Annotated in this window: 117 protein-coding genes, 1 other RNA gene, 2 pseudogenes and 1 riboswitch (2 of these 121 cut by a window edge); of the genes and pseudogenes, 36 read left to right on the top strand and 84 right to left on the bottom strand. The window is 47.5% G+C overall.

The genetic code is table 11. The annotated features are described in order from the left end of the window. On the top strand, window positions 1–1,003 hold the 3' portion of the coding sequence (locus MHH91_RS16665; RefSeq protein WP_013353546.1) for an MDR family MFS transporter. Its footprint begins 593 nt before the window's first position; 1,003 of the gene's 1,596 nt are visible here — the last part of the coding sequence; its start codon lies beyond the left edge, outside the window; it ends in the stop codon at window positions 1,001–1,003. Between the two features lie 425 nt (window positions 1,004–1,428). On the opposite strand, the gene MHH91_RS16670 is transcribed toward MHH91_RS16665, so the two are convergent. After that, a complete protein-coding gene (locus tag MHH91_RS16670; protein ID WP_013353547.1) occupies window positions 1,429–2,070 on the bottom strand; it encodes a type-2 restriction enzyme BamHI in 642 nt (213 codons plus the stop codon). A 16-nt stretch (window positions 2,071–2,086) separates the two neighbouring features. Then, complete coding sequence (locus MHH91_RS16675; protein WP_014470997.1) at window positions 2,087–2,332, bottom strand: helix-turn-helix domain-containing protein; 246 nt, start codon at window positions 2,330–2,332, stop codon at window positions 2,087–2,089. A gap of 97 nt (window positions 2,333–2,429) precedes the next feature. Here MHH91_RS16675 and MHH91_RS16680 point away from each other — a divergent pair, with 97 nt between their 5' ends. After that, window positions 2,430–3,701, top strand: coding sequence for a DNA-methyltransferase (locus MHH91_RS16680; RefSeq protein ID WP_013353548.1), 1,272 nt, complete (start codon window positions 2,430–2,432; stop codon window positions 3,699–3,701). A 588-nt stretch (window positions 3,702–4,289) separates the two neighbouring features. Here the strand turns inward: MHH91_RS16680 and MHH91_RS16685 are convergent. The 4 genes and pseudogenes from MHH91_RS16685 to MHH91_RS16700 all read right to left on the bottom strand — a co-directional run bounded on the left by MHH91_RS16685 (window position 4,290) and on the right by MHH91_RS16700 (window position 7,877). Next, window positions 4,290–4,557, bottom strand: a pseudogene (locus tag MHH91_RS16685) (YusU family protein). 2 nt (window positions 4,558–4,559) lie between these two features. After that, on the bottom strand, window positions 4,560–5,384 hold the full coding sequence (locus MHH91_RS16690) for an ABC transporter ATP-binding protein (protein WP_013353550.1): 825 nt from the start codon (window positions 5,382–5,384) through the stop codon (window positions 4,560–4,562). Between the two features lie 155 nt (window positions 5,385–5,539). Continuing rightward, window positions 5,540–5,977 (bottom strand): YusW family protein, encoded by a 438-nt coding sequence (locus MHH91_RS16695; RefSeq protein ID WP_013353551.1) that lies wholly within the window; start codon window positions 5,975–5,977, stop codon window positions 5,540–5,542. A 118-nt stretch (window positions 5,978–6,095) separates the two neighbouring features. Further along, entirely contained in the window at window positions 6,096–7,877 is a 1,782-nt protein-coding gene (locus tag MHH91_RS16700) for a M3 family oligoendopeptidase (RefSeq protein WP_013353552.1), read from the bottom strand. Window positions 7,878–8,007: 130 nt separating this feature from the next. Here MHH91_RS16700 and MHH91_RS16705 point away from each other — a divergent pair, with 130 nt between their 5' ends. Further along, window positions 8,008–8,850, top strand: a complete 843-nt coding sequence (locus MHH91_RS16705; protein ID WP_013353553.1) for an oxidoreductase — start codon at window positions 8,008–8,010, stop codon at window positions 8,848–8,850. An 89-nt stretch (window positions 8,851–8,939) separates the two neighbouring features. After that, window positions 8,940–9,404, top strand: a complete 465-nt coding sequence (locus MHH91_RS16710; protein WP_013353554.1) for a Dps family protein — start codon at window positions 8,940–8,942, stop codon at window positions 9,402–9,404. Window positions 9,405–9,450: 46 nt separating this feature from the next. On the opposite strand, the gene MHH91_RS16715 is transcribed toward MHH91_RS16710, so the two are convergent. After that, entirely contained in the window at window positions 9,451–10,812 is a 1,362-nt protein-coding gene (locus MHH91_RS16715; RefSeq protein ID WP_013353555.1) for a S1C family serine protease, read from the bottom strand. Between the two features lie 276 nt (window positions 10,813–11,088). Between MHH91_RS16715 and MHH91_RS16720 the strand changes: the two genes are divergently transcribed. After that, complete coding sequence (locus MHH91_RS16720) at window positions 11,089–11,766, top strand: response regulator transcription factor (RefSeq protein WP_013353556.1); 678 nt, start codon at window positions 11,089–11,091, stop codon at window positions 11,764–11,766. Continuing rightward, window positions 11,763–13,118, top strand: a complete 1,356-nt coding sequence (locus tag MHH91_RS16725; RefSeq protein ID WP_013353557.1) for a sensor histidine kinase — start codon at window positions 11,763–11,765, stop codon at window positions 13,116–13,118. Before MHH91_RS16720 ends, MHH91_RS16725 begins: the two co-directional genes overlap by 4 nt. Window positions 13,119–13,143: 25 nt before the next feature. Here the strand turns inward: MHH91_RS16725 and spxO are convergent, their stop codons facing one another. Then, on the bottom strand, window positions 13,144–13,308 hold the full coding sequence (spxO, locus tag MHH91_RS16730; protein ID WP_007410067.1) for an anti-adapter protein SpxO: 165 nt from the start codon (window positions 13,306–13,308) through the stop codon (window positions 13,144–13,146). 178 nt (window positions 13,309–13,486) lie between these two features. Here spxO and MHH91_RS16735 point away from each other — a divergent pair, with 178 nt between their 5' ends. Continuing rightward, window positions 13,487–14,362 carry a TetR/AcrR family transcriptional regulator gene (locus tag MHH91_RS16735; protein WP_013353558.1) on the top strand — a complete coding sequence of 292 codons (876 nt, stop codon included), beginning with the start codon at window positions 13,487–13,489 and terminating at the stop codon, window positions 14,360–14,362. A gap of 36 nt (window positions 14,363–14,398) precedes the next feature. Here the strand turns inward: MHH91_RS16735 and fumC are convergent, their stop codons facing one another. Both fumC and MHH91_RS16745 read right to left on the bottom strand, forming a co-directional pair. Continuing rightward, window positions 14,399–15,787 (bottom strand): class II fumarate hydratase, encoded by a 1,389-nt coding sequence (gene fumC, locus MHH91_RS16740; RefSeq protein ID WP_013353559.1) that lies wholly within the window; start codon window positions 15,785–15,787, stop codon window positions 14,399–14,401. A gap of 67 nt (window positions 15,788–15,854) precedes the next feature. Beyond that, window positions 15,855–16,040 (bottom strand): YvzF family protein, encoded by a 186-nt coding sequence (locus tag MHH91_RS16745; RefSeq protein ID WP_003151806.1) that lies wholly within the window; start codon window positions 16,038–16,040, stop codon window positions 15,855–15,857. Window positions 16,041–16,156: 116 nt separating this feature from the next. Here MHH91_RS16745 and MHH91_RS16750 point away from each other — a divergent pair, with 116 nt between their 5' ends. From MHH91_RS16750 to MHH91_RS16760, 3 genes are read left to right on the top strand one after another with little or no spacing between them, the layout of a single operon-like run. Beyond that, window positions 16,157–17,599, top strand: a complete 1,443-nt coding sequence (locus MHH91_RS16750) for a spore germination protein (protein WP_014470998.1) — start codon at window positions 16,157–16,159, stop codon at window positions 17,597–17,599. Further along, window positions 17,574–18,674, top strand: a complete 1,101-nt coding sequence (locus tag MHH91_RS16755) for a spore germination protein (protein WP_013353561.1) — start codon at window positions 17,574–17,576, stop codon at window positions 18,672–18,674. Before MHH91_RS16750 ends, MHH91_RS16755 begins: the two co-directional genes overlap by 26 nt. Continuing rightward, the gene (locus tag MHH91_RS16760; RefSeq protein ID WP_013353562.1) at window positions 18,671–19,783 is read left to right on the top strand and encodes a Ger(x)C family spore germination protein; all 1,113 of its coding nucleotides are present in this window, start codon (window positions 18,671–18,673) and stop codon (window positions 19,781–19,783) included. The genes MHH91_RS16755 and MHH91_RS16760 overlap by 4 nt, the downstream gene beginning before the upstream one ends. 42 nt (window positions 19,784–19,825) lie before the next feature. Here the strand turns inward: MHH91_RS16760 and MHH91_RS16765 are convergent, their stop codons facing one another. The 11 genes from MHH91_RS16765 to MHH91_RS16815 all read right to left on the bottom strand — a co-directional run bounded on the left by MHH91_RS16765 (window position 19,826) and on the right by MHH91_RS16815 (window position 29,663). Further along, complete coding sequence (locus MHH91_RS16765) at window positions 19,826–20,458, bottom strand: response regulator transcription factor (RefSeq protein WP_003151798.1); 633 nt, start codon at window positions 20,456–20,458, stop codon at window positions 19,826–19,828. Continuing rightward, the gene (liaS, locus tag MHH91_RS16770) at window positions 20,436–21,518 is read right to left on the bottom strand and encodes a two-component system sensor histidine kinase LiaS (protein WP_013353563.1); all 1,083 of its coding nucleotides are present in this window, start codon (window positions 21,516–21,518) and stop codon (window positions 20,436–20,438) included. Before liaS ends, MHH91_RS16765 begins: the two co-directional genes overlap by 23 nt. Beyond that, entirely contained in the window at window positions 21,515–22,246 is a 732-nt protein-coding gene (gene liaF / locus MHH91_RS16775) for a cell wall-active antibiotics response protein LiaF (protein WP_013353564.1), read from the bottom strand. The genes liaS and liaF overlap by 4 nt, the downstream gene beginning before the upstream one ends. Window positions 22,247–22,274: 28 nt before the next feature. Continuing rightward, window positions 22,275–23,144: a LiaG family protein gene (gene liaG / locus MHH91_RS16780; protein WP_013353565.1), complete on the bottom strand. Its 870-nt coding sequence runs from the start codon at window positions 23,142–23,144 to the stop codon at window positions 22,275–22,277. A gap of 105 nt (window positions 23,145–23,249) precedes the next feature. Beyond that, window positions 23,250–23,927, bottom strand: a complete 678-nt coding sequence (gene liaH, locus MHH91_RS16785; protein ID WP_013353566.1) for a stress responsive protein LiaH — start codon at window positions 23,925–23,927, stop codon at window positions 23,250–23,252. Window positions 23,928–23,940: 13 nt separating this feature from the next. Continuing rightward, window positions 23,941–24,321: a protein liaI gene (locus MHH91_RS16790; protein ID WP_013353567.1), complete on the bottom strand. Its 381-nt coding sequence runs from the start codon at window positions 24,319–24,321 to the stop codon at window positions 23,941–23,943. A 166-nt stretch (window positions 24,322–24,487) separates the two neighbouring features. Continuing rightward, entirely contained in the window at window positions 24,488–25,756 is a 1,269-nt protein-coding gene (locus MHH91_RS16795) for an MFS transporter (RefSeq protein ID WP_013353568.1), read from the bottom strand. A 164-nt stretch (window positions 25,757–25,920) separates the two neighbouring features. Continuing rightward, the gene (locus MHH91_RS16800) at window positions 25,921–26,490 is read right to left on the bottom strand and encodes a cob(I)yrinic acid a,c-diamide adenosyltransferase (RefSeq protein ID WP_014471000.1); all 570 of its coding nucleotides are present in this window, start codon (window positions 26,488–26,490) and stop codon (window positions 25,921–25,923) included. Next, window positions 26,487–27,713: an ABC transporter ATP-binding protein gene (locus tag MHH91_RS16805; RefSeq protein ID WP_014471001.1), complete on the bottom strand. Its 1,227-nt coding sequence runs from the start codon at window positions 27,711–27,713 to the stop codon at window positions 26,487–26,489. Before MHH91_RS16805 ends, MHH91_RS16800 begins: the two co-directional genes overlap by 4 nt. After that, window positions 27,710–28,756 (bottom strand): FecCD family ABC transporter permease, encoded by a 1,047-nt coding sequence (locus tag MHH91_RS16810; protein ID WP_013353571.1) that lies wholly within the window; start codon window positions 28,754–28,756, stop codon window positions 27,710–27,712. The genes MHH91_RS16805 and MHH91_RS16810 overlap by 4 nt, the downstream gene beginning before the upstream one ends. Then, window positions 28,719–29,663, bottom strand: coding sequence for an ABC transporter substrate-binding protein (locus MHH91_RS16815; protein ID WP_013353572.1), 945 nt, complete (start codon window positions 29,661–29,663; stop codon window positions 28,719–28,721). Before MHH91_RS16815 ends, MHH91_RS16810 begins: the two co-directional genes overlap by 38 nt. A 188-nt stretch (window positions 29,664–29,851) precedes the next feature. Here MHH91_RS16815 and MHH91_RS16820 point away from each other — a divergent pair, with 188 nt between their 5' ends. After that, window positions 29,852–30,643, top strand: a complete 792-nt coding sequence (locus MHH91_RS16820) for an SDR family NAD(P)-dependent oxidoreductase (protein WP_013353573.1) — start codon at window positions 29,852–29,854, stop codon at window positions 30,641–30,643. Between the two features lie 50 nt (window positions 30,644–30,693). Here the strand turns inward: MHH91_RS16820 and MHH91_RS16825 are convergent, their stop codons facing one another. The 5 genes from MHH91_RS16825 to MHH91_RS16845 form a co-directional block, all read right to left on the bottom strand. Beyond that, window positions 30,694–31,572 carry an SMP-30/gluconolactonase/LRE family protein gene (locus MHH91_RS16825; protein WP_013353574.1) on the bottom strand — a complete coding sequence of 293 codons (879 nt, stop codon included), beginning with the start codon at window positions 31,570–31,572 and terminating at the stop codon, window positions 30,694–30,696. 63 nt (window positions 31,573–31,635) lie between these two features. Continuing rightward, on the bottom strand, window positions 31,636–33,378 hold the full coding sequence (locus tag MHH91_RS16830) for a HAMP domain-containing sensor histidine kinase (protein ID WP_013353575.1): 1,743 nt from the start codon (window positions 33,376–33,378) through the stop codon (window positions 31,636–31,638). Further along, window positions 33,375–34,094 carry a response regulator transcription factor gene (locus MHH91_RS16835; RefSeq protein ID WP_013353576.1) on the bottom strand — a complete coding sequence of 240 codons (720 nt, stop codon included), beginning with the start codon at window positions 34,092–34,094 and terminating at the stop codon, window positions 33,375–33,377. The genes MHH91_RS16830 and MHH91_RS16835 overlap by 4 nt, the downstream gene beginning before the upstream one ends. Before the next feature lie 173 nt (window positions 34,095–34,267). Next, window positions 34,268–34,504, bottom strand: coding sequence for a sigma-O factor regulator RsoA (gene rsoA, locus MHH91_RS16840; protein WP_013353577.1), 237 nt, complete (start codon window positions 34,502–34,504; stop codon window positions 34,268–34,270). Beyond that, window positions 34,501–35,037, bottom strand: coding sequence for a sigma-70 family RNA polymerase sigma factor (locus MHH91_RS16845; protein ID WP_088030697.1), 537 nt, complete (start codon window positions 35,035–35,037; stop codon window positions 34,501–34,503). The genes rsoA and MHH91_RS16845 overlap by 4 nt, the downstream gene beginning before the upstream one ends. A 241-nt stretch (window positions 35,038–35,278) precedes the next feature. Here MHH91_RS16845 and MHH91_RS16850 point away from each other — a divergent pair, with 241 nt between their 5' ends. From MHH91_RS16850 to MHH91_RS16860, 3 genes are all read left to right on the top strand, one after another. Continuing rightward, window positions 35,279–35,434, top strand: a complete 156-nt coding sequence (locus MHH91_RS16850; RefSeq protein ID WP_012118419.1) for a YvrJ family protein — start codon at window positions 35,279–35,281, stop codon at window positions 35,432–35,434. 118 nt (window positions 35,435–35,552) lie between these two features. Further along, entirely contained in the window at window positions 35,553–36,713 is a 1,161-nt protein-coding gene (locus MHH91_RS16855; RefSeq protein WP_013353579.1) for an oxalate decarboxylase family bicupin, read from the top strand. 65 nt (window positions 36,714–36,778) lie between these two features. Then, entirely contained in the window at window positions 36,779–37,201 is a 423-nt protein-coding gene (locus tag MHH91_RS16860) for a YrvL family regulatory protein (protein WP_013353580.1), read from the top strand. A 36-nt stretch (window positions 37,202–37,237) separates the two neighbouring features. Here the strand turns inward: MHH91_RS16860 and MHH91_RS16865 are convergent, their stop codons facing one another. The 3 genes from MHH91_RS16865 to MHH91_RS16875 are packed head-to-tail and all read right to left on the bottom strand — an operon-like array spanning window position 37,238 to window position 40,107. Further along, window positions 37,238–38,041: an ABC transporter ATP-binding protein gene (locus MHH91_RS16865; protein ID WP_013353581.1), complete on the bottom strand. Its 804-nt coding sequence runs from the start codon at window positions 38,039–38,041 to the stop codon at window positions 37,238–37,240. 18 nt (window positions 38,042–38,059) lie between these two features. Further along, entirely contained in the window at window positions 38,060–39,070 is a 1,011-nt protein-coding gene (locus MHH91_RS16870; RefSeq protein WP_013353582.1) for a FecCD family ABC transporter permease, read from the bottom strand. Next, window positions 39,070–40,107: a FecCD family ABC transporter permease gene (locus MHH91_RS16875; protein WP_044051913.1), complete on the bottom strand. Its 1,038-nt coding sequence runs from the start codon at window positions 40,105–40,107 to the stop codon at window positions 39,070–39,072. Before MHH91_RS16875 ends, MHH91_RS16870 begins: the two co-directional genes overlap by 1 nt. 248 nt (window positions 40,108–40,355) lie before the next feature. Here MHH91_RS16875 and MHH91_RS16880 point away from each other — a divergent pair, with 248 nt between their 5' ends. Then, entirely contained in the window at window positions 40,356–41,294 is a 939-nt protein-coding gene (locus tag MHH91_RS16880; protein WP_014471005.1) for an iron-hydroxamate ABC transporter substrate-binding protein, read from the top strand. Between the two features lie 146 nt (window positions 41,295–41,440). Next, complete coding sequence (locus tag MHH91_RS16885) at window positions 41,441–42,355, top strand: class I SAM-dependent methyltransferase (protein ID WP_013353585.1); 915 nt, start codon at window positions 41,441–41,443, stop codon at window positions 42,353–42,355. A 51-nt stretch (window positions 42,356–42,406) separates the two neighbouring features. Here the strand turns inward: MHH91_RS16885 and MHH91_RS16890 are convergent, their stop codons facing one another. Then, the gene (locus MHH91_RS16890) at window positions 42,407–43,819 is read right to left on the bottom strand and encodes an amino acid permease (protein WP_013353586.1); all 1,413 of its coding nucleotides are present in this window, start codon (window positions 43,817–43,819) and stop codon (window positions 42,407–42,409) included. A 108-nt stretch (window positions 43,820–43,927) separates the two neighbouring features. Next, a riboswitch (Lysine riboswitch) is annotated at window positions 43,928–44,108 on the bottom strand. A gap of 122 nt (window positions 44,109–44,230) precedes the next feature. Continuing rightward, window positions 44,231–44,371 carry a small acid-soluble spore protein SspJ gene (sspJ, locus tag MHH91_RS16895; protein WP_003151760.1) on the bottom strand — a complete coding sequence of 47 codons (141 nt, stop codon included), beginning with the start codon at window positions 44,369–44,371 and terminating at the stop codon, window positions 44,231–44,233. Between the two features lie 183 nt (window positions 44,372–44,554). On the opposite strand from sspJ, the gene MHH91_RS16900 reads away from it, so the two are divergent. Further along, entirely contained in the window at window positions 44,555–45,037 is a 483-nt protein-coding gene (locus MHH91_RS16900) for a metal-dependent hydrolase (protein WP_013353587.1), read from the top strand. A 42-nt stretch (window positions 45,038–45,079) separates the two neighbouring features. Then, window positions 45,080–46,937: pseudogene (locus MHH91_RS16905) on the top strand (LTA synthase family protein). A gap of 30 nt (window positions 46,938–46,967) precedes the next feature. Here MHH91_RS16905 and MHH91_RS16910 read toward each other — a convergent pair. Then, window positions 46,968–47,894: a substrate-binding domain-containing protein gene (locus MHH91_RS16910; protein ID WP_013353590.1), complete on the bottom strand. Its 927-nt coding sequence runs from the start codon at window positions 47,892–47,894 to the stop codon at window positions 46,968–46,970. A 156-nt stretch (window positions 47,895–48,050) separates the two neighbouring features. Here MHH91_RS16910 and modA point away from each other — a divergent pair, with 156 nt between their 5' ends. The 7 genes from modA (at window position 48,051) to MHH91_RS16945 (ending at window position 54,642) form a co-directional block, all read left to right on the top strand. After that, complete coding sequence (modA, locus tag MHH91_RS16915) at window positions 48,051–48,809, top strand: molybdate ABC transporter substrate-binding protein (RefSeq protein ID WP_373419143.1); 759 nt, start codon at window positions 48,051–48,053, stop codon at window positions 48,807–48,809. Next, on the top strand, window positions 48,790–49,473 hold the full coding sequence (gene modB / locus MHH91_RS16920) for a molybdate ABC transporter permease subunit (RefSeq protein WP_013353592.1): 684 nt from the start codon (window positions 48,790–48,792) through the stop codon (window positions 49,471–49,473). Before modA ends, modB begins: the two co-directional genes overlap by 20 nt. 92 nt (window positions 49,474–49,565) lie before the next feature. Next, window positions 49,566–50,213 carry a response regulator transcription factor gene (locus MHH91_RS16925; RefSeq protein WP_013353593.1) on the top strand — a complete coding sequence of 216 codons (648 nt, stop codon included), beginning with the start codon at window positions 49,566–49,568 and terminating at the stop codon, window positions 50,211–50,213. 5 nt (window positions 50,214–50,218) lie between these two features. After that, entirely contained in the window at window positions 50,219–51,322 is a 1,104-nt protein-coding gene (locus MHH91_RS16930) for a sensor histidine kinase (RefSeq protein WP_038463294.1), read from the top strand. 119 nt (window positions 51,323–51,441) lie between these two features. Further along, the gene (locus MHH91_RS16935) at window positions 51,442–52,377 is read left to right on the top strand and encodes an ABC transporter ATP-binding protein (protein ID WP_013353595.1); all 936 of its coding nucleotides are present in this window, start codon (window positions 51,442–51,444) and stop codon (window positions 52,375–52,377) included. A gap of 23 nt (window positions 52,378–52,400) precedes the next feature. Next, on the top strand, window positions 52,401–53,495 hold the full coding sequence (locus tag MHH91_RS16940; RefSeq protein ID WP_013353596.1) for an ABC transporter permease: 1,095 nt from the start codon (window positions 52,401–52,403) through the stop codon (window positions 53,493–53,495). 1 nt (window position 53,496) lies between these two features. Beyond that, on the top strand, window positions 53,497–54,642 hold the full coding sequence (locus MHH91_RS16945) for an ABC transporter permease (RefSeq protein ID WP_013353597.1): 1,146 nt from the start codon (window positions 53,497–53,499) through the stop codon (window positions 54,640–54,642). Between the two features lie 33 nt (window positions 54,643–54,675). Here MHH91_RS16945 and MHH91_RS16950 read toward each other — a convergent pair whose 3' ends face one another. Further along, window positions 54,676–55,506, bottom strand: a complete 831-nt coding sequence (locus MHH91_RS16950) for an aldo/keto reductase (protein WP_014471007.1) — start codon at window positions 55,504–55,506, stop codon at window positions 54,676–54,678. 221 nt (window positions 55,507–55,727) lie between these two features. Here MHH91_RS16950 and MHH91_RS16955 point away from each other — a divergent pair, with 221 nt between their 5' ends. Next, window positions 55,728–56,213 carry a hypothetical protein gene (locus tag MHH91_RS16955; RefSeq protein ID WP_014471008.1) on the top strand — a complete coding sequence of 162 codons (486 nt, stop codon included), beginning with the start codon at window positions 55,728–55,730 and terminating at the stop codon, window positions 56,211–56,213. A gap of 40 nt (window positions 56,214–56,253) precedes the next feature. On the opposite strand, the gene MHH91_RS16960 is transcribed toward MHH91_RS16955, so the two are convergent. From MHH91_RS16960 to MHH91_RS16980, 5 genes are all read right to left on the bottom strand, one after another. Next, complete coding sequence (locus tag MHH91_RS16960) at window positions 56,254–58,269, bottom strand: Na+/H+ antiporter (protein WP_014471009.1); 2,016 nt, start codon at window positions 58,267–58,269, stop codon at window positions 56,254–56,256. 266 nt (window positions 58,270–58,535) lie between these two features. Next, window positions 58,536–60,251, bottom strand: coding sequence for an assimilatory sulfite reductase (NADPH) hemoprotein subunit (cysI, locus tag MHH91_RS16965; protein WP_014471010.1), 1,716 nt, complete (start codon window positions 60,249–60,251; stop codon window positions 58,536–58,538). A 27-nt stretch (window positions 60,252–60,278) separates the two neighbouring features. Further along, window positions 60,279–62,087 carry an assimilatory sulfite reductase (NADPH) flavoprotein subunit gene (locus MHH91_RS16970; protein ID WP_014471011.1) on the bottom strand — a complete coding sequence of 603 codons (1,809 nt, stop codon included), beginning with the start codon at window positions 62,085–62,087 and terminating at the stop codon, window positions 60,279–60,281. 174 nt (window positions 62,088–62,261) lie between these two features. Further along, window positions 62,262–64,577, bottom strand: coding sequence for an RNA polymerase recycling motor HelD (helD, locus tag MHH91_RS16975; RefSeq protein WP_014472263.1), 2,316 nt, complete (start codon window positions 64,575–64,577; stop codon window positions 62,262–62,264). Between the two features lie 168 nt (window positions 64,578–64,745). Further along, window positions 64,746–65,354, bottom strand: coding sequence for a trimeric intracellular cation channel family protein (locus tag MHH91_RS16980; protein ID WP_014472264.1), 609 nt, complete (start codon window positions 65,352–65,354; stop codon window positions 64,746–64,748). Window positions 65,355–65,576: 222 nt separating this feature from the next. On the opposite strand from MHH91_RS16980, the gene MHH91_RS16985 reads away from it, so the two are divergent. Then, window positions 65,577–66,377 (top strand): zinc-dependent metalloprotease, encoded by an 801-nt coding sequence (locus MHH91_RS16985; RefSeq protein ID WP_014471014.1) that lies wholly within the window; start codon window positions 65,577–65,579, stop codon window positions 66,375–66,377. A 33-nt stretch (window positions 66,378–66,410) separates the two neighbouring features. Here the strand turns inward: MHH91_RS16985 and MHH91_RS16990 are convergent, their stop codons facing one another. The 6 genes from MHH91_RS16990 to csoR all read right to left on the bottom strand — a co-directional run bounded on the left by MHH91_RS16990 (window position 66,411) and on the right by csoR (window position 72,962). Then, a complete protein-coding gene (locus tag MHH91_RS16990; RefSeq protein ID WP_014471015.1) occupies window positions 66,411–66,830 on the bottom strand; it encodes a disulfide oxidoreductase in 420 nt (139 codons plus the stop codon). Beyond that, window positions 66,820–67,491: a DsbA family protein gene (locus MHH91_RS16995; RefSeq protein ID WP_014471016.1), complete on the bottom strand. Its 672-nt coding sequence runs from the start codon at window positions 67,489–67,491 to the stop codon at window positions 66,820–66,822. The genes MHH91_RS16990 and MHH91_RS16995 overlap by 11 nt, the downstream gene beginning before the upstream one ends. A gap of 117 nt (window positions 67,492–67,608) precedes the next feature. Next, a complete protein-coding gene (locus tag MHH91_RS17000; protein WP_014472266.1) occupies window positions 67,609–69,720 on the bottom strand; it encodes a heavy metal translocating P-type ATPase in 2,112 nt (703 codons plus the stop codon). Window positions 69,721–69,866: 146 nt separating this feature from the next. After that, window positions 69,867–72,302 (bottom strand): heavy metal translocating P-type ATPase, encoded by a 2,436-nt coding sequence (locus MHH91_RS17005; RefSeq protein ID WP_014471018.1) that lies wholly within the window; start codon window positions 72,300–72,302, stop codon window positions 69,867–69,869. Window positions 72,303–72,385: 83 nt separating this feature from the next. After that, window positions 72,386–72,592 (bottom strand): copper chaperone CopZ, encoded by a 207-nt coding sequence (gene copZ, locus MHH91_RS17010; RefSeq protein ID WP_014471019.1) that lies wholly within the window; start codon window positions 72,590–72,592, stop codon window positions 72,386–72,388. A gap of 70 nt (window positions 72,593–72,662) precedes the next feature. Beyond that, window positions 72,663–72,962: a copper-sensing transcriptional repressor CsoR gene (csoR, locus tag MHH91_RS17015; protein ID WP_014471020.1), complete on the bottom strand. Its 300-nt coding sequence runs from the start codon at window positions 72,960–72,962 to the stop codon at window positions 72,663–72,665. Between the two features lie 137 nt (window positions 72,963–73,099). Between csoR and MHH91_RS17020 the strand changes: the two genes are divergently transcribed. Continuing rightward, the gene (locus MHH91_RS17020; RefSeq protein ID WP_014471021.1) at window positions 73,100–74,140 is read left to right on the top strand and encodes an oxidoreductase; all 1,041 of its coding nucleotides are present in this window, start codon (window positions 73,100–73,102) and stop codon (window positions 74,138–74,140) included. A 44-nt stretch (window positions 74,141–74,184) separates the two neighbouring features. Here MHH91_RS17020 and azoRB read toward each other — a convergent pair whose 3' ends face one another. The 10 genes from azoRB to MHH91_RS17070 all read right to left on the bottom strand — a co-directional run bounded on the left by azoRB (window position 74,185) and on the right by MHH91_RS17070 (window position 82,072). Continuing rightward, window positions 74,185–74,820 (bottom strand): FMN-dependent NADH-azoreductase AzoRB, encoded by a 636-nt coding sequence (azoRB, locus tag MHH91_RS17025; RefSeq protein WP_003151719.1) that lies wholly within the window; start codon window positions 74,818–74,820, stop codon window positions 74,185–74,187. Between the two features lie 192 nt (window positions 74,821–75,012). Further along, on the bottom strand, window positions 75,013–76,341 hold the full coding sequence (locus MHH91_RS17030) for an LLM class flavin-dependent oxidoreductase (protein WP_014471022.1): 1,329 nt from the start codon (window positions 76,339–76,341) through the stop codon (window positions 75,013–75,015). Then, window positions 76,338–76,625 (bottom strand): glutaredoxin family protein, encoded by a 288-nt coding sequence (locus MHH91_RS17035; protein WP_014471023.1) that lies wholly within the window; start codon window positions 76,623–76,625, stop codon window positions 76,338–76,340. The genes MHH91_RS17030 and MHH91_RS17035 overlap by 4 nt, the downstream gene beginning before the upstream one ends. A gap of 12 nt (window positions 76,626–76,637) precedes the next feature. Continuing rightward, window positions 76,638–77,645 carry an LLM class flavin-dependent oxidoreductase gene (locus MHH91_RS17040; RefSeq protein WP_014471024.1) on the bottom strand — a complete coding sequence of 336 codons (1,008 nt, stop codon included), beginning with the start codon at window positions 77,643–77,645 and terminating at the stop codon, window positions 76,638–76,640. Then, window positions 77,642–78,421 carry an amino acid ABC transporter ATP-binding protein gene (locus tag MHH91_RS17045; RefSeq protein ID WP_014471025.1) on the bottom strand — a complete coding sequence of 260 codons (780 nt, stop codon included), beginning with the start codon at window positions 78,419–78,421 and terminating at the stop codon, window positions 77,642–77,644. The genes MHH91_RS17040 and MHH91_RS17045 overlap by 4 nt, the downstream gene beginning before the upstream one ends. Then, on the bottom strand, window positions 78,418–79,125 hold the full coding sequence (locus MHH91_RS17050) for an amino acid ABC transporter permease (protein ID WP_014471026.1): 708 nt from the start codon (window positions 79,123–79,125) through the stop codon (window positions 78,418–78,420). The genes MHH91_RS17045 and MHH91_RS17050 overlap by 4 nt, the downstream gene beginning before the upstream one ends. Window positions 79,126–79,140: 15 nt before the next feature. Then, window positions 79,141–79,863, bottom strand: coding sequence for an amino acid ABC transporter permease (locus tag MHH91_RS17055; RefSeq protein WP_014471027.1), 723 nt, complete (start codon window positions 79,861–79,863; stop codon window positions 79,141–79,143). Between the two features lie 22 nt (window positions 79,864–79,885). Further along, the gene (locus MHH91_RS17060) at window positions 79,886–80,698 is read right to left on the bottom strand and encodes an amino acid ABC transporter substrate-binding protein (RefSeq protein ID WP_014471028.1); all 813 of its coding nucleotides are present in this window, start codon (window positions 80,696–80,698) and stop codon (window positions 79,886–79,888) included. Between the two features lie 25 nt (window positions 80,699–80,723). Next, a complete protein-coding gene (locus MHH91_RS17065) occupies window positions 80,724–81,533 on the bottom strand; it encodes an amino acid ABC transporter substrate-binding protein (protein WP_014471029.1) in 810 nt (269 codons plus the stop codon). After that, window positions 81,530–82,072, bottom strand: coding sequence for a GNAT family N-acetyltransferase (locus MHH91_RS17070; protein WP_014472268.1), 543 nt, complete (start codon window positions 82,070–82,072; stop codon window positions 81,530–81,532). Before MHH91_RS17070 ends, MHH91_RS17065 begins: the two co-directional genes overlap by 4 nt. Before the next feature lie 150 nt (window positions 82,073–82,222). Between MHH91_RS17070 and MHH91_RS17075 the strand changes: the two genes are divergently transcribed. Continuing rightward, on the top strand, window positions 82,223–83,116 hold the full coding sequence (locus MHH91_RS17075; RefSeq protein WP_014471031.1) for a LysR family transcriptional regulator: 894 nt from the start codon (window positions 82,223–82,225) through the stop codon (window positions 83,114–83,116). Window positions 83,117–83,160: 44 nt separating this feature from the next. Here MHH91_RS17075 and MHH91_RS17080 read toward each other — a convergent pair whose 3' ends face one another. The 8 genes from MHH91_RS17080 to MHH91_RS17115 form a co-directional block, all read right to left on the bottom strand. Then, window positions 83,161–83,955, bottom strand: coding sequence for an SDR family NAD(P)-dependent oxidoreductase (locus MHH91_RS17080; RefSeq protein ID WP_340978238.1), 795 nt, complete (start codon window positions 83,953–83,955; stop codon window positions 83,161–83,163). A 113-nt stretch (window positions 83,956–84,068) separates the two neighbouring features. Continuing rightward, window positions 84,069–84,371, bottom strand: coding sequence for a barstar family protein (locus tag MHH91_RS17085; RefSeq protein WP_014472270.1), 303 nt, complete (start codon window positions 84,369–84,371; stop codon window positions 84,069–84,071). Window positions 84,372–84,445: 74 nt separating this feature from the next. Continuing rightward, window positions 84,446–84,808: a transfer-messenger RNA gene (gene ssrA, locus MHH91_RS17090) on the bottom strand. Between the two features lie 167 nt (window positions 84,809–84,975). Beyond that, window positions 84,976–85,446, bottom strand: a complete 471-nt coding sequence (smpB, locus tag MHH91_RS17095; protein ID WP_003151688.1) for an SsrA-binding protein — start codon at window positions 85,444–85,446, stop codon at window positions 84,976–84,978. A 138-nt stretch (window positions 85,447–85,584) separates the two neighbouring features. Continuing rightward, a complete protein-coding gene (gene rnr / locus MHH91_RS17100; RefSeq protein WP_014471033.1) occupies window positions 85,585–87,918 on the bottom strand; it encodes a ribonuclease R in 2,334 nt (777 codons plus the stop codon). An 18-nt stretch (window positions 87,919–87,936) separates the two neighbouring features. After that, window positions 87,937–88,677: an alpha/beta hydrolase gene (locus MHH91_RS17105; protein WP_013353626.1), complete on the bottom strand. Its 741-nt coding sequence runs from the start codon at window positions 88,675–88,677 to the stop codon at window positions 87,937–87,939. A gap of 117 nt (window positions 88,678–88,794) precedes the next feature. Beyond that, window positions 88,795–89,025, bottom strand: coding sequence for a preprotein translocase subunit SecG (secG, locus tag MHH91_RS17110; RefSeq protein WP_013353627.1), 231 nt, complete (start codon window positions 89,023–89,025; stop codon window positions 88,795–88,797). Between the two features lie 123 nt (window positions 89,026–89,148). Further along, a complete protein-coding gene (locus MHH91_RS17115) occupies window positions 89,149–89,334 on the bottom strand; it encodes a helix-turn-helix domain-containing protein (RefSeq protein WP_087920807.1) in 186 nt (61 codons plus the stop codon). Between the two features lie 196 nt (window positions 89,335–89,530). Here MHH91_RS17115 and MHH91_RS17120 point away from each other — a divergent pair, with 196 nt between their 5' ends. From MHH91_RS17120 to MHH91_RS17130, 3 genes are all read left to right on the top strand, one after another. Beyond that, window positions 89,531–89,941: a helix-turn-helix domain-containing protein gene (locus MHH91_RS17120; RefSeq protein WP_013353628.1), complete on the top strand. Its 411-nt coding sequence runs from the start codon at window positions 89,531–89,533 to the stop codon at window positions 89,939–89,941. A gap of 24 nt (window positions 89,942–89,965) precedes the next feature. Continuing rightward, window positions 89,966–90,397: a helix-turn-helix domain-containing protein gene (locus MHH91_RS17125; protein WP_013353629.1), complete on the top strand. Its 432-nt coding sequence runs from the start codon at window positions 89,966–89,968 to the stop codon at window positions 90,395–90,397. A gap of 81 nt (window positions 90,398–90,478) precedes the next feature. Further along, window positions 90,479–90,796: a winged helix-turn-helix transcriptional regulator gene (locus MHH91_RS17130; RefSeq protein WP_013353630.1), complete on the top strand. Its 318-nt coding sequence runs from the start codon at window positions 90,479–90,481 to the stop codon at window positions 90,794–90,796. 84 nt (window positions 90,797–90,880) lie between these two features. On the opposite strand, the gene MHH91_RS17135 is transcribed toward MHH91_RS17130, so the two are convergent. From MHH91_RS17135 to MHH91_RS17175, 9 genes are all read right to left on the bottom strand, one after another. Continuing rightward, on the bottom strand, window positions 90,881–92,284 hold the full coding sequence (locus tag MHH91_RS17135; protein ID WP_014472272.1) for a sensor histidine kinase: 1,404 nt from the start codon (window positions 92,282–92,284) through the stop codon (window positions 90,881–90,883). Continuing rightward, window positions 92,275–92,937 carry a response regulator transcription factor gene (locus MHH91_RS17140; RefSeq protein ID WP_013353632.1) on the bottom strand — a complete coding sequence of 221 codons (663 nt, stop codon included), beginning with the start codon at window positions 92,935–92,937 and terminating at the stop codon, window positions 92,275–92,277. Before MHH91_RS17140 ends, MHH91_RS17135 begins: the two co-directional genes overlap by 10 nt. A gap of 21 nt (window positions 92,938–92,958) precedes the next feature. After that, window positions 92,959–93,732, bottom strand: coding sequence for a lantibiotic immunity ABC transporter MutG family permease subunit (locus tag MHH91_RS17145; RefSeq protein ID WP_014472273.1), 774 nt, complete (start codon window positions 93,730–93,732; stop codon window positions 92,959–92,961). Further along, entirely contained in the window at window positions 93,729–94,463 is a 735-nt protein-coding gene (locus tag MHH91_RS17150; protein ID WP_014472274.1) for a lantibiotic immunity ABC transporter MutE/EpiE family permease subunit, read from the bottom strand. Before MHH91_RS17150 ends, MHH91_RS17145 begins: the two co-directional genes overlap by 4 nt. Next, entirely contained in the window at window positions 94,460–95,173 is a 714-nt protein-coding gene (locus MHH91_RS17155) for a lantibiotic protection ABC transporter ATP-binding protein (RefSeq protein WP_014472275.1), read from the bottom strand. Before MHH91_RS17155 ends, MHH91_RS17150 begins: the two co-directional genes overlap by 4 nt. A gap of 110 nt (window positions 95,174–95,283) precedes the next feature. Then, window positions 95,284–95,961: an ABC transporter permease gene (locus tag MHH91_RS17160; protein WP_014472276.1), complete on the bottom strand. Its 678-nt coding sequence runs from the start codon at window positions 95,959–95,961 to the stop codon at window positions 95,284–95,286. Between the two features lie 18 nt (window positions 95,962–95,979). After that, window positions 95,980–96,897 carry an osmoprotectant ABC transporter substrate-binding protein gene (locus MHH91_RS17165; protein ID WP_014471040.1) on the bottom strand — a complete coding sequence of 306 codons (918 nt, stop codon included), beginning with the start codon at window positions 96,895–96,897 and terminating at the stop codon, window positions 95,980–95,982. A 13-nt stretch (window positions 96,898–96,910) separates the two neighbouring features. After that, window positions 96,911–97,564 (bottom strand): ABC transporter permease, encoded by a 654-nt coding sequence (locus MHH91_RS17170; RefSeq protein ID WP_014471041.1) that lies wholly within the window; start codon window positions 97,562–97,564, stop codon window positions 96,911–96,913. Window positions 97,565–97,579: 15 nt separating this feature from the next. Continuing rightward, complete coding sequence (locus tag MHH91_RS17175; protein WP_013353639.1) at window positions 97,580–98,725, bottom strand: betaine/proline/choline family ABC transporter ATP-binding protein; 1,146 nt, start codon at window positions 98,723–98,725, stop codon at window positions 97,580–97,582. A 285-nt stretch (window positions 98,726–99,010) separates the two neighbouring features. On the opposite strand from MHH91_RS17175, the gene MHH91_RS17180 reads away from it, so the two are divergent. Further along, window positions 99,011–99,544, top strand: a complete 534-nt coding sequence (locus tag MHH91_RS17180) for a GbsR/MarR family transcriptional regulator (protein WP_013353640.1) — start codon at window positions 99,011–99,013, stop codon at window positions 99,542–99,544. Window positions 99,545–99,578: 34 nt separating this feature from the next. On the opposite strand, the gene opuCD is transcribed toward MHH91_RS17180, so the two are convergent. From opuCD to opuCA, 4 genes are read right to left on the bottom strand one after another with little or no spacing between them, the layout of a single operon-like run. After that, window positions 99,579–100,253, bottom strand: a complete 675-nt coding sequence (gene opuCD / locus MHH91_RS17185) for a glycine betaine/carnitine/choline/choline sulfate ABC transporter permease OpuCD (protein ID WP_013353641.1) — start codon at window positions 100,251–100,253, stop codon at window positions 99,579–99,581. 17 nt (window positions 100,254–100,270) lie between these two features. Continuing rightward, window positions 100,271–101,164 carry an osmoprotectant ABC transporter substrate-binding lipoprotein OpuCC gene (opuCC, locus tag MHH91_RS17190; RefSeq protein WP_088030699.1) on the bottom strand — a complete coding sequence of 298 codons (894 nt, stop codon included), beginning with the start codon at window positions 101,162–101,164 and terminating at the stop codon, window positions 100,271–100,273. 37 nt (window positions 101,165–101,201) lie between these two features. Beyond that, window positions 101,202–101,855, bottom strand: coding sequence for an ABC transporter permease (locus MHH91_RS17195; protein ID WP_013353643.1), 654 nt, complete (start codon window positions 101,853–101,855; stop codon window positions 101,202–101,204). Window positions 101,856–101,874: 19 nt separating this feature from the next. Further along, the gene (gene opuCA / locus MHH91_RS17200; RefSeq protein WP_013353644.1) at window positions 101,875–103,014 is read right to left on the bottom strand and encodes an osmoprotectant ABC transporter ATP-binding protein OpuCA; all 1,140 of its coding nucleotides are present in this window, start codon (window positions 103,012–103,014) and stop codon (window positions 101,875–101,877) included. 260 nt (window positions 103,015–103,274) lie between these two features. Between opuCA and MHH91_RS17205 the strand changes: the two genes are divergently transcribed. Continuing rightward, window positions 103,275–103,832, top strand: coding sequence for a GbsR/MarR family transcriptional regulator (locus MHH91_RS17205; RefSeq protein ID WP_013353645.1), 558 nt, complete (start codon window positions 103,275–103,277; stop codon window positions 103,830–103,832). 21 nt (window positions 103,833–103,853) lie between these two features. Here the strand turns inward: MHH91_RS17205 and MHH91_RS17210 are convergent, their stop codons facing one another. Further along, the gene (locus MHH91_RS17210) at window positions 103,854–104,486 is read right to left on the bottom strand and encodes an NAAT family transporter (RefSeq protein WP_014471043.1); all 633 of its coding nucleotides are present in this window, start codon (window positions 104,484–104,486) and stop codon (window positions 103,854–103,856) included. 415 nt (window positions 104,487–104,901) lie between these two features. On the opposite strand from MHH91_RS17210, the gene MHH91_RS17215 reads away from it, so the two are divergent. Further along, a complete protein-coding gene (locus MHH91_RS17215; RefSeq protein WP_013353647.1) occupies window positions 104,902–105,612 on the top strand; it encodes a hypothetical protein in 711 nt (236 codons plus the stop codon). A gap of 40 nt (window positions 105,613–105,652) precedes the next feature. On the opposite strand, the gene MHH91_RS17220 is transcribed toward MHH91_RS17215, so the two are convergent. After that, a complete protein-coding gene (locus MHH91_RS17220) occupies window positions 105,653–107,434 on the bottom strand; it encodes a zinc ribbon domain-containing protein (RefSeq protein ID WP_013353648.1) in 1,782 nt (593 codons plus the stop codon). A 132-nt stretch (window positions 107,435–107,566) separates the two neighbouring features. On the opposite strand from MHH91_RS17220, the gene MHH91_RS17225 reads away from it, so the two are divergent. Further along, window positions 107,567–108,028, top strand: a complete 462-nt coding sequence (locus MHH91_RS17225; protein ID WP_013353649.1) for a GNAT family N-acetyltransferase — start codon at window positions 107,567–107,569, stop codon at window positions 108,026–108,028. Between the two features lie 44 nt (window positions 108,029–108,072). On the opposite strand, the gene MHH91_RS17230 is transcribed toward MHH91_RS17225, so the two are convergent. The 7 genes in view from MHH91_RS17230 to MHH91_RS17260 are tightly spaced (at most 11 nt apart) and all read right to left on the bottom strand, a layout consistent with a single transcriptional unit that may run on beyond the window. Then, window positions 108,073–109,305 carry an MFS transporter gene (locus MHH91_RS17230; RefSeq protein ID WP_014471047.1) on the bottom strand — a complete coding sequence of 411 codons (1,233 nt, stop codon included), beginning with the start codon at window positions 109,303–109,305 and terminating at the stop codon, window positions 108,073–108,075. Then, complete coding sequence (locus tag MHH91_RS17235; RefSeq protein WP_013353651.1) at window positions 109,283–110,200, bottom strand: TIM barrel protein; 918 nt, start codon at window positions 110,198–110,200, stop codon at window positions 109,283–109,285. The genes MHH91_RS17230 and MHH91_RS17235 overlap by 23 nt, the downstream gene beginning before the upstream one ends. Window positions 110,201–110,207: 7 nt before the next feature. Next, window positions 110,208–110,885, bottom strand: a complete 678-nt coding sequence (locus MHH91_RS17240) for a PIG-L deacetylase family protein (RefSeq protein WP_014471049.1) — start codon at window positions 110,883–110,885, stop codon at window positions 110,208–110,210. Then, the gene (locus MHH91_RS17245; protein ID WP_013353653.1) at window positions 110,848–111,606 is read right to left on the bottom strand and encodes a WbqC family protein; all 759 of its coding nucleotides are present in this window, start codon (window positions 111,604–111,606) and stop codon (window positions 110,848–110,850) included. The genes MHH91_RS17240 and MHH91_RS17245 overlap by 38 nt, the downstream gene beginning before the upstream one ends. After that, on the bottom strand, window positions 111,579–112,460 hold the full coding sequence (locus MHH91_RS17250; RefSeq protein ID WP_013353654.1) for a GNAT family N-acetyltransferase: 882 nt from the start codon (window positions 112,458–112,460) through the stop codon (window positions 111,579–111,581). Before MHH91_RS17250 ends, MHH91_RS17245 begins: the two co-directional genes overlap by 28 nt. Before the next feature lie 11 nt (window positions 112,461–112,471). Beyond that, window positions 112,472–113,728: an aminotransferase class V-fold PLP-dependent enzyme gene (locus MHH91_RS17255; RefSeq protein WP_013353655.1), complete on the bottom strand. Its 1,257-nt coding sequence runs from the start codon at window positions 113,726–113,728 to the stop codon at window positions 112,472–112,474. Beyond that, on the bottom strand, window positions 113,694–113,939 hold the 3' portion of the coding sequence (locus MHH91_RS17260; protein WP_013353656.1) for an NAD-dependent epimerase/dehydratase family protein. Its footprint extends 684 nt past the window's final position; the window shows 246 of its 930 coding nt (coding positions 685–930); its start codon lies off the right edge, out of view; the stop codon is at window positions 113,694–113,696. Before MHH91_RS17260 ends, MHH91_RS17255 begins: the two co-directional genes overlap by 35 nt.

Consider the following 113,939-nt stretch of genomic DNA (forward strand, 5'->3'; position numbering starts at 1 on the left):
CATCGCCGGCATCTTCACAATGATCGTCGGAATCGTCAGCCTCCTTCTCGCGCTCAGCTTCGGAGGAAAGGATTACGCATGGGGATCATGGCAGATTATCGGTCTCTTTGTACTTGCGCTTGTCGGAATTGTCGGATTCGTGTTCGCTGAAATCAAAGCAAAAGAGCCGATTCTTCCGATGTATCTGTTTAAAAACAGAACGTTTACCGTACTGAATCTGATCGGCTTTTTCATGAGTATCGGCATGTTCGGCGCCGTCACGTTTGTTCCTTTCTTTATGCAGGGAATTATCGGCGTCAGCGCCACCGCGTCCGGAACGATTATGACGCCGATGATGGTATCTATGATCATCACAAGTATTATCGGAGGCCAGCTGGTTTACAAAATCGGGATTAAACCGCAAATCATGATCGGTATGCTGATCATGGCCGTCGGCTTCTTCTTATTGACAACTTTGCAGCTGGATACCAGCAAACTAGCGGCTACGTGCTATATGGCCGTGATCGGTCTGGGAATGGGACTCGTCATGCCGCTTCTCACGCTCGCTCTGCAAGAAACGTTTTCAAAAGAAGAGCTTGGCGTCGTGACTTCTTCAAGCCAATTTTTCCGGATGATCGGGGGAACGTTCGGCATTACGGTGCTAGGCGCTGTCATGAATGCCAGATCCGGAAGCCTTTTATCCGACAGACTGGTGCCTTACTTAGACTCACTCCCGAAACAGGCAAGTGCCTTTGCCGAGCAGTTTAAAGGTATGATTGACAAGAATCCTGAAGGACTGCTTCAATCCCTGTTCAGTCAGGAATCGATTAAGCAGATTCCGGCCGCGTTTTCTTCCCATATCGTGCCGGTTTTGAAAACGTCACTGATGGATTCGCTTCACAGCGTGTTTTTCACAGGGCTGGCCTTTATCGCAGCCGGATTGGTCCTGACACTGTTTGTCAAATCAATTAAGCTGACAAACAAAAAAACAGGCAAAGAAGAAGAAAAAGCGAAAGCCGTTTAATAGAGAAAAAGCCCGCGAATGCCGCGGGCTTTTTTTATATCATCTGGGCCATCCCGTTTCCGAAAGACCAGTCTTCCGCCGCATTGCCCGAGAGGACGATAAACTCGGTGTATTGACTTGTGAAGATATTCTAGCAGAAAAATCAACGTTTTGAATGCAACAAATTTTTAACTATTTCAGTTGCAACGTTGTTAAATTAATCTGTATTTTAGTGAAAGTAAATGTAACTTTTTCTTAATAAGTTACTTTTGAGAAGATCTATTTCTCCCCATCGCTACTTAGGAAATATATGTTTTAATAGAAGAATGAAATAATAGAAATAAAGGAGATTGAAAATGATCAAATAAACCGCAATTTTTTCATAATGGGAACAGCGATTTTTATAACAAAAAAGACTCCAAAAATCGAAGCCTCTTTACCAAAAACTATTTGTTTTCAACTTTATCTTTCCATTTCTTAATTGAGCGTTTTGACATACCGTCAGAACCTTTGGGAATTAAAGGGACATTAGAATTATAAGCCTCAGCATTAAATCCAATAAAAATAAATGGTTGTCCTTCAGTAAGTTCAAAATAAGGTTCTAATTCCTCGAAATTGGTAACACGATCTGTAAGATAATAGGCCAATTGTTTAATAGGCATAAGGATAATAGCCAAATCAATTTCGCCATGTTTTAATCCTAATAGAAGTTTGTTCATTGAACGGTGGGCAGAACTAATATTTCCTGTTTCAAATTCCATACCTACACGTTTAAGTTCACTGTTTTCTATGAACTCTTTATAAACATCAATCGGACCACCTTTTTTCTTTTCAAGTTTAAGTATATCAAGGGGTTTTTCTCTATACCAGTTATATGTATCTTCAAGTAAGGTGTAACATAGTTCTTTAATTGGTACTACACCGTTACAATTCTTTTCGGTGTTGTTAATCGTGAAGGTTTTTGAGGTTGCTGGCCAAATAGGTGAACAAATAGATGTTTTAACTTCATTGTATGCTTGTTGAATTAACTTATCTTTAGATAGTAATTCTTTTGCTTCATCAGTAATAAACTCTTTTTCTACTTCCATTCTAATTTGCCCCCACTTATTTCTTTTGTTCACAGTTGCCGATTGTAGTAAAATCAAGTAAGTCCTTTGGTTGAACACCGAGTGCTTTAGAAATCTTTTCAATATTGTCTAAGGAAACATTTCTTGTTCCTCGTTCAATATCAGAAATGTAGGTTCTGTGTAGGTCACATTCAAAAGCTAGTTTTTCTTGTGACATATTACTTTTGGACAATCTAATTTGACGAACTTTTTGACCAAATAATAATCTGATATTGTTAGTCATAGTACCTCCTGATAACAATTGACGCTTGTTTAAATGGAATGATAAAATCAAGTAGACTATAGGTCTACAGACTATAAGTTACACGAGGTGTATAATATTGCGTTTTTTTTCTGTTTTTGACATTGTTAAAAATAAAGCGAATCAGTTAGGGTATACGGAAACTGAAATGTATGCTGTATTGAAAAATTACAATGTGAATAAGAAGGATTTACTCGCCTATAAAGAAAATGGAGTTATTCCAACAGATAAAGTGTTGAATGGAATACTTAGTTATCTTGGAATGACTAAAGTAGAATTAGAATTAAAATTAGGCAGGATACCGGCTGGGTTAGAGGATGTGTTCTTAAATAACACAAAAGAAATTGCCAAGATCCTCGAAAATAAAAATAGTGTTAAACTAAACGAATTTAATTCTATTCAAGAAATCAAACCTTATTTTTATACTGATCTTGGAAAATTATACAATGGGGATTGTTTAGAACTGTTTAAACAAGTTCCTGATGAAAACGTGGACACTATTTTTGCTGATCCACCATTTAACCTTGATAAAGAGTATGATGAGGGTGTAACAGATAAAAATTCCTTTAGCGGATATTTGGATTGGTATTATAAATGGATAGACGAGTGTATCAGAGTTTTAAAACCAGGCGGTTCTTTATTCATTTATAATATTCCAAAATGGAACACTTACCTTTCTGAGTACTTAAATAGGAAATTGAATTTTAGAAACTGGATAACTGTAGATATGAAATTTGGACTTCCAATTCAGAATAGATTATATCCAGCAAATTACAGCCTTTTATACTATGTAAAAGGTGATAAACCTAAGACATTTAATGTTCAAAGGATACCTCTACAAACTTGCCCTCATTGTGGTAGAGAAATAAAAGACTATGGCGGTTACAAGAATAAAATGAACCCAAAGGGTGTAACTCTTTCTGATGTTTGGTCAGATATTTACCCTGTTAGACATAGTAGTTCAAAAAATAGAAAGTTCAATGAATTATCAGTTAAATTACTTGATCGTATAATAACTATGAGTACAAATGAAGGTGACGTTGTTTTAGACCCGTTTGGAGGAAGCGGTACAACATTTGCTGTAAGTGAAATGTTAGGTCGTAAATGGATTGGTTTTGAGTTGGGGAATTGTGAAATTATCAAAGAGAGACTTAAAAATAAAGACAAAGATAAAAAGCTGTTAGGTAAAGTTTATGAAGAAAAAAACAAGCTGTTCCCTAATAGGGTTAAAGAATTACGTAAAAAAAATGGTTTATGGATTGATGATGATTTTAGACAAGACCATGAGGGAAATTCTAAAGGTGATAAAAAAAACGAAAACAATGACCAAATTTCATTAAGTCTAGAATGATAATTATCTTTTAAAAAAAGTCGATATTTAAATACTCACTGAAAAAAAAATATACTTTTGATAAGGACTTTAGAGAGATTTTTACTGCATTAAAGAATTGGAAAAACCAGATAAAAAATGGTGAATGGACTTCCTAATAGAAGTCCATTTTATATTGTAAGTTAGTCTATATGGATCGATCCTCATGGAAAAAGATGATCTATTCGTAAAAATTCTTCTCTTATTTTTGAATCTTCAAACACTACATAAATGTCATTGGAAATTAATCTTATATTGACCTTGCATTTCCTTGCCGATCTCCACTATCTCAGTATGCATTAAATCGGTATCTTCCGGAATTAAGGAAGCTTCATATTCATTAAGGTTTTTTCTTCTGTTAGGGCTTGCTGAAACAGTGGAGCGTACTCTAATTTTAGTTCTGTTTTAGTCCGCCCAGCTCTTCTAACATGGAATTAACAATCTAAACTTAAGAGTCAATTTCCTTAGCCTAGGCTTTTAAATAAATCCGTTCTGAAAGATCAGCCCCTTCTTGGTCTAAAGGGTTAGCGGTCATAGCTTCCGGCACCTCTCTTTGATGCCGAAAGCTTTTTATTGTTTTTTTCTGTGATCTTCATTGAGCTGTTTAATGTGCTGTATCGCAGCTTTGATGCCCTCTTTGGCGTCCGGGTAGGATTCATTCCAATGTTTTACGAGGGGAGGCATGCTTTTTGCGATATGTGTATACAAAATCCACTGCCTGACTTCTTCCTTTAGATCCGGATTTGTTTCTCCAAGCAATAGTTCTGTGTATTTTTCAAGCAGGCCGTCCAGCTGCTGCTGTAGCTTCTCTTCCATACCGTTCCCTTCCCTTTTCCATGATTATGACAATCGGGCGGTGAGGGCCGCTTCCTGCACGATACATCTGCCGCGTCCGTGCGGAATGCAAAGCGGCGTGCCGAACAGCGGGTCCTGTGTTACCTGGCAGTTCATCGCAAATACATTCTGCACAAGCTCACAAGTAATGACTTCTTCGGGACGCCCCTCTGCGTAAATCTGTTTATCCTTAATGGCTACCAGATAATGAGCATAACGGCATGCCAGATTGAGGTCGTGCAGCACCATGACGATCGTCCGTTTTTCTTTTTCATTTAATTCAAACAGCAAATCAAGTATTTCAATTTGATGCGTCATGTCGAGATAGGTTGTCGGCTCGTCAAGCAGAATGATATCCGTATCCTGAGCGAGTGTCATCGCAATCCATGCGCGCTGCCGCTGTCCGCCTGACAAGGAATCCACCGGGCGGTCGGCCATTTCCTCAAGCTTCGTCGCTTTAAGCGCTTTTGCCACGGCGTCTTCGTCCTCTTTGGACCATTGCTTCAGCCAGCTTTGATAAGGGTATCTTCCCTGCTTCACAAGCTGATGAACCGTCAGGCCTTCGGGAGCTGACGGACTCTGCGGCAAGATAGCCAGTTCTCTTGCGACTTCCTTCGTTGGAAGCTTAGCGATGGCTTTTCCTTCTAGAAGCACAGAACCGCCCCTCGGTTTCATCAGCCGCGCCAATGAACGTAAAAGCGTCGATTTTCCGCAGCCGTTGCTTCCGATCAATACAGTTATTTCGCCTTTTGGAATCGCAACATCCAATTCGTCAATGATAACAGTCTCTCCGTACCCTAAGCTCAGCGTCTCTGTAGAAATTGCACTCATACCGCTAACCGCTCCTTTTTTGTGTTTCCCAACACTATGTATATAAACAAACTGCTTACACATTCAACGTGAGATAATGATTATATTGTAACAGAAATTAATGACTCTGAATATCATTATCAATTAGTTTTGGGCAAAAAAGCTGCGGACGGAGGTTATTTTTTTATTTCCGTCATTTCTCCGTCGCTTTTTTTCAGTTTCAAATAAAAATGGTCATAATGGCTGTCTAAATTAAAAGCCGAGAGCACCTGCCGGACGACTTCACCTTCCTGCATCCGGCTGTTAACGGCAAGTTCTCCGAGGATCATCTTCATTTCATCGAGCGCTTCCTCGCCCTCTCTGTGAACTCCTGAGAGCTTATCCTGGATGTCTGCCTTTTCATGACCGCCTTTTCTTTCATACAAACCCTCATAGCGGTTATGCTCTCCGGCTCCGTAGTTGACGCGCAGGGAAAAGCTGCTGTAAGGAACCGGCTTCGCGGATGACACGGGTGTGCTGTCTTGTTCCGCTTCCCGTTTTTCTTCATTCAATCGGCAGCCGGCAATCAGCATCAGCGTAAGACATAAAACGCCCGCCGTCCTGATCCATTTCATGCGATTCACTCCCATTCAATTCCGATCGTTTTTAGGTATTTCCAAGGGAGGCCGCTGTCATTCATGGAACAAAAAGAACCGGAGCGGTAACAGCTCCGGGCGGTTCAACTATCTATCATCATTCAGTCAGCTCTAAAAACTCCTGCACATCCCGGACCGCAAGGCGTATCGCATCTTCCCAAAACGCCCGTTCCGTCAGATCCGCTCCAAGGTGCTTCATCGCCAAATCCTCAACGGTCATCGAAGCCGTGTCACATAAAAGCGCGATATATTTTTCTTCAAAGTCCGTTTTCTCCCGTAAAGCTCTTGCGTATATTCCAAGGGAAAATAAATAACCGAACGTATACGGAAAGTTGTAGAACGGCACTCCCGTAATATGAAAATGAAGCTTTGACGCCCAGAAATGAGGGTGATATTCCCCTAATGAATCGCAAAATGCTTCTTTCTGCGCCGCTTCCATCAGTTCATTCAGTTTCTCAGCCGGAACGACGCCCTGTTTCCGCTCTTCATAAAACCGCGTTTCAAATAAAAATCTCGCATGGATGTCCATTAACATATCTATGCTTTTTTGAATTTTATCTTCAAGCAAGAACAGCTTTTCATCCTTTGTCTCCGCTTGTTTCAAAGCGGCGTCGGCAACGATCATTTCCGCAAAAGTCGAAGCTGTTTCAGCGACATTCATGGCGTAGGCTCTGTTCAGCTGCCGCACTTGGAGCATGGCCTCCTGGTGAAACGCGTGCCCGAGCTCATGCGCGAGCGTCGATACGTTTGAAGCGCTTCCTGAAAACGTCATGAAAATCCGGGATTCTCCGCTGTCGGGAAAGCTGGTGCAGAAACCGCCGACCCGTTTGCCGCTCCGGTCTTCCGCTTCAATCCACCGATCGCGGAACGCTTTTTCCGTAAATGCGGACAGCTTTTTGCCAAACGTCGAAAATTGGCTGACGATCAGATTGGCCGCTTCATCATATGTGTATTCTTTCGGTGCCTCACTGATCGGCGCATTCACATCATACCAATTCAGCCGCTCAAGCCCTAAAAGAGACGCCTTTCGATTCAGATATTCGGCAAAAGGCTTTTTATGATCAGTAATCACCTGCCACATGACATCTAGCGTTTCTTTTTTCATCCGGTTGATCGCAAGCGGCTCTTTCAAGGCGCTTTCCCAGCCCCGCGCTTTATAGATTTCCGTTCGAAAGCCGGCCAGATGATTGAGCGTACTGCCGAACAGCTCCTCTTCTCCCTTCCACGCTTCGCTAAGCTCCTTAAACACTTGCCGCCTGATGCCGCGGTCCGGGTGCGCCATCATATTTTCCGCTTGGCCGACCGACAGCTCTTTATCCTCGAACGGAATCTTCATTCTGCCGACCGCCGCATTGTACAGGTCGCCCCATGCGTGATAGCCGTCAACCGCCAGACCTTCAATCAGTCTTTCTTCTGAAGCGCTGAGCTTCTCCCGTATCCGGTCTCTTCTTTCATTTAAAACGTATGTGAGTTCCTGAAGTTCCGGTTTTTGCAGTAGCTCCTCCCAAACCCGCTCGTCAATCCGGGCAAGTGTATCATCAAGCGTGACAAGAGCGGATTTAAAATCACTGCTCAGCTGATTGATCCGCGCCCTCCACTCATTCGCTTTCTGATCATCAGTGTTCTGAGCCTGAAGACAGCTGACGAAAGCTCCCGCCTGCCTGATCATGATCGCTGACCGTTCAAACCTATCAATCAGATTGACCAGCTCCCCACCTTCATCAGCATGCGACGGAACTGTAAACGCCTCTGCCGCTTTTTGAAAAGCGCTGAGCTGCTTTTTAAGCTCCTGTATGTATTGCTGAAAATCTTCCGACCTGCTCCCGCCCGCAAAAATGGAGTTTAAATCCCACGTTTCCTTCAATCCCTCTAATGCCATCTTTTTCATTACCCCTTTCTAACGAAGCTGATTCCATTATAAAACAATTCTGACATATTTCCGAACGATTTCTCCTTCTATCCGCAAGATGTTGTACACTAAAGATAGCACAAACGAGGGGGATGATGAGATGAACAGAAAAATTGCCGTTGTAACCGGCGCGACGAGCGGATTCGGGCTGCTGACAGCGCTGAAGCTTGCCCGGTCTTATCACGTCATTGCAACAGCCAGACAGCCGGAGAAAGCTGATGCACTGAAAGAAGCCGCCGCTCAAGCGGGTGCATCCGCCCATATTACGATCGTTGCTTTAGATGTGACGGATGAGCAATCAGTGTCTGACTTCGGTAAAACCGTCAGCGGTTTCGGGCCGGTTGACCTGCTCGTGAACAACGCCGGCACTGCGTACGGGGGATTTATTGAAGATGTGCCGATGGAACATTACAGACAGCAGTTTGAAACGAATGTATTCGGCCTGATTCATGTCACAAAAACCGTCCTCCCTTCTATCAGAAAAAACGGCGGGGCGAAAATCATCAATATCAGCAGCATCAGCGGACTGACCGGCTTTCCGGCGCTTTCTCCGTACGCCTCTTCCAAATTCGCGATTGAAGGGTTTACAGAGTGTCTGCGGCTTGAGCTCCTGCCTTTAGGGATTGATGCCGCTTTAATAGAACCCGGATCCTATAAAACTTCGATTTGGGAGACGTCTCTCTCCAATCAAATTACGGCACCCGGTCAAGACTCGCCCTATTACCGCTTTTTTCAGCCCATTGAAGCTAACGTCAAAGCGAATGCATCAAAAAGCGGCGATCCCGATGAGGTGGCAGAGCTGATTTATCAATTGGCACAAAAAAAGCGCCTGAAGAAACTGCGGTATCCGATCGGCAGGGGCATTAAGCTGACATTGGCTTTCCGTTCACTCTTCCCGTGGTCTGCCTGGGAATCTGTTATAAAGAAAAAGCTGTTTACTTAAACCTAAATTATAATTATTATAATTTAGTATTGATTTTTAATTGATACGTGTTATAATTAAATTAACAAATCACAGGGAGGACGATGAATATGAATACACAAAACGCGAAAAAAACTGAAAATCTGGTTGAGAAATCAATGAACACACAATTATCAAACTGGTTTATCCTTTACTCTAAATTGCACCGTTTTCATTGGTATGTAAAAGGCCCTCATTTCTTTACGCTGCATGAAAAGTTTGAAGAACTGTATAACGAAGCGGCAGAAACGGCTGATGCGATCGCCGAACGGCTTCTGGCCATCGGCGGACAGCCTGCAGCGACTTTACACAGCTACCTTGAACAGGCTTCCATTACAGATGAAGGCCAGGAAAAGACAGCTTCTGAAATGGTGGAATCACTGATTCAAGACTACAAACAAATCAGCCGCGAATCCAAATTTGTCATCGGCGTCGCTGAGGAACAAAATGACCCGTCAACTGCCGACCTGTTTGTCGGATTGGCTGAAGTAGCGGACAAGCACGTGTGGATGCTGTCAGCCTACTTGGGAGAATGACGAAAAAAGCTGAACCTCCAATGAAGGTTCAGCTTTTTTTATGCGTTCAGCTTGCGCTTTCAGTTTGTTTCGTTAATGTGATGTTCAGCGTCTTTTTGCTGCCGCCTCTGAGAACTTGAACAGTCGTTTTATCGCCGATTTTCAGCTGGTTATATAGGATCTGTCTGATATCGGCGCTGCTCTCAATATCTTTGCCGTTCAATTTTACAATGACGTCATTTGATTTGATGCCCGCTTTCGCAGCCGGTGAGCCTGACTGCACTTCTTTTACATAAACGCCCTTAGACAGCTGGTCGCCGAACAGTCCGAGCGTGTTTTCCTGATAGGTTTCCGGCACTTGCGACATATCAATCATCTGCACACCTAAAAACGGGCGCTCGACTTTTCCTTTTGCAAGAAGCTGGTCGACAATCGGTTCTACATCGTTGCTCGGAATCGCGAAGCCGAGTGATTCCACGCCGTTTTCACTGACTTTCATGCTGTTGATGCCGATGACCTGGCCGCTGGAATTGATTAACGGCCCGCCGCTGTTTCCGGGGTTAATCGCCGCATCCGTCTGAATCACGTTCATTTCCACCGTGCCTTGGGATGTATCGGCGTCTACCGTTCTGTTCAGCCCGCTGATGACGCCTTGTGTGACGGTGCCGGAGAACTGCTGGCCGAGCGGGTTGCCGATGGCAATCACTTTATCGGCAATGCGAAGCTGCGAAGAATCCCCGAAGCTGGCCGCTTTTTTGACATTGGACGAGCTGATTTCCAGTACGGCCAGGTCACTGATGGCATCCTTTCCGACAAGCTTTGCCGTTTCGGTTTTCCCGTTATAAAGAGTTACCGACAGTTTGTTTGCTCCTTCTACGACATGGTTGTTCGTGATGATGTACGCTTTTCCGCCGTCTTTTTTGAAGATGACGCCGGACCCCGTGCCGCTCTCCGTTTCAGAGCTTGAACTGCCGTCAAATCCGAACTGGCTGCTTTGCGAAGCCTGATAGTTGGACACTCCGACAATCGCAGGCTCCAAATCTTCTACCATATCCGCTACGCTTGAAGTATTTTTTAATGGCGTTGACGTGAAATTCGATGACTGAACTTGTTTCGTATCAGAAACAGCTTCTGTCTTATGCTGCTCACTCGGCAGATTCGGCACAATGCCAAGCACGAGGCCGCCGCCGATGATACCGCCCAAAACCGGGCTCAGCCAAGCGGCTCTCCGTTTTTTTTCTTTTTTCACAGCAGCCGTTTTTTCAAATTCCGTGCCGGCAGCCGTCTCTTTTTCTGCTTCTTTCGAGACGGGGCCTTCGAGCAGCTCCGTCTCCTGATGGCTGATCTGCTGCTGGGCATTTCTGTTTTGCTCCGTATGTGAAAGATCTGACTGATCGCGGTTCATGCCGTCATCTCGCTGATCGTTCATATTCACGCACACTCCTTTAGCATGTTTTCATTCTATTGATTACATATTCATCGCATGTACAAGTTCTATTGTCCCAATTATAAGGAGAAAAGCAAAGCTCCAAAACAAAATGTGTTTGAACATGTTATCTTCCCCGCTTTTTTTCTTCCTTTCTTCCCTTATACACATCATAAACAAACATTGTGGGATAAAAATGAAAAGAATATGTGAAATTATGAAAATGCGGCTTGAGTATGTTAAAACTAGTATAATGACGTTGAAAGGATGTGAAATGCCTTGTCATACACCATTTATCTAGTTGAAGATGAGGATAACCTGAATGAACTGCTCACAAAATATTTAGAGAATGAAGGCTGGAACATTACATCTTTCACAAAAGGCGAAGAGGCCAGAAAACAGATGCAGCCGTCTCCCCACCTGTGGATTCTTGACATCATGCTTCCGGATACGGACGGCTATACATTGATAAAAGAAATAAAAGAAAAAGATCCCGATGTGCCGGTCATTTTTATTTCCGCGCGGGATGCCGATATTGACAGAGTTCTCGGGTTAGAGCTTGGAAGCAATGATTATATCGCCAAGCCTTTTTTGCCGAGAGAACTGATTATACGGGTGCAGAAACTTCTGGAGCTTGTGTATAAAGAACAGCCCGCCCCCAAAAAAAGCGGGATCACCGTTTCCTCCTACAATGTGATCGAAGAGGCCAGAGAGGTTTATGATGAAAACGGCAGCCTTGTCAATTTGACGTCTAAGGAATTTGATCTGCTGATTTTATTTCTTCATCACAAGGGACACCCCTTCTCCAGGGAAGATATTCTGCTGAAAATATGGGGCCATGATTATTTCGGCACTGACCGGGTGGTCGATGATCTTGTGCGGAGGCTGCGGAAAAAAATGCCCGGGTTAAAGGTTGAAACCATTTACGGATTCGGCTACAGGATGATGACGTCATGAAAAATAAGCCGCTTGCTTTTCAAATATGGGTGGTCATCTCAGGCATCCTTTTAGCCATCTCGATTCTGCTTCTCGTGCTGTTCTCAAATACGCTCCGTAATTTTTTCACGGATGAAACGTACACGACCATTGAAAATGAACAGCATGTGCTGACGGAGTATCGGCTGCCCGGGTCGATCGAGCGGGGATATTACAGCGAAGATGCGACCGCTCCGACGACTTTCCGATCCGTTCAGCACGTTCTTTTGCCGGAACGGGAGGAGTCGGCCAGCGACAAGGACTTGAACTATTTTTCTTCTTCTTTTATCCATAAGGTGTACAAGCTCGCGGGCCGCCAGCACAGCGTCACGAAACGATACAGCGCGGACATCAGCGGTGAAAAAGTGTTTTTCGTCATTAAAAAAGGCCTCACCATTAACGGTCAGAATGCCATGATGCTGTCATATGCGCTTGATTCTTATCGTGATGATCTGGCATACACCCTGTTCAAGCAGCTGCTCTTTATCATTGCCGGGGTGATTTTGTTAAGCTGGATTCCGGCGATTTGGCTTGCCAAATATCTTTCGCGCCCGCTCGTTTCCTTAGAAAAGCATGTCAAACGGATTTCGGAACAGGATTGGGATGATCCGGTCATCGTCGACAGAAAAGACGAAATCGGAAAATTAGGCCACACCATTGAAGACATGCGGAGCAAACTGGTGCAAAAGGATGAAACGGAAAGAACGCTCCTGCAAAATATCTCTCATGATTTAAAAACGCCTGTCATGGTAATAAGGGGCTATACTCAATCAATAAAGGACGGGATTTTTCCTAAGGGGGATCTGGAAAACACAATTGATGTAATTGAAGGCGAAGCAGAAAAGCTTGAGAAGAAAATTAAGGATCTATTATATTTAACGAAGCTTGATTACTTAATGAAGCAGCGGGTGCACCATGAGACATTTGACATTGTGAAGGTCACGGAAGAAGTCATTGAACGGCTCAAATGGGCCCGGAAGGAATTAGCGTGGACCGTTGACACAGAAGATGTAATGATGATGCCCGGTGATCCGGAACAATGGAGCAAGCTCCTTGAAAACATTCTTGAAAATCAAATCCGCTACGCAGAAACGGCGATTCACATTCGGATCAGCCAAAATCAGCAGCAGATTGTCATGACGGTTAAAAATGACGGGCCTCCGATTGAGGATGAGATGCTATCCAGCTTGTACGAGCCTTTTAATAAAGGGAAGAAAGGCGAGTTCGGCATAGGACTCAGCATCGTAAAACGGATTTTAACCCTGCATAAAGCATCAATTTCAATTGAAAATGACCAATCGGGTGTAATCTACCGGATTATCGTACCAAAGTAGACTGTAGTTTCATTGCAGTCTTTTTTTATGTGAAGGAGTAGCCGTTAAAATCTCTGTAGTTTGTTTTCAGCGGTTTTTGGCATTGATGAACCCATTTCTTTTCACAAATTGTCTTTTTCGGATATTTCACCTTTTCGACTTTAATTCCTCTGTTTCGCAAGCGGCTGATCATTTCATCTAATTCTTTCATTTTCAGATTCACCCTTTCGCCAGAACTTTGACCATTCGGTCAGCTCACTTTATAATATAAATAAAACAAAACAAAAAAACAAGTTACAATCAGGTTAAATTTATGGAATATCAATATGACCATTTAGTCATACATGAGAAGCACAAGCCAGCCTCCTGGCTCCGAAAGGGTGGAACCATTGAAGGAAAAAGAAAAGCTGATTATTGAAGCAGCGATCAAACTGTTTGCCCGGAAAGGGTACAAATCAACATCGGTTCAGGAAATTGCCGATGAATGCAAAATCTCAAAAGGCGCTTTTTACCTTTACTTTCCTTCCAAAGAAGCACTGCTTTTATCTATGCTGAATTACTACTACGATAAAACGTTTACCCGAATCACGACGATCCAAACGGAGGGCGACAGCCCGAGAGCCGCTTACCAAAAACAGCTTGCGGTTTTTTACGAATCGATTCTCGCGCATCAGGATTTTATTACCGTGCAGATGAAAGACGGCTCACTGCCTTATACCGAAGAAGTAGCGCAGTGCGGAAAGAGAATCCGCCGGTCGATCCTGCAGTTTCATATCGACAGTCTTCTTGCTATTTACGGAGAAAAAGCCGAACCATACACAGCCGAACTTTGCTTTTTAATAGAAGGAATCAGTCAGATGTATCTTGAATATCTCATTCTGACCGGCCGGTCCGTACAGCCTGCGCTTCTTGCAAATACCGTGATTCACAGAATTGATGACATCGTAAACGGAATGGCGGACAGACATGATGAACCGTTTATTTCTCTTGATGAGGCAAGCTCGCTGTTTGGGCCCCTTCATAACGGGCAGCCCGATCCTTTAAGTCAATCGATCTTTGAGACCCTCCGCGCGCGCATCAGCACGATGGACAAGCCGCAAGCATCTGAATTCACCGAGAGCTTGGATATTCTGGAAGCGGAAATGAAGAAAAAGTCGCCGAAACCGGCAATCATCAAAGGAATGATTTTGAATTTGAAGGAATCTGACCTGCTGGCTGAAGATGCAGAACAGCTCAGATTTTTACTGAAACAGCAGTTTATTTAGAAGAACGGCCGCAGTGACTGCAGCCGTTCTTTCTGTTTATGCTTTCGGATGCACCATATCTTCCGGACGCACCATTTCATTAAATTGTTCTTCTGTCAGAAGGTTCAGCTGTAATGCCGCTTCTTTCAGCGTCAAGCCTTCTTTGTGGGCAAGCTTGGCGATTTTTGCGGCGTTTTCATAACCGATGTGCGGGTTAAGCGCCGTAACAAGCATTAATGAGTTAGAGAGATTTTCCTGAATCGTCTCTTGGTTCGGCTCAATACCGACAGCACATTTGTCATGGAAGGAATTCATTCCGTCACTGAGAAGCTGCACTGTCTGCAGGAAGTTATAAATAATAACCGGCTTGAAGACATTCAGCTCGAAGTTTCCTTGGCTGGCCGCAAATCCGATTGTCGCGTCATTTCCCATCACTTGCGCGGCGATCATTGTCAGCGCCTCACTTTGTGTCGGGTTGACTTTGCCAGGCATGATAGAGCTTCCCGGCTCATTTTCAGGAATGACGATTTCGCCGATTCCGCAGCGCGGGCCGCTTGCCAGCCATCTGACATCGTTGGCAATCTTCATCAGGTCGGCAGCCAATGCTTTTAACGCGCCGTGAACGTGAGTGATTTCATCATGGCTTGTCAGCGCATGGAATTTATTAGGCGAGCTCTTGAATGTCTGCCCCGTTACTTTTGTGATTTCTTCAGCGACGAATTCACCGAACTGCGGGTGGGCATTGATGCCCGTGCCGACTGCCGTGCCGCCGATGGCAAGCGCGCGCATTTTTTCCGTTGACTCAAGAATCATTTCTTTAGAACGGTCAAGCATGTATACCCAGCCGCTGATTTCCTGCCCGAGCGTCAGCGGAGTCGCATCCTGCAAATGCGTACGTCCGATTTTCACAATATCCTGATACGCTTTCGCTTTTTCATCAAGTGTCGTACGGAGCTGATCAAGCGCCGGAACAAGCTGTTCATATACGGCAAGAACCGCCGCAACGTGCATCGCCGTCGGGAATGTATCGTTTGAGCTTTGGCTGCGGTTGACGTCATCATTCGGATGAATCTTCAGCTCGGAATTTTGTTCTTTCAGTAAAGCAGTCGCGCGGTTGGCCACCACTTCGTTCATATTCATGTTGCTTTGTGTGCCGCTTCCCGTCTGCCAGACAACGAGCGGAAAGTTATCGTCATATTTGCCGTTTAACACATCGTCACATACAGCGGCAATAGCCTGTGCTTTTTCAGACTCTAAGTTGCCGAGGCGTTCGTTAGCGATCGCCGTGCTTCTTTTTAAAATTGCAAACGCCTTCACAACACGCTGAGGCATTTTTTCTGAACCGATTTTGAAGTTCTCTTTGCTGCGCTGTGTCTGAGCGCCCCAAAATTTATCTGCCGGAACTTTAACTTCTCCCATGGTGTCTTTTTCAATTCTGTAGTCCATTTATGTATCCCTCCATAACAGTTGCTTCACCCTGAGTATTATTCGCCAGTAACAGATGAAACCCTTTTTATTTTTCGGCCTTGGCCGTTTTTAATTTCAGCTCAAGATAGACGCGCGAATCCTTAGAGTATTTGTACTTCGGATTTGTTTTACGGTATTCCTTCGACGTGTAAGCCACTTCGTAATGCGCTTCAAATGATTTGATGAGCTGTTCTATTTCTTCGGCATTCCCTGCCAGTCTGACTTGTGCCACATCTCTCCTCCGCTTTCATAAAAAAACTTGTACCATTAAATACTTTATCATAGTATATCATTTTTTTAACAGGAAAAGATAACCTCAATTAAGGATTGGAAGGCGGGTGACTGTCGATGGCGCAATCGGAATTCAAGGAATACATACACATTAATCTGGCTATGGTACTTCCCCATGTAGAGCAGAACGATGACCTGGTTCAAAATAAAAAGATGCTTCCGAACGGGCTTGTTTTTTATTATATGTATCTGAGTGAAATGAACGATGAAGACAAAATAAAAGAAGCGATTGAAACGCTGCTTCACGAAGAAGACGCCTTAACACTGGAAACGGTGACGAAACGTCTTGATAAGATTGACGCCCGCCCCGTCTTTACGGCGAAGGAAGCCGTCATCTCCATTCTGCGGGGGAAATGTGCCATGTTTATTAACGGCCTTGACCATGTGTACATTCTGTCCACCGGAAAAAGAGAAAAAAGAAGCGTAACAGAACCCACATCTGAAAAGGTCGTAAGAGGGCCTAAAATCGCCTTCATAGAAGATTCTGATACAAACGTCGCCATGATCAGGCAGCGGACGAACCATCCGAAGCTGAAAACGAAAAAGGTTCCGATCGGAGAAAACAAGCTGAAATACGCCACTGTCATGTACATCGATGATGAGGCGGACCCATCTGTCGTCAATGATGTTTTAAAGCGTCTCAGCAAAGTGAAGATGGATGACATTCAGGATTCCGGAACGCTTGAGGAGCTTATTGAGGATAATAAGTATTCGCCGTTTCCGCAAATACAAAATACCGAACGGCCTGATAAAGTCTCTTCCGCCTTGTTTAACGGCCGCGTCGCCATCCTTGTCGACAACTCACCGTTTGCGCTCGTGGTCCCGGCTTCTTTAGGAATTTTAATGCAGTCTCCCGATGATTATTATGAACGGTGGATTTCCGCCTCGCTCATCCGGGCGCTGCGGTTTACATCTATTTTTATCACGCTGTTTTTTTCGTCCATTTATATCGCGCTCGTTTCATTTCACCAAGGGCTTCTGCCGACGTCGCTTGCAGTCACCATCGCGGCGAACAGAGAAAACGTCCCCTTCCCGCCTATCATCGAAGCGATGGTAATGGAAATGACGATAGAGCTGCTGAGAGAGGCGGGCTTGAGACTTCCGAGCCCGCTCGGCCAGACGATCGGATTGGTGGGCGGAGTCGTCATCGGTCAGGCGGCCGTTGAGGCGAATCTTGTCAGCTCTATCATGGTGATCGTGGTCAGTATTGTCGCGCTCGCTTCATTTACGGTGCCGCAGTACGGGATGGGGCTTTCATTCCGTGTGCTCCGTTTCATTTCGATGTTTACTGCCGCGGCTTTCGGGTTGTACGGCATGATTTTATTTATGCTGGCGATCTACACTCATTTATCGAGACAGCGAAGCTTCGGTTCTCCGTATTTCTCGCCGAATGGGTTTTTCAGCTTAAAAAACGCAAACGATTCTATTCTCCGTCTCCCTATTAAAAATCAACCAAAAGAGGCGAAAAACGTAAATGAGCCAGAAAACAACTCACAATAAGCTTACAAGCTATCAAGGGACAGCATTGATTTCCAACACGATGCTCGGTGCGGGCCTCCTCACCATGCCGCGTGCGCTGTCATCAAAGGCGAATTCGCCGGACGGCTGGATCGCATTATGTCTGGAAGGCATCATCTTTATCCTATTGATTTATCTCAACACGCTCATTATGAAAAAGCATCAGTACGAATCATTTTTTGATTATATGAAAGAAGGTCTCGGCAAATGGGCGGGAAATATCGTCAATCTCATGATCTGCCTCTATTTTATAGGAGTCGCCAGCTTCGAAGCCCGGGCGATGGCGGAAATGGTCAAATTCTTTTTATTGGAAAGAACGCCCGTGCCGGTCACGCTGTTTATCTTTATCGCCTGTTCTATTTATTTGATTATCGGCGGCATAAATGATATCGGCAGGCTCTTTCCTTTCTATTTAACGATTACGATTATTATTTTGCTGGTGGTGTTTTCTTTCAGCTTTAAAATATTTGATATCGACAATCTGCGGCCGGTTCTCGGACAGGGGTTTTCTCCCGTTATGGCCTCCTTGACCGTCGTTTCTGTTTCCTTTTTGGGCATTGAGGTTATGCTGTTTCTCCCCGAGTACCTCAAAAATAAAAAGCACACGTTCCGTATGTCGGCTGCGGGTTTCGGCATCCCGATTATTTTATATATTATTACCTTCGTCCTCGTCGTCGGCGCCTTAACCACCCAGGATGTCAAAACAATGATCTGGCCTACAATCGCGCTCTTTCAGTCATTTGAAATTAAAGGGCTTTTTATCGAAAGGTTTGAGTCCTTTTTGCTTGCGGTCTGGATTATCCAATTTTTCACCACCTATGTATCGTACGGATATTTCGCGACGTCAGGCCTTAATAAAATTTTCGGGCTGAAGCAGAAAAAAGGTGTCATCTTCGTAGGCATCGCGACATTCTTCGGGTCCTTGATGCCAAAAGACGCTAACAAGCTGATGCTGTTCAGTGATATTCTCGGCTACATCTTCTTAGGTTTCTTTTTGCTGCCTTTACTGATGTTTGCAGTCGTCGCTGTGAAAAGGAAGGTGAAAAAAGCACAATGAAGAAATATATCGTCATCATCCTTTCTACATTGCTTTTGGCCGGATGCTGGGACAGCCGGAATATAGAAGATTTGAGCCTTGTTATCGGAGTCGGGCTCGATAAACCTGAGGAAGAAAACGTGGAAGTGACTCAGCAGATTCTGATCCCGCAAAAAGCAAGTTCACAGCAGTCGTCATCAAGCAGCCCGACAAAGGTGACTTCCACTTCCGGGGAAACCGTCCATCAAGCCTTAAGGACGGCATCATTAAAAAATCACCCCGCATTCTCCCAGCACTTGCGCATCATGCTGTTTTCTGAAGCGCTGTTAAAAGACGGCATCCCGCTTGACGCATTGATGAACCAATTTGTCAGGGACAATGGAACGAGAAGAAGCTGCAATGTGATGACAGTGCCGGACAAAACGAAAGATATTTTCAATGTCAGTGATCAGGGGGAGCCTGCGTCAAATACGATCTATGACTTAACAGAGAATAACGCGGTCACCATCCGAATGATGAAGCCCGTGACATTGGGGGAAATATCCGAGAAAATCACAAAAGGCGAAACCTTCGTCCTTCCTCAAGTGCGCAAAGTGGGCAGCAGGCTGGAAATCTGGGGCGCATCCATTATAAAAAATAAATTCTGGTATGCGGATTTAACGCCTTTTCAAGTCCAGAATATGAACCTGTTCACAGGCACGGTAAAGGGAGGCGTCACATTTGCAAAGCATGATAATTATTATTTATCGTTCGAGGTATTTTCCAGCAAATATGATGTGAAAACACAATATAAAAACGGGAAATTCAAGTTTATCGTCACCCGGTTTGTTGAAGGCCGTCTGTCTGAGGATTGGAACCCGAAAGAAGATTCCTTTAAGGAGTCCTATATAAATGAAATCAAAAACACGGTAAAACGCAGCATCCATTCAGATGTTATGACATTCATTGATTATCTGCAGCATGATTTAAAAGTCGATATTACCGGTTTGGATAATCAGGTCCGGATTCATTATCCTGACAAGTGGAAAAAGGTGTCGTCAGATTGGGATCATCATTTCAGTGAATCCGATATTGAATACAAAGTCAAAGTCGCCATCAGAGATTTCGGAACAAAGGGAATGTCCCAATAACCTGTCCCTTGGGAGAGTGTGCATAGCGCCGCTCTCCTTTGTTTATGTCACGAGATGATTGCGGTGGGCATATACGGCTGCCTGCGTGCGGTCACTGACATCAAGCTTTGACAATATATTCGTGATGTGGGTTTTCACCGTTTTAATCGTTATGAACAGCTCTTCTCCAATTTCTTTGTTCGTCTTGCCTTCCGCGACGAGACAGAGGATTTCCAGTTCTCTTTTTGTCAGTGTTTCATGCGGAAGCTGATTCTCTGAATGGCGCAGCCTTGACAGCACTTTTCCCGCCACCTTCGATTCAAGCTTCGGTTCGCCCTTGGCAGCCGCTCTGATGGCTTCGGCTATTTCTGCCGCTTTAGATGTTTTCAGCAAATAGCTGAGCGCCCCCGCTTCGATCACCGGATACACTTTGTCGTCATCAATAAAGCTCGTCAGCACGATGATTTTCGGATCATTGAGTTTCGCACAGATCTGTTTTGTCGCTTCGATGCCGTCCATGCCGTCCATGACAAGATCCATTAAAATGACATCCGGCAAAAGCTCTGCGGCCAGATCGACGCCCTGCTGTCCGTCTGACGCTTCACCGGCGACTTCAATGTCCGGCTGTGCTTCTAAAAATGCGGCCAGGCCCATCCTGACCATTTCGTGATCATCAATCAGTAACACTCGAATCACTGTCGTTCTCTCCTTTTGTTTTCTGATAAATCGGGACTTTCACGTCGATCTGCGTGCCTTTTCCCTTCACGGAGATAATTTCCGCTATGCCGCCGATTTCACTCGCTCTTTCCTTGATGGAATGCAGGCCATAAGAGGATGCTTTGACTTGATCCATCGTAAAACCCGCCCCGTTATCAATGACTTTAAGCTGCAGCTTTTGATGTTTCGCGCCGAGCCTGACGGTGACCTTGGTCGCCTTTGAATGCCTGAAAACGTTGGAAAGCGCCTCCTGCACGATTCGGAACAGATGGTCTTCAACGCCTTTTGACACACCCATGTCGCTGATATCCCACTCAATATCAAGCGGCTGCTTCGCTTTGAACTCTTTTAACAGCTCAATCAGCCCTTCTTTCAGACCTTTTCCTTCTAAAGTGACGGGCCGCAAATGCAATAGCAGCGCTCTCATTTCATTTTGCGCTTCGCCCGCCATATGTTCAACCATGCGGATCCGTTTAACGATTTTGTCATCTGCATCTTTCACTTGCTCTAGGACGGCGGATGTCATCATTGAAATGGCAAAGAGCTGCTGGCTGACGGCATCGTGCAGATCGCGCGCCAGCCGCTGGCGTTCTTCAGTGATGACTGATTTTTTCATTTGATCCTGCCATTCCGCCCGCTCGTTGGAGAGCTTTTGGAGCGATGTGACCTGCAGCTCGACCCGCTTGGCCATTTCGTTGAGCTGGTCTGCCGCCAGGCCGATTTCATCATCGCCGAGCGGCGGCACCCGATAGGCGAAATTGCCGTTTTCAAATTTCAAAACCGCTTCAATCAATGTATCCATTCTTGTTTTCAGACGGCCGCCGTATACATAACCGGAGATCAGTCCGGCCGAAAGGGACGCCAAAAGCAGGATGACCACGAACGGAATACCGAACCAGCCGGAAGAAAACAAAAGCATCGGGTCAAGCCCGTAATATAACAGCATCAGCGTAATAAACACAGCGCAAAGAAGCAGACTGAGCCCCGCGGTCATCCTCATGGCGCGCCACTGAATATTGGCGAGTAATTTTTTCCTCATAAATACTTCACATCCACATCGCCGATGAATAACGAAATTGATATTTTAATGCGCCGCGGCGAGTCGCCGTACTCGGGAGACACTTTATACAGGTTCGTGCTCATGCCGCTTTTCTTAGAGCCGAGCAGATTCATATCGCCGATAAAAGCTGACGAACTGACGGACACTTCGATATCGGGCGGGACGTACACATCAACATTGCCGATGACACCGCTGATTGTCATCGTGCTTTCTCCTTCGGGAATCATCGCTTTTGACAGATCGATTTTCACATCTCCGATGAATCCGGAGACATTTAAATCATTCAGCTCAAACGGATCCTTCATCATGCGCAGCTCGCCGATAAAATAGCTGCGGAGATCCGGCTGTCTGCTTTCCGGCTGGGCGGAAGGCTTTGGCTGCTCTTCTTTTTTAAGATTGATTTTCTTCTCTTTATGTTCAAACACGCGCTTTCCTTTAAGAAGCCTGTAGCCCGCGTAAATGAGAAAGGCGGCAAAGGCATAGCCGAACAGGTTGAAGGTGGCGCTGAACAGGTTTCTCAAAAACAAAAAAGCGGCGAAGATATACAGGACGGAGCCGAGCCAGCCGCGGGAATATTTATTAAAAATATAGCCTGTGATCAGAAAAAAGAGCGGCCAAAACAAGAAGTCGCCGATACCGATAATACGTAAAAACATGCTGACGCCAAATAAGGCGATGATAAGTCCGAGAATCTGTTTTTTTGCCATTTCAGCTGCTTGCCCCTCCTTTCCTTTTCTATTGCAGTGCAATATTGCCGCTCGTCACTTTTATATCAATCATTCTTGAGCCGCTGCCTTTAATGCCTGTGAAAGCCCCGCCTTCCTTACTCGTTTTCTCAAAGGAATAGGACGGCTGGATTCTCCCGCTTGCCGTTTCGGCGTTCACCGTAAAACTCCCGTCTTTCGGCAGGCTGATGGCTGCGCTGCCGCTCGCAAGCCTGACGGATACGGGGGCACTTGCCGTCTCAAGCGAGGCATCGACACTGCCGGAAGCGACCCGCACGTCAAGAGGGCCTGACACATGATGAAGACCGACATTTCCGGAGGATAAGCGGACATCCGCCGTTTTTGCCGCAAGACCGGCTGCTGTGAGATCGCCCGACAGCCCTTTCGCTTCAAACACATCCGTCTTTACATGCTTCAGCGACATGTTCCCGCTTACAGTATGGACGCCGAGATGTGAAAGAGACAGCCCCCTGTTTCCGTCAACTGCAATGCTGCCGCTTGATGAACGGACGGTGATGTCCTGATGGTAATCATACGGAATGCGGACAATCAGCAGAGGACGCTGAAAAAGATTCAGAAATTGGAACCCTTTCTCCTTCGCTTTGAGATCGAGGGTTTTCCCCCGGCTGCGGACAAACATTTTTCCCGCCGGTCCCGTCACGTTTGCCGAGATATCATTCCGCGCTTCCGCGATAATTTTCACATCCGTCTGTTCAGATGAAACGGATAAGCTTTTAACGGCACGGGGCGGTACGCTTACCGATTCTGTTTCTGTTTCGTACAGCGGAAAAAAACGCCCGGCAACCACTTCTTTCACCAAAAACAGACAGCAGATCAGAACGGACGCCGCCATCAGCCCTTTGGCAATCTTACGCTTCATTACGTTCCATCCTTTTTCATTCATTTTATTATAAAGGAAAAGCCTGATAATTGATACGTGCGTATAGGGAAGAGGCGTAAAAGCGCCGATCTTCCCTTGTGCACATTATTCATGAGCCGCTTTTTGATACTCCGTTTTTTCCAGAGAAAGCGAGCGCATTTTTTCAAGCTCAGCTTCGACCTCGTCCGAATATTGCGAACGGCTGACTTCTGTGTTCGCCTCAGCCGAAGTGCCGTATTTGACGCGAACTTCCATTTCTTCAATGCGGTTTTCCATTCGAAGGAACTCTCTGTAGGCGCTTTCGCTGTCAATTTTGTCAAAAGAAGCGTTCATATGTTCCTTCGCTTTCGCCGCGTTGGCACGGGCGATGAGCGCCTGTTTTTTATCCTTTACGTCGCGAAGACGCGTTTCCAGAGTCTCCAGCTGCTCTTTCAGCTCTGCCAGCTGTGTTTTCGCCTGGTCATACGCTTTTTCATGTTCGGCCGCTTTTCCCTCAAGGTACTTCATTTCAGTCAGAGCCTTTTTCGCAAGCTCCTCTTCCCCTGCGTCAAAGGCAAGCTGAGCTTGATTTTTCCGCTTGGCCGCCGTTTCTGAGGCGTCCTCTTGTTTTTTCTTAAACTGATGGACGATTGTGTGCTGTTTGACAATCGTTTGTTTCGCCTTGGCGATGTCACTTTCCATGTCACGCACATATTGATTCAGCATGACTTTCGGATTTTCTAATTTATCAAGCCCTTCATTAACAGATGCGACGAACATATCTCTTATTCTTTTTAAGACCATTTTGTTTTCCTCCTTATTTTTTCTTCAAAAATTCTTCCCATTCAGAATCAAAGCCGGATTGATAGCCCGGTGATGCCGCTTCCGGTTCATACTGCCGGGAATCAGCGTCTGATCCGCCCTGCTTCATCATCTTCCACCCGAAATACACCATGGCGCCAGCCAGTCCGATAGCTACGATAAACGGAAGAGAGCCGACGAGAATCATAGCCCCGATGACGCCCGCGATGATACCGGATACGGCGCGGCCTTTTGAAAACCGTTTTATTCCCCAGTAAAGCATCAGGCCTCCGATCGCCAGCGGGATGATAAATGCGAAGTGGCCCCCTCCGAAAAAGACAGAAAGTCCGAACACAATCAGCAGGAAGCCGCCTGCCGTTTTTACATTTATATTCATGCAGATCCTCCTTTCGTTTTCCTTGTCTTTACTATAAACAAATCCCGCGGACGGCAAAACGAGTCAGAGATTGATTTTCATATCAGACCGGAGTCGTATAAGCCCCCGGACCCTTACATAAAAAAACGCCGCTGCGCCAGACGGCGCAGGGCGTTTTACGGAAATGCTAGATTCTGACGCTCGCTTCTTTTTCCCTGATGAGATCGGAGCGTTCCGCTTTGGCCAGCTTCGTAAAAAACAATATTCCGAGACCGGACAGGACTTCGACGAGACCGCCGGCGGCGATGACTTTTCCGGAACCGAAAGCGTTAGCCGCGTATCCGCATAGAACCGCACCGAGCGGAATGGATATGTTTGAGATCATATGGATGACGGCATAAACTTGCGGCTGGTCATCATTGTCCACAGACGTCTGAATAATGGTATATTCCGGCACATTAATAGCACTGACGGCAGATCCGAACGCAAACGCGGCGAGGAAGACGAGCGGCAGAAAAGTGTTGATGCCCGTGATGAAAAATGCCGCCCCTTCTATGATTCCCGCCGACACAAACAGGAGACCGTATTTGTTCACCTTCACTTTTGCCAAAATAAAACCCATTAAAAAGGCTCCGCCCGTGCCTGTCGCTTTCAGAAGCGAGTAGATGATCGGCGGCATGTGTAAATCTTCAGCGACATAAACGGCAGAGAGCGCCTCCCATGGAGCGGCCGCAAAATTCATGAAGATACAGTAGATAGCGAGCGGGTATAAAATCTGGTGTTTTCTGACAAGCACAAAACCCCGTTTGAGTCTTCCGAAATACGTTCCGCGCTGTTTAACGGCGACGGTCTTCTGTTTATCCTGATGAACTTGGTATGCAATAAAGAGTACGAGAAAACCTGATAGAAGATAGAATATAAGTGCGATAAACAAAGAATAGGCGGGACTGATAAAAGTTAGAAACACCCCGCTCAGCGTAATAGCGGCAAGCCTGACGATCTGGCCGGATGACTGGATGACCGCATTCGCTTTCTGCAGGCTGTTTTCTCCGACAATATTGGGGATTAACGAGATGGATGCAGGATTATAAGCGGCTCCCGTGGCTGAATGCACGATCATGAGGAGCATGACAAACCATAAAGGAGAGAAACCGTTAAAATAACAGACCGGAATGATTAACACGACCGCCGCGCGCGTGAGGTCGGAAAAATACATCCAGAATTTCAGCGTATGCTGCTTCATAAAAGGCCCGGTAATCGGCGCCAGCATCGCCTCCGGAAGGAACGTGACCGCAATCAGCAGAGCCGTGCCGATCGCGCCTTCTCCGTCAAAAATCAAAAACCATAGAATGGAATTAAAGGCAAAACCGTCTCCCGACAATTTGACAAGCCTTGAGATAAACAGAAAGGTGAAATTTTTATTCCAGATGCTCTCGCTCTTATTATATGTATCCATCTATCAAATCCCCCATTATTTTACAGCATTTCTTATAATATCTCATTTTTTAATTTTTCAGTCAATAATGCATAAGATACATTTTCCTACTGGCAATAAGGGTTCAAATGATGGGTATCTCCACAAAAAAACAGCCGGCATGCTGCCGCCGGCTGAATGAAACGTTATTCATCCTCACGGAATACTGCGGCGCTTCTCTCATACTCTATATCCTTAACGCCTTGTCTTGTGTTGATTGCTCTTGCCGCCGCAAAAAAATAATCAGACAGGCGGTTCAAGTAACGCAGCACCGTATCGTTTATCTCTTCTGTTTTGCCCAGTTTCACGGTGAGACGCTCCGCCCGTCTTGTGACGGTCCGCGCGATGTGAAGCTGAGCAGCCGCCTTATGCCCGCCCGGAAGAATAAATTTCTCAAGCGGGGGCGCTTCAGCCGTATAACGGTCTATGCAGTCTTCCAATACGGAAATAGATTTCTCTCTCAATTTATAGTTCTTATGCTCAGTGACAGTCGCCAAATCGCCGCCGCAGTCAAACAGCTCGTGCTGAATGTTTCGGAGTTCGGCTTTCAGATCACCGCAATTCTCACAATCAGCAAGCTCCGCAAGCGCAAGCCCGATAAAACTGTTCAGCTCATCAATCGTCCCGTAGCTCTCAACCCGCAGACTGTCTTTATCCGTTCTGCCGCCGATCAGGCTTGTCTGTCCTTTATCGCCGGTTTTCGTATAGAGCTTCATCGATCTATTCCTCCTTCTTCCTCCGCTTTTACACATGCCGCGATCCCGCTTCTGACGGCTTTTTCCGCATGACGGGCGTCCACTGCCTCTCCCGTCTGCAAAGCGGCGATGACAATATCACCATTTGCCTGCATTCCGGAAAGAGCCTGCATTCTCGCTTCTGCCGCTGCCGTTAAGAGCCGTACAAATCCCTGTTCAGATAAACGTCCGCTGACGAGTGCCCAAACGGTGTGCCGCGCCGTCACGGCAATCGTAACCGAATCAAACGTCCGGCAGACCAAACCAGCGGCCGCTGAGCCGGAAAGCCGGCGGCTCCATGAAAAACCAGATCCGTCAGATGCGGTTGACAACATTCTAAACGGCCGGTCTGTATGAAGCGTTACGGTATTTCCGCTTTTGTTTATCAGAGAGGCGAACGGAACGGTGACGGATTCTCTTTCTTCCCGCACTTCCGGCTTGAAGGCGATCAGCGGTTTCGGCGACGCTTGTTGGTCAACAGCGCTGACGGTGATGCCGTAAATATCTTCAATCGTCTCTTGTTTCAAAGCCTGCTCCGGCGGCTGCTTCGAAAAAGCGCGTCCGTCCTTCATCATCAGGAGCTGATCACAGTATTGTCCCGCGGCGTTGAGGTCGTGAAAAATACTGATGACCGTAAGACCCCTTTCTCTCGTCAGCCGCTTTACCGTATCGAGCAGGTCTTTTTGATATTTGAGATCAAGAAATGTCGTCGGCTCATCCAGACAAAGCACCTCGGGCTGCTGAGCCAGCGCCTGCGCCAAATAGACGCGCTGCCTTTCTCCGCCGCTCAGATTGCGGACGGATTGCTGCGCATATCGGGCGATGCCCGCCATTTCCATCGCTTCCCGGATAATGTCTTCGTCGTTTTGGTCCGTCTGTCTGAAGAGTCCTTTTTGAAACGGATATCTGCCGAAGGACACCGTTTCTTTGACGGTAAATGTAAAGGCTTGTTCCGTATGCTGCGGCAAAACGGCCATGATTTTCGCAAGCTCCCGCGGCTTGTATCTGCCGATGGGCTTGCCTGCTGCGAGCACCTCGCCTTTTGAGGGAGGGAGCACCCCCGTCAGCAGTTTCATCAGTGTTGTTTTTCCTGAGCCGTTCGGACCGAGTATGCCGACAAATTCACCCTTTTCGGCGGTAAAGCTGACATCCTCTACAATCATCCGCCCTCCGTACCCGCCGGACAGGCTGCTCACCCTGATCATAAGCGTTTCCCTCCATGGTGCTGACGAAGCAGAATCAAGGCAAATACAGGCGCTCCCGCCAATGCCGTCATAATGCCGATCGGCAATTCGACAGGTTCAATAACGGTGCGGGAAAACAAATCCGCCAAAATGAGAAAACCGGCGCCCGTCAGTGCTGACAGCGGCAGTAAATGGCGATGATCCGTTCCCCATAAAAGCCGCGTCACATGAGGAATGACAAGGCCGACAAACCCGATCGTCCCCGATACGGCAACCGCTCCTCCCGTCAGCAGAGATCCGGCGGTAATCATCAGCAGTTTTCTCTTTCCCGTACTGACGCCTAAAAGCCTTGCCTTTTCTTCTCCATAGGTCATAATGTTTAATTCTCTGCCGTTGATAAGCAGAAGCGCCGTCCCGGCCAGAAAAAAAGGCAGAAACAGCGCGACATAGCCCCAGCCCCTCATTGACACACTGCCTAACAGCCAGCGGACAATCGGGAGCAGATCATTTCCCGTTAAAGCGATCACAAGCGAAATGAGGGCTCCGAGAAAAGAATTCATGATGATGCCTGTCAAAATGAGCGTCGAAACCGACATGGACGCATGAACGAGGCGGCTGAAAAAAAGAACCGCCGCCATGACCGCAATGGCTGCGGCAATGCTGACGACCGGAAGTGTGAACCGGCCGATGACGGGAATCTGAATGCCGAAAAACAAAGTGATAACGGCTCCCGCCGAGGCTCCTGAAGATACCCCGAGTGTATAAGGGTCGGCGAGCGGATTTTTCAGAAGCCCCTGAAACGCCGCTCCCGCAATGGATAACGCGGCACCGACAAGGGCTGCCAGAACGACTCTCGGCAGACGGATATTCATCATAATATTTACATTCATGGGATCAACAGAGGAGGTCCGGCCGATCCCGATCAAAAAAACGTCGGATAAAGGGATATGCAGACTGCCGATTGAAATGCCGAGTGCCGTACAAACGGCTAAAAACAGCAGGCTGATCGTGTAGGCCAGCGGGCGGTTACTTTTTAAACGTTTCAGGATAAACGCTTTCTGCAAGCTTCTCGACCCCTTTTACCAGACGCGGGCCAGAGCGTGTGACAAGGTCAGGATCAACAGAATAGACGTTGTGGTGTTTGACCGCATTGACGGCACCCCAGCCGGCGCGTTTTTCCACTTCAGCGGCCTTTACGCCGTCTGTCGTAATGATGACATCCGGATTCATTTTGACAATCGCTTCATCCGTCAGCTGCACCCAGCCGGTCTGGCTGCCGGCGGCGTTTTTCGCATGTATATCTTCAAGCATTTCGTTCATAAACGTGCCTTTTCCCGTCGTGTATCCGTCAGGAGAAACTTCGACGAATACTTTCTTTTCATCTTTTTCAGAAATGGCCGCCGCTTTCTTTTCTATGGCGGAAAGGTCGGATTTCATCGATTTGATCAGCTTGTCCGCCTGCTTTTCTTTGCCGGCCGCTTTTCCGATCATGCTGATTGATTTGTACACTTCTTGGAACGATTGAGCGTCATTGACCGTTAATACGGTGATGCCCGCATCTTTTAATTGCTTCATCGCATCGGCGGAAGCGGACATAGAGGACGCGTGGGCAAGCACGAGATCCGGCTTCAGCGCGATGACTTTCTCAGCGTTCACATTCATATCTCCGACTTTCGGTTTTTTTACCGCTTCTTTCGGATATGTATCATTTGTCGTGACGCCTGCGACCTTATCTCCGAGCCCCAGCGCGTATGTAATTTCCGTATTGCTCGGCATGAGGGAAACGATTTTTTCCGGCGCCTGCTTTATGGTTACTTTTTCGTTTGCGGCATCCTTAATGGTTACCGGAAATGCTTCGGCTGAGACGGCTTTTTGTTTTGCCGCGCTTCCTTCTTCTTGTGCGCCGGAACAGCCGGCGACCATAAAGGCGGTGACAAAGAGCGCCGCCCAGACGGCAGTGATTTTCTTCATTCTTTTAACTCCCCCTGGTTATGGTAAACGATTGTCTCTTTGACATTCGTATCCTTTTTTCGCAGTAATTATACTATAAGTCTGTCAGGCTTGTATATCCGGCCTTTTTTTCATTAAAGCAAATTGTTCGTAAACACTAAAACCCATCATGTATACTGTTACACAATCATGTTAAGAGGAGGATCATCATGGAATTACAGCTTGAACGAAAGCTCATTTTGATTACAGGATCAACTTCAGGCATCGGAAAAGCCGCGGCAAAAAGCTTTTTAGCCGAAGGCGCCGAGGTGATTGTAAACGGAAGAAAAAAAGAAACCGTGGAACGGACGGTTGAGGAGCTTTCCGCTTACGGAACGGTTCACGGCATCGCCGCTGATTTATCGCGTCAGGATGAAGCGGATGACCTGATGAAGCGCGCCGGCGGAATCGGAGAAGTCGATATTCTCGTCAATAACCTCGGATTTTTTGAAGTAAAAGACTTCGCTGAGGTGACTGATGATGAATGGACCCGGTATTTTGAAGTGAATGTCATGAGCGCCGTGCGCCTGTGCCGGCGTTTTCTGCCGCAAATGCTCGAAAGAAACAGCGGTCGGATTCTGAACATCTCTAGTGAAGCCGGTGTCAAACCGCTTGCGCAAATGATTCCGTATTCAATGACGAAAACGGCGTTAATCAGCTTGTCTCGGGGAATGGCGGAAATGACGAAAGGCACAAATGTCACGGTAAACTCCGTGCTGCCCGGACCGACATGGACCGAAGGCGTCGCTTCTTACATGGAAGGAGCCGCTAAGGCTGCCGGAGAAGATACGGACAGCTTCGTCCGGGATTATTTTAAAGTGAATGAACCGACGTCCTTGATTCAGCGCTACGCAACGCCGGAAGAAGTCGCCAATACGATTGTATTTCTCGCTTCAGATGCGGCATCTGCCATTAACGGCATCGCACAGCGGGTTGAAGGCGGCATCATCCGCTCCATTTAACCAAAAAAAGCCCGGCACAATGGGAACTCCCATATATGCCAGGGCTTTTTTTATATCATGCCTGCAAACGGAACCGGCTCCCAGCCGCCCGTCTCAAGCTCTGCGGAAAACAGGCCGCCCGCATGCGGCTGCTCAAGTCTTTCGGCTTCCGTCAATTTTTCCGTCGCGGTCGTAATGTATAATGTGTTAAGCTCTTTGCCTCCGAACGCGCAGCAGGTGACGTATTTTGCGGGAACTTCAATAGATGCGATTTCCTTATGCGAAAACGGGTCAATCCGGACGGCACGGCCGCCTCCGAACAGAGCCACCCACAGCATTCCGTCCCGGTCAATGGTCATTCCGTCGGGAGATCCTTGCGACTTCGGAAATCGGTAAACCGTTTTCGGATCTGATACGGCTCCGGTTTCCGGATCGTATGAATAACGGACGATTTCCTGCGTCGGAGTATCGATATAATACATCAGGTTTCGGTCTCGATCCCAATCCAGACCGTTCGAAGTAGAGACCTGGTCTTTTATTTTGGCAAGGCTGCCGTCCGTATTCAGACGGTACAGCGAAGCCTCCTCTTCTTTGCCTTCCATGCTCGTCGTTCCCGCCCATAATCTTCCGGACGGGTCGCACTTGGCGTCATTGAAACGGATATCTTCCCGCATGTCTTTCGGCTGCTTCATCTTCGTCAACGTATCTTCCTGCAGATTGTACAGGTAAAAACCGTCTTTCATCGTCATCACCAGCTCTTCCTTTGAATACAAAGCCAGAGCCGTTACGAATGATTTGAATTTAACGGAACGGTTGATTCCGTCAGCCGGAGTAAAGATATGGAGCTGGCTGCCCAGTATATCCACCCAGTACAGGCATTCCTTGTCCTTATCCCATAAGGGGCCTTCTCCGATCACCGCTCTCGTATCTGCTCGTAATGCTGCTTCCATGTGTGAACACCTCTTTTGCTTGTCAGTCTCCTATTGTTATTCCCGACAAAGCGGCGTCCAAACTCAATCTTTTTTAAAAAGAATCGTAATAACCGTTCCGGCGCTGATTCTGCTGTTGACATGAATGGTTCCGTTATGAAGATGCACCAGTTCCTTGGCAATGGCGAGTCCGAGCCCCGTTCCTTCTGACGGCCCCTTCGTATTCGTTCCCCGGTAATAACGGTTAAACAGCTGGTGAATCGTTTCTTCGTCCATTCCTCTTCCGTTATCTTTCACCTTCAGAATCAGCTGTTCGGCTGATTCCTCGAGCACGACCCGAATGGCGGTCCCTTTCTTATTATGCTTTACGGCGTTTGCCAGCAGATTCTCCAGAATACGGCGGAACCATGCTTCATCAATGGCGAAAAGAATGTCTTCCTTTTTGGTTTCAAAGGCGATGTCATAGCCTTCCGAGAACGTGTTTTTCGTGAAATCGTTCGTGACGTTTCTGATAAACGGAACGACGTTGATCAGCCGCCGTTCAATCGGGAGGGCGGCGTTTTTCAGCCGGTATGTCAAGTTTAAGTCCTCAATCAGCTTCGACATATATTCTGATTTTTCCCGGACGATCTGCCCCATTTCTTTGACTTCCTCCGGGGTCCAGTCGTATTGCTTCGATTCAAGCATCATGCTGTAGCCGTAAATCGTGCTCAGCGGTGTTTTTAAATCATGGCTGAGTCCGGCGATCCATTCTTCCCTAGTCGCCTGGATTTTTTCTCTGTTTTTCTTATCCCGCTTCAGCGTATCGGTCAGCTGGTCCATCGATTCGAAAATCTCGGCGAAAAAGCGGAACGGCTGCTTTGTTTTGCCTTTTTTGTTTTTGCTGACCGGCTGTCCTTTGCGGTTCTTCGGCTCTTCAAGCCGGCCCTTTGATAAATTGACAAGCCATTTGATGGTATGAAAAAGCGGCCATCCGAAACGGAAAGAGTACCAGATTGTCAGAATACAGATCATTAATACCAAGATTCCGATCAGCAAAAAGAGGGTTTTCATCACATTTCTCAAAAATGACTTATTAAACTCATGATCGGGGATGTACACGGGGTTCGGCACCGACGCGACCATCCATTTCGTTTTATCGAGTCTTTTAAAAGAAATTTCCCTCTTATAATTCCACGGCTTGGAATTGTATTTCAGCAATTCAAGCTCATTGACGGTGTTCCGCTCTTTTTTGGTGCTGTTGATATCTCCGAGCAGTCTGCCGCTGTCCTCGAGAAGATAGACCGCCCCTTTTTCCCGTTTAATATAATCAACCGTGCTTTTTTTATATTGAGAAAGGGAAGCGAGGGACGGCTCCTGTGATTCGATGTAAGTGAGAAGCTGCTCGCTGGCGGATTTCCAGCCGAACAGAATCAAATAGGTCTCATTATTAATCGTGACCGTCCAGTAGTTCAGCTTGTAGTTGTCAAAATTCCGGTACTGATAAATGGATAAGAGATCTTTTCTGCTGTAATGGCTCGGGACGTCTTTCGGCACTCTGTACGCGTAGTCCGTTTTTTCATTGTCATTAATGATCTGCAGCCAGCCCTTCTGCTTTCTGACTGACATCTTTAAAAATTCATCGACATCCCATGTGCCGTCTTCATTTTTATCAAGCCACGCTTCAAACGAGTCAGCCGTCGCTTTCGTCAGTCCCGCATTGGCTTCCGCTTCGCTGAAACGCCAATCCAAATAGAAAAAAGAAGCGACGGCCAAAACAGAGATCAGCAGGATGACAAGCAGCAGCTGCCCGAAAAAGTGGAGCAGAAATTTTCCGCGCATTCTCATGGGCGGGTTCCTTTTTCTCCTTGATCGGGAATAAACCGATAGCCGAGGCCGCGCACCGTTACAATATAGGACGGATCGCTTGGGTCTTTTTCAATCTTTTCTCTGAGCTTGCGGATGTGCACCATGACGGTGTTGTTGTCGCCGTAAGACGGATATCCCCACACTTTTTCATAGATCTGGTCTTTTGAGAGCACCACATCAGGGTGTTCGCAGAAATATTGCAGCAATTGCAAAAGCTGTGCGGAGCAGCTGACGGGCTCGCCCCCGACAATCAGCTCGGCGTTTTGCGGCGAATAGGAAAAATGGCTGTATGAATACGTCTTCACCGCCGTTTTCTCTTCGCGCTTATAGGTTCTTTTTAACGTCGCCCTGATCCGCGCCGCCAATTCGAGCGGATTAAACGGCTTTGTTATATAATCATCAGCTCCCAATGCAAATCCTGACAGCTTATCCGCATCAGAAGACCGGGCAGTCAGAAAAAAGATCGGAGCATCGGTATAGTTCCGGATTTCGGTGCATGCTTCAAAACCGGACATGCCTTCCATCATCACATCCAGCACGAGCAGATCCGCGGTTTCATGTTTAACAAATTCAATCGCTTCCTCGGCGCTGCCGGCTGTCTTAATGTTGTGATAGCCTTCTTTGACGAGAACGCGTTTGACCATATCAACGATCGCCTTCTCATCGTCTACAATTAAAATTGACGCATTTTCCACCTTGGACGTTCCTTTCTCTTTGTTTTTTTCATCATATCATTATATGGTTAAGATTTGGTACTTTTTTAGTGCGGAGGTCTTGCGGGGAGACAGAAAAGAAAAACGAGACCGGATATCTTCTCTCGTTTTTCTCGCGGTGGGCAGAGCGGTATATCAGTCATCCCGCCCTTTTGTCAGGAGTTTTCATTTATAAGATGTAGAATAAATTCCCAAAATCCAGGCACTTCCTGGCATAACAGCATGTCCGCTTTTTCAACTATTTTAATCTTTAATTCTTGTTCCAAATCTTCTCTTTCCTGGTAAGACGTATTGCTCAGTTTTTTTTTTATCATTGGCGAAAAACGTGATATCAAGAGTTCCATTTCGTCGATATCTGTTTTCTCTTTGTTGAAATCAAATGGCCCGTTCACTGCTTATTTTCCCCCTTTTTTTGCTTGTCCAGCTGCTTTCTCAGATTGCCGAGCCCTTTTTTATGAATATTGGAAATGTTCTGCCGGGATTCCCCCAGCGACTCGGCAATCTCCTTCATCGTCGCTCCGTGAAGGTAAATATTCGTCAGCACACTTTTTTGTTTATCGGTTAATGTCTGAAGCGCTTCATATAAATCCCGGTTTTGGACATGCTGGCTCAAATCTCCCTGCTGCCGCAGAAACTCTTCATACGCGTCTTTTCCCATTTCATAGGGAAGCGTTTCACCTCCTTCCGGCTGATCAACCGTCAGCGGATAGCGCTTCTGATTTTTGCGGATGCGCTTGTCAAAGTCGATGGAGAAAATCCGGATCATAGAGTTCATATATTTGATGATCCGGATTTCCTTATAAAACTGCTTAAAATGTTCGTCCAGTGATTTTGCATCTTTCTCGTCTGAATGTTCCAGCACATTTTTAAATTTCTCGTAATGCTTGGGGTCACTTAAAAAATGTTTGACGATCGGATGTTTCATGATTTCCTTGCATTTTGACCGTAAAAGAACTTGATAGTCCATAAAACCGCCTCCTATTTAAATTAAATGAAAGAAAGCAAAAAAAAGTAAACTACTCCTTTCCGACTAAGGTTTTACACTCCTTATGTCCCGGTTTTTCCGGAACAAAAAAAGACTCTCAGCCCGGATATCAGGTTTACAAGAGCCGCTCTTTCTTTCACTTATATACATGACTGCAGGTCAAGTCAGGAGGTGGCTGATAATGGATCAGGTTTTTATAGAAGAAGCAGTCAGACAGATCGGCAATCTCGGCTTTCCGGCTCTGATTGCCATGTACCTTCTCACCCGGTTTGAGAAGAAATTTGACGCCCTGATCGAGCTGATGACGGAACTGAAAGACCAGAAGATGAAAAATTAATTTTCAAACGAAGTTGACTTTTCATCGGAACGCATCACTTAACAAAGCAGAAGGGAAAACGAAAGGCCTTTCACATTCTCTTTCTGAAAAAAACAAAGCTTGAGAGGAGACGATTTACATGTCAAAAGAAAACAACTGCAATATCCCGCAGCCGATCAGAGGAGATAAAGGGGCGACCGTCACGATTCCGCGCAACCTTGAAAGAGACCGCCAAAATCCGGATATGCTGGTGCCGCCGGAAACGGATCACGGCACAGTGGATAATATGAAATTCTCTTTCTCAGATGTGCACAACCGGCTGGAAAAGGGCGGATACGCGCGTGAGGTGACCGTTCGCGAGCTGCCGATTTCTAAAAATCTCGCATCTGTCAACATGCGTTTAAAACCGGGCGCCATCCGTGAGCTGCACTGGCATAAAGAAGCGGAATGGGCTTATATGCTGACGGGCAAAGCGCGGATCACGATTGTCGATGAGCAGGGGCGCAGTTTTATCGATGACGTGAAGGAAGGAGATCTGTGGTACTTCCCGTCAGGTCTGCCGCACTCCATTCAGGCGCTGAAAGAAGGCTGTGAATTCCTCTTAGTCTTTGATGACGGCTCATTCTCAGAAAACAGCACATTCCAAGTGACTGACTGGCTTGCCCACACGCCGCTTGATGTCATCGCCAACAACTTCGGGGTTTCAGAAAAAGACCTTGCCGGCCTGCCGCGGAAAGAAAAATATATCTTTGAAGAGCCTGTTCCCGGAAAGCTGAAAGATGACATTGTGGAAGGGCCGAACGGCGAAGTGCCTTACCCGTTCACTTACCGTCTGCTGGATGAAGGCCCGACTGCTGAGACGGACGGCGGCAAAGTATATATCGCGGATTCCACAAACTTCAAAGTGTCCAAAACGATCGCTTCAGCGCTTGTCGTGGTCGAACCGGGCGCAATGAGAGAGCTGCACTGGCATCCGAATACGCATGAATGGCAGTATTATATTTCCGGGAAAGGCCGGATGACGGTTTTTGCTTCGGACGGCCATGCGAGAACATTTAACTATCAGGCCGGGGATGTCGGTTACGTTCCGTTCGCAATGGGCCACTATGTGGAGAACCTGGGAGATGAGCCGCTCGTCTTCTTGGAAATCTTCAAAGATGACCATTATGCCGATGTGTCTCTGAACCAATGGCTCGCCATGCTTCCTGAGAAATTCGTCCAGCAGCATCTTGAACTGGGCAAAGACTTTACCGACATTCTTTCGAAAGAGAAACATCCAGTCGTCAAAAAGAAATGCTGAAGACACACATTGACTTGCAGAGTTCATCTCTGCAAGTCTCCTCTATGTGAAAAGGAGCTGAGCAGATGATCAATCAAAACGGGCCGAAATTGTTTTTTTTCCGGGTGCTCACGTATGCCCTGGCAGCGGCCGCTGTATTATTCGGGTATTTCATCGTGATGATGACCGTATTTTCATTAGCCGGGACGAGCTACGGATCGATGGCGTACGTCCTGCTTTTTTCTGTGCTTTTTATTCTTCTCGGGTTATGTTTTGAACCGCTTGAGCGGCTGATGGTACATAGTTTTACCTTTTTCAGGACGGGCAGGCTGCCTTTTCTTCTTTTAGCCAGCACCGTTCAGCTGCTGTTTCTTTGGATGACCGCGTATACGACGGATAAACTGATTGAAAAGATTTGGCTGTCAACGACCGAGGAGCTGATTGTGGCTGGGGTTTTTTTCGTGTTGGATAAATGCGTCTCCGTGCAGAAACAAACTCAGGCGCAATAAAAAAACGCAGGCCGAAATGGCTCTGCGTTTTTACCGTCATACCGAGGCGTTTTCATGCTGGATTAAATCGTAGGTTAAGCAGACGGGTTTGTTCGTGCGCGGGTCTTTTACGATCTGTGCGTCAATCTGAAACACGTCTTCCAATATGCCGGGCGTCATGACTTCCTCCGCCGTCCCTTCCTTGATGACGCGTCCTTTTTTCAGCGCGATCATATAATGGGAAAAACGGGCGGCATGGTTCAGATCATGAATGACCATTAAAATGGTTCGTCCCTGCTCTTTGTTTAATTTGTCCAGCAGCTGCAGAATTTCCAGCTGATGGGCAAGATCTAAGTAAGTAGTCGGTTCATCAAGAAGCAGCAGCTCCGTTTCTTGAGCGAGCGCCATTGCGATCCACACACGCTGCCGCTGCCCGCCGGAAAGCGCTTCGATCGGCCGGTCGTAAAATTCGGCCATCCCCGTCTCTTCAAGCGCCCATTTGACCATGTCACGATCTTTATCACTCAAGCGGCCCATTCCGGACTGATGCGGAAATCTGCCGTAAGAAACAAGTTCGTATACAGTCAGCCCGCTCGGCGCTTCAGGCGTCTGCGGAAGGATTGCCATTTCCTTGGCGATGTCCTTCGTTGATTTTTTCATGATCGCCTGTCCGTTTAAATAGACGGCGCCGGATTTCGGTTTCATGATTCTTGACATCGTCTTAAGAACCGTCGATTTTCCGCAGCCGTTTGGACCGATCAGCGTTGTAATTTTCCCTTTCGGTATGGCGATATCCAATTCTTTCGCTATCAGACGGTCACCATAACCGACAGTAAGCTGTTCCGCCGATAATGAGTTCATCGCGGCAGTCTCCCTCCTTTATTTCGCTTTCATCAGCAAATATATAAAATACGGCGCGCCGAGTACGGAAATCACCAAGCCGACGGGAACTTCGAACGTCACAAGGACATTTCTCGCCAGCGTATCGGCAAGGAGAAATAAAAATGCGCCGATCAAAGCTGAAACCGGAATAAGCGTCTGGTGGCGCGGCCCGGTAAGCCTTCTGGCCAAATGCGGCGCAATCAGTCCGAGAAAAGCGATTCCGCCGGCTGCCGCAACACATGACGCCGTCAGGGCGACAGCGGAAATCAGCAGAACGCGCCGCTCCTTTTCAACCCGGGTGCCAAGTCCCACAGCCAGCTGGTCACCAAGCTGCAGCACATTTAAATACCTCGCTTTATACAGACTGAACGGCAGAAGAACCAGCAGCCACGGCAAAATCGACAGCACCATTTTCCAATTGGCGTTCCAAATCGAACCGGAAATCCATACAAGCGCCTGCATGAAATCCCGCGGGTCCATTTTCAGCTGAAAAATCAAGAGCAGCGCATTAAACCCCGCATTAACGCCAATCCCGACCAAAATGAGCCGGACGGGTGAGACACCTTTTTTCCAAGCCAGCACGTAGATGAGAAACGCAGCCAGAAAAGCTCCCGCCAAAGCGCTCACTGGAAGCAGCCATGTACTGAACATGCTTAAATCAACAGCGGACCCTTGGAAAAAGAAAATAAACAGAACGACCGCCAATGATGCTCCGGCGTTAATACCGAGAATGCCCGGCTCCGCCAAGTCATTTTGAGACACGCTTTGAAAAATCGCGCCTGCAACCGCGATCCCGGCGCCGACCAGCAATGACAGCACCATGCGCGGGAGTCTGAATTCAAATAAAACAAGCTGATCCCGGGCATCGCCTTGTCCGAAAAAGACTCGTAACGTATCGAGAGGCGCAATCCGGATCACACCCATATTTAAGCTGATAAAAAAGACGATGCATATGAGCAATAACGTAACGGCCGCGACCGCCAGCGGTTTTTTCGATTTCACATTCATTACAGCCCTCTCCTTTCCCTGCGCGCCAAATAAAAGAAAAAGGGAACGCCGATAAGGGCGGTTAAAGCGCCGACCGGTGTTTCAAACGGCGCATTGACGAGTCTTGCGGCAATATCACTGAAGACTAACAGAACGGCGCCGAATACCGCGGAACAAGGAATAATCCACCTATAATCGACCCCGACTAAAAATCGGGTGATATGCGGAATCACCAAGCCGATAAAAGAAATGGCTCCGGCGACTGAGACTGAAGCCCCTGTCAGCAGGACAACGACAAACATTCCGATTACTTTCACAAGCGCCGTATACTGCCCGAGCCCTTTGGCCAGCTCCTCACCCAAGCTCAGCACTGTCACTGAGCGCGCAATCAAAAAGGCAAGCAAAAGGCCGATGACCCCGACTGCCAATAGCAGCTGCACGCCTTCCCATTTCACGGACGCGACTCCCCCGGCATACCAGAACTTCACATCCTGGGCGACGTCAAACCGGATCGCAATCGCGCTTGAAAGCCCAGTCAAGAAATAGCCGACTGCCGTACCGGCCAGCGCGAGCTTCACAGGTGTCAGCCCGCCTTTTGAAAACAGGCCGATGCCAAAAACAATAAGCGCCCCGATTCCCGCTCCCGCAAAGGACCACAAGACAAGCCCCGCTGCAGACAGCCCCGGAAAAAAAGCAAATGCACAAGCGATCGCAAAGCCGGACCCCGAAGTCACCCCCATAATGGAAGGCTCAGCAAGCGGGTTCCGCGTCAGCCCCTGCATGATTGCCCCGGACACAGCTAAAAAAGCCCCGACGAGCGCTGCGGCGGCGGTTCTCGGCAGCCTCAGATCGCGTATGATTTGATGAGATGTATTTTGCGGCTGAAAGTGAAAGAGAGCGTTCCACACCGTCCGCAGATGAATATCAGCGGCTCCGATGGAAACAGACAAAACTGCGCCGATCAATAAAACCGCAATACCGGCAAAAAGCAGCACAGCCGCTCTGAATGAACGCGCCGTCCACTGGATTTCGCTCCCTGACGCTCCTTGAGCCGTCATTGTCTGTTTCTTTTTTAATAGACCCAACACTCGTTCTTCCTTTCTCCAAGACAAGAATGTTAATGATAATGATTATCAATGACTTGTTTCAGTATAGCACTATTTTCTTCTCTTTTAATAGACCTAATTTCATATAAAAAAAGAAAGTTTTTCTTAAAAAAGAGCGTGCTTCTCTATGAAAGCAGTGATATAATCACACTGATAATGATTCTCTTTATCACTATTTTTTATGAAAGAAGGAATGCCAGATGTTCCATACATACAAGAAAATCGGCGCAGCGCTGATTGCCGTACTGCTCATTGCCGCTTTGGCCGCATGCGGAAATTCTTCAGACACGAAAGGTTCTTCTGAAAAAGAAGAAACCGTCACGTATAAAGCCGAAAACGGCAATATTAAAATTCCGAAGCACCCGAAACGGGTCGTCGTTATGGCTGACGGCTACTACGGCGACTTCAAACAGCTCGGCATCAATGTTGTCGGCGCGCCGCAAAACGTATTTAAAAACCCTTATTACAAAGGGAAAACAAAAGGTGTGACAAACATCGGCGACGGCACATCCGTTGAAAAAATCATTGACCTGAAGCCTGATTTAATCGTTGTCTGGACGACACAAGGGGCCGATATTGAAAAACTGGAGAAAATCGCGCCGACAATCGCTATTAAATATGACAAGCTCAGCAACATTGAGCAATTCAAAGAGTTTGCGAAAATGACAGGCACTGAAGATAAAGCAGACAAATGGCTTGCCGAATGGGATAAGAAAACAGCTGCCGCTAAAACAAAAGTTCAAAAAGCAGTCGGCTCAAAAACCATCTCCATCATGCAGACAAACGGTAAAGACATCTATGTATTCGGTAAAGACTTCGGTCGCGGGGGAAGCATCATTTATGACAAACTCGGGCTGAAAGCCACAAAACTAACGCAGGAAAAAGCCATTAATCAAGGCCCGGGCTATGCCAGCATTTCACTTGAAAAACTGCCTGACTTCGCAGGAGACTATATTTTTATGGGACCATGGCAGGCCGGCGGTGACGACAAAGGCGTCCTTGACAGTTCAATCTGGAAAAACCTCGATGCCGTCAAGCAAAACCATGTCTACCGCATTGATCCGATCGGCTTCTATTTCTCAGACCCGATCTCACTTGAAGGCCAGCTGGACTATATTACAAAAAGCTTAACGAAGTAACCCTGAAGCCGCTGACACAGCGGCTTTTATGATTCCTAAAACTTGACAAAAAAATTTATTTATGCTAAAATTTACAATTTTGGATTAGCGTGTATAATAAGATTCTCCCGGCCGGAGATTGATGTGAATGACGGAGGATTCTTAATATGAAAGAAAACAAGGCAAGTATGACTTCCCTGCTGTCCGCTTTCGGAAGAGCGTACCACAGTAAATACGGCAAGCCGGTTATGTTTGATGATTTTCTGGCACAAGATCTTATTTCTGAAAAAGAGCATTCAGACATTTGTGATCATTTGATTCAAGGTATATCATTCTTCAGCAAAGACATGGCTCAGGAACTTCAAGATAAACCGGATGATATCTTAAAATGGGTGATTCAAGTCCAGCTGTCTCCTACACCGTTAGCGCGTGCCGCGTATTGTGAAAAAGTGCTTCTGAATGAAATGATGCTCGGGGTTAAACAATATGTCATCCTTGGGGCGGGGCTGGATACTTTCTGTTTCAGGCATCCTGAGGTAACAAATGGCTTAGATATCTTTGAAATCGATCATTACGCTTCACAGGAAGACAAAATAAACAGATTGAAACGCCTGGATTTCGATATTCCGAGTCATCTTCATTTTGTACCGATGGACTTTGCCGCTTCACTTTCTTTCAGCCGTCTGTACCAAGAAGGTTTTTCCCGCCAAAAAACCTTTTTCAGTCTGCTCGGCGTTTCATACTATCTTACGAAAAAGCATCTTGCCCGCCTGCTTACTCAATTATTTGACCAAGTCCCTCCAGGAAGCTCTATCGTCTTTGATTATGCAGATCAGTCGCTCTTTGAAGATAAAGGACTGTCAAACAGAGTGGAAAACATGGTGAAAATGGCTGCAGCCAGCGGAGAGCCGATGCTATCGTGTTTCAGCTATGAAGAAATTGAAAAGGTGTTAGAATCATCAGGTCTGCTTATTTATGAACACTTATCTCCAGCGGCCGTCAATGAGCGTTTTTTCAGCGGACGCACTGACTATTTAACCGCTTTCGAGACCATTCATTTTATACACGCCGTCAAAAAGTAATCCGCTGCCGCAAACAAAAAAGACATCTCACAGTCGTGAGATGTCTTTTTTTCAAACCGATTGTCTGTTGTTTGCAAATTTCTTTGAGACGAAAGGATATAACAGCAAACCGACGAAAAACAGCCCGATACCGAGAATAAAGGTCGTTAAATCGGCCGTTCCGGTGATAATGACGTAAAAAGAATAAATGCAGGCTAAGATGGCGATGAAACCGTCCCGCACTCTTGAACCCTTGATCTCGTCATATGTTTCACCCGTCCAAACAAGCTTCAGACTGTAAAATGCTGATACGAGATACGGAATCAGATAAGCGAGCGTCGCCGCTGTTGTTAAAAACGTAAACGCGTCACTGATCGTCCGGGAAATAACCGAAAAGATAAAGATTTGTGACATGACGTTCGTGACGATTAACGACACAACCGGACTGCCCTGTTTATTCGTTTTTGCAAAAGCAGCGGGAAAGTCCCCTGATTTCGCCGCTTGATACGGAACTTCAGAGCCGAGAAGAATCCAGCCGAGCATCGTTCCGAACAGACACAGGATCGCCAGAATCGCCATGATGATGCTTCCCGCATTGCCGACAATCGCGTACAAGACGTCAACAAACGGTTTCTCCGAGCCGACAAGCTTATCATGTGGAAGCACGCCCATCGTAATCAATGTCACGATAATATAAATGCTGAGCGCGATCAATAAGCCGGTAATGGTGGCGCGTTTCACATCGCGCTGCGAACGGGCGCGCCCGGATAAAATGACCGCAGATTCAATTCCGACGAACGCCCATAATGTTGAAATCGCCGCATTGTGGATCTGCCCGCCGATTCCCTCAACTGTGTGAGGCCCAGTTTGAACCGGAAAATAAAAATGATCGAAAAACGACGTTTGAAACACAAACAAACCTGCAATGATAAAAAAGATAAATCCTAATACTTTTGAAAACGTCGTGACGAAATTTAATTTACTCGCACCGTTAATGCTGGAGACGAGAATCGTGTGAGTGCCCCATAATAAAACCGTACATACGGCAAACGTCAGCAGCTGGCCGAGCGTAACCGCCTGACCGCCGATCGAAAACATTTCACGCTTATCCGTTAAAATCGGGAAAAATGATGTTAAATATCCGGCAAGGCTTGTGATGATCGCCACGTTGCTGATCCAGCTCGCCACCCAGTAGCCCCACACCATCGTGAATCCGGCTGCATTCCCTTTCTTCCGATCGCTGAACAGCGCTCTCGCATAGCTTTGCGGCCCCGCCGTCAGCTCAGGCTTACGGATGGATAAGTGGCCGAAAACAAGCGCGATCATTAAAACACCGGCTCCCGTTAAAAGCCATGCCGATGTAGCGCCGAACGGACTCGCGATTTTTGCGAGCGTGCTCGGAAGGGAAAAGATGCCCGATCCTACCATATTTCCTACGACAAATGCCGTCAGTAACCAAAAACCCCATTTTTTCGTCTGTTCCATTCCTGTACCTCCTGGTTGTTCATTCGTACGGACCAGACCCCGAGACCATATTTACACACAAAAAAAGCCTGAACAAAAGTCCATGCTTAAAGAAACACACACCCTTGATCTCCGGATAGCCCTCCGCGAAAAAGCACGCGGCAGTCCTGCACTTATTCAGATACAGTCCCAGCATAAAGAAGGATCGGCTTTCTTTACACTTCGGCGCTGATGCCTTTAACACATGTTTTGCGGCCCCTGTCAGCCTGGCATGTGCGACTCATCATCAAGCGCAACCTCTACCTCACCGAGAAAGAGTGAGGATTTTTATCATTCAATTCTACTCAGAGGTTATCAGAGATAAAAAGATCTGTCAAAGGGAAAAATTAGACGGAAAACGGATAGAGCATTCGCCCTACCCGTTTTATATGGTCAGCGGTTGTTTTTTTTCTTTTGAACAGCTTCTTGAAGCGGATCGTCTTTCAGAGCTGCACTGGCGTCGTCAAGCGCACCTTGAATGACGTTTTTGTTTTTATCGCTGTTTTTTCCTTTTTCTTTGTTAAAGAAAGCCATCTGTATCACCTCTTTATCAAATATAGGTACACCTATAATGTGTCTTTTTACGCGGCAGAATATGCGGAATCCGCGTCTCCTTCCTTTTGGTGTTACAGGTAAAGTTTGTTGATCAAACATGCATTCTCTTGATATATTTGTAATTCAGGGGATTTTGGCAAAAATAAAAAGGAGAAGCGAAAAATGACAGGAAAAACACACATCATGGGAGGCATCGCTTCTTGTTCCGCAATTGCTTATTACTACGGGTATGATCCGGTTCTGATGACCTCAGCCGGTGCCATCGGGGCGCTGATTCCCGATATATGCCATACGAAAAGCAAAATCGGCAGGACGCTGCCCGTTCTGTCCAAAATCGTAAGCACGGTGTTCGGACACAGAACATTTACACACAGCCTGCTGTTTATGCTTATTATGTTTTTCATCACGGCAACCTACATTCCGAATCCAAGCATTTCCGCCGGACTGATGATCGGAATGGCAAGCCATCTTGTGCTTGACGCATGGACCGTCAACGGGATTAAACTGCTGTTTCCGTCCGCGATCCGCTTCCGTCTTCCCCTTTATATGAGGACGGGGAGCTTTTCGGAGCAGCTTGTGCTGGCCGGCTTAACGATTGTATCCTGCTATTATTTATACGAACTGGTTCACGGCCGCATCTCTTAAACAAAAAGCGTCTTTTCGCTTTTAGGGTGAGGAGTCATACATATGAAGAAATCCTTTTTCAAAAATCATCGGTTTTTATGCTTGTCCATTCTGTTCATGTGGATAAAAACATATGTCGTTTATAAGCTCGGTTTTGATCTGCAGAACAATTCTGTTCTTGAGGAATGTCTGCTTCTCATTAATCCGCTGAGCTTCATTGTGCCGCTGTTCGGCATCGCCCTGCTCCTGACGGAAAAAAAACAGCGGATCTTTTTGCTTTCGGCGAATGTGATATTGACGGGGATTTTAATCGCAAACACGGTGTTTTACGGGTTTTATATTGATTTTATCACCATACCGGTTTTGTTTCAGGCGAGCAATATGGGCGATATGGGAAGCAGCGTCCAAGAGCTGTTTCACCCGCTTTATATCGCTTTATTCTTGGATATTGCGGTTCTGTTTTATCTTGCGAAAAGGGATACAGCCGGTAAGGGAAAAGCAGGCGCACGAACCGTTAAAGCGTATGCGTGGGCATCAGCCGGCCTCATGCTGTGCAACCTTGCGCTGTCTGAGGCCGAGCAGCCGAAGCTGTTCAAGCATCCTTTTGATCGTGAAGCGCTCGTAAAAGGAATCGGCCTGTTCCACTTTCATTTGTATGACACCATTTCGCAGACGCTGAATGCAGGGGCTAAAGCGTTTGCAGATGAAGACAGCCTTGCGGCGGTGGCGAATTACACTCAAGCCGACTACAGCAGCCCGTCCGATTCAAAGTTCGGGCTTGCAAAGGGGCGCAATGTGATTTTTGTGACGCTCGAATCAACACAGCGTTTTGTGATGGACGAACGGGTCAACGGGCGGGAGATTACCCCGTTTATGAATAAGCTGCGGAAAAAAAGTTATGATTTCACTCATTTTTATCAGCAGACCGAACAGGGTAAAACCTCAGATTCAGAATTCATCACCGCGAATTCGCTGTACCCGTCTTCCAGCGGCGCCGTTTTTTTTTACAAAAAGCGGCCACCGGTTCAATACGATGTACCATACGTTAAAAGACCATCAATACTATTCAGCCGTTCTGCATGCCAACCATAAGGCCTTTTGGAACCGGGATGAGATGTACGGCGCCTTCGGAATCGACCGTTTTTTTGACGCCGATGAATTTCAGGTGACACAGGAAAATTCAACGGGCTGGGGCCTGAAGGACAAAGAGTTTCTCGAGCAGTCAGCGGAAAAATTAAAGAAGCTGCCGCAGCCGTTTTACGCAAGCCTGCTGACCTTGACCAACCATTTTCCTTTTGAAATTGAAAAACAAGATCAGCTCATTGATGAACCGGACACAAGCAGCGATTTATTAAACCGCTATGTGACAACGGTCCGCTATGAAGATGAGGCCTTAAAACACTTTTTCAAGAAGCTGAAAAAAGCAGGACTGTATGACAACTCGATGATCGTCCTGATGGGAGATCATTACGGCATATCCGAAGCCCATAATAAAGGACTTGCCGAGTTCTTAGGAAAAGAGGAAATCACTCCGTTTGATACGGTTCAGCTCCAGCGCGTGCCGTTTATCATTCATATTCCCGGGGTGACCGACCGTGCGCCGGAAACGGTTGCTTCCGCTGCGGGACAGGTTGATGTAAAACCGACGCTGCTTCACCTTCTCGGCATTGAAACGAAAGGCAGCATTCAGTTCGGCAATGATCTGTTTTCCAAAGAGCGGACTCCGTTTGCTGTACTGAGAAACGGCAGCTTTATCACGGACGATCATATCTATACGAAAAATACGTGTTACAGCCGCAAAACGGGCGAACCGCTTTCTGACGTGAGCGCGTGCAGTGATGAGAAAGAAAAAGCGGAACAAGAGCTGATGCTCTCCGATAAAATATTAAACGGCGACCTGCTGCGGTTTTATAAGCAATAAAAAAATCCCTCCGTTTTATGGAGGGGTTTTTTATGTTTCATATATCAGCCGTCCGGTCATTTTCGTATCATATCCGGATAATTGAGAAAGCTGAGACTTGAATTCCTCGGAATTGAGAATGTCCCGCACGCTTTGAACAAGCTCCGGGTTTTGTTTTAAGACGACAACATCGTACTGCTCACTGATCACCGGGATAAAATCCGTGCCTGCCATATGCGCCGCATGCTGCGACCCGACTCCTATATCCGCTTTTCCGCCGGATACTTGTGAAGCCGCTGACAGATGATCCGTGACAATGTCATGGTAGCCGGCGACATCAGACGGCGTGATGCCGAATGATCTGAGCTGTTCATCCAGCAGCACCCTCGCGCCTGATCCTTTTTCGCGATTGACGATGCGGACGTCCTTTCTGCTCACGTCCTGAAAGCCCTGAATGTTCAGCGGATTGCCTTTTTTCACATATAATCCGGCCTGCCGAAGCACGACATGAAAAAGCGCAAACGGCTCTCCTGAAAGAATGCGCTTCACATACGGAATGTTATACTGCCCCGTCTCCCCATCGTACAAATGAAGACTGACGATATCGCAAGCCCCCCGGTACATCTCGATCAGGCTGTTTAAACTGCCGCTGTACTTGCGAAGCGGAGCCGCCTGTATCGTTCGTTCCAGCTGTTTGCTGAGGAGGTCCATCGACACATCCTGCCCGCTGATGATAACGGACTCCCTTTTTTCCGGGTCCCGCCTGCGGGGCGAGTCAGCCGCATCGGCTGCGGATGGCTTTTTTGACATCCTCATGTTTGCTTTATATTGTTTTAAGTCTTCTTCATCGACTCTCATCTGTCTCCCGACCTTGTACGCAGGAATGAGCCCTTTTTTTATCAAATCATATACCGTCAGTTTTGAGACCTTCAAAAGGCCCGCAACTTCTTCTATTGTATAGGAAGTGGCTTCTGCCATAATATCACGCTCCGTTTTTATTATAACTGTTAAGTTATTGAAAAAAAACCGCACCACAACGTACAATTACGTTATAATTAGTATGATCTAATGATATTTAGCTATAAGGGGTGCACCATTTTGAAAAAGAAAGCGACACTAATCACAACTGCGGCCATGGCCGTTTTCCTGGCAACGGCGGGCTGCTCATCCGGGCAATCGTCCAAAGGCGGACAAAACGAAAAAGTGACGCTGACCGTTTCCGCGGCTGCCAGCGCTCAGGATGCGCTTGAAGAAATCCAAACCAACTATGAAAAGTCCCATTCAAACGTGACCATTCAAGACAACTTCGGATCATCGGGCACATTGCAAAAACAAATCTCACAAGGCGCGGGAGCTGATTTATTCTTCTCGGCAGCCGAAGATAAATTCCAAAAGCTCGTTGATGACGGAGATATCGACAAAAAGGACAGCACGGATCTTTTGAAAAACGACCTCGTCATGATCGTGCCTGAGAAAAACAGCGCACACCTTACACATCTGAATGACCTGAAAAAAGACAGTACAGATAAAATCGCGCTCGGCACGCCTGAATCCGTTCCGGCCGGACAATACGCCAAACAGTCATTGACGAAATTAGACCTATGGGACAAGGTAAAAGATAAAGTCGTCTATGCAAAAGACGTCCGCCAGGTGCTTTCTTATGTTGAAACCGGAAATGTTGATGCCGGGCTTGTCTATAAAACAGACGCGCTGATTTCAAAGAAGGTGAAAATCACCGATGAAGCGCCTGCGAAAACCCACGATCCGATCGTGTATCCGCTCGGCATCGTCAAGGATACAAAGCACCGTAAAGAAGCGGAAGCGTTTTATCAGTATCTGCAGTCAGATGAAGCGATGAAAGTGTTTAAGAAATATGGATTTACTGCCAAGTAATATTACGGCTTCGGAGTTTTTCACTCCCGTCGTACTGTCTTTTGAGGTGGCTTTGGCATCGGGCATCGCCGTCATCATTCTCGGGACGCTCGCCGGCGCCTGGATGGCGAAAGCGAGATTTCCCGGAAAAACGGCCGTGGAAACCCTGTTTATGCTCCCGCTCGTTCTTCCTCCTACCGTTGTCGGTTTCATTCTGATTATCATTTTCGGGAAACACAGCGTTATCGGCCGGGCGATTGAACAGGTTTTTCACCAGTCCGTCATCTTCACGTGGTGGGCCGCGGTGATCGCTTCGGCCATCGTCGCTTTCCCGCTTATGTATCAGTCCGCCAAAACGGGTTTCGCCGCGGTTGATTCTGACATCGAGGGGGCGGCGAAAGTAGACGGGGCCGGCAGATGGCAGGTATTTACCCGCATTTCCGTGCCGCTTGCCTTTCCCTCCCTCTTGACCGGAAGCATTCTCAGTATCGCAAGAGCGCTCGGTGAATTCGGGGCGACTTTAATGTTTGCGGGAAATATCCCGGGCGTCACCCAAACGCTGCCGACAGCGATTTACGTCGCGATGGATTCCGGCAATGAAACACTCGCCTGGGTATGGGTGATCTGTATTATGATCATTTCTTTTCTGATGCTGTTTTTCATCCAATTGAAAAAACCAGCTTGACCATCCGCCTTCCGCGCAGATTTCGCCGGGAGGCTTTTTGATTTAAAATCGGATGGTATATAATGAAACAAAAACACACAAAGGGTGCGGCTATGAAGATTAATGTCATTATCGCGGATGATAATTCTTTCATCAGAGAAGGAATGAAAATCATTTTGCATACATATGAGGAATTTACTGTATCGGCAACTTTGGAAAACGGACTTGAGGCGGCAGAGTATTGTAAAAACAATCCCGTCGATATCGCCTTATTGGACGTCCGCATGCCGGTAATGAACGGCGTCGAAGCCGCAAAGCGGATCGCGGAGGAAACGGATACGAAGCCGATGATCCTGACGACATTTGACGACGATGAGTATATTTTAGAAGCGATTAAAAACGGCGCGAAAGGATATTTATTAAAAAATACCGAACCGGAACGGATCCGCGATGCGATCAAAAGCGTCTTCAACGGGCACAGCATCCTTCAGGACACCGTGCTGGATAAAATAAAAGACAGCCTTTTCCGTCCGGCGGAAGCAGCGCATCAGATTGATGAAAGCCAGTTTACTGAAAGAGAGCTCAGCATCATGTCGCTCATTGCGAAAGGGTTCTCAAACAGGGAAATTTCAAAACAGCTTTTCATTTCTGAAGGGACGACGGCCAATTATATTTCATCTATTTTAGGGAAAACGGGACTTGAGCACAGAACGCAGATCGCGATTTATTATATTACCGGGAAGGTGGATAACGGGCGTTGAACGGTATGGATTTCTGGATGCTGATAAGCAGACTGATCGTCATTTTTTACACGGCCTTTTTGTTCGTATCGGCAGACCGCCTTTACACGCCGTACGCCGTCTTGTTTCTGCTGCTTTATCTGTCTTTGGGCATTGCGGTCTGCATGATCAGGCCGCCCGCCTGGAGACGCGGAATCACCCTGCTCGCGCTGGCATTGACCGTCTGGCTTTCCGTACGGGGCCATCCGGCGTTTCTGTTTCTTTTGCCGCCCGCCATTTTCGCCGTCCTTGCCGAATACCCGGTTCACCGCTATATGTTCTGCCTGTTTGTGTTTTTGCCGTTTTTATTTATTCCGTACGGCGATCTTCCCGCCTATACCGTCATAACCCTGTTCTGCCTGGCGATTTTCGTATTGGCCGCCCGGTCAAACGATCGGCTGAAGAAATATGAGGAGCAGTCAGACAGTATGCGGTCGAGCATCGAAAAGCTGACGAAACAGCTGCACAGCAGCACCGAATACATCAAACAATCGGAGTACACCGGCAAACTCGAAGAAAGAAACAGATTGTCCCAGGCCATCCATGACAAAATCGGCCATTCCATGACCGGCGCGCTCATTCAGATGGAAGCGGCAAAGCGGATGCTCAGCTCCCATCCTGAAAAAGCGGCAGACCTGCTTCAAAACGCCATTACCATTTCTAAAGAAGGCATAGAGGATATCCGGATTACGCTGAAAAATATGAAACCGCCCGCTGAACAAATGGGCATTCACAGATTAAGAACATTTATTGATGAATTTTCGGCCAAAAACGGCCTGCCGGTTCCGTTTACGTACAGAGGTGATTTGGACAGGCTGACGCAAATGCATTGGAGAGTCATTCAGGAAAACGTAACCGAAGCCCTGACCAACACGATGAAATACGCCGATGCCACGCAGATCTCCATTGATATTCACGTTTTGAATAAAGCCGTGAAAGCGGAAGTGAAAGATAACGGAAACGGCGCCGTCCGCTTTAAAAAAGGCCTCGGGATGCTCGGTATGGAAGAACGGGCCGCCGTTCTCCGCGGAACCGTCATTTTTGACGGCACGGCGGGTTTTTCCGTCACAACCTTGCTGCCGATTGAATAAGTGAATGTTTTCATGTGAAAAATATGAAGATTCTCATGTCAAAGGAATGAACAGCTGCACTAACGGCCGTTCATTCTTTTTTTTATAATAAGAGCATCATAAGACATAGAGGTGGAAACATGAACATTTTGGAGCTCAAACAGCTGAGTAAGAAATTCGGCGATTACGCCGCCGTTGACCAGATGTCACTTGCCGTAAAAGAAGGTGAGATTTTCGGGTTTCTCGGCGCAAACGGAGCCGGAAAAAGCACAACCATCAACATGATTTCAGGCCTTTTAAAACCCTCAGACGGAGACATTTTGTTTCTCGGCAAAGATATTTTCAAGCACAGCAAAGCAACGAAAATGAATATCGGCATCGTCCCGCAGGACCTCGCCATTTATGAAGAATTAAACGCCTATGAAAATGTGAAATTCTTCGCCGGGTTATACGGCCTGAGAGGGGCGGCTCTGAAAGAACGGGTCGAGGAAGCACTGACATTCGTCGGTTTGAGCGATAAACACAAATATTTGCCGAAGCATTTTTCCGGCGGAATGAAACGCCGGCTCAATATTGCCTGCGCCCTTGCCCATCGGCCGAAACTGATCATCATGGATGAACCGACGGTCGGCATTGACCCGCAATCAAGAAATTATATTCTGCAATCAGTGAAAAAACTGAATGAAATGGGCTGCACGATCATCTATACGAGCCATTACATGGAGGAAGTTGAAGAAATATGCACGCGCATCGCTATCATTGACCACGGAAAAGTCATCGCGGAAGGCACAAAGGAACAGCTGACCTCCATCATTACCGACACAAAAGATGTCGTGATTGAGCTGTCATCCGGAAACGGCATCAGTCTCGGCGATATTCAGGAGATTCCCGGCGTCAGAGCCGCGGCACTGGAAGAAAACAGCGTAAAAATCAGCTCTGACACAGGGGTCAACAATTTAAACCGCCTGATCCGATACTTCATGGACAAAGGAATTGAGATCCGCTCCTTACAGGAACAGGCCCCTGACTTAGAAACGGTATTTCTCACTCTGACAGGCAGAAGCCTGCGCGACTGACCAAACTGAAAGGAGGATTGCAAATGCGTATTCTGCACATCGCCGGGAAAGAAATCAAAATCAGTTTCCGTGACAGACGGACCTTTATTTTCATGCTTGCTTTTCCGATCGTCTTTATGCTGATTTTCACTGCGGCATTATCAAACGCCTTTGACTCAGAGGTGACGGTCGGGAACATCAAGGTGGTTTATACGGACCAGTCAAACGGCCCTCTTTCTCATTATTTTACTGAGTTTATGAAAGCGGCCAAAAAAGAGCATGTCTATTTTCAAAAAGCGGACACTGAGGCAAAAGGCAAAAACGATGTTCGTGAAAATCAGGCGGATGCTTTCGTCACTGTAAAAAACAGCGGTTTTCAAGTCTATACAAATGACCGGAGCGGCATGAACGGCACGATCGTCCAAGGCATGCTGACCGCTTTTACCAACCAATACAAAGCAGGCGCCGCCGCTTACAAGGCACATAAGGCACCTGCCGCCGGCGAAATAAAAAGTGATTATATTAAGCAGACGTCTTTAAACAAAGCGAAAGAACCGAAAGCGAAAGATTTTTACGCGGTTTCCATGACGACAATGATCGGGCTGTACGCCTCAATTTTTGCAAGCACCTTGTTCCGCGGGGAACGAATACGGCACACTGCGGATCGCCTGATCGCCGCGCCCCTTTCGAAAAGCGATATCTTTCTTGGAAAAATGCTCGGCATTTTGGCTGTGAACTTTCTGACGATCCTTGCCGTTGTCGCCTTCAGCAAATTTATCTTAAAAGCGAATTGGGGCAGCCATATGGGACTTGTGCTTTTGATTCTCGTCTCTGAAATTCTTTTGGCCGTCAGCTTCGGTCTCAGCATGAGCTATTTGACCAGAAAACCCGAAAGCGCCAGATTAATCACTGTCATCATCGTTCAGGTGATGGCCATTATCGGCGGCGCCTATTATAAATATGAAGACGGAGGAATTTCCGTCCTGTCGCCATTAACTTGGATCAATAAGGCGATTAATAAAATTATATACGCCAATGACGTATCAGCCGCCTGGCCTGCAATTGGTTTAAATACAGCATTAGCGGCGCTCTTTTTGCTGATCGCCGCGGTTACGTTTCAAAGACGGGAGGGACTGTAATATGAAAAACTTCTGGTGGCTGTTTACACATGCTCTCAAAGGGATTACAAAAAGCAAAAAACAGCTCATCCTTTATATCGGCGCACCGCTGATCGGCGTCTTTCTCTCCTTCATGACCAATGCCAATGGCGGAGCCGAAACGCTCAATATCGGCATTCTCAACCAAGACGGAGGAGAAGTGTCCCAGGATACGGTATCGTTTTTAAAAGGGCTGGATCATGTGAGGATTTCGGAGGAAACGGCTGCGTCTGCCTCATCAAAGATCGCGTCAGGGAAAATGGAGGCGCTGATTACGTTTGAAAAAGGCTTTTCGCAAAGCGTAAAAGACGGGAGACCGTCTCATATCGGCATGACCTCGCTGAAAGGCGCCCAGGTCACCGGGTATGTCAGCTCTTATCTGTACAATTATATTAACAGCGCCGCCTCAATCGGCAAATCTTCCGGCGGAGACGCGAAAGCTTTTCAGGCGATGTACGCCGATTTCAAGCATTCTCCCATTCAAACGGAATCCGCTGTTTTACAAGATACATCGAACCATAAAGAAATGACTTACTCAGTCATTGGATATCTCATCATTATTATGCTCTATTCCGCCGGCAACCTGACAGAACTGATGATTAAAGAGAGAGAAAACAGAACGTACTACAGGCTGCTGTCAACGCCGATCACGTCAAAACAGTATGTATTGGCGAACGCGGCGGTGAATATGATTATCATGGCCGTCCAAATTATATTCGCCGTTCTCTTTATGGGCGCAGCTTTTCATATTCAGCCGTCATTCCCGCTGTGGCAGCTGTTCGCCCTGATGATGCTGTTTGCCTTAAGCGCGATCGGGATCGCCTTTATTACCGTCGGTTTTTCCAACAGCAGCGCTTCGGCGTCGGCGCTTTTGAATTTAATCGTCGTACCGACATGTTTGCTGGCAGGCTGCTTCTTTCCCGGCAATATTATGCCGAAAACGGTGCAGACAATCGCCGAATTTCTGCCTCAGCATTGGGTGCTCGATACGGTGGATCAACTGCAGCACGGCCGTTCGCTCCAAAGCCTGACACTGAATATCACTATTTTAGGAGCCTTCGCCGCCGCCTTTTTATTAATTGCCGCATACAGGTTCAGTGTAAAACGGCAGTCACAGACATTTATGTAAAAGAAAAACAGCCCCGTAAAGGGCTGTTTTTTCTTAGAACAGAAGCTCGTCCGGATTCGGGCCGACACGCTCGTCTTTGTTTAATGCGCTGATATTTTCCATTTCTTCCTGTGACAGTTCGAAATCAAAAATATCGGCATTTTCTATAATGCGGTGCTCTTTAATGGATTTCGGAATTGTAACGACTTCGTTTTGAAGATCCCAGCGCAAAATCACTTGAGCAACCGATTTGTTATGTTTTTCCGCAATTTGTGACAGCACATCGTTATCCAAGAGCTGTCCCTGCATCAATGGAGACCATGCTTCCACTTGAATGCCCTGCGCTTTGCAGAAATCTCTTACTTCTTTTTGAGTCAGGCGCGGATGGAATTCAATCTGGTTGACCATCGGCTTGATTTCAGCATCTTTCAGCAGTTCCTCTAAATGATGCACTTGGAAGTTGCTGACGCCGATTGCGCGGATTTTGCCGTCTTTGTACAGCTTTTCAAGAGCACGCCATGTGTCTTTATATTTATCCTTGCCGGGCCAATGAATCAAATAAAGATCGAGGTAATCGAGGCCGAGGCGCTCAAGGCTTTTCTCAAATGCGTCAAGTGTCGTTTCGTATCCTTGATCTTCATTCCACACTTTTGACGTGATGAACAGCTCTTCTCTGGCAACGCCTGCAGCTCTGATGCCTTCGCCGACACCTTCTTCATTTTTGTAAATAGCCGCCGTATCAATGCTGCGGTAGCCGTTTCTGATAGCCGCTTCGACAGCGTTTGCCGCTACGCTTCCGTTTTCCACCTTGAACACGCCAAGGCCGAACCACGGCATTTCAACGCCATTATGAAGCTTTACAGTATCTTTTAAGCTTTTTGCCACGTTGAACCATCCTTTCTAGTCTTTATGTAAACGGTTATTATTATCTCATATTTCCGCAGTAAGAAACCAATTATACGCTCAACGTTCTAACAGAAACCATCTTTAGTCCCCAAGTACCACTAACGTTATTATTTTCCTATTTTTGAATAATTAAGGTTAAATGGGTAACTGTCCGGGTAAATGGCTACTGTAGCCACCAAACAATTGAAGGAGGAAATATTATGAAACGTATGCGTATCCCTATGTCCGTTGCCCTTGGCGCCGCTTTGTCTCTGACTCCTCTGTCCTTTGTATCCGCAAAAGAAAACCCGGTCCCTCAAAACATGGCACAGCAAACATCAGATGTCTCAGCAAAAGATGTAGGATTAAATATTGACGTTGACCTGCTCGGAATCGGCAATCAAATTGCTGACGCGATTAAGTCCGCAAAAAACCGTGACGGCTTCGTCAAAAATTTAATGGAATCTTCATTCTACTCTTCCGGACAAAAATATAACGTCATGGTGTTTAATTTAAGCCAGGAATATGAAGATCATTTTAACGGCGTTCAGTTTTACGGTTCGGCCGTTTATGACGGCATTACGTACGGCATTTGGGTGTTTGAAGACGGAAGCTTCACCAATAAAGGCGATGGCGGCTGGATCAACTGGGCCTTCAGAGGCTGGTTTGACCGCGACGGCAATCACGTCGAATTCCATCGCCCGTAATATAAAAAAGTCCGGCGCACATACGCCGGACTTTTTTCATTTATTCATCTCCGTCAAGCATGGCCGCTTCAACATCATTGATGTATTGGCGAAGCTCATGCGACATGTCGCGGGAAATCTCCCGTTCTTCGAATAATGTTTGGATTTCGTTGCGGATGGCCTGCACGGCCCGCAGTTTGATTTCGAGCTTTTGATTTTCAAAACGGCGGCTCGGACTCTGTTCGTGATACGAGTGCTCCAGCCTGAAAATCAAGTGATTGTAAAAGGAAATGACGGCAAGCGTCACGTCTTTATTTTCTTCGGTCATGTGTTTTTTCAGGCTTTCAATAGCCGCTTTTGCCGTTTTAACCCTTGTGGCACGAATAAGGCCTTCTTCATTTAAAATCGACATTTCCGGCTTTTTATGTTCGCCGAAAAAGATCCAGTACATCAGCCGTTTCAGCTTTTTCTTAGACAAGCCGACTTTAAACGGATTGGTATAAAGCACTTCCAGCTCATCGAACCGTTCCTGTAGGCTGTCAGCCGTTTCTTCCGGTATGTCGCCCCGCTCAATCAGCCGCAGCAGTTCTTCCTGTTCAGCCTGTATCCCTTGGGCGCGAACCTTCCGCTCATCTTTTTTCGTGCGGTTTTTTACCGTGAACTGCTGGAACCTGAGATTTTTCATTTTCTCATTGTACTCGGCAATGACCGCAAAAGAAGCCGTTTTGTTTGTCTCATTCATATTTTCTTTAATGGCTGTTAAGGCAGCCTTTATCAGCTTCCGTCTCGCTGTCAGCAATTTGACTTTCTTTTCTTTCACATTGTCTTCCGGCTTTTCAGTCAGAATCGGCAGTACGATTGTCGCCAGCACCAATGTGCACAAAATAACGCCCGCGGCTAAAAAGAGAATCAAATTCCGTTCAGGAAACGGCGAGCCGTCGGAGATCACGTACGGAATGGAAAAGGAACCCGCAAGCGTGACCGCTCCCCTGACGCCTGAAACTGAAATCAGCAGGGTGGAGCGCAAGCCGGGCTTATAAATGCTCTGGTCCTTGTTAAAAAACCACTTCCCGTTCCAAAAAAACAGCACCCACAAAAACCTGAGAATCATTAACGTCAGCGTAATGACGATAATGTACCCGATGACCATCATATTGTTAAACGCGGTGTCATTAAAAATGACAGAAACCACATCGGGTATTTGCGTTCCTAAAATAACGAAAACAAGACCGTTAAGAATGAACAAAATAATATTCCACGTACTTGAAGAGACGATTTGCAGTTTGACCATCGTTGATTCCAGACGATCCTGCTCCACCGCATGCGTGATGCCGCCGGCCACAACCGCTAAAATGCCGGAAACGCCGATTTCTTCAGCCGCCAGATAGATGACAAACGGCGTCAGAATTTGAATGAGCATATGCATCGTGACATCCTGCATGCCGAGGCGGCGCAAAAATAACCGGAAACGGATAATCAAAAAAGAAATGACGACACCGCTGAGTAAACCTCCGGCTGAAATCAGAACGAAGCTGAACGCGGCCTGCGCCAGCGAAAATGCCCCCGTCACGGCAGCCGCAATCGCAAATTTAAAAGCGACCAGGCCGGATGCGTCATTCATCAGCCCTTCTCCTTCAAGGAGACGGAGAATGCCTTTTGGCATCTTCACACGTCCTGACAGAGCACTCACCGCAACAACGTCAGTCGGTGACAGAATCGCCGCGAGCCCAAACGCGGCGGCCAGCGGAATACCCGGAATCATCCAATGAATGGTGTAACCGCCGACAATCACCGTGGCAAACACGAGCCCGAGCGCAAGAAGCAGAATCGGCGCTCTTAAATTCCAAAGTTCCGCACGCGGCGTTCGTTTTCCATCGTTAAAAAGCAGCGGAGCAATAAACAAAACAAAAAACAATTCGGTATTCAGTTCAAAATGAAGCCCCTGCGGAAATGACGCCGCAATGATACCGAGCGCCACCTGAATCAGAGGCACCGGGATAAAGGGGACAAACCGATTTATAATATTTGAGATCGCAATGATGGTTAAAAGTACGAGTACGACTAAAAATATGTCCAAAGCATGACCTCCTTCATCTGCTGCATTGTATCATTATTGCCTGTTCTCTTCCTTGATCAAAGGCCGAAGCCAATCATCGGGCAGGCCTGATATATTTTCCGCACACAACCAGTCTTCTTTTATTTTACCCGTTTTTATTTAAAATTTCTCATAACGTGCTCACAGCGAACTTTTTTCCTATGTCTATATTTTTTCACAAAAGAAAAAAGCTTGTTTTCTGTGAAAACAAGCTTTTCGCAGGCTGCATTCTTGTCAGCAGCTCTATTTTATTCGTGAAAATTCGTTCCGTCTGTTGTCGCTTTAATGATGCCCGCGCGGATGACGAAATCTCCGAAGTGTTCGCCTTCCTCCCTCTCTTTCGCGTAGCGCGGCAGAATGGTGCGAAGCTCACTCAGAATTTCCTCTTCACCGATATTTTCCCGGTACATTTTGCTTAAACGGCTGCCGTCAAACGCCGCCCCTAAATACATATTATATTTTCCCGGCGCCTTTCCGATAAAACCGATTTCGCCGAGCGCATGGCGGGCGCAGCCATTCGGGCATCCTGTCATACGGATGGTGATTTCTTCATCCCGCAGCCCGTTTTCGTCAACAATTTCTTCAATTTTATCAATCAGCTTCGGCAGATACCGCTCCGCTTCGGCCATGGCGAGCCCGCATGTCGGAAGCGCGACGCAAGCCATTGAACTGCGGCGCAGGGCGGAATGCTGCCGGCCGTCTGTCAGGCCGTATTGTTCGATTAATTCGCTGATTTGTTGCTTTTTCTGGCTCGAGACATTGCCGATAATCAGGTTTTGATTAGAGGTGAGACGGAAATCCCCCGTATGGACTTTGGCGATTTCACGCATTCCCGTCATCAGCTTGTAATCCTCATAGTCCGTGACACGGCCGCCTTCGATAAACATCGTAAAGTGCCATTTTCCTTTTACGCCCTTCACCCATCCGTAACGGTCGCCGTTATGGTCAAAATGATAAGGTTTCGCTTCATCCAGCTGCCAGCCGAGGCGGTTTTCCAGCTCGTTTTTTACGTTGTTAAGCCCGAGACGGTCAACGGTATATTTGAATCTGGCATTCTTTCTGACGGAACGGTTTCCGTAATCACGCTGAATCGTAATAACTTTTTCCGCTATATCATACAGCTGCTCCGGCTTGCAGAAGCCGATAACTTTTGAAAGCTGCGGATAAGTGGCCGTATCGCCGTGCGTCATTCCCATCCCGCCGCCGATCGCTACATTAAAGCCGATAAGCTTGCCTTCTTCTACAATGGCAATGAAGCCAAGATCTTGAGAAAAGACATCGATATCATTGGACGGAGGCACGGCGATTCCGATTTTGAATTTCCGCGGCAGATACAGCGGCCCGTACATCGGTTCCGTTTCCGTGTCAGGAGTGCCCGCCACACGTTCTTCATCAAGCCAGATTTCATGATAGGCTCTCGTGCGCGGAAGAAGGTCGTCGCTCAGTTTTTTCGACCATTCGTATACTTCGGCATGAATTTCCGACTGATACGGATTTGAAGCGCACATGACGTTTCGGTTGACATCTCCGCAGGCCGCAATGGTATCAAGCAGCGCCGCATTGATTTTCTGAATCGTTTTTTTCATGTTCCATTTTAAAATTCCGTGCATTTGGAATGTTTCACGGGTTGTCAGCTTTAATGTTTGATTTCCGTATTTTTGCGCCAGTTCATCCATGACAAGCCATTGTTCCGGAGTTGAAACGCCGCCGGGCATCCGGACGCGCAGCATGAACTGATACGCCGGTTCAAGCTTTTGTTTCTGGCGTTCATTGCGGAGGTCGCGGTCATCCTGCAAGTAGCTTCCGTGATGCTTCATCAGCCGGTTGTCATCGTCCGGGATGCCGGCTGAAATCCGGTCAAGCATGACTTCTTTCAATGTGCCGCGCAAATAATCACTTTTTTCTTTAATATCCTCAACATCACTTGGAGGGCCTTCCGGCGCTTTTAAAATGTTGTTCACCATGCTGAATAAGCTCCTTTCAAACCAAAATCAATATACGTCACGCTGATAGCGTTTTTTCTGCTGCATGTCTGTCAGGAAGCTTTCCGCTTTTTCACGGCTCATGCCGCCTTCTTCCTGAATAATATCGAGAAGCGCCTGGTGCACGTCATGCGCCATATGCTGTTCATCACCGCAGATGTATACAGCGGCTCCCTGCTGCAGCCATTCATACAGCTCTTTGCTTTGTTCTTTCATGCGGTGCTGCACATATACTTTTTCCTCCGAATCCCGGGAAAAAGCGACGTCCATTTTTGTGAGAACACCGTTTTGCAGCCATTTTTGCCATTCCGTCTGATACAGAAAATCAGTGACAAAGTGCTGATCTCCGAAAAACAGCCATGTTTTCCCTTCGGCTCCGGTTTCTTCACGCTCCTGCATAAAGGAACGGAAAGGCGCGATGCCTGTCCCCGGCCCGACCATAATGATCGGTGTATCCGGATTTTCCGGCAGCTTGAAGTTTTGGTTATGCTGAATGTAAATCGGAAGCGTATCTCCCGGCTGGAGCCGTTCTGCACACAGAATGCTGCAGACGCCTTTTCGTTCCCTGCCGTGCGCGTCATATCTGACCGCTCCGATTGTCAGATGCACTTCTTCCGGATTCGCTTCTAAACTGCTTGCGATCGAATAGAGCCGGGCCGGCATTTTACGCAGGATGGAAAGAAAGTCTTCCGCGGACGCTTCCCACGGGCCGAAATCACGGACGAGATCAAGCAGGTCACGGCCATTGATGTACGCTTTCACCTGCTCTTCGTTCCCTTCGGCCAGAAGTTCACTCAGCTTTTTGTCAGCCGTAAACTGTGCGGCCTTTTGCAGGAGCGGTTTTGTCAGGACGGTGATTTCAAAATGAGAAGTCAGCGCGTCTTTCAGCGGACGGAGCTCTCCTTGTTTATTCACCGCCACTTCCTGTTTCGGGTCCCATTTCAGCTCATTGATCAGCTCATCAACGAGCGCCGGATCATTTTCGGGATAGATGCCGAGGCTGTCTCCGGGCTGATACGCGAGACCCGAGCCTTCAAGCGAAAGCTCGAGATGGCGCGTTTCTTTATTCGAACCGCGTCCGTTCAGATTGATGTTCTCAAGAACCTCAGCCCGAAACGGATTTGTTCTGGAATAAACGGATTCACCGAGAGCGTGCGTTTCGGCAGGCGCTTCGGCTGTTTGGTTTCCGGCTCCTTCGTTCAAACCGCCGATGACAGCGTCAAGCCATTCCGAAAACGGCTCATCATAATCGAGATCGCAATCAACCCGGGGCGCAAGCTGCGTGCCGCCGAGCTCTTGAAGACGCTCATCAAATTCTTTGCCTGTTTGGCAGAAAAATTCATACGAGCTGTCTCCGAGCGCCAAAACGGAAAAACGGAGCGCTTCAAGCTTCGGCGCGCGTCTGCCGTGAAGAAATTCATGAAAAGCCAGCGCATTATCCGGCGGATCTCCTTCTCCGTGCGTACTTACCACGATCAGTAAATTGTTTATTTTTTTCAGACTATTCGGCTTAAAATCGTTCATCGACGCGATGGTGACCTGGAATCCCCGTTCCTCAAGCGTCTTTACTGTCTGTTTCGCAAGACCTTCCGCATTCCCCGTTTGTGACCCGTATAAGACGGTCACCTCTCTTGAGACTGCCGGGCTTTCTGCCGGAACCTGGGGAGCGGGTGCGGCTGTTTCACCGGACTCGGACCGGGCCGCAGCCAAGTAACCGCTCAGCCAGATTTTCTGTGATTCTGTCAAGGTCGGCAGAAGGCGGTTAAGGAGCTCTGCCTGCTCCTGATTAAACGGACTGTTCATGACCTGAAGTTGCAACGATATCCACCTCACAAGGAATTAAACGTAACGTACGTTATTTCTATAGGAATTGTCAAAATAATATTCTAATTGAAACTTTACCGAAAATTTGTATGTAAGTAAAATATATAATCGTGATGATAATGATTAAGATTACTAATGATAAAAAGCCCTTTGCACTCGGCAAAGGGCTTACACGAATAAGCCGGCGGGCACTTCTTTTATAAAAGGAGAAGTTACTCCGGGAGACAGCACGGTCAGATGATGCATCGCCCGCGTGCAGGCCGTATATAACAGCTTGCGGTCATGCTGGCTATTGTACTGGGTAACAGAGGCGTCAGCAACAATGACGGCGTCAAACTCAATGCCTTTTGCCAAATACACGGGAATGACGCATACCCCTTTTTGGAAAGGCTGATTTTCTTTATTGATCAAACGGACATCGCTTGCGACGCTGACCGCCTGAAATACTTTTTTTGCTTCCGCGGCAGTTTTGCAGATGACGGCGATCGTCTCCCAGCCTTTTTGCCTGAGCTCCCGTATTGTTTCCGTCAATTGCTCCTGCCGCGCTTTTTCTGTATCCGCCCGCAGGAGACGCGGTTTTTCTCCGTTCCGGTTAAAAGGCTCAATGTCATCACCGTCATCGAGCAGCGCTTTCGTAAATTCAACAATCTGCCGCGTCGACCTGTAAGTCCGCTTCAGGCTGACATACTTTTCTGCGCCGTTGCGAAAGCAGCCGGCAAGTGAAGAAGGGCCCGTGATGGTGTGGGCATAAATCGACTGGCTGACATCACCGAGCACCGTCATCTTCGCGGCTGGGAAGATGTTTTGAATATACGTCAGCTGAAATGGGGAATAATCCTGCGCTTCATCAATGAATACGTGCTTCATTTGTGTGTTTTTTCTTTTTCCTTCTATTAGATCCTGCAAATAAAGATACGGAGCTGCATCTTCATATGGGAGTGACTGCTCTGCGAACGCTTTCCGGGTCAAAGCGCCGATGCTCTGCCATTGATCAGGCGTTTCATATGATCCCCAGTCTGAAAACAGCCGGAGATACATCCGTTTTATATCGAGAAAGCCAAGCTGTCTGACGGCCTGCTTAATCGGCTTAAAAGCTTTTCCCACAATGATGGCGCCAAGCAGCCGCTGTTCGCGCTGATGGTCGTCAAAAGCAGGTTCATCATCCGCCGCTTGCTTCTTGAGTTTTTGATAAACCTGAGCATAGTCTTCCTTATCGAGCAGCTCACTCTCCTGCAGAACCCATTCCTTCTTACGTTCCTTTTTTTCGAGTGCGCTGATTTCCGCAAGAAGCCATTCCGCCGTCAGCTCCGCTCTGTTCGGAATCGGCAGCTGCTGATCAAGTGAGTAAAAGTAATCTTCAATCCGCTCTTTTGAAATCAGTATTTCTCCCCGGAAGCTGATCTGTTTACACATCAGGCCGGAGACGGAAAGCGATCCGGCGTAACGGTCAATCATGGTCCGGAAAGCTGATGACGCTTTGTAGGCGATGGCTGTGAGCCTTACGGAAAGCGCGTCCTGATTTTGCTCAGTCAGGCAATATTCGAGCTGCTCGTACGGGCTTTCACAATCAAACTTTCGTCCGAGCCGGCGGGCGATATATTCCTGAAAGGTGGCCTGCTCCATATTCTCTTCTCCCAGTTCCGGCAATACGGCGGAAACGTAACTGTTGAACAAAATGTTCGGAGAAAACAGCACAATCTGACGGGCATCAAGCACACCGCGCCCCCGGTACAGCAAATAAGCGGCCCGCTGAAGCGCCGCGGATGTTTTCCCGCTTCCGGCGGCTCCCTGAACGATGAGATATTTACTTTTTTCATCCCGGATGATTTCATTTTGTTCTTTTTGAATGGTTGACACGATATTTTTCATATGCCGGCCGGAATTTTCGCTCAGCACCTCTTGCAGCATTTCGTCACCAATCGTCATATCCGTGTTGAACATCGCTTTAAGCGTCCCGTTTTTAATGATAAACTGCCGCTTCAGTGTGATGTCGCCTTCTATGGTTTCTTCCGGAACTTCGTAGCGGGCTTTTCCCGGGGAATATTGATAATAAAGAGATGAGATGGGCGCCCGCCAATCGTAAATGAGAAATTGATCATTGTTTTCGTCCATCAAAGAAGTCAGCCCGATATAAATCCGCTCGGAAGAAGATTCCCCTTTTTCCGTAAAATCGACACGGCCGAAGTAGGGAGAGGCTTTCAGCTTTTGGATTTTTTGAAGCTGCCGATATTGAAGCCGATGCGTCCGTTCACGCTCTGAAAGCATTTCCGCCTGCTGTTTGATGCTTGAAAATGTTTCCGCCGCTTCATGGGCGTCATCCAAATTCACGGTGACATCATTCCAGAACGTTTTTCGCAGGCCGACAATATCCTGCTTCAATCCGCCCGATGATGCTTCAAGACGCGTTTCTTTCTGATCCAGTTCTTTCATTACAAAATTGATTCGTCCCTGCTCTTCTTTCCATTCTTCATCACGTTTTGCCATCAGCGGCACCTCCGACATCAAGCTGACAAATTCGGCTCATCACACAAACATATATGCAACATAATATTCAGCATTATAGTCAAATACTCTTTTTCTTATCTTATCGGGCGTCTTTTTTTTCAGAAGCCGTTATGCAAAAAAACCGATTTCTTTTATGAAATCGGTTTTTTACTGATCTATATGATAGGAACGATTCGGCAGACGCCACCTGAAAACATAACTGCAGATGCGGCATGCCACAAGCACAAGGAACAGCACATACAAGCCTGCGGCATTCCCGGCCCAGCCGAGGCCCACGATTAATCCTCCGAGCGCGGCCCAGACTGCATAAATTTCCGACTTGAGCACAAGGGGCTTCCTGCCCGCGAGCAGATCCCGTATGATGCCGCCTCCGCTTCCGGTCAGCACCGCAGCCGCAACCACCGCACTGAGGGGATGGCCCATTTTCACGGCATATAAAGCGCCTTGGATGGCAAACGCCGAAAGCCCGATGGCATCGGATACGTTTCCCCATTTACTCCAATGTCTTAACAGCAGCTTCGGAAACAAAAAGACAATCGTAACTGATGCGAGAGCGATTTGAAAAAACGCGCCTTGCTCCCACAAGGCGGAGACTGGAACACCGATCAGCAGATTTCGGATGGCTCCTCCGCCGAACGCCGTTACAATCCCCAAGATATACACGCCTAAAATATCATACTCCTCTTCCATCGCAACAATCGCTCCGCTGACCGCAAACGCAATGATGCCGATTACACTAAGCAGCTCCCAGGCCATTCCATATGCTCCTTTTTATTTGTTAAATTTTCTGACGACCATTAGATTTTATAATCGCTTTCTCTTAAAATCAACCTTATTTTTGAAAGATTCTGATTCCGAAACCGGGACAATCGCCTCCGTAGCTGCCGGAAGCGAGAATTTTTTCCTATTTTATACTATATTAGGAGGTTTATTGGAAGTTTCATTGAATACCTACTCTAACATAAAGGGGGTTATAAGATGAAAATCAGTTCACTTGTTTTTCCTGTTTTATTGGCCGCCGGATTAATTCCCGGCCTGCCGTCAGCCGAAAGCCACACGCATTCGCACACTCATGCGGAGCCGGCCAAAACGGTGTATACGGACCCGCTTCCGAAAGCTGATCATTTTAAAGATCTGAAAGGCCCGGTTCAGATTGAACAGACGGTTGATACAAAAATTTTGGATGAAAACGGTAAGCAGGTCGGCACAAAACGCTTCAACGCCAATGTCAATCAGGAGAAAGCCTCGACTAAAGCAAGCACGGGCAGCCAGAAGGTCAGAGTGCTGGCGGTGGCGGACGCTGAATACCGCGCTAAATACAGCGACTGGCAAACAAGAATCGTCCAGATCGTGGAGCAGGCTGATGTCGCCTTCAACCGTGATCACAACATTGATTTCGTCGTACAGGCCGTGCAGGCTTGGAATTCCTCCGGCTCAAACAGTTCTCAAATTTTATCGAATCTCCAAAGCAGCTTCAGTAATCAAAATTATCATTTTGTCGTCGGTTTTACCGCAAAATCAAGTTTTGACGCCGGCGGCATCGCATATGTATATAACGGCAAACCGAGCGGCCCCGCTTTCAGCGTGAACCTTGACCAAGGTACGGCCAACACGGCGAAAGCGGCCCAGCACGAGTTTTCCCATAATTTCGGACTTCAGCATGACGCCCAAGGCAGCGGTATCCGCTGCGTCATGAATTATGACTATGCCTACTCCGTGGATATTTGGGACAGCTCCCACAACAGACAGATTGAGACAAACAAAGCTTGGTACAAATAATAGAAAAAGAGCCGCTCCCATGGAGCAGGCTCTTTATTTTGCCGTGCGTTCCGTTTTGACAAAGCACATGCAGATAATGATGAGAATAAATGCCGTCAATGCTAAAAAAGGAATGGTAATGAAACCGAACCAGTTAATATATTCAGATGAGCAAGGAACGCCGTAGACGCACGGCTTGATGCCGCTGAAACCGGGCACCTTCTGCTCAAGGTAATGCATTGTCGATATAAACGCGCCGATGACCGCCATCGGCAGCACATATTTTTTCACGCGCGTGTCACCCTGGAAGGTGGCGATTCCTAAAATCAGGACAAGCGGGTACATGAGAATTCTTTGATACCAGCACAGCTCGCACGGTATGAATTTTCTGATCTCGCTGAAATAAAGGCTGCCGAGCATGGCAACAAGAGCTATTACCCAAGAAGCATATAAAAATACGATTCTATTTTTCATTTTTCAGCTCTTTCTTAATCGTTTTTGAAATCTCCTTATAATCAGAGAAGTTTTTAATCAATTTGTCATTTACGTAAATCGTCGGTGTCGCCGTAATGTTTAATTTATCATTCAGGTCAGTGTCAGCTTTCAGCTCTTTTGAGAAGGTTTCTTTATCAAGGTTTTCCTTCAGCTTGTCAGGATCAACCTTTTTGGCGGTGCTTTTGACCGTTTTTTCAAGCAATGCAGGCGTGACCCATTCCTGTTCGCTTGACGGCTGCTGTTCAAACAGCTTCTCATGGAATGCCCAGAATGATGCCGGGTCTTCCTTCCACACCTCTTCTGAAGCAAGAGCCGCCAGACGCGATCCGCTTCCGTGGAACATCACGTTCACAAAGGAAAATTTCACGTCGCCTTTATCGATAAAATCTTTTTTGATTTTCGGAAAAATATCGCTGTTAAATACTTTGCATGAAGGACATTTGTAATCTCCGAATTCAACTACCGTAACAGGCGCGCTGTCTTTGCCGAGCACGGGCTGTCCTTTAATGGAAGGCTGTTCGGCGACTGTTTCGCCCGCTTTTTCCGATTGGTTGTTAATAATTACGATGGCCGCAAATAAAACGACAACGATTAACGTCAGGATCACCGCAAATTTCGCAGACGATTGTTTCTTTTTCACTCAGACACCTCATTGTTTTTAAAATAAAAAAGAAGCGGATGCCGGATGGCCCGCTTCTCTATTTTACCAAGACAACCTTCTTTAAGAAAACCCTGAAAAACGAATTATCCTTGACAATTATTCCGCTTTCACCCTCATGACACGCATTGCGTTGGCAACGGCAATCAGCGTGACCCCGACATCTGAGAAGACCGCTTCCCACATGGTGGCGAATCCGAGTGCGCCAAGCAGGAGAAAAATTATTTTTACGCCTAATGCAAAGCCGATGTTCTGCCAGACGATCCGGCGTGTGCGGCGTGCAATCCGGATGGCTTCGGCTGCTTTTGACGGCTGGTCTGTCATCAGGACGACATCGGCTGCTTCGACGGCGGCATCAGAGCCGAGAGCCCCCATGGCTGCTCCGATGTCAGCTCTGGCAAGCACAGGCGTATCATTTATCCCGTCACCGACAAACATCAATTTTTCATTCGGTGAAAGCGCCGCTTCGAGTTCTTCGACGCGGTCTACTTTGTCACCCGGCAATAGCTCTGTATACACGTCATCAATACCGAGCTCGCGGCCGACCGCTTCACCGGTCTGCTTTGAATCACCCGTCAGCATAATTGTCCGTTTGACACCGAGCGCTTTTAAAGAGGCAATGGCCTGTTTGGCGTCCTCTTTGATTTCATCAGCGATCACGATTGCCCCCGCATATTGCCCATCGACGGCAACATAGACGACGGTTCCCTTGTTTTCAGCTGTGCCGAAAGCGATTTGTTCTTTTTCCATCAGTTTTTGATTTCCGGCCAAAATGGTTGATCTGCCGGTTTTCACCCGAATACCGTGTCCGGGTATTTCTTCATATTCTTCAATTTCCTGAGCCGCAAGCGGTTTATTGTAAGCCTCACGGATGGATGCAGCAATCGGATGATTGGAATGGACTTCTGCAAGCGCGGCCGCATGAAGCAGGCTGTCTTTCGTAAACCCTGCCGCCGGTTTGATATCAGTAACGGCGAAATTGCCTTTCGTCAAGGTTCCCGTTTTATCAAACACCGCGTATGCCACATGATTAAGTGCTTCTAAATAGTTGCTTCCTTTCACGAGCACTCCCGCTTTTGACGCGGCACCGATACCGCCGAAAAAACCAAGCGGAATGGAGACGACTAGTGCGCATGGACAAGAAATCACAAGGAAAATCAGCGCCCGGTACACCCAGTCAGAAAGCGCGGCTGACGGTACGAGAAGCGGCGGCAAAAAGGCGAGAAGCACCGCAACAATCACAACGGCCGGCGTATAATATTTAGCAAACTTTGTAATAAAGTTTTCCGTTTTCGCTTTACGGCCGGCCGCATTTTCGACCAGATCCAATATTTTTGATACGGCCGAGTCTTCATATCCTTTAGCGGTTTCAATATGAAGCACGCCGTTCTGGTTCATAAATCCGGCCATTACATCTTGCCCCGGCTCCGCTTTTCTCGGCACGGATTCACCCGTTAAAGCGGATGTATCAACCATTGATGAACCGCTCAGCACCTTACCGTCCAACGGAATCCGTTCTCCGGGATTAACGACGATGACCTGTCCGACTTTGACGTCCTGCGGCGGAACTGCCGTCATGCCGCCTTCCGTTTTCACATTGGCGTACTCAGGACGAATGTCCAATAACGCGCTGATCGATTTTCTGGATCGGCTGACGGCCGCTCCCTGAAACAATTCACCGATTTGGTAGAACAGCATGACCGCGACGCCTTCCGGATACTGATGAATAATAAATGCGCCGATTGTGGCAAGCGCCATGAGAAAATGCTCATCAAATACCTGTCCGCGGACAATATTTTTTCCCGCTCTGGCTACGATATCGCCGCCGATGATCAAATACGAAGCAAAAAAGAGCAAAAACTCAAGGACGGTCCCCGCGTGCGCGAAATAAGCGATTATGCCCAAAACGGCGCCCGCCGCAAGCCTTACTAACATCAGCTGCAGCTTTTTGCGGTATTCATCCCCGCCGGGGTTGTCTTCATGCTTTGAACGGACGTTCACATGAGGATCAATGGACTTTACCTTTTTCGCAACTTCGTCTTTCATCCACTGTTCGTCTTTGCCCCCGGCCGAAACCGTGATGGTGCTTGCCGCAAAATTGACAGCACAACCGTCTATGCCTTCAATGGCTTTTACGCCGTTTTCTATTTTTTTTGCACAGTTGCTGCAATCAAGTCCGTCTAACACAAATTCACCTTTGGCTGCTTTCATTTCGACTCACCCTACCTTCCGTAATAGGATTCCCATAACATCAATACAGCTAAACAAATTATATATATGAGCATATGTTCATATAAGTGTTTTCTATATTATATGCAGGTTTTGAATAAAGTGTCAATAAAAAAACAAAACAGGCCTCAGCCCATTTTGTCTTTTTTCACCTTCTGTAAACGCAAAGCATTAAGGACGACCGATACCGAGCTGAACGCCATGGCAGCGCCTGCCACCCACGGGGCTAAAAAGCCGGATGCCGCAATCGGAATGCCGATGCTGTTGTAGCCCAATGCCCATCCTAAATTCTGCTTGATGTTTCTCATGGTGAGTCTGCTCATGCCGATGGCGTCGGCAATGCCGTTCAAGTCTCCGCGGATCAGCGTAATATCAGCCGCTTCCATCGCGATATCGGTGCCGGTGCCGGTGCCGATGGCCATTCCTATATCGGCCGTGGCCAGCGCCGGAGCATCATTGATACCGTCGCCGACCATCGCCACACGCCGGCCTTCTTTTTGCAGCCGGGAAATCTCTTCTGCCTTTTGTTCGGGAAGCACTTCGGCAATCACGCTGCTGATGCCCGCTGCTTTTGCAATGGCTTCCGCCGTCTTTTGGTTGTCACCGGTCATCATTATGACGTCCAGACCCATATCCTTCAGGCGTTTCACTGCGGCGCGGGATGTTTCTTTGATTGTATCGGCGACTGCGATAAGCCCCGCCGCTTTGCCGTCAGCCGCAATAAGCATGACCGTTTTTCCCTCCGCCTCTAATCGGGACATGTGCGGAATCAGTGCCTCATGATCAATGTGTTCTGATTCCATCAGCCGTCTTGATCCGGCAAGAATCGTTCTGCCGTCGGCCTCGGCGTATATTCCCGAACCGACCCTGGCTTGAAAACGGGTTATTTTCGGTATGGAAATCCCCCGTTTTTCGGCTCCTGAAACGATGGCTTCTCCAAGCGGGTGCTCCGATCCCGTTTCGGCGGCAGCCGCCAGCCGCAGGAGTTCCTCTTCGTTCATTCCCGCTGCCGGTACGGCGTCTGTCAGCACCGGTCTGCCGTTTGTCACCGTTCCTGTTTTATCGAGTACGATTGTCGTCAGGCGCTGTGTCTTTTCTAAATGCTCTCCGCCTTTAAAGAGAATGCCGAATTCAGCGGCACGGCCGGACCCCGCCATAATGCTCGTCGGAGTGGCGAGCCCGAGGGCACACGGACAGGCAATGACAAGCACGGCAATGAATTTGCCGATCGCTTCAGAAAACTGGCCCGGCGCCGCCCATACATACCAAATGAGAAAAGTCAGCACGGCCAGCCCCAGCACAATCGGGACGAAAATGCCGGAAATGTGATCCGCGAGCCGCTGAATGGGCGCTTTTGATCCTTGGGCTTCTTCCACGATTTTAATAATGTGTGCAAGCGCGGTATCCTTCCCGACATTAACCGCTCTGATTTTGAGAAAGCCGTTTGCATTGATCGTCGCCCCGGTGACGGTGCTTCCCGGAGACTTATCGACAGGCATGCTTTCTCCCGTAATCATCGATTCATCAATCGCGGAATGGCCTTCAATCACCTCGCCGTCCACAGGGACGCGTTCTCCCGGTTTCACATATACGATGTCCCCAGCCAGGACCTCATCAATCGGAATCACCTGTACCTTGCCGTCCCGCTCAACCGCCGCCGTCTTCGCCTGAAGCTTCATTAACTTTTTAATCGCTTCTGATGAGCGGCCTTTCGCCTTCATCTCCAAAAACTTTCCAAGCAAAATCAAAGTCAGCAAAATGGCGCTCGTTTCATAATAAAGCCCCTCAACATGGCCGTTTCGTCCGAGAGATGCAATCGTCATGTACAGACTGTACGCGTAAGCGGCCGTTGTACCGAGCGCAACGAGAACATCCATATTGGCGCTTTTATTTCTCAGCGCCTTGTACGCTCCTGTATAAAAAGGCCAGCCGATGATGAGCTGCACCGGGGTGGCAAGCGCGAATTGCAGCCATGGGTTCATCAGGATATCAGGCATCCAGATAAAAGAAGTAAAAGAAAAATGGCTGACCATCGACCATAAAAGCGGAAATGAGAGCACGGCAGAAAACACCAGCCTGATCAGCAGTTTACGCTGTTCTTTCTCCTTTTGGGACAATCCGCCGTCTTGGCCGCCCGTTTCCTTATCTTCTAACCGGTAGCCGAGTTTTGCCACAGTCTCTTTCAGCTCTTTCGGTGTCACCTCTTTCGGATTGTATTCAACGGTGACCGTTTCCAGGGCGAAATTCACCGGCGCGCTCTCAACACCCTCTATTTTGTTCAGGCGCTTTTCAATCCGATTGGCGCAGGCGGCGCACGTCATGCCTTCAATCTGGAAATCGGCTTTTTCGGTAACGACGTGATAGCCTAGTTTTTCAATTTTATCTTTTATGGCGCTAGCTTCGATTTTGTCAGGCTGATAGGAAATGTTTGAGGTTTCAAGCGAAAGATTGACGGAAGCTTCATTGACGCCGTCCATCCGTTTCAGCCCTTTTTCAATTCTTGAAGCGCAGGCGGCGCACGTCATGCCTCCTACTTGAATGGTCATCTCTTTCTGTTCACTCAATGCCCTCACCTCTTCTCACAAACCCCAGGGGGGTATAAATATGATAAAAGAAAACCGCGCCCGTTCCCGAAGCGCGATAACCCCTATACGACGTCATAACCCTGATCTTCAATCGCGTCTTTTATATCGGATACGGAGACTTTCTTCTCATCAAACGTCACATCCACCTGTCCGGCTTCCAAATTCACCTGAACCGCCGTCACTCCGTTCAGTTCTCCTACTCCGGTCTCTACTGCTTTGACGCAATGCTGGCAGGACATGCCTTCCACTTGCAGCGTTTTTTGTTCCATGATAAATCCCTCCACATCTTGTTTTTTCTTTTCTATGTTACCATACCCCTGTAGGGTATTTCAAAACATTTTATTTCATTTTTTTCACGACATCCAGCAGCTCGGCAATCGCCTGCTCCCCGTTTCCGCTCTCGATGGCGCCGGCTACGCAGTGATGGGCGTGATCTTCCAGCAGATGAAACGCGACCTTCTGCATGGCCGCCTGTACGGCTGAAATCTGCACGAGAATATCCACGCAATATCGTTCATTCTCCACCATATTCTGAATACCCCTGACTTGGCCTTCAATCCGTTTCAGCCGGTTCAGAATCTGGTCTTTTTCCTTGGCGCTTTTATGATTTAACGATTGATGTTCGGTATGTTTGTCCATTTTTCACCTCGGTTTTTTCTTCGTTATCTTCATTATACAGTCTTGAAAAACCGGTGTAAAAAAATTTCAACACACAAGTTTTACCAGCGCGTATATAGGGTACATAAGGTTATCACATATCAAGAGGGGGCAATTCATTGAAAACGATACAGGTTGGCATATTGGGATATGGTTTGTCAGGGAAAGTCTTTCACGCACCGCTTTTGGACGTCCTTGATGATTATCAGATCAAAAAAGTCATGACCTCCAGAACCGAGGAGGTCAAACGTGATCTGCCGGAGACTGAAGCCGTGCGCACGATTGAAGACATTACCGGTGATCCTGACATTGATCTTGTCATCGTCACGACACCGAGCGGAATGCATTATGAATCAGCAATGAAATGTCTTCTTGCGGGAAAACACACCGTCGTGGAAAAACCGATGACGGCGACTTCGGCTGAAGCTGAGGAGCTGAGAAGAACGGCTGAAGATAAGGGCGTCTTACTGAGCGTGTATCACAACCGTCGCTGGGACAATGACTTTTTAACGATTCAAAAGCTGATACAGGACGGAGCGCTTCAAGATATTCATACATATCAAGTCAGCTATGACCTATACAACCCGGTTGTACAGGAAAAATGGCGCGAAAAAAGCGGACCCGCCACGGGCACGCTTTACGATCTCGGTTCACATATCATTGACCAGACACTTTTGCTTTTCGGAATGCCGGAATCCGTCACGGCACATGTGATGAAACAACGTGACAACAGTGAAACCGTCGACTGCTTTCTAGCCGCGCTTCATTACGGCAAGCTTCAGGTCATTCTTCAATCCAGTTCAATGAATGCGGCCAGCGGTCCACGCTATCAGATTCACGGACGGAATGCAAGCTTTATCAAATACGGAAAGGACGGACAGGAAGAGGCGCTTTCAGCCGGCCAAAAGCCGATTGACGACAGCTGGGGCGCCGATGACCCTGACAACTTCGGAGAGCTGACAATCGCAGCGGATGAAAAAAGGCATACAGAAACAATCCCCTCTGAGAACGGCTCTTACCTTACGTACTACAAACTGCTGGCGGACAGCATCTTAAACGGAAAACCGCTTCCCGTTACGGCAAAAGAAGGCATCGATGTCATCCGTGTCATTGAAGCGGCGATGAAAAGCAGCGAGCAAAAACGGACGATTGCCCTTTAATATAAAAAACCTCCCTGCCGACGGCGGGGAGGTTTTTTTTAAGATCAGAATGATTTTCCGGCTTCTTTCGCGCGGGCAATCGCATCTTCTTTAATTTGCTGTGCTTTATTCGGTTCAGCATTATGACCTTCAACGATTAAGCCGTCAAAAGAAGGAACGCCGAAGAAGTTCATCATGATGCCGATGTAACGGTGGCCCATTTCCATGTCAGCCGCCGGTCCTTCAGAATAATAGCCTCCGCGCGCCTGAATGTGGAGCGCTTTTTTGTCTGTCAAAAGACCGATCGGGCCTTGTTCTGTATATTTGAATGATTTTCCGGCTACAGCTACAGAATCAAGGTACGCTTTCATAACAGGCGGGAATGAGAAGTTCCAAAGCGGTGTAACGAATACGTATTTGTCAGCAGATGCGAATTGATCGCTCAACTCGTTCAGACGGCCGACTTTCGCTTTTTCATTTTCAGAAAGCTCTTCAAAACCTGTGCCGGATTGAAGTTTTCCCCAGCCGCTGAATACATCCGCGTCGATATGAGGAATGTTCTCTTTGTAAAGGTCGATATGTACAACCTCATCATTCGGGTTTGATTCTTTATAAGAATCGATAAACGCTTTTCCTGTCGCCATGCTGTAAGATGTCTTTTCATCATGAGGATGAGCAGTGATATAAAGTACTTTTGCCATTGTAAACAGCCCTTTCTTATTCAAATTACACACACATTTATTATGAAATATGAATGTTTTTTTATACTGATCAACTCTGTAATAATTATAGTTACAAAAAAATCTTTTAGCAACTATAATATCTTGAAATCAGTATATTTTTTTAGAAAGTCTTTAATATCAAGATTCCAAGCAGCCGAAAAAGCAGAAACCTCAGTTTCTGCTCAAAATCGGATTGGGTTTGCAGACCGGAATATCCAATCCAAGATTCCCCCGCAGTGTATCCGCCGGATAGCTTTTTCGGTACAGCCCCTTTTCCTGAAGGATCGGTATGACATGATCCACAAAGGCTTCAAGTGTGCCCGGGATGTCAGATTGAATGATAAAGCCGTCCGCGGCCTCTGCCTGAAACCATGTTTCAATTAACGACGCCACCCCTTCCGGTGTGCCGATAAAGAGGGTTCGCGGAAACGCGGCTTCGCGCGCCACTTGACGCAGCGTAAGATTCCGGGCTTTCGCATCTCTTTTGATGCGGTCTGTCGTGCTTTGAAACGCGTTTTTCCCGATGTCGCCCAAATCAGGGAACGGCTCATCCAGCGGAAAACGGCTCAGATCATAATCGTCAAAGAATCTGGCCACATATTTAACGGCATTCTCTATCGGAATCAGCTCGGCGAATTCCTGATATTTCGCCTCTGCTTCTTCTTGTGAGCCGGCTATAATCGGACTGATTCCCGGAAAGATCCGCAGCTTCGAAACATCCCGGCCGTAATCCGCCGCCCGCTTTTTCACATCATCATAAAAGGCTTTCGTTTCTTCAAGTGAACTGGAATGTGTAAAAATTGCATCGGCATTCCGAGCGGCAAACGCCCGGCCGCTTTCTGAAGATCCCGCTTGGAAAACGACCGGCTCTCCCTGTTTGGAACGGCCGATATTCAGCGGGCCCTCCACTTGAAAATACTCACCTTTGTGATACAGTCGATGCAGTTTGTCAGGATCAAAAAACTGCCCGGTTTCTTTGTTGCGGACGAACGCGTCTTCTTCCCAGGAATTCCACAGACCGCGCACCACATCCACATGTTCCTGGGCGATGGCGTAGCGCCGGCTGTGGTCGGGAAGGCTTTCTTTGCTGTGATTGCGCGCCGCTCCCGCCTGCGGAGAGGTGACGAGATTCCAGCCCGCCCGGCCGCCGCTGATATGGTCAAGAGACATCAGCTGTCTGGCGATGGTGAACGGCTCAGTGAATGATGTGGAAAAAGTGCCGATTAAACCAAGATGGGTTGTAGAAGCGGCAAGCGTCGATAAAATAGTGATCGGCTCAAACCGATTTAAAAAATGCGGGATGGATTTTTCAGAAATGAACAAGCCGTCTGCAATAAAAGCGAAGCTGAACAGCCCTTTTTCAGCGGTCTCTGCTTTTTGTTTGTAAAACGCCACATTCGTGCTTGCTGACGGATCAACCTCGGGATGACGCCAGCCGTCCGTTGTGCCGCCGACACCGTGAATCATGGCACCGAATTGAATGAGATCCGTCCGGCTCATTTTCTCTCCCCCTTTATTTCCTTATAATCGGCAAGCGCCCGTTCTACATGTTCAATGCCGACTTGAGTAACGGCCTGATACACACGGCTGTCACCGCTGCCGATTTCAACGACGGGGACATGGCGGATGCCGTACTTAGTCTGAAGCACGTCACGCAATTCGTCCCGCTCTGTCACATCAATTGTTTCGTAAGCTATGGCTTTTTCCCGCAAATATCCTTTCACTTCATCGCAATATGCGCAGCCCTTTTTGCTCCAGACCACTACGTTTACTTCATGACTCATGCTCCATACCTCCTATAATTGTGCGGCCGGCTGGACCGCTTCGCTTAACAGCCGGTAAGACAATCGTTTTTCTTCGGCGTTTTTGATAGGCGACAAAATCACAAAATCGGTAATGCTGTATTGAACCGATAATCGTCTCAGCGCGGCGGCGTTTTCTTCTTTTGTTCCTGCGAAGACACCGGTTTTTTGTGTGATCAGCTTATAAGGCTGTGTGACTTTTTCAAGAAACGCATCCGCTTGTTCTCTGGAACTCACATTCACCTTTTTGCCGTCCTTGAGAATGATTTTGACCGATTCACGCGATACCACGTGTTTTTCCGCTTCTGCTTTCGTATGCCCGGTAAATACCATCGGCGCGAGGTGGAATTCCGCTTTCGACCCTTTCGGCAGATGCTCGTCAAAGGCTTGACGCGCTTTTTCTAAGGCAGTCTCTTCACCGTTTATGAAATAGGCGAAAACGAAGGAAATGCCGAGTTTGGCCGCTGACACCGCGCTTTCTGTGCTGCCGCCGAGCAAAAAGATGTCCGGCGCATACTCGGTATGCGGAGTCGGCCGCAATGACGCGTATCGGTGCGCGGCCGGAAAATCATTACGGATGAAATGAGTCAGCTCTTCAAGCTTTTCCTCAAATAAACGGGCGGGCTGCGCAAGCTCCCGCTGCAACGCATCGGTTGACAGCTGAAATCCGCCGGGCGCTTTGCCGACACCGAGCGCCACACGGCCGGGGGCAAGGGCGGACAAAACCCGGAACTGCTCCGCCACTTTATAAGGGCTGTAATGCTGCAGCATCACCCCGCCGGACGCGAGGCGGATTTTTTTCGTGCTTGCGGCAAGATACCCCAGAACAATTTCCGGCGCCGAGCCCGCTATCTCTTCATTGTTATGATGCTCCGCTGCCCAGAAACGGTCATACCCGTATTGTTCGGCCTCCTGGGCCAATTTCACCGTTTGCCGCAAGGCTTCTTCTGCGGTTTGATTTTCCGCGGTGACACTTTGGTCTAAAATGCTTAAACGAATCATACGACAGGCTCCTTTATGTGTTCTTTTATGTCATAACCGTAATCGGGAAGAACGCGGCGGAGGAACTTCTTCGTTCTTTCTTTTTTCGTCTTATAAAAGACTTCCTCAGGCGTGCCCTGTTCCACGATTGCCCCTTCATCCATAAACACAATTTGGTCGGAAACTCTTCTGGCGAATTCCATTTCATGTGTGACAATGATCATGGTGGCGCCGGTCCGCACAATGTTAAGCATCACCTCAAGCACTTCGCCGACAAGCTCTGGATCGAGGGCAGCGGTCGGTTCGTCAAACAGCATCACATCAGGATGAATGGCAAGCGCTCTGGCAATGCCGACCCGCTGCTTCTGGCCCCCTGACAGCTGATTCGGATAGGCGTGCAATTTATCCTTAAGCCCAACCTTAGCCAGTTCCCGCTCCGCAATGGCGTACGCATCTGTTTTTTTCATTTTCCTTGCGACCGTCAGACCTTCCATGACATTTTGAATCGCCGTTTTATGCGAAAACAAATGATATTGCTGAAATACCATCGCTGTCTGTTTCCTCAGTCTGAGAATGTCTTTTTTGGCGGGCTTTTTGCAGTTAATGACTTCGCCGTGTACAGAAATGGCGCCCTCATCCGGCCTCTCAAGTAAATTAAGGCAGCGCAGAAACGTGGTTTTCCCAGAACCGCTCGGACCGATGATGGTCACGACTTCTCCTTTTTGCACACTTAAATTGATTCCTTTTAACACATGATGACTGCCAAAATGTTTCTGAATGTTTCTTATTTCGATCATACTGCGCCTCCTTGATATCTGGCTGCCCTTTTTTCCGCCAGACTGTTTACGGCCTCGAGAATCAGCGTTAACCCCCAATAAATCACGGCCGCCCCGATAAATGCTTCCAGAAACGCATAGTTATCGGATGCGGCAATCGTCGCCGTTCCAGTAATTTCAGGCACTGCAACGATTGCCGCGATTGAAGTGGTATGCAAAAAACCGATGCCTATGTTGGTGAAGTTCGGCAGTGATATCATGAACGCCTGCGGCAGAATCACGCGCCGGATCATCTGGCCCCGCGTCAGGCCGATTGAATAGGCCGCCTCCGCCTGCCCCGTATCGACAGCCATAATCCCCGACCTGAGAATTTCCGTCATATAAGCGCCTGCCGTTAATGACAGTGCCATGATGACAAACACGGCAACCGGAATCTGATTGGCTGACCAGCCGAGATGGAACTCACGGCTGAAGTGGTCGGCAATAAGCGGAACCCCTAAATAAATCAGCATAATATGGAGAATCGCAGGGGTGCTTCGGAAAAAAGACACGTAAAACGCTGAGAAGGCAAACAGCCATTTGATGCGGAACACACGCACCGTTATATTGCCGAGAGCTATGAAGAACCCGGCGATAATCGGAATGACCGTCATCGCCAATGTAAGCGGAACGGTTTTCATCATTTCTTTTATCGCAGTGCCGATAAACGGAATGTCCAGCTCCAATGTTCTCCCTCCTTTTTAACCGTGCGAGCTCATGTCAAAAACCGTCACAAGCCGCGTCTCATCTTTCTTGATTCGTTTTTCGGCCCATCTGAAGACACATTCAAATAAAAGGGCGGCTGCATAATACAGAACAGAAAGCGAGATATACACTTCAAGAGAATGATTGCTCGATGTAATCAAGGTCTGTCCTCTGCCCGACATATCCATCACCCCGATTGAAAAAGCGAGTGACGTATCTTTTAAGAAACCGATCACCATATTCCCGATGTTGGGAAAGGCCTGCAAAAGCGCCTGCGGAAGAATGATGCGCCGGAATGTCTGCCCCCCGTTCAGCCCGATGCTTAAAGCCGCCTCCGTCTGCCCGGCGTCGACGCTGTTCACACCTCCCCTGATGATTTCCGCCGCTCTTGCCGCACTGCTCAGCGCGTATGTGGCAATGGCCGCATACAAAGGATCCATTTTGGAGGTATCAATTCCGCCGAGCGCCGTGAGCGCCGGAATGCCGTAAAATACAATGAAGAGCTGCACCATAATGGGCGTTCCTCTGAAAAAAGAGATATACAGCTTCGCGAGCGGATTCAAAACGGGAATGCGATAGATGCGGGGCAGAGCCAAAAGCAGCCCCAATAGAAAGCCGAACAGCAAAGACACCGCCAATATATACAGCGTGACGGGCAGATACCCGAGCAATGTCGGCACAAAGGACGCGATCATACTGACATCAAACGCTTTTTCCATTGCCGATCCCTCTCTTTTTCACTTAATATTGTTCCTTTGAATAATCCGCGCCGAGCCACTTTTCACTCAGCTTTTTGAGCGTGCCGTCGTCAATGATTTCCTTGAGGGCTTTATCAATGTCATCACTCAGCGTTTGTTCATTTTTGTTAAACATGAAGAACACTTTGGCATTTGACAGCACCCCGCCGACCGTTTTTTCTTTGACCGCGCTCGTTTTGTTTTGAAAATCGACGGCAAACGGCGTAGAAATCGTCGCATCTGCGCGGCCGGATTTCAGCTGATTGGCCGCGTCGTTGGAGCCTTGGCCCGCATAGGCGATGTCAAACGGGCTGCCGTGTTTTTCATTCCATTTCTTCAGCACAAGCGCTCCGTTTGACGTCGGACTTGTAATGACCCGCTTTCCTTTCAAGTCATCAATGCCGGTAATGTTCCCGTTATCTTGGAGCACCGTGATTTTCAGCGGAAAGTTGTTATACGCGACTTGATTGAACAGAAATTTTTTCTCCCGTTCGGCGCTTTTCTCCATTTGATGGGCCACGATATCGACTTTATGCTGGCCGAGGCTGACAAGCAGGTTGGAGAAATCCATCGTTTTAAAGGTGAAGCGATAGTCCGGCAGGCGTCTGTCAAGCTCTTTCACCAGCTCGACGTCATAGCCCGTTAAATTGCCTTTATCATCAATAAAGCAAATATTCGGGAATTGAGTGCCGGTGCCGACCGTGATGTTCTTCACGTTTTTCTGATTGCCTGATGCCGCTTCCCCGCCTGCGCTGCAAGCTGATAACGCCGCTGTTGCGGCAATTGTTAATGACATGACCGCCAGTCTTATTTTCATGTGATCGCCCCGTTTTCTGCTTCAATTATTTAGTGAAACTTGATTTTGAATAATCAGCACCGAGCCATTTTTTGCTCAGCTTTTTCAATGTGCCGTCCTTCTCCAGCTTTTGAATCGCGCGATCCGTATCGTCCGCCAAGGTTTGGCTGTTTTTATTGAACATAAAATACACCTCGGTATCCAGCAGCACATCACCGACCGTCTTTTGTTTGAACGCGTGTGTCTTATTTTGAAAATCGACGGCAAACGGCGTGGCTACGGTGGCGTCAGCGCGTCCCGTCTCAATTTGGTTCGCTGTGTCATTGCTGCCCTGCCCGGCGTATTTCAAACGGATCGGGCTGCCGTGGGTTTTGTTGTATGCCGTCATATAATCCGCCGCATTTGACGTCGCGCCGACGATGACGGTTTTCCCTTTTAAATCCCGGAGTGTGTGTATCGTGTTATTATCCGCCTTCACCGTGATGTACATCGGCGAGTAGTTATAAGGGATTTTGTGATATAAAAAGCGTTTTTCCCGTTCCTTGTTTTTCGCCATATTGTGTGCGATCACATCAATTTTCCGGTTTCCGAGACTTGTGAGCAGATTCGAAAAATCCATCGTCTTAAAGACAAATTTGTATTGCGGCAGCTGTTTATCAATGGCTTTCATCACTTCGATGTCATAGCCGGTCAGCTCGCCTTTTTCATCCATAAAAGCAATGTTCGGGAAATCAGTTCCCGTGCCGACAACGACGGTCTGCACGCCGCTCCCGGCTTTCGTGCTTTCTCCTTGTCCGCACCCGGCCAGCGCGCTAAGCAGCAGGAGCAGACAACCGGCTCTGATTCGTTTTTTCATGATTTCGCCCAGCTCGGTGTGCCTAACAGCGAGGCGTCAAACCGCTCCGGTATGAGCACCTTTCTCATCATGACCCCGATATCTCCGTCTTTCTCCTGCTCAAAATACGCTTCATAGCCTCTCCGTCTGTACATATCAACAAGCCAGGGATGCTTGCGCGCCGAGGTGCCGAGCGTTAATGCCGGGGCCTTCAGCGTATCCCGCAGCACGTGTTCCTCCACATAAGTCAAAAGTTTGCTGCCGATGCCCTGCCCCTTCAGTTCAGGGAGTGTCGCAAACCACCAGACAAACGGGTATTTTGACGGAGGCGTGTCACTTTCCCACGGAAAACGGATCGTAATTGTTGAAAGAAGCCGACCGTCCCGTTCCAGCACGACGGCTGAATGATTTTCAATATTTTCTGTTACCATATCAATGTCCGCCCGCGCCGACGGCCAGTCAATCTCCAAATTGCGGATCGGCTGAAACGCGCTGTACAGCAGCTCTAAAAACTCCGGCGCATCCTTCTTCTCAGCCAATCGAAAAATGTCTTCACTCATTCCGGTCACTCTCCCCCATAAATATATAATTCCAATTTGTTTACTGAGCTTTAATTGTTTATACTATAAAGCAAACTGATTCTTTTGACTAATCAAAAAAAGTAAAGGGAAGGTTCAAGAAAATTAATGAACAGCCGGGAGGGGATGTCGTTGGAATTACGCACCATTAAAACGTTTCATACTATCGTACAGTCAGGCAGCTTTTATAAGGCCGCCGAAATTCTTAACTATTCACAGCCGACGATTTCAATGCGGATTAAACAGCTGGAGCAGGATGTAGGCGCGCAGCTGTTTGAACGGGGAAAGAAGCTGAAGCTGACAAGAGCGGGGCGGCTGTTTCACGAGCGTGCCGGGCAGCTTCTCGCGCAATACGAAGTGCTTGACCATACTCTGGCCGATATCAGACAGGGGCAGGCAGGCCTTATTCAAATCGGCATATCCGAACCGACGGCAAGCCTGATCTTCCCTGCCGTGCTGCGGGGCTTTTTAGATGATTATCCTGACATGTCAGTCAATGTCAGTGTGGACGATGCCAATACATGCAGCCGCAAACTGCTGGAAGGCGCCATTGATTTTGCCGTTTGCGGCGAGCCAGAGCTGATTCTGGAAAATTATTTCGATCCGTTTTTCCATGACTCGCTCAATGTCATCGTATCCGACAGACATCCTCTAGCCGCCAAAACAAGCGTCAATCTCGAAGATTTAGAAAATGAATGTCTGATCTTCACGCCTGCTAATTGTCCGATTCGGATTCAAATCGAACAGCACCTGCAGCGGGCCATCGGCAGCCGCTATCGAAAAATGGAGCTGACCAGCAGCATGGCTCATCAATACTATGTCAGGGAAAATATCGGCGTCTCGATCTTTACGGCGACGGCGCACTCGGAGCCGATCAGGGGCACGAAGGTCATTCCAATCGATAACTTAACGATTTCACCGCCGGTCGGGCTGTTGACAAACCAAAAGGAAGAGCATTTTGACTGTGCCACAAAAGATTTAATCAGCAGAGTGATCAGCCGGTTTCACCAGTGTGATCCGCATTAAAAAAACCCCCGCTTCACTTTGCGGGGGTTTTTTGTATGTTCATCTTATATAATGCTCCGCACCAATCCGCCGTCGATCCGCAATGCAGATCCGTTAATGGCTGACGACAGCGGGCTGCTTAAAAAGGCGACAAAGTGAGCGATCTCTTCCGGGCGGATCAATCGCTGAATGATGGACGTCGGACGATTTTCCTTCATAAATCGTTTTTCCGCCTCCTCCGCGGTCAGGTTTTCACCGGGATAAAGCGACTCCAGCATCGTTTCGACGCCCTCTGTTTTCGTCGAGCCGGGCATAACCGTATTCACCGTCACATTCGTCCCTTCCGTGAGTTCGGCCAGACTGCGTGACAGCGACAGCTGCGTCGTTTTCGTGGCACTGTAATGGGCCATTTCCTGAGAAGGCATGACGGCCGCTTCACTCGCGATAAAAATCACCCGCCCTTCCTTCCGTTCAATCATCCGCTTTGCATACTGGCGTGTCAGACGTACGCCGCTCATGATATTCACCTCGAAAAACCGGAGCCATTCTTCATCTGGAATATCAAAGTATTCCGCAGGTTCAAAAATTCCTAAATTGTTGATAAGACTATCCACATCCGGGTACTGCTGAAAAATCGCGCCGCATCCTTCCGCCGTGCCTAAATCGAAGGCGGCCGGGTAGAGACGGGCATCCGGCGTCTGTTTCTCTAATTCCCGAATTGTTTCGTTTACCTTTTCTTCACGGCGGCCGTTAATGATCACCGCCGCACCTTCCGCAATCAGAGAAGCCGCAATCGCCTTCCCGATGCCTGACGTCGATCCCGTCACAAGCGCCGTCTTCCCTTTCAACTGCAAATCCATCATCCATTCCTCCCTATCACAAGTTCTTCTTATATATGGTCAGAAATCGAAAGCCTGAAACCTTCCGTCCCTATTATCGGATAGAAAAATGGATGAGGGGAAGTACGCACTTTTTAGTGCCTGTCCGTTGTCCCGGCTGACGGCTGCTCAATTTGAATGAAAAATTCACCATCTAACTCTTCCTGAGCCTTTTTTAATATCCTTAATACATCATCAGCATCCGAACCCAATTCCTTCTGACTGGTCTCAAAATTCTTCCACACCAAAGTCGGTGGAAATTCTATCCAGCCTGTCAGACAATCCCATAAGGCATTCAGATTTTCACCATAATAGTCCGGGAAATCTAATTCATCTTTTAAGATTCGGTGTAAAACTTCTATACTTGTAACATCTTTTCCGTCTATGATAACTTTCATATCAATTGCTCCTTTATTTCAGCATGAAAAAACCGCAGTGCGGTCATATGACGGCACTGCGGTTTTTGTGTTATGTATGGAGACGGTGGGAGTCGAACCCACGTCCAGAAACATCGATTACTTAAGCGTCTACGAGCGTAGCCTGCATATTTCGTGTTTCACTCGTCTTCGTGCCTGCGGGCGGGCCTTCCGAGAGCTAGTCTGTCAGTCTCTTCTTACGTTCTCAGACGGGAACGCAAGCGTAGCCTACTTAGATGTGCTCTTCACGGACACATAGGCAATGTCAGGAAGAGCTCGCTGCGTTTATTAGGCAGCTAGTGCTAAGTTTTGGTTAAAACTTTTAGTTTTGCCAGTTATATTTAGGTGCGTGTTAACGAGATCGCCTCTCGGCTCGCAGCTCAAGCTCGATCCATCCCTGTCGAATCCGTAACGTCCCCTTGTTAAGGGTATACGGGAGATCTATCAAGCTCTTGCGCAACTGGCTGTACTGTTATTATATCATGACCACAGACAAATTCAATTGGGAATTACTTCAATAAACAGCCTGTGAATCTGATGTGTGAACAGTATAGCATAGGGCAGTCATCACATCAAGGCTCACGCATCAGAAGCCTTTTTGTCTGTCTCTGAACGCTCTTTCGATTTCTCTTTTAGCGTCTTTTCGTTTTAAATCTTCGCGTTTATCGTATGTTTTCTTCCCTTTACCGAGGCCGATTAATACTTTGGCAAAGCCGTTTTTCAAGTACAGCTTCAGTGGCACGAGGGAATAGCCCTTCTCTTTAGTCAGGCCGATCAGCTTATTGATTTCTTTCCGGTGCATCAAAAGCTTTCTCGTCCGGAGCGGGTCGTGGTTATAGCGGTTTCCCTGCTCGTACGGGCTGATGTGCATATTGTGGAGGAACACTTCGCCGCGCTCGATTTTCGCAAAGGAATCCTTCATGTTCACGCGGCCGGCGCGGATGGACTTAATCTCCGTCCCCTGCAGCACGATGCCTGTTTCATAGGTTTCTTCTATAAAGTAATCATGATTTGCTTTTTTGTTTTGTGATAATACTTTGCCTGATCCTTTTGGCATGCCTTATCCTCCTCTCTCCGCAAAAACCGTTCTGTGTGCGATACGCTTTATTTTAGCAAATGGAGCGTTCCGCGACAATGAAAATGCGGCTTGCGAAAGAAAGCAAACAGAGCATTTTGCCCCATTTGCTTTTCGCATTTACTTCTTCTTTTTGCGTTTTTGTTTCGGCGCGTTTTGGAAACCGCGTTTTTTCTTTTTCTTCTTCGGTTTTGTAAACCATTCCCCTTTTTCCTCCGATTTCGGCGGTGAAGCCGGGGTATTGCTGTTTAATACACGTTTCCGCGCCGGTCTGCCGCGTTTTCTGCGGTCGCCTGTTGTTTCTCTCGGACGGCGGGTGCCTTTCATGCCGACAATTTCAAAGTCGATGTTTCTCTCATCTTTATTGACGTCCACGACCTTGACCGTGATTTCATCCCCGATCCGGTAAACGTTGCCCGTGCGTTCGCCGATCATGGCGAAATGCTGTTCATCAAAACGGTAATAATCATCCGTCATAAAGCTGACGTGCACAAGCCCTTCAATCGTATTCGGCAGCTCGACGAACATTCCGAAATTCGTGACGGAACTGATCATGCCGTCAAACTCCTCGCCGATTTTATCAAGCATATATTCCGCTTTTTTCAGATCGTCCGTTTCCCGCTCTGCGTCAACGGCGCGCCGTTCCATCGTTGACGTATGGTCAGCGATTTCCGGGAGGCGTTCGGCCCATTTTTCTTGAGTTGCTTCGTCCGATTGTCCGTTGATCAAATACGTTCTGATCAGTCTGTGAACGATTAAGTCAGGATAACGGCGGATCGGCGATGTGAAGTGTGTATAAAATTCAGTCGCCAGCCCGAAATGGCCCAAGCTTTGCGGGTCGTATTTCGCCTGCTTCATGGAACGGAGCATGACTGTTGAGATCACTGTTTCTTCCGGACGGTCCCGGACTTCGTCAAGAATGCTTTGCAATGCGCGCGGATGAATGTCTCCGGCTGTCCCTTTGACGATATAACCGAATGTCGTGACGAACTCCAGGAACTTTTGCAGTTTTTCAGCGTTCGGCTCTTCGTGAATCCGGTAAATAAACGGCACGTTCATCCAATGGAAGTGTTCGGCCACCGTTTCGTTTGCGACAAGCATGAATTCCTCAATCAGCTTTTCGGCTACTGAGCGTTCTCTGATGACGACGTCCTTTACGGCGCCTTCCTCATCGACGAGCACCTTCGCTTCTTTAAAATCAAAATCCACGGCGCCGCGGTTCATCCGTTTCGCCCGGAGAATTTCCGCCAGGCGTTCCATGTCTTTAAACATCGGGACGAGCGGCTCATATCTTTCTTTCAGCTCAGCGTCGTCTTCTGTGAGGATTCGGTTGACATCTGAATAGGTCATTCTTTCCGTCGTTTTGATGACGCTTTGGAAGATCTCGTGCTCCGTCACCTGTCCCTGCTGGTTGATTGTCATTTCGCAGGAAAGCGTCAGGCGGTCGACCTTCGGATTTAAAGAACAGATTCCGTTAGACAGCCTGTGCGGGATCATCGGGATGACCCGGTCTACCAAGTACACGCTTGTCCCTCTTTCCAGCGCTTCTTTATCAATCGGGGAATTCTCCGTGACGTAATGGCTGACGTCGGCAATATGGACGCCGAGCTTGTAGCTGCCGTTATCAAGCTTTGTCACGGTGACGGCGTCATCGAGATCCTTCGCATCCGCGCCGTCAATGGTGACAATGACCTGATCACGGAGATCACGGCGGTCTTTTATGTCTTTTTCATCGATGGTGTCGGGCGTACTTGTTGCCTGCTCCATCGCTTCGGCCGGAAAGTCTCCCGGCAGGCCGTGCTTATGGATGATTGATAAAATATCAATGCCCGGGTCATTTTTATGGCCGAGTATTTCAACGATTTCTCCTTCGGCGTTCATTCTGCCTTCAGGATAGCTTGTCAGTTTCACGACGACTTTATGGCCTTCCGCAGCGCCGTTATTGGCATGTTTCGGAATAAAAATATCGCTCGTGATTTTTTTATCATCCGGAATGACAAAGCCGAAGCTTTTCGTTTCTGTGTATGTGCCCACGACGCGGTCTATGCTTCTTTCCAGAATTCGGATGACAGTGCCTTCCTGTCTCGATCCGCTTGACTGGGAGTTGAGCCGCACCATGACGATATCGCCGTTCATGGCCGTATTCAGCTCATTCGGCGGAATAAACACGTCGCTTAATGAGGTATCTTCCGGCAGCAGAAACGCGAAGCCCTTGGCATGCGCGGAAATTTTTCCTTTTACTAAATTCATTTTTTCCGGAAGCCCGTAGCGGTTGCTTCTGGTGCGGACGATCTGACCCGTCTCCTCGAGCGCCACCAGCGCTTTTACCAGCTCTTTAAATTCTTCGGCTTCCGTGATGTTCAGCATCTCCTCAAGTTCCTGAACGGTAAGGGGCTTGTACGCCTCTTCCTTCATGAACGAGAGAAGACGGTCCATAAACGCTTCTTTTTCCATTATCCGACCTCCTGTTTGTTACCAATCGAGTTTCTCTAAAAATTCGTACACATCCTGATGAACGAGGTCCCGTTCTTTGTCCAGCGTAATGACATGTCCTGACTCTTCATACCATTTCAGCTGTTTGTCGTCCGTTTCCACCTCGTTGTAAATGATGTTTGCACTTTCTGTATTAATCATATGGTCATGCCGTGCCTGAACCACAAATGTCGGGGAATAGATCATGTCGACGTTTTTGCGCACATCGGCAATCAGCTCCTGAAGCGATTTGAGCGTATTCATCGGCGTTTTTTCAAACTCCTTCATTTCTTTTTCAATCTGCTCCGGCTGTTTTCCTTCGAATTTCTTATAATTGCGCGCGTAGGAGAGAACTCCTTCGTACATAACCTCTTCACTTTTAATGTGCATTGGCGCACACATAGGTACAATTCCCTTTATGGGTACAGTGTAACCCAATTTCAATGAAAAAACCCCGCCAAGCGACAGTCCGCAGGCCGCAATGTTTTCATAGCCTTCAGACCGTAAATACTCATAACCGTCCATGACGTCTTTCCACCAATCTTTTGGTCCCGTATGTACCAGCTCTTCCGGCGGAACGCCGTGCCCTTTATATTGAGGCGCGTGGCAAGTGTAGCCGCGCTCATTCAAGTAGCGGCCAAGCATTCTGACATCTGCCGTATTTCCCGTAAATCCGTGCAGCAGAAGCACCGCTTTGTCTCCGCCTTTAAATGTAAATGGTTTTGGTGTCACAATTTTCATGCTCATAACCCCTTTTTTGCACATTCAATTTAGTTTTCCACAGTTTTGCGAGAAACAAACGCGGTCTCTCAACAAGAAAAAGGCCTGATATTAATCAGACCTTATACAAACATTGCCTTATACGATATACGCAAGCGAAATCGTTAACACGAAAAACAAGACTGCCAGCACAACGGTTGTGCGGTGAAGAATCAGATCAAGGCCCCTTGCTTTCTGTTTTCCGAAAAGCTGCTCCGCCCCGCCTGAAATCGCACCCGATAAACCGGCGCTTTTGCTGGATTGAAGCAATACGACAATAATAAGTGCAATACTGACGATAACCAATAAAGTAATCAATAATGTGTGCATCCCATACACCTCCAGACTGACTGGCCTACATTGCTTCTATTTTACATGAAAAGCAAAGGCATGTCACGCCGTATCGGTACACATCATGTCAGAAAAAACGGAAATGTGTTTGTCTTTCAATTGTTATTGACTTTTGTCAACAAAGTCGTAGTAAAAAAGATCTTCAAATTTCATGTCAAAGTAATAGAGCATTTTTCCGATGACCAGCTGGCCCGGCCTCCGCTCTCCATTCAGTACACGGCTCAGTGTGGCGGGAGATATTCCGATCTCCAGGGCGAGCTGGTTTAACGAGTAGTCATTATTGACCATATATTGCAGCACATAATCTCTTCTGATCTGTATCTTTTCGACCACTTTCTTCACCTTCCGTTCTGTCAAATACTTTCTTTCTTATACATAACCATACGGCTTTTGTTAACTTTTGTCAATACTTTTCCAGCCTTCCTATTCCCTTTAGTCAATAAACATACTAGAATATAAATAGACCGCGGGAGGGGGAGAGATTGTGGAAAGCTTCGGGAAACAATTACGGACATTGCGGGAAAAACGGCATCTGACAGTGAACCAGCTGGCAACGTATTCAGGCGTCAGTGCCGCGGGAATCTCGCGGATTGAAAACGGCAAACGCGGGGTGCCGAAACCTGCAACCATTAAAAAGCTCGCAGATGCGTTAAAAATCCCGTACGAGGAACTGATGCAGACGGCGGGATACATAGAGACCGTTCAGGAAACGGGAGTCTCGTACGACACGGGCTGCACCTTGCTGGAAAAAGCCGAAACGTATGAGTTGCATGATTTATCCCTTTTGGAGCGGGAGAACTGGCGGCACCTGTCGAAAGAAGACCTGGTTCTGCTAGATAAATACTTTGCGTTCTTATCCGCGGAAGCCAAAAAAAGAACAAATGAAGACTCATGACTTTGCACATGTGAGGCGATCCTAATGAACACATTCGGAAAGCAATTAAGAGAGCTGCGCCGCGCCCGGAAGCTTACCGTTAATCAGCTTGCCGTCTATTCCGGCGTCAGCTCGGCGACCATTTCAAGAATTGAGAACGGGCACCGCGGCATTCCTAAACCCGCGACCATTAAAAAATTGGCGGACACATTAAAAATTCCGTACGAGGAGTTAATGGCGCGGGCCGGACACATCAAGTCATTTCAGGAGGAAATCCGCGAGGCCCCTGAGAGCTATCAATCCATATACGCAATCTATCAGACGGCCGTTGCCAGAGGCGCGGAGCATCTGCCGCTGTTTGATAGCAAAAAATGGCAGCACTTCACAAAAGAAGATATTGAAAGCGTCAGCAAATACTTTGATTTTATTGCGGCTGAAGCGAAAAAGCGCTCCCCGGATTCCTCATCCTCTTTTTGAAACCCTCCCCAACTTAACAAACGCCAGACATACGTTCCCTCGGATTTTGCGGTATAATAGCAGAAGACGAGGTGAAAAAGCATGAAGCAATCAGAAATGTGCCCCAGATTTGAAAAGGCAGTCGACATCTTGAGTAAACGCTGGGTCGCTCTTATCGTCTTTCAGCTATTGAACGGACAGCAGCGCTTCAGTGAGATTGAGGCAGCGCTTCCGAATTTAAGCGGCAGAGTTCTGTCAGAAAGGCTGAAAGAACTTGAAACAGAAGGTGTGATCAAACGGGAAGTCATTCCGGAAACGCCTGTCCGCATTGAGTATTCTTTAACGGAAAAAGGCTGCGCATTAGCCCCTATTTTAGAGGAAATTTCCAAGTGGTCTTCACAATGGATTGATCCTTCCTGATAAAATCTTTTCCGCATAAGCGGCTGGTCTCTCAAACGGACAGCCGTTTTTATTTTTTCCTTTCTTAAACAGGAAAACAAGCCCTTATGCGTGCAGGGCTTGTTTTTGTCTGATGCCTTCCAGCGGAATTCGGATCTCCGCCCGGGCACCTCCAGACTTCTTATTTTCAAGTATCAATTCCCCGTGATGAAGATGTACGACATGATGGGCGAATGTAAGCCCCATGCCGTGATGCCCCGCCGAATGTCTGCTTTTATCTTCCGTGTAAAAAAGCTGTGTCGCTTTTTTCAGCGCTTCCTGCGAGAACCCGCTTCCGCTGTCGGATACGGCAATACTGAGTGCGTTATCGGTGCATAGGACGTCCACACGGATTTCTCCTCTTTCCGGCGTGTAGTCGACGGCATTCGCCGCGATATTCATGACCGCCCTGCGGAGCAGTTCTTGATCAATCGGCGCTTCTTTTCGGTCAATGCCCCGCTCACTGAGGACGAGATCAATCTGTTTCGGCCCCGCAAGCGCCGCCGCGTCACGATATATGTTTTTAGCCCACTCTTTGAGATCGGTATATTCCAGATGAACAGCAACTGCCTCCTCCGCTTTGGAAAGCTGAATCAGCTGCCCGACATATTGCTCGATTTTGTTTCCGGCATCAAGGATATACTGCGTGTATTCCGTCTGCTCCTCATCAGGTTCTGTTAACTGAAGCAGCTCGGCATTTCCTTTAATAATCGTTGCCGGAATTTTAATATCATGCGCAAGCGCGCCGATCTGTTCCTTTTTTATCCGCTCCGCCTCCCATTGTGCCGCCAGAGATGCCTGAAGCGCGTCTTTCATTTTCAGCAGAGAGTCAATGACATAGTCAAATTCCTTTATCCGCGGCCTTTTTGGATTGATATTTAAATTCTGTTTTTGAATGCTTGCCGTGATGGAACTGAGTGTGCTGAAATGCCGTCTCAGCTGATTGGCGAATCGCGTCGTCACGATAAATACGGTTAACAGAAGCAAAGTGATCAGAATGGCAAGACCCGTCCATTCATAATTCGGCAGATAGCGCCTTAGTAGCGGCGACTGAAATTCCGACCTGAGTGAATATTGGAGAACGCAATATTCATTTTTCCGATCAACCACCATGAATCCTTTTTGAGCATAATTAAAATACGGCTGATGCTGGATCTTTTTTCTGGCGTTGGCCGCGTCTTTTTCCGTCATCGTTCCTTTCGTCATCCGCTTTGTTTTTTTATCAAAAACGGCGTATGTCATACCTTCAGGGATCATGTCTTCTGTTATCTTTTCCGCCGATTTCAGGCGGGGCTTGATTTGTTCCGCCTCATGCTCGCTGTAATTTGCCGGCAGGATCGCTCCGGCATTCAGGGCAATGGCATTTAAGGCGACGCATAATGCCGCCACTCCCATCGTGCTCAGACACAGCGTGATGGTAAATTTGACAAGCTCTTTGCGGATGCTGGATTTTCCTTTTGCTATTCCCATTTGTATCCGACACCCCACACCGTTTTGATCGGATCAGCCCCGTGTTCTTTACATTTTTTCCGGATGGTTCTGATAAACTCCGTAATGGTTGAATAGAGCGCATCGCCGTCCAAGCCGTACACTTCCTCGTAAATCTGCTCCCGTGAGAATGTTCTGTTTTTATGCTGTGCCAGAAATTCTACGATTTTATATTCGTTTTTCGTAAGAGGCAGTTTCCGGTCATCCAACCATACTTCTTTATTGTCAAAATCAAACATGAAGCCTGATATCAGACGTTTCGTCTGACGCTTTTCCCGACTTTCCCTTCTGACATGCGCGTTTACCCTTGCCATCAATTCTTTTACGCCGAACGGCTTTGTGATGTAATCATCAGCGCCTGTCATGAGTCCTTTCACAATGGATTCTTCGTCAGACTTTGCCGTTAAAAACAGGATCGGGCTGTCCACCAGCGGCCGAATCCTCCGGCAGAGTTCGATACCATCCGTTCCGGGCATCATGACATCAAGAAGAATCAAATCATAGCCTTGAAAAAAATCCAATGACTGATCTTCCGCTTTTTCCAGAATCGTTACTGTATGCTGATCACGCTGTAAAATGTTTCTGATCAGAACGAGAATATCTTTTTCATCATCTACCGCTAAAATGTTTGCCACCGGCCGAATCGCTCCTTGCCTTTATTCATATGAACGCCGCCCTTCCCATCTTCTGCACCAATGGAGGCCGGCCAGACATAATATCACTATAGAAAAATATAACATTATTTCTCCGAATCTCATATCGTATCTCACATAAGGGAGGAACTCTTTTTTGACTTTGTCAAAATGCAGCAGTCCTTCAAGGCCCGACAGCCGCACGCTCCATGCCCACGGGAAGAAACGCCAGATGACATCGCCCAATCCCGTATTCATCAGCGCAGCCATTAATAAACCCGCTCCCCCTAAAAGCCCGGAAGGTCCCATGCCGTACTTTATACCGACAAAAAAAGACATCATGTAAAGCGGAATACTGCCGGCAATCAGCCACGCCCCTCCCTTTAAAAAGAGAAAGTACGGAAGGTCATTGATCTGAAGAATAAATTTCATCCCCGCCAAATAAAGACAGATGGCGAGACCTATCGATAATACATTCAACAGCAGCAACAGCAGCAGCTTGCCCGCAAAACTAACGATTTTAGAATGAGGCACCGCCAGCATCATCTGAAAATGGCCCGCCTGTTCCTCAACGGAGGCAGACATGCCGCAGACAATACTGATGATGAAAGGGTATAAAACGGCAATCGCGCTGAAGAAGCCGCTGTACAGCACATAAGGCTCCTGAATCCTTCCATACATCATATACAACAGGAAAAATCCCGCGCATACGGCCGGCACCGCCGCATGCATCCATATGAGCGGCGTGCGCTTCATTTTTAATACATCGGCCCACATAGATCTCAAAAGCACGGTCATGACCGGTTTCCCCCTTTTGCAAAAGGCACTGCGGAAATCAAACTTATTGCGATAAAAGAAAGGATCGAAAGAATAATAGCCGGAAATATCACGTTTCCGTTCAATAAGCCGCTGTCTGCGGGAAGCGGAATTCCGTTCGGATGAATCCCGAGAATCGGTGACATCACCCGGACTGACCAGCTCCACGGACTCAGCCACCACAATGAACCGGACGCCGGCACAATACCCACAACAAAGGCGGCGATCATATTCACGAGAATGACTGCCGTAAACCCGAACTGTCTGGCAATCCATAAGCACAATGGGATTTCCCAAAGCGTCGTCAGCCACAAAAGGGAGCCTGCTTCAACGCCTTTCAGCTGCAGCGCAGCAATTCCCGGAAACACAAGGCCAAGTAAAAACATGATGATGAAAAAGACGATTTGCGACAGGAGTGAATACAGCGCGATCAAGCTTATTTTTGAGAGCCATATGCTTTTTAAATCTGCCGGCAATGAGTACACCGCGCGGTCATGCGCAGATTTTTTCTCTTTTTTAACAGATAAACCGCACATTAGAGCAATCATGAGCGGCATGAAAATAACCGCCCACCAATTGAACGTGCCCGTCATAAAATAGGCGGCATTCAGCAGAAAAGAAAAAGCCGTGTTCAGAAGCGGAATCAGAATGATCAGCTTTCTGATAAATGTTCTTTTAGATGTAAGGTGTTCCGCCTGCATGTACTGAATCATTTTCCTGTCCCCGCTTTCTCCCGTGTTGATTTGACTACCTCCAGAAACAGCCGCTCCAGATCGTCTTCCCGGCTGATTTCTCCCTGATATCCCAAAATACCGTCACTGATGATTCCGATATGGTCTGCGATCTGCTCGACTTCAGATAACAGGTGGCTTGATAAAATCACCGTCATTCCCCGTGCGGGCAGGGAGCGGATAAATTCCCGCAAATCCTGAATCCCCATCGGGTCCAATCCGTTTGTCGGCTCGTCAAGAATTAAGAGCGACGGACGGTTGACTAATGCTAACGCAATGCCGAGCCGCTGTTTCATTCCCATGGAAAATTGTCCGGCGCGCTTTTTTCCGGTCCCCGTTAATCCCGTGATTTCCAGCACCTCCGCAATTCTTGAATCAGGAAGCCCGAGCATCACGCAGCGGACTTTCAGATTTTCGGCGGCTGTCAGGTTGCTGTAAAGCGGCGGCGCTTCAATCAGGGAACCGGTCTTTTTCAAATCTTCGCGCTTCCATGGATGCCCGTCGAACAGAACCTCGCCGGATGTTTGCCGCAAGATGCCGGTCAATATTTTAAGAGTTGTTGATTTTCCGGCCCCGTTCGGACCGAGCAGGCCGTATATACTGTTGCGCTTAACCGATAGAGACACATCAGCCACTGCCTGTTGTCTGCCGAATGATTTTTGCAGCTGTCTCGTTTCTAAGATGTTGCTCATATGATTACCCCTCTGCTTTGTTATTTGATATGTAAGACTTTACAGCGCAGTTATCAAAATTTAATCAAGAAATCAAAAAAAGCATCCTTCACGCGGAAGAATGCTTTTTTTCATGAGGCTGAGCGTACAAGCAGCTTTCTTTTTTGTTTTTTCACGGGGCTGAGGGCTCGTTCCAGCCACGCCATCAACAGATCTGCGGCCACCGCCATCAGCGCGGTCGGAATGGCGCCCGCCAAAATAATGGCGGTACCGTTTGTCGCGTTCGAGCCTCTGACGATCATATCCCCGAGGCCGCCTGCGCCGAAGAAGGTGCCGATTGCCGTGATGCCGATGGCAATGACGAGCGCCGTTCGAAGACCCGCCATAATGACGGAAAGCGCAAGCGGCAGCTCCACCATGCGAAGTACTTGATATTTCGTCATACCCATCGCTTTTCCCGACTCAAGATAAGCGTGCTCAATATTGATAATGCCCGTGTGCGTATTTCTGAGAATCGGCAGAAGGGAATACAAAAACAAGGCCGTAATGACCGTATTGGCGCCGAGTCCCATGACAAGCATCAGAACTGCGAGCATCGCCAGCGCCGGAACGGTTTGAATCACGTTTGCCACAGCAAACACCCAGCCGGAGAGACGCCCGTGCCTGGCTGTCACAATTCCCGCCGGAATGGCGAAAACGGCTGCGAAAACGACGCCGTACGCCGACATGAGAAAATGCCTCCAACACTCATACAGAACATAGCTGCCGTTTTGAACGTAATACGTAAACAGCTCTCTCAGCGTGTCCATCCGCACATCTCCTTTCCGTTATTCAAAGTAATGATGTTTTTCTAAATATTCCTTGGCCACGATGGACGGCTCTTTTAATTGTCCGTCAACTTCGTAATTCATTTTCTGCATCATCTTTGTATCAATCGCGCCGATCATTTGATTGATCACGCCTTCCAGTTCGGGATGCTCTTTTAATACACGATCCGGTACGACGGGTGAACAGTCGTATGGAGGAAAGAACCGCTTATCATCCTTCAGCGTTTTCAGTCCATAAGCAATGATTCTTCCGTCGGTGGAATACGCGAGCGCGATATCCATTTTCCTGCTTTTCAGCGCGTCATACACGAGGCCGATCTGCATCGGATACGTGCCTTCAAATGCCATTCCGTATGTTTTCATAAAATCCTGGTATCCGTTGCCTCTCAGCTTCATCCAATAGTTATCAACGCCGAATTTCAGATGAGACGCTTCTTTTTTGACATCGGATACCGTTTCTAAATGGTATTTGCGGGCAAGCTGTTTGGAAACGGTAAAAACGTATGTATTATCAAAGCCGTAGGAATCAAACCATTTCATATCATATCTGCTGTGAAATTCACGCTGAACGAGCCGCAGCGCTTTGTCCGGGTCTTTTTCCGGCTCCATGCGCAGCGTGCCCGTCAGCGCGTCTCCTGTATAGCGCGTAGCGGCGATATCAATATCACCGTTCTGCAAAGATTGCTGCTGTACGGCATTTGAGCCGAGGTTTTTAATAACGGTTGTCTTCAAACCGCTGTGATGTTCAATCATCTGTCCGAGCATGCTCGCGATGATTTCCGATTCGGTCATGCTTTGGGCGCCGATTTTAATGGTATCCTCCGATGCGGCGCTCAATCCCGGGAGCGAGCATCCGCCAAGGAGCAGCATGCCGATACAGGCGAATGCGAGCAGCCGTTTTTTGCATCTTTTTCCCATAGAGACCTCCTCCTTATGAAGCGTTCTTTAAGTCCTTCAGCCCGTCAGGCGTAACTTTCCGTTCCGTCATCCCCAGCGCGTAATCGACGGCGGCCGCCAAAATCGTGACCGGAACGGCGCCTGCGATAATATACTCCGGCTGGTAAAGGTTCAAGCCGATAAAAATGTAATCTCCAAGTCCGCCTCCGCCGATAAAGGAGGCGAGCGTCGCCCAGCCGATTAAATAAATCGAGGATGTCCGAATGCCCGCCATGATGACCGGGGCGGCAAGCGGGAGCTCTACAAGCCTGATCTGCTCCCATGCGGCCATGCCGATCCCTTTACCCGATTCAAGAAGATGCCGGTTGACGCCGAGAATCCCCGTATACGTGTTTCTGAGAATCGGCAGCACTGAATAGAAAAACAGCGCCGCAACGGCCGGGACCTTTCCTACCCCTAAAAGCGGAATAAAAAACGCGAGAATGGCCAGACTCGGCAAGGTTTGAATGATGTTGACGATGCCGATGACGGCGCCGGCGCCTCTTTTCATCCTCGTCAGCAGTACGCCGAGCGGCACGGCGGCGAGAATGCCCGCCATGACGGCGATTAATGAGATGTACAGGTGCTCCCATGTTTTATAAAGCAGCTCTCCGCCGTTTGCCTGTAAAAATTGCACGGTCTCATTCATAAAAATTAATCCTCCTCATGACATTACCGCAAGCTGATTCTCTTCTCCCCAAATGGAGTCATAGACGATGTCAACGAGGCTGGCCCTTGTCACGATTCCCGTTAAACGGCCGGCGTCATCAATGACGGGCACAAATTTCATGCCTCTTTTTAAAATTTTATGAACGGCGTCGCGAAGCAGGGTGCCGCTTCTGACCGTGTACAGGTCCCGCTCAAGCACTTCCGCGACGAGTGCCGCCTGTTTTCGTTTGCGGTCAATCATTTCCACATCGACATAACCTTGGAGAACGTTCTTCTCATCAATGACGAGCAGCGAATCCACCCGCTCGGCGCGCATCAGCTGAATGGCGGCTGACAGCGTTTTCTCAGGTGTTATCGTTACAGGATCGGGATTCATGATCTGCTCCACCCGTTCAATATCAGGGCTGGATGATTGGATCAGCCGTTCCTTGCCGATAAACTCCTCTACAAATTCATTCGCCGGAAATCTGAGAATTTCATCGGGCGTTCCGGCCTGGACGATTTCTCCCGCTTTCAAAATGACGATTCTATCCGCAAGCTTGATGGCTTCGTCCATATCATGGGTAACAAATACGATGGTTTTATGTAAGGTTTTTTGCAGTTTTTTAAATTCTTCCTGAAGGGAATCCCTCGTAATCGGGTCAAGCGCCCCGAACGGTTCATCCATTAAGATAAGCGGCGGCTCTGCGGCAAGTGCCCGTAATACACCTATTCGCTGCTGCTGTCCTCCGCTCAGTTCATGAGGGTAACGGTCTAAATATTCAGGCCCCATATCAACGAGCTTTAGAAGCTCCCGCGCCCGTTCCTTCCGTTTGTCGGCAGGATGCTTTAAAAGCTTCGGAACGAGAGTAATGTTCTGCTGAATGGTCATATGCGGAAACAGCCCGATCTGCTGAATGACATAGCCGATGCTTCTTCTGAGTTCCACCGGGTCTTGTTCCATAATGTTCCGGCCTTCAATCAAGATTCTGCCTTCGGACGGTTCAATTAAGCGGTTAATCATTTTCATCGTCGTCGTTTTGCCGCAGCCGCTCGGTCCGATAAAACAAATAAATTCGCCCTTATCGATATTCAGATTGATGCTGTTGACTGCTTTTTTTCCGCCTTTATACGTTTTGGAGACATTTTCTAATGTCAGCAAATACCCACACCTCCACAATTAAGTTTATTCAATTTGTTAAATTCGTATTTAACTTTTCAGACAATTGAACGTTTCCCATTATAAATTAAACTTTATAAAATAAAAAGTTTACAATTTGTCCATATTATATATAAAGTATGTGTAAGCGCTGATTTACCCGTATTGACCGGCAAAGTTCTTCTTATTGCTTCGAATTACTTCCAAATTCTCTCGTAAGAGCATTTCCGCCGGTTTAAAAATATGGTATATTGACATCGGAATTGCTGACTGAAAGGATTGAAACTGTTGGAGAAAGATCCGTTACATGTAATCGAACAAGCTGAAGATCATTTGATCGAACGAATCGCTGAAAATATGCATACATTCGGGATGCCCGCGACAGTGGGGCGCATTTTAGGCATTATTTATATGAACCGCAAGCCGATGACCTTAACTGAATTATCAGAAGCGACCGGCATGAGCAAAACGAGAATGAGCCAGGCAGTCCGAGAAATGCTTGATGTCAATCTGGCGGAAAAAGTGTTTGAAAAAGGCGTCCGCAAAGATTTATACGATGTCGAGCAGGATTATTACCAAACCTTTATTACGCTGTTTACGGCCACATGGAGCAAGGTCGTCAGCAAAAATAAAATGATGCATAAAAAGCTGAACCGCGAACTGACAGCCGCCCTTGAAAACGGCGTGCCGGAAGAAGCTGAGGAAAAAATCAACGAACTGCTGAAAGAATTAAAGGATTGGCTTGATTACTACAATTGGATCAGCCGTCTGATCGAGTTTTTCGAAAGCGAAGAAATTTTCAAGCACGTTCCGAAGCCATAAGAAAAAACGCCCTGACCCGCAAGGCGTTTTTTTCTTATGCCGCATTCGGCGCTTTGGTTCGTTTTTTCTTCTTCACCGGGCTAAGCGACCGCTCCAGCCACGCCATCACAAGATCTGCGATAACGGCCATCAGCGCCGTCGGAATGGCGCCGGCTAAAATAATCGCGGTGCCGTTCGTGGCGTTTGATCCCCTGACAATGATGTCACCGAGTCCGCCCGCGCCGACAAACGTTCCGATTGCCGTAATGCCGATCGCGATCACAAGCGCCGTCCGCAGCCCCGCCATAATGACGGAAAGCGCAAGGGGAAGCTCCACCATGCGGAGCACTTGAAATTTGGTCATGCCCATCGCTTTTCCCGATTCAAGATAAGCGTGTTCAATGCTGGCGATTCCCGTGTACGTATTCCGGATGATCGGAAGAAGCGAATATAAAAACAGCGACAAAATCACCGTATTGGCACCTAGCCCCATGACGAGCATCAGCACCGCAAGCATCGCAAGCGCCGGCACGGTCTGAATCACGTTTGTCACCGCGAATACCCAGCCGCTTAATTTTCTGTATCTGGCAATGAAGATGCCAAGCGGAATCCCAACGATCGCCGCAAATAAAACGCCGTATACCGACATGAGAAAATGGCGGTAAAACTCCTGAAGCACATAGGCGCCGTTTTGAGAATAATAAGTGCCGAGCTGCTGCAGCACTTCCATTTGCCCCACCTCATTTCTTATTCAAAATAATGATGTTTCTCCAAAAATTCTTTAGCCACGACGGACGGTTCTTTCAGCTTGCCGTCCACCTCGTAATTCAATTCCTGCATCGTTTCCGTATCGATTTTGCCGATCAGTTTATTCACAATGCCCTTCAGTTCCGGATGCTGTTTCAGCACGCTGTCGGGAATGACCGGCGAACAGTCATACGGCGGGAAAAATTGCTTGTCGTCTTTTAAAATTTTCAGATCGTACGCTTTAATCCGTCCGTCCGTTGAATAGGCGAGGACGGCGTCCATTTTTCCGTTTTTCACGGCATCGTATACAAGTCCGATCTGCATCGGATAGGTTGTGCCGAATTCGAAGCCGTACGTGTCGGTAAAGCCCTTATAGCCGTCGCCCTTCCGTTTCAGCCACGCATTGTCTACGCCGAGCTTAAATTGATCCGCATACTTTTTAATGTCAGACACTTTGTCTAAATGGTCTTTTTCCGCAAGCTCTTTCGAGACGGTAAAAGCGTATGTGTTTTCAAATCCGTAAGAATCAAACCATTTGTAATGGAAGCGTTTCTCAAATTCTTTCTGAACGATGGATAACGCTTTTTTCGGGTCTTTTTCCGCTTCCATGCCGAGGGTGCTTGTCAAATCTGTTCCTGAGTAGCGCGTCGCAGCGATATCGATTTCACCGCCGAGCATCGCCTGCTGCTGGACATAGTTCGATCCGAGGTTTTTAATTAATGCCGTATTTAAGTCTGTATTATGCTCAATCATCTGTGCAAGCATATTGGCGATAATTTCGGATTCCGTTATGCTTTGCGCCCCGATTTTGATCGTATCATCGGAGGCTCCGCTAAGCCCCGGCAGAGAACAGCCGCCTAAAAGCAGAGCAGCCGAAAGCGCCAGCGCGCACATCCATCTCGTTTGTTTTCTTTTCAAAACAGCCAACTCCTTATGATACTTCCTTCAATCCTTTCAGCCCTTTCGGCGTCACCTTCCGTTCCGTCACCGCAAGCAGATAATCAATGATAATGGCTAAAATGGTGACAGGCACGGCGCCGCCTATAATATATTCAGGCTGATAGAGGTTCAGGCCGATAAAAATATAGTCTCCGAGTCCGCCGCCTCCGATAAAAGAAGCAAGCGTCGCCCAGCCGATCAGATAAATGGTGGATGTGCGGATGCCCGCCATGATCACCGGAATGGCAAGCGGCAGTTCCACAAGCCTGATCTGCTCCCAGACGGTCATCCCAATGCCCTTTCCCGATTCTAATAGATTTTTGTTTACGCCTTGAATGCCGGTGTATGTGTTTCGGAGAATCGGCAGCACCGAATAGAAAAACAGCGCGACGATCGCCGGCATCTTTCCCACCCCTAACAGCGGGATAAAAAACGCCAGTATCGCAAGACTCGGCAAGGTCTGCACAATGTTGACGGCGCCGATGACGGCGCCTGCGCCCTTTTTCATCCTCGTCAGCGCCACTCCGAGCGGTACGGCGACGAGAATGCCTAATATGACGGCGATGATCGAAATGTATAAATGCTCCCACGTTTTATATAACAGTTCTCCGCCGTTCGTCTGCAAAAACTTGATCATTTCATTCATTGTAAGAGTTCCTCCCCTGTCAGCCTGTCACCAGCTGGTCTTCCTCGCCCCAGATTGAATCGTAAACGATGTCGACAAGGCTCGCTCTCGTGACAATCCCGACTAAATGCCTTTGTTCATCAACAACGGGTACATATTTCATTCCCCGCTTTAAAATTTTGCGTACGGTATCGCGAAGCAGTGTACCCTGCTCGACCGTATACAGATCAGAGCGGAGCACGTCGCCGACGAGGCTCGCTTTTTTCCGGTTCTGATCGATGATTTCGACATCAACATATCCTTGCAGCACATTCAGGTCATCAACGACAAGCAGGGAATCGACACGGTGTTCCCGCATCACCTGTATCGCGTGCGAAAGCGTTTTGTCCGCCGTAACGGTGACAGGCTTTTTGTTCATCATCTGCTCGACGCGTTCAATGTCCGGTCTTGATTGCAATAACCGTTCTTTGCCGATAAATTCTTCGACAAACTCATTAGCCGGATTTCTGAGAATGTCATCAGGCGTGCCGGCCTGAACGATCTCTCCCGCTTTTAAAATGACAATCCGGTCAGCCAGCTTAATCGCTTCATCCATATCGTGGGTCACAAACACAATCGTTTTATTCAACGTTCTTTGCAGTTTTTTGAATTCTTCCTGAAGCGAATCACGCGTAATCGGATCAAGCGCTCCGAACGGTTCATCCATGAGAATAAGAGGCGGTTCCGCCGCCAGGGCGCGCAGCACGCCGATTCTCTGCTGCTGTCCGCCGCTCAGTTCGTGAGGATAGCGGTCTAAATATTCCGGGCCCATATCGACGAGCTTCAATAGCTCACGCGCCCGTTCCTTCCGCTTTTGTTCCGGCCATTTCAGCAGTTTCGGCACGAGGGAAATGTTCTGCTGAATGGTCATATGGGGGAAAAGTCCGATCTGCTGAATGACGTAGCCGATTTTCCGTCTCAGCTCCACAGGATCTTGCTCCATGATATTTTCGCCATCGATGAAAATCTTTCCTGATGACGGCTCAATCAGTCTGTTAATCATTTTCATCGTCGTTGTTTTACCGCAGCCGCTCGGCCCGATAAAACAAATAAACTCGCCTTTTTCGATCGTTAAATCAATGCTGTTGACAGCTTTTTTACCGCCTTTATAGACTTTTGAAACATTTTCTAATCTCAGCAATCCGTGCACCTCCGAAGGGTTCCGTTATTTTTCTGAAAAGTATAATCTTTATTATAAGATGAAATTTATAAAATAAAAAGTTTACAATGTGTTGAAATTATATATAATATACGTATTATTTCATGTTATCCCGCTGACAATGCGGACGTTCTTACAATCTCTCCCGATAGCTCGCATATCCTGCCGCATTGTCTTTTTCAACAACTGTAAAAAATATGATATATTGTCTCCATGAAAAGCCAGTGAAGGGATGATCAGCTGTGGAAAAAAACGCTCTTGATATCATCAGGCATGCTGAAGAGCATCTCATTGAGAGAATCGCCGAGAATATGCATACATTCGGAATGCCGGCCACCCTCGGGCGTGTGCTCGGTATTATTTATATGAACCGCAAGCCGATGACGTTAAATGAGCTGTCAGAGGCGACCGGAATGAGCAAAACGAGAATGAGCCAGGTAGTCCGTGAGATGACCGATGCCAATCTGGCTGAAAAAGTGTTTGAAAAAGGCGTTCGGAAAGATCTTTACGACGTGGAGCGTGATTATTACCAGACGTTTATCTCCCTGTTTACGGCAAATTGGACAAAGACGGTCAGCAAAAACAAAATGCTGTATAAAAAGCTGAACCGCGAACTGACTGAGCTTCTGGAATCGGAAAACCTCAGTCCCGGCGTTGAAGAAAAAGCCCGTCAGCTGTTGGACGAACTGACGGACTGGCTCCATTATTATGACTGGCTGAGCCGTTTGATAGAATTTTTTGAGAGTGAAGAAGTGTTTCAGCATGTGCCGAAAATAGAAAAAAGCAGCCCCCGAACATAACCGGGCGCTGCTTTTTTCAGTTCAGGAAACCAATATCGGAAACATGCCTTTCAGGCCGGCGCCGATCATGCCGATCGCCACCACCGCCAAAATCAGTCCCATCAGCCGGGTAATGACGTTCATTTCGGTTTTCCCGAGCTTGTTGCTGATGAAGGATGAATAGTGAAAGAATATGAACGTCATCGCGATGACGGCCGCAATGCCGATAAGCACGCTGATGTAATGGAAGATGCCGCCATGGCCGGCCGACAGGCTCATGACCGTTGCGATCGTACCGGGACCGGCAATAATCGGAATCGACAATGGCGTCACGGAAATATCGGCTTTCTCCTTGCTTTCCCCTTTCTCTTCATGGTGAAGGGACTGGACATGGGATTGTTTCGCGTTCAAAAGATTATAAGCGATGCCGAAAATAAAAATGCCGCCCGCGATACGTAAAGCATGAATGTTAATGTCGAACAGTTTAAAGATCAGATGGCCGAAGATTAAAAAGGCCGCCAAGATGATAAACGACAGCACGGAAGCCTTGCGTGCGATCGCTGTCCGTTCTTTCTCCGGGTACCCCTCTGTCAGCGAAAGAAAGATCGGCACGTTTCCGATGGGATTGGACACTGCAAACAGGGAAATGAAGACATGAATGATAAATGAAAACATGCGTACCTCCTTATGGCTTGCCATTATTGGTTTATGTTTTGTTTTCCGCTGTTTCTTATGCATGATTCTTACCCGGAGGTCTGATTTTTGTAACCTCAGCCGGCCGATCCGGAAAAAGAAAAAAACCGCCCTGATCAGGACGGTTTTTTTCCATGTGCTATCTCCATAAATGTTTGCCGAATTTCAACAGCCGATAAAGCATTTTTAATTTTTTAAGCATCTGTTAATTTCCTCTATCACTCCGAATCAATAGTTCCATTAAAATTCTACCATAATGGGCACTTTTTCTCTATTATCAAATAACAAAGACATTGAATTGTATATCTTTAGAAATCTCCGTTACATCCGTCCTATTTTCTTTTATAATGTAAATATTGAACAAAATCCCTATATTTCATGTAAAAGGAGTTTTATAATGTATTGTCCTCAATGCGGCCATCAAACGGATGGCGGAAAGTTTTGTGAAAAGTGCGGGGCGCCCCAGCCCGGACAGGGAGGCGCAGGCCAGATGCAGGGCCAGGGCGCGCAGGCCGGGGCCGCCGCTAAGCAGGCTTCAAAGCAATTTGCCTTATTCGTGCTTGATGTTTTAAAGAAACCGTATCAGACATGTAAAACGACAGGCGGCGAACAGCTTGTCAGCAGCATCATCAACATGGTGCTTTTCTGCCTGGTGCCGCCGATTATGCTGTATATTCTTTTATCAGACGGCTTTCGTGACGTCAGTTTTACCGCAGTTGTGATCAAACCGGCGCTTACCTTTGCATTATGCGTTTTCTGCTTATATCTTTTGATTTTTATCGCTTTAAAAGCAGGCGGCGCGCAGGTGTCGTTTAAAGATTCGCTGTCCAGATTCGGAGCATTTTTGATTCCGTTTACAGCTATTTTGCTTCTCGCACTCATTTTTATGCTGCTGCACACAACCGTTTGCTTTACCATTCTGGTCGTCGGTCTTTTAGGAGCGGCGTTTGCCGTGCCCCCGCTCATGCTGGCGAGCTATCAGCATCAGCTTACGGCTAAGGCGGATATCACTTATTTTGTTATCGTCATCTATTTGATCATTTGCGTAACCTTTCAATTCACGATCAAGCATTATATAAAAGAACTCATGAATTATTTTTTCTTTTAAAAACGGAAATCCCCGCTGCCTGAGTGGCGCGGGGATTTTTTTATTGAATGGATGTTAAATAAATTCTTCCGTCTTTCACAACGCCGCCATACGTCCAATTGTATGTTCTGAGCTTTGGACTGCCGCCGGTTTTCGTAATATAAAACTCCTCGTACGTATGAATCGTCAGATGGGAACCGTTCTGCGAAAAGCTTTTTACATTTACTTCATTAAATACTTCTGTCGTTCCCTCGCTGTGCAGTTTTTTGACGAGTTTCTGCTGATCAGCATACAAAGGGCTTCCCTCTTCTAAATTACCCGCCATGATGGCAAAATTGTTAAGGCTGACAGCGCTTGATTGGTTTGTCAGGTAATCAACCATAAACGATGTGACTTGTTCATTTGTGAGGCTGCCTGAAGCTGTGTTTCCTTTGGATGATGCCCATGCGGATGTGTAGGTCTTCGGCTGGTCGTTTTTTATTTTTTTCACATTTGTCCCAGAAGAATCTGAGGCTGGATCAGCTTTTTCAAAAACCCATTTTTTATGTTTTGTATCATATGAGAGTACATAATGAAAGCTCGGTTCCGCCTCTTCCATATCAGGTTTCGTATTCCCGTCGAAATACGCCGACTGATGGAGCTCTTTACCTGTAACGGTTACTTGCCAGCGGCCGTTCTCTTGAGAAATCGCAAATGAATCAAGATCAAAGCTTGTCTCTTTATACTGATCTTTCAAAAAAGTGCCGGAACTCTTCATGCCTGAAACCACTTCTTTCGTCTGCTCTTTCCACGCTGAACCGGCCTCGGTCATCTGATCAGTATTTCCGTCTGCCATGGCTTTCGTATACTGCTTCGTTGTTTTGACAATCGTGTCCATGATTGTTTTTTGTGTATCTTGATCCGGGATAAGCGTTAATTCCATATCAGTACTGTTGATCGGAACATCGGCGGTTTTCGTTTGCCCCCAAGGAAAATCAGCCTCCACGGCTGCTGTCATGGAACCGTCAGTTAAGAGCGGGCCGTATGTAACCGATGTAAAAGGATCTTTATGAACGGATTTGCCATTTATCAGCAGATCGCCTTTTGCGTTTTTGAAGCTGTCTGCCGGAGTAAACGTCACATCCTCGGCGTCCAGCGGCAGGTTAAACTCAACATTCCGGCTGCCGGCTGCCTCCGCCTCTTGCTTTTTGACAACATCAACTGTATCATTTTTCAGCTTGGCTTCCGCCGTATAGACACCCGGTGCGTAGGGGCCGAATGTTTGGGTGTCATCGGCTTTTTTGACCGTGCCTGTTTTCTCGCTGTTGATATAAAGATCGGCGCCTTTATAATTGCTTGTGATGCGGAAATAAACCGGGTCTACTTTCAGCTCGTAATGGTCAAACAAGAGAAGGGTTTTTCCCTCCTTTTTGACGTATACGGCATCTTTTTCCGACGAATCGCCGCGAAGCGATGCCAGCAGTTCATCGTGTTTCTTTGCGTATGCAAGGAGCGGTTTGACATTGGTCTCATTCAGCTTCAGTTTTTTGTCTGAAGGGGTGAGAAGGGCTGCGAGCTTTTTCGTGTCTCCGTCATGAACCGCCTGTTCGAATTGATCCGTGAGCCTTTTTTCAGATGTCAGCCAGGCTCCGGTTTTATATGCGGCAATCAATAAGATCAGCGCTGCAGCGATGCCTCCCCATAGGAAGAGCGTTTTTTTAGGAATGGGCTTTCTCGGCTGTGATGCAGGTTCAGCCGCTTTTTCAGCCGTCTGTCGGCTTCCTTTCCCGATCGGCTTTCCGCATTCTTTACAGAAACGCGCCTCTTCATTGTTCTGCTGGCCGCAATACTTACAAAAAAACATGACTTTCCTCCTATTCAATCTGCAAAACTTGTATAACTTTTCCTATGTTTCATATTTTATAATAAAGTAGAATGATTTTGGAGTTATTTTGAAAAAATAGCTGTCGATCACAATGAAGGAGGAGAAACAGACATGCAAAAATTGAGCATCCGAAAAGCCGGAGAGCCGGATGAAGCACTGTATGAATTACTGCTGCTGGCCGATCCGTCGCGGGAGATTGTCGATGATTATCTTGCAAGAGGCGAGTGCTATACGGCTTGGGCATCAGACGAGCTTGCAGGGGTTTATGTCTTATTGCAAACAAGGCCTAAAACGATAGAAATCGTAAACATCGCAGTAAAAGAATCGCTGCAGAACAGGGGATTCGGAAAGCTTCTGGTGCGGGATGCCATTGAAAAAGCAAGACAATCGGGAGCTGACACGATTGAAATCGGCACTGGAAATTCGAGTATTCATCAGCTGTCACTCTATCAAAAATGCGGATTCCGCATTCAGGCTGTCGACCATGATTTTTTTATCAGACATTATGATGAAGACATTTTTGAAAACGGCATTCAATGCCGGGATATGATAAGGCTTTATATGGACTTATGATAAAAAGGGGCGCCGGCTGATATCGGCGCCCCTTCGTATAAAGTTCAGACAGATTGATCCGCTTGTTTCTCTGTATTTCTTTGACTCCCTTGCCTGACTGATAAAATAGCAAAAACGACTATAAGGGTCAGTCCGACCGCTGCGTAAACATAGTCCGCATTCATCAACAGCAGAAGCCCTGTGTAGACAGCGGCCGACAGCGGTTCTCCCATTTTTACAATTGAAAAAATCAGTGCAAAGACTCTTCCGAAATATGCGGCCGGAACCGTCTTTTGGAAATACAGCACCGTTTGCACATCAATATACGAGATGATGATGCCAAGCACCAGGAAGATGATGCACTCAAACCCATGAAGGGGGAAAAACAGGAGCATAATGAGCAGCCCCGCTGCCGTTAACGTCCGCGGGTACAGCCGGTTCAAGCGTTTTGTATTCCATTTGAAAAATACGGCCAGATTGCCCAAAAGCATTCCCGCCTGAAACATTGAATACATGACGGCAAACCATACAGAATAGTTCTGCTGAAAACGCTCCACAGCAAGAATCGGCCCCATTACTGAAATGAAACCGGCAATGACGAGGTTCACGACGAAAAAGTATCCGACCGATGTCAGCCATGCCGTATTTCCTTTCAGCATTCTGTATCCGGCTTTTAGATCTTCAGCGCCGCTGCTTTTTTCACCGGGCTGTTCTGAAATACGAATGAATGTGATCAATACCGCGGAGATAAAAAAAGCAGTTCCGTTTATGGCAAACAGAAGTCCGAACGGAACAGCCGCAATCATGATACCGCTGATCAATTTTCCGACAATCAGTCCGATCAAGTCACTCGTATTGATCAGAGATGTCGCCTGATCAAGATGCTGTTTGCGGACGAGCAGCGGAATGATGGCGACTTTCGCCGGAGCAAACAGCATCGATTGCAGTGATAAACAAAATGCGCACACCCCGGCAATCCACACGGTTAATAAATCGTTCGCGCTGAGCACCGCCAAGAGGATCATAATGACGGCACGGCCCGTGTTGCACAAATACAAGATCGACTTTTTTCGGAATAAATCAATCAGCGGTCCGGCCAGCACTCCGAATGTCAACGGCACGAGTTCGATAAAAGAGATAACACCGACAAGAATTTTGCTGCCGGTCAATTCTAATACTAACAGCGGCAGGGCAATGAGCCAGACACCGTCCGCCGCTGAAGAAAACACCTGGGCACACCAAAGCTTTGCATAGTTCGGTGTTCGATACGTCATATCAGGCCCTTTTTTGATCCTCATCAGAAACACCGCCGAACCATTCCAGCGTTCTCCATGATTCACGTCTTTTTGTATAATCCTTTTCCATTACCTCAAATACAATGCCGGTATCTTGATCCCGATAAAGCTCCTGCAAAGTATCGGCAGCCCGTCTGAGCAGCTCTTCAGCGATTGTCCCTTCACGCGGATGGCGGCCCTCCAAGCAGCGGACATCACCATGCGGGAACGCCAGCTGGCGAAATGAGCTGAAGTGATAATGCTTAATGCTCTCTTTTATCGAAAGAAACTGAAAGAAATCCGGGTATCTCAGCTGGTCATTTCTGAACATAAGCGCTGAAGACAAGTGAGTCTGATAGGTAATCGCCCAGTGGCACAGATCCCACGTAATACCGACATGCTTCAGATCCAGCTGAACCAGTTCTGTAAAATCTTCAGGATAAATGAAAATCGGATCAAAATCCTCTCCCAGATTCCCGATGATCGGAAGGTTTTCCACACCGATCCAAATGTCCGTTCCTTTCAGCTGCTCATCAAACTCTGCGAAAAATTCAACAATTTTTTTGCGGTTGCCCTCCAGGTCATAGACTTGAAATTCTTCAACCGTCATAAATTGATTCGCATGGACGGTTATGCCTTTGGCGCCGTATTTAACAGCAAGCTCCGCAAAGTGATAAAGCTGTTTTTTAATTTGCTCTTCATGCACATAATCGGCGTGATCTGTCGGGAAATGCAGCGTCAATAATGAAGGATCAAGCTGTTTTGCATATTCCAGCGTCTGATTGAATGTTTTGCTGTAATCCGCTTCCTCAAAGGAATGGCCGTCAAAAATATTCGCTTCCAGACCGTATCCCGCTTCCACCCATTTTTCATCGATTTGCTTCGGATCAAGTCCGAAAAACGGAATTTGAGCAATCATAGGACAGTCACCATGTCCCTCTCACAAGCATAAATGCTTCCGCAGCGGAAAAACCCGATTTTGCTCCCCACACATGGGCATTATGTTCTATCGCCTGCAAAGAACGGGGATGAGGGAAGTCTCTGAGCTCCGAGCCGTAACACGCCATCGATTTCAATTTCGTTTCAAGCTCGTCTTCAATATTAACGAAGAAATTGGCATGAAACTGATCCTTCTGACAATAATTCCATTCTGTCGAAGACAATGTTTCATAGGCGAAAACCCGTTTTACCGTATGGCCGGGAAGCGGGCGGGTTGCCGTCATGACCGCTCTGAATACGACGGAGTGGTCAATATTAATATCACCCCCGTACTGGGTATACACAATGTCAGGCTGAAAACGGCTGATTTGTTTCTCCGCTTCCTTCACGACATCCAGCAAATCCATTGAATCCATTCTGTTATCAGGAAGGTTCAGCCTGACAAAATCATGGATGCCCAGAGTGCTGAGCGCCTGTTCCGTTTCTTGATGGGAATGCTCCATAACGGACTCTTCCGGCTTTTCATAATCGGTTTTTCTTGATGATTTGCCTTCCGCCATAATGACCGCCGACACGCTGTCACCCTGGCGGACATGTTTGGCGAGCGTGCCGCCGACGCCGATAATTTCATCGTCGGGATGCGCTGCAAATACCATTACTTTCATCATATTGCCCTCCTTTGACTAACATTTCAGCTGTATCCGCACCGCAGTTCATCAGCATATCAAGCACGGAGAGGTGAGGGATATGCTCCCCGAATAATTGAGGATAGCCAAAATGTCTGATCTGCTGATACTCAATGACAATACCGTTTCTTTCAAAATCGCTTTCTATTAAATAGTCGGAACCCTGACTGCCTGAATAATAACGATCCGCCCCAAGCTCCTGACAAAGCGCTAAAACAAAATCGCTTTTTTTCTCCTTCCGGCATTCAAGCTCTGAAACATAACACATCGGCGTTTCAATACGGAGCTCTTTTCGGAAAAATTCAATAATGTGCATATTCAGATCATGGAGATATTCCCACTCCCGCTGATAGACATCCTGAAAAAAATGCTGGTAGCGCTCAAAATAGGGGGCTTTCGCATAATTCATTTTAATTGCCATCCAATGTTTTTTCTGCCAATCCTGTGTCTGATCGATTTTCATGTTCCGAAGCTCTATGTCTTTATACTGTTTCATCTGTAAAGGCACCGTCAGCCATCTGGGGCCTTGCGGCGTTTTGATTCTGTTGCGGTTGAGAAATCCTTTTTTTTCAAATTGAGCTGTGTCATGAATGGCAAACAGATCCGACTTATACATTTTTTCAAAAAAACCGTACCATGGCAGATAACTGGATTGATGGCCGCTTATTGTTTTCATTCCGTTTTCGCAAAAAGTCGGCATTGTTTTTCTTCAGCTCCCCAATATCGTTTCGGTCTCGCGATTTCTTTACTGTGTGAATAGCCAAAATCAGCCCATTGAAGCTTGCGGCAAATGGCGAATTGCAGGGCGTCGCGCATCAATAAGTAAGAGGCCTGCGCTTTTTTTCCCGCCGGGCTGTTTACATTCTGCCAATAATAGAAATGGGAGCGGTCATAGAGAAAAATACTGCTGCTGATCAGTGTTTCCTCCTGATATGCCCCTATCCAAAACATCCGGTCTGAAAATAGGTCAAGCAGCTTTTGGAAAAAGCCTTCACTCAGGACATAAGCCGCGCCGATTGCCGCCGTATGTTCTTTGTAGAGTTCATAAAACGCTCCAAGTTCTTTTCGCCCGATCAGACGGGTGACCGTGTTCTCTTTTTCAGCGTACCTGACTGCCGTCCGGGCTTTTCCGGAAATGCCCGTCCAAAGTTCGTCAAACGTGTCCGGAAGCGTAAGGATCTGTGTCGCCTTCTCCGTCCACGCTTCTCCGCTTTCTTCTGTAAAAGAAGTCTGACCGTACGGAAGCAGCATCCGGGATATGTTCCGGCCGAATATGGCCTTGATTTCACTTTGAAGCCATGCAAATGAGATGGGGCGGTCTGAAATAACGCCGCCGTATCCGATCATATTGCCGGATAATACGCCCTTCTGTTCAAAAAGCGGAAGATAGATGACTTGTCCACCGTCCGTTGTCAGTCTGACAGGGTGAAATGACGTGCCGGGAAGCTCTTCCATGAGAATTCCCCAATCATAGCTTTGAAACAATCCCGCCTGATACATGTCAGCGGCTCGATCCCATGCCTCGCGGGTCGTGCATACTGCTGTTTTTTGCATAGTTATCACCACTATTCAGTCTTATTCTTTTGTTCACAATATGATAAAACGGATTCGGCTATATATCTGATTTGCTCTTGGCGCAGAGGCGGTTTAAACGGCAGAGAAAGAACTCTTTTCCAAAGCGGATCTTCCTCTCCATCTCCCGCATATGTTTCATAAATCGGAATACGTTCGAGAGGAAGATAGTTCCAGCATGTTTGGATGCCTCTTTCAGCTAAATAAACGGAACACCCATACCGCTCTTCATCCCGGGGAAATACGATCGTTAAATAATTCAGATGTTCTCCTTCTTGAGGCTGGATCATTCTTATGCCGTATGTCTCTTCCGCCTTTGCAAAGATTTCTCCTGCCGCCTCCACGTTTTGGAGTGAAGCTGTTACGAGCTGATCCATACGTGAAAGCTGATCGTCAATTATGGCTTCCCTTGCCGGATGCATGCGCAGCACCGGTACAACAGCCGGTTTATCCGGCAGTGCTTCGAGCTTTGTGGCTTTCATGGAAGGCATCACGCCCGCTTTTCTATAAAGATATGAAATGGGATGATGCCGTTTCCGTTTCATAACAGCTTGTATTCTTTGATTTCTGATATAGAAGCGATAGTCAGCCGTCACTTGGCTGCGCCGTTCCATCGGGGGATTTGCGTTTTGCTGCAGCAATTCTTTCGGCGCAATTAACGCGCCGCCTCCGATACTCGCAAGCGGCTTTGACGGACCAAAGCTTAAAACGCCGAAATCACCCAGACCGCCGGCAAATGTATCCGATTGTTTTGTAAACATGGCTTGAGCGGCATCATCAATGACAACAATTCCGTTTTCCTTCGCCCAGTCAATGATTGCGGTATTTTCTCTCCGGCCGTATACATGCGTGAGGATAATCGCACAAGTCTGTCGCGTCGCTTTTTTTTTGACATCCTCGAACGATAAGGAAAGATGCTCATCCAGCTGCGCAAAAACAGGCGCCGCACCGGATTGCAGCACGGCATCAATGACATTCGGGCAGCTGAAGGATGAGAAAATCACTTCTTTTCCCCGCCCAGCTCCCGAATAAGTTAATGCGAGCACCAGTGCCGCACTCCCGCTGGAGGTCAGCACAACCCCTTTTCCGTAACGTTTTTCCAGTTTTTCAGTCAGTCCGCTTTGTTCAGCCCAAAGCAAGTGTTTCACTGCGCGCAGACGGCTCCTGACTGAAAACTGGCCCGGATAAATTGGATATTTGACCTCTTCCGGGTTTTTAGGAAAGTGAAAGTTTGTGCTTTTGTCTTTCATCTTTAATGATCTCCAGGCCTTCATTCAGACTTACTTTCGGAGAATATCCAAGCAAACGTTTCGCCTTCTCGATTGACGGCGCCCGTTTAAAAATCTCGATGTCTTTTCCTCTTACGCCGTCTTCACCGAGCTTCTTAAACAGATAGTTATCCTTCTCTCTGCCTGAGAGCACATTGACTTTCTCAGCCAGTTCTTTTATCGTGATCGGCTG

The organism is Bacillus sp. FSL K6-2819, assembly GCF_038008305.1.
Lineage (GTDB): Bacteria > Bacillota > Bacilli > Bacillales > Bacillaceae > Bacillus > Bacillus amyloliquefaciens.

Excerpts from the sequence above, each read along its gene's own strand:
- MHH91_RS16760 (WP_013353562.1), top strand. The coding sequence starts at position 18,671 with ATGAAGAAATATATCGTCATCATCCTTTCTACATTGCTTTTGGCCGGA.
- MHH91_RS16690 (WP_013353550.1), bottom strand. The coding sequence starts at position 5,384 with ATGAGTGCAATTTCTACAGAGACGCTGAGCTTAGGGTACGGAGAGACT.
- MHH91_RS17060 (WP_014471028.1), bottom strand. The coding sequence starts at position 80,698 with ATGAAAATAAGACTGGCGGTCATGTCATTAACAATTGCCGCAACAGCG.
- cysI (WP_014471010.1), bottom strand. The coding sequence starts at position 60,251 with ATGGTGAACAACATTTTAAAAGCGCCGGAAGGCCCTCCAAGTGATGTT.
- MHH91_RS17145 (WP_014472273.1), bottom strand. The coding sequence starts at position 93,732 with ATGACCGTGCTTTTGAGATCTATGTGGGCCGATGTATTAAAAATGAAG.
- MHH91_RS17150 (WP_014472274.1), bottom strand. The coding sequence starts at position 94,463 with ATGATTCAGTACATGCAGGCGGAACACCTTACATCTAAAAGAACATTT.
- liaS (WP_013353563.1), bottom strand. The coding sequence starts at position 21,518 with ATGAGGAAAAAATTACTCGCCAATATTCAGTGGCGCGCCATGAGGATG.
- MHH91_RS17225 (WP_013353649.1), top strand. The coding sequence starts at position 107,567 with ATGCAAAAATTGAGCATCCGAAAAGCCGGAGAGCCGGATGAAGCACTG.
- MHH91_RS16945 (WP_013353597.1), top strand. The coding sequence starts at position 53,497 with ATGAAAAACTTCTGGTGGCTGTTTACACATGCTCTCAAAGGGATTACA.
- opuCD (WP_013353641.1), bottom strand. The coding sequence starts at position 100,253 with ATGGAAGTGCTGCAGCAGCTCGGCACTTATTATTCTCAAAACGGCGCC.
- MHH91_RS17220 (WP_013353648.1), bottom strand. The coding sequence starts at position 107,434 with ATGTTTTTTTGTAAGTATTGCGGCCAGCAGAACAATGAAGAGGCGCGT.
- MHH91_RS17210 (WP_014471043.1), bottom strand. The coding sequence starts at position 104,486 with ATGTTTTCATTTATCATTCATGTCTTCATTTCCCTGTTTGCAGTGTCC.
- MHH91_RS16890 (WP_013353586.1), bottom strand. The coding sequence starts at position 43,819 with ATGGAACAGACGAAAAAATGGGGTTTTTGGTTACTGACGGCATTTGTC.
- modB (WP_013353592.1), top strand. The coding sequence starts at position 48,790 with ATGGATTTACTGCCAAGTAATATTACGGCTTCGGAGTTTTTCACTCCC.
- MHH91_RS17040 (WP_014471024.1), bottom strand. The coding sequence starts at position 77,645 with ATGATTCGTTTAAGCATTTTAGACCAAAGTGTCACCGCGGAAAATCAA.
- MHH91_RS16955 (WP_014471008.1), top strand. The coding sequence starts at position 55,728 with ATGAAACGTATGCGTATCCCTATGTCCGTTGCCCTTGGCGCCGCTTTG.
- MHH91_RS16980 (WP_014472264.1), bottom strand. The coding sequence starts at position 65,354 with ATGGCCTGGGAGCTGCTTAGTGTAATCGGCATCATTGCGTTTGCGGTC.
- spxO (WP_007410067.1), bottom strand. The coding sequence starts at position 13,308 with ATGAAAGAATTAGATGAAATGATCAGCCGCTTGCGAAACAGAGGAATT.
- MHH91_RS16850 (WP_012118419.1), top strand. The coding sequence starts at position 35,279 with ATGGATCAGGTTTTTATAGAAGAAGCAGTCAGACAGATCGGCAATCTC.
- MHH91_RS16670 (WP_013353547.1), bottom strand. The coding sequence starts at position 2,070 with ATGGAAGTAGAAAAAGAGTTTATTACTGATGAAGCAAAAGAATTACTA.
- MHH91_RS17135 (WP_014472272.1), bottom strand. The coding sequence starts at position 92,284 with ATGGGAATAGCAAAAGGAAAATCCAGCATCCGCAAAGAGCTTGTCAAA.
- MHH91_RS16935 (WP_013353595.1), top strand. The coding sequence starts at position 51,442 with ATGAACATTTTGGAGCTCAAACAGCTGAGTAAGAAATTCGGCGATTAC.
- MHH91_RS16800 (WP_014471000.1), bottom strand. The coding sequence starts at position 26,490 with ATGAAGCTCTATACGAAAACCGGCGATAAAGGACAGACAAGCCTGATC.
- MHH91_RS17115 (WP_087920807.1), bottom strand. The coding sequence starts at position 89,334 with ATGGTCAATAATGACTACTCGTTAAACCAGCTCGCCCTGGAGATCGGA.
- MHH91_RS17070 (WP_014472268.1), bottom strand. The coding sequence starts at position 82,072 with ATGAGTGAAGACATTTTTCGATTGGCTGAGAAGAAGGATGCGCCGGAG.
- smpB (WP_003151688.1), bottom strand. The coding sequence starts at position 85,446 with ATGCCAAAAGGATCAGGCAAAGTATTATCACAAAACAAAAAAGCAAAT.
- MHH91_RS16830 (WP_013353575.1), bottom strand. The coding sequence starts at position 33,378 with ATGAGAATGCGCGGAAAATTTCTGCTCCACTTTTTCGGGCAGCTGCTG.
- MHH91_RS17000 (WP_014472266.1), bottom strand. The coding sequence starts at position 69,720 with ATGAAAGCAGCCAAAGGTGAATTTGTGTTAGACGGACTTGATTGCAGC.
- helD (WP_014472263.1), bottom strand. The coding sequence starts at position 64,577 with ATGGCAAAACGTGATGAAGAATGGAAAGAAGAGCAGGGACGAATCAAT.
- MHH91_RS16925 (WP_013353593.1), top strand. The coding sequence starts at position 49,566 with ATGAAGATTAATGTCATTATCGCGGATGATAATTCTTTCATCAGAGAA.
- MHH91_RS16805 (WP_014471001.1), bottom strand. The coding sequence starts at position 27,713 with ATGATCAGGGTGAGCAGCCTGTCCGGCGGGTACGGAGGGCGGATGATT.
- MHH91_RS17160 (WP_014472276.1), bottom strand. The coding sequence starts at position 95,961 with ATGGACACGCTGAGAGAGCTGTTTACGTATTACGTTCAAAACGGCAGC.
- MHH91_RS16900 (WP_013353587.1), top strand. The coding sequence starts at position 44,555 with ATGACAGGAAAAACACACATCATGGGAGGCATCGCTTCTTGTTCCGCA.
- liaG (WP_013353565.1), bottom strand. The coding sequence starts at position 23,144 with ATGAAGCGTAAGATTGCCAAAGGGCTGATGGCGGCGTCCGTTCTGATC.
- MHH91_RS16825 (WP_013353574.1), bottom strand. The coding sequence starts at position 31,572 with ATGGAAGCAGCATTACGAGCAGATACGAGAGCGGTGATCGGAGAAGGC.
- MHH91_RS17165 (WP_014471040.1), bottom strand. The coding sequence starts at position 96,897 with ATGGGAAAAAGATGCAAAAAACGGCTGCTCGCATTCGCCTGTATCGGC.
- MHH91_RS17085 (WP_014472270.1), bottom strand. The coding sequence starts at position 84,371 with ATGAAAGTTATCATAGACGGAAAAGATGTTACAAGTATAGAAGTTTTA.
- MHH91_RS16705 (WP_013353553.1), top strand. The coding sequence starts at position 8,008 with ATGAACAGAAAAATTGCCGTTGTAACCGGCGCGACGAGCGGATTCGGG.
- MHH91_RS16820 (WP_013353573.1), top strand. The coding sequence starts at position 29,852 with ATGGAATTACAGCTTGAACGAAAGCTCATTTTGATTACAGGATCAACT.
- MHH91_RS16695 (WP_013353551.1), bottom strand. The coding sequence starts at position 5,977 with ATGAAATGGATCAGGACGGCGGGCGTTTTATGTCTTACGCTGATGCTG.
- MHH91_RS17155 (WP_014472275.1), bottom strand. The coding sequence starts at position 95,173 with ATGAGCAACATCTTAGAAACGAGACAGCTGCAAAAATCATTCGGCAGA.
- MHH91_RS16855 (WP_013353579.1), top strand. The coding sequence starts at position 35,553 with ATGTCAAAAGAAAACAACTGCAATATCCCGCAGCCGATCAGAGGAGAT.
- liaF (WP_013353564.1), bottom strand. The coding sequence starts at position 22,246 with ATGGCAAAAAAACAGATTCTCGGACTTATCATCGCCTTATTTGGCGTC.
- MHH91_RS16750 (WP_014470998.1), top strand. The coding sequence starts at position 16,157 with ATGGCGCAATCGGAATTCAAGGAATACATACACATTAATCTGGCTATG.
- MHH91_RS16880 (WP_014471005.1), top strand. The coding sequence starts at position 40,356 with ATGTTCCATACATACAAGAAAATCGGCGCAGCGCTGATTGCCGTACTG.
- MHH91_RS16860 (WP_013353580.1), top strand. The coding sequence starts at position 36,779 with ATGATCAATCAAAACGGGCCGAAATTGTTTTTTTTCCGGGTGCTCACG.
- MHH91_RS17235 (WP_013353651.1), bottom strand. The coding sequence starts at position 110,200 with ATGATTGCTCAAATTCCGTTTTTCGGACTTGATCCGAAGCAAATCGAT.
- MHH91_RS16700 (WP_013353552.1), bottom strand. The coding sequence starts at position 7,877 with ATGGCATTAGAGGGATTGAAGGAAACGTGGGATTTAAACTCCATTTTT.
- MHH91_RS17065 (WP_014471029.1), bottom strand. The coding sequence starts at position 81,533 with ATGAAAAAACGAATCAGAGCCGGTTGTCTGCTCCTGCTGCTTAGCGCG.
- MHH91_RS17045 (WP_014471025.1), bottom strand. The coding sequence starts at position 78,421 with ATGATCGAAATAAGAAACATTCAGAAACATTTTGGCAGTCATCATGTG.
- MHH91_RS17080 (WP_340978238.1), bottom strand. The coding sequence starts at position 83,955 with ATGGATTTGCAGTTGAAAGGGAAGACGGCGCTTGTGACGGGATCGACG.
- MHH91_RS17245 (WP_013353653.1), bottom strand. The coding sequence starts at position 111,606 with ATGCCGACTTTTTGCGAAAACGGAATGAAAACAATAAGCGGCCATCAA.
- MHH91_RS17230 (WP_014471047.1), bottom strand. The coding sequence starts at position 109,305 with ATGAGGATCAAAAAAGGGCCTGATATGACGTATCGAACACCGAACTAT.
- opuCC (WP_088030699.1), bottom strand. The coding sequence starts at position 101,164 with ATGTGCGCGCTGGCGCTTTCGGCTGCTCTGCTTTTAGGCGGCTGTTCT.
- MHH91_RS16870 (WP_013353582.1), bottom strand. The coding sequence starts at position 39,070 with ATGAATGTGAAATCGAAAAAACCGCTGGCGGTCGCGGCCGTTACGTTA.
- MHH91_RS16865 (WP_013353581.1), bottom strand. The coding sequence starts at position 38,041 with ATGAACTCATTATCGGCGGAACAGCTTACTGTCGGTTATGGTGACCGT.
- MHH91_RS16875 (WP_044051913.1), bottom strand. The coding sequence starts at position 40,107 with ATGACGGCTCAAGGAGCGTCAGGGAGCGAAATCCAGTGGACGGCGCGT.
- MHH91_RS17035 (WP_014471023.1), bottom strand. The coding sequence starts at position 76,625 with ATGAGTCATGAAGTAAACGTAGTGGTCTGGAGCAAAAAGGGCTGCGCA.
- MHH91_RS16790 (WP_013353567.1), bottom strand. The coding sequence starts at position 24,321 with ATGAATATAAATGTAAAAACGGCAGGCGGCTTCCTGCTGATTGTGTTC.
- MHH91_RS16910 (WP_013353590.1), bottom strand. The coding sequence starts at position 47,894 with ATGGCAGAAGCCACTTCCTATACAATAGAAGAAGTTGCGGGCCTTTTG.
- MHH91_RS16795 (WP_013353568.1), bottom strand. The coding sequence starts at position 25,756 with ATGGATACATATAATAAGAGCGAGAGCATCTGGAATAAAAATTTCACC.
- fumC (WP_013353559.1), bottom strand. The coding sequence starts at position 15,787 with ATGGACTACAGAATTGAAAAAGACACCATGGGAGAAGTTAAAGTTCCG.
- modA (WP_373419143.1), top strand. The coding sequence starts at position 48,051 with ATGGCCGTTTTCCTGGCAACGGCGGGCTGCTCATCCGGGCAATCGTCC.
- MHH91_RS17170 (WP_014471041.1), bottom strand. The coding sequence starts at position 97,564 with ATGAATGAGACCGTGCAATTTTTACAGGCAAACGGCGGAGAGCTGCTT.
- MHH91_RS17105 (WP_013353626.1), bottom strand. The coding sequence starts at position 88,677 with ATGAAAATTGTGACACCAAAACCATTTACATTTAAAGGCGGAGACAAA.
- MHH91_RS16755 (WP_013353561.1), top strand. The coding sequence starts at position 17,574 with ATGAGCCAGAAAACAACTCACAATAAGCTTACAAGCTATCAAGGGACA.
- MHH91_RS16815 (WP_013353572.1), bottom strand. The coding sequence starts at position 29,663 with ATGAAGAAAATCACTGCCGTCTGGGCGGCGCTCTTTGTCACCGCCTTT.
- MHH91_RS17215 (WP_013353647.1), top strand. The coding sequence starts at position 104,902 with ATGTATTGTCCTCAATGCGGCCATCAAACGGATGGCGGAAAGTTTTGT.
- MHH91_RS17240 (WP_014471049.1), bottom strand. The coding sequence starts at position 110,885 with ATGAAAGTAATGGTATTTGCAGCGCATCCCGACGATGAAATTATCGGC.
- MHH91_RS16675 (WP_014470997.1), bottom strand. The coding sequence starts at position 2,332 with ATGACTAACAATATCAGATTATTATTTGGTCAAAAAGTTCGTCAAATT.
- secG (WP_013353627.1), bottom strand. The coding sequence starts at position 89,025 with ATGCACACATTATTGATTACTTTATTGGTTATCGTCAGTATTGCACTT.
- MHH91_RS16885 (WP_013353585.1), top strand. The coding sequence starts at position 41,441 with ATGAAAGAAAACAAGGCAAGTATGACTTCCCTGCTGTCCGCTTTCGGA.
- csoR (WP_014471020.1), bottom strand. The coding sequence starts at position 72,962 with ATGGACAAACATACCGAACATCAATCGTTAAATCATAAAAGCGCCAAG.
- MHH91_RS17195 (WP_013353643.1), bottom strand. The coding sequence starts at position 101,855 with ATGAATGAAATGATCAAGTTTTTGCAGACGAACGGCGGAGAACTGTTA.
- MHH91_RS16845 (WP_088030697.1), bottom strand. The coding sequence starts at position 35,037 with ATGAAACATCCGATCGTCAAACATTTTTTAAGTGACCCCAAGCATTAC.
- liaH (WP_013353566.1), bottom strand. The coding sequence starts at position 23,927 with ATGGTCTTAAAAAGAATAAGAGATATGTTCGTCGCATCTGTTAATGAA.
- azoRB (WP_003151719.1), bottom strand. The coding sequence starts at position 74,820 with ATGGCAAAAGTACTTTATATCACTGCTCATCCTCATGATGAAAAGACA.
- MHH91_RS17125 (WP_013353629.1), top strand. The coding sequence starts at position 89,966 with ATGAACACATTCGGAAAGCAATTAAGAGAGCTGCGCCGCGCCCGGAAG.
- MHH91_RS16940 (WP_013353596.1), top strand. The coding sequence starts at position 52,401 with ATGCGTATTCTGCACATCGCCGGGAAAGAAATCAAAATCAGTTTCCGT.
- MHH91_RS16710 (WP_013353554.1), top strand. The coding sequence starts at position 8,940 with ATGAATACACAAAACGCGAAAAAAACTGAAAATCTGGTTGAGAAATCA.
- copZ (WP_014471019.1), bottom strand. The coding sequence starts at position 72,592 with ATGGAACAAAAAACGCTGCAAGTGGAAGGCATGTCCTGCCAGCATTGC.
- MHH91_RS16930 (WP_038463294.1), top strand. The coding sequence starts at position 50,219 with ATGGATTTCTGGATGCTGATAAGCAGACTGATCGTCATTTTTTACACG.
- MHH91_RS17250 (WP_013353654.1), bottom strand. The coding sequence starts at position 112,460 with ATGCAAAAAACAGCAGTATGCACGACCCGCGAGGCATGGGATCGAGCC.
- rnr (WP_014471033.1), bottom strand. The coding sequence starts at position 87,918 with ATGGAAAAAGAAGCGTTTATGGACCGTCTTCTCTCGTTCATGAAGGAA.
- MHH91_RS16725 (WP_013353557.1), top strand. The coding sequence starts at position 11,763 with ATGAAAAATAAGCCGCTTGCTTTTCAAATATGGGTGGTCATCTCAGGC.
- MHH91_RS17255 (WP_013353655.1), bottom strand. The coding sequence starts at position 113,728 with ATGAAAGACAAAAGCACAAACTTTCACTTTCCTAAAAACCCGGAAGAG.
- MHH91_RS17030 (WP_014471022.1), bottom strand. The coding sequence starts at position 76,341 with ATGAGCCGGACGGATCTCATTCAATTCGGTGCCATGATTCACGGTGTC.
- MHH91_RS16985 (WP_014471014.1), top strand. The coding sequence starts at position 65,577 with ATGAAAATCAGTTCACTTGTTTTTCCTGTTTTATTGGCCGCCGGATTA.
- MHH91_RS16990 (WP_014471015.1), bottom strand. The coding sequence starts at position 66,830 with ATGAAAAATAGAATCGTATTTTTATATGCTTCTTGGGTAATAGCTCTT.
- sspJ (WP_003151760.1), bottom strand. The coding sequence starts at position 44,371 with ATGGCTTTCTTTAACAAAGAAAAAGGAAAAAACAGCGATAAAAACAAA.
- MHH91_RS17055 (WP_014471027.1), bottom strand. The coding sequence starts at position 79,863 with ATGGAAAAAGCGTTTGATGTCAGTATGATCGCGTCCTTTGTGCCGACA.
- MHH91_RS16715 (WP_013353555.1), bottom strand. The coding sequence starts at position 10,812 with ATGAACGATCAGCGAGATGACGGCATGAACCGCGATCAGTCAGATCTT.
- MHH91_RS17130 (WP_013353630.1), top strand. The coding sequence starts at position 90,479 with ATGAAGCAATCAGAAATGTGCCCCAGATTTGAAAAGGCAGTCGACATC.